Here is a 113,105-nt window from a genome sequence, read left to right as displayed (position 1 = left end):
CTTGTCCCCGTTGGAGTACTGCTCGAGGGCGTCGGAAAGCGCCTGCACGTACAGCGCTGCGCCCTCGGCCTGTGGGTGCACGCCGTCGTCGTAGAGCAGCGCCGGGTTCTCTTGGGCCATGCCGCACCAGTCGGCCACGTAGACGTTGTCGTGCTCTTTGGCGGCCTCGATAATCTCTGCGCGTGCCTGCCCCATCCAGTCGCGCTCGCCGTAAGGCACGACGAGGATAACCGTGCGATCGGAACCGAGGATGGTGAGGAGTTCGTCCATCTCGCCGTCTGCAGCCGATCCGTTCGTGCCCAGCCCCACAAAGACGGTGGAGCGTAACTGACCGGATTCCTTCAGCTGCCGGACTTCTGCAATTGCCTCGGCATATTGGCGGGACACTTCTGCGTCGATGAGAATCCCTGGGAAACGCTCGTTGAGGGCTTCGGAGGCGGCGAGCATGACCGAATCACCCACCGCATTGATCTCCGTGCCCGCAGGTAGAGCGCGCTTTTCTGCGGGCTTCTCGGTCTCTGTCGGTGTTGCCGATGCCGCTGCCTGCTCGTTGGCTTGGGACATGCGCTCCAATTCTCGTTCCAGCTCGGTCTGGTCCTGTGACGTGACCAGCCCATAGGTCACGCCCAGCGCCGAGAGGATCACCATGGCGGGCACGGCAGGCCACATGGCCTTGCCGAAACCGTCCTTCATCTCGGCCACAGTGGGGCGCGAGGCCCAGTAGGTGCGCCACGTGGCGACATAGCCGGCGCGGCGGAAGGGGTTCTCAACGAACTGGTACGTCACCTCAGCCAACAGGAAGGACACGGGAAGCGCGAGCAGTCCCAGCAGCCATCTCGGGGAATCAGACAGCTCGCGGAGGATCATCACTACCGGCCAATGCCACAGGTACAGCGAGAAGGAGCGCTGGCCCAGCCACCGCATCATCCGGGTGCGGAAGAGCCATGTGAGCGGTCCGGTCTCACGCACCACGCCCCAGATCATTGCCGCGCCGAGGAGGCTGGTGAGGACCAGGCCGCCGCGGTAGGTGAATTCAAGGTCCGCGCCCATCCACACCAGCTGCGCCAGGTAACCAACCAGGGCGAGGGCTCCGACGGTGCCGGCGATAACGCCTGTGCTTGTCGACGCCCATGAGTCCGCCTTCGCCTCCTTCGACGTCGAGGTGAGAAGAAGGGACAGCAGCGCACCGATGAGGAGGCCGAAGGCATGGGTATCGGTGCCGTAATAAACACGGGTAGGGTCTTCGCCCGGAGTGAACAGCAGCGCCATCGCGGCAGCGGAGGCGGCTGCGAGGACGAGAGAGAGCGCGATGGGCAGGCGCTTGGGTTGGCGTCGCGACAGCGCGAAAGCGCCAAACATGAGCAGAGGCCACAGGAGGTAGAACTGCTCCTCAACCGCCAGGGACCAATAGTGGGCGAAGACTTGCACCTCATTGGGCGCAAAATAGGTCTGGCTGGTGGCGATCTGGGTCCAGTTGTTGACGAAGAAGAAGGTACCCAAGAACTGTTCGCGGATCCCCACAGCGAGGTCCCCGCCGATCATTGCGACGAGGGCCGTGCACAGGCATAAGACAACGAGCGCAGCCGGAAGGATGCGCCGGAAGCGCCGGATCCAGAAATCGGTGAGACTGATGCGCCCGGTCACGGCGAACTCGCGCACGAGCAGCGAGGTGATAAGGAAGCCGGAGAGGACAAAGAACATATCCACGCCGAGGTATCCGCCGGGGAGCAGATCCCCGAAGAAGTGGTAGATCACCACAGCCAAGACCGCGAGACCGCGCAGCCCATCCAAACCAGGTACCGGGCGCAGGCGCGCGCGACGCTGACGCGTGACGGTGGCGGATTCCTTCGGCACCGCAATGTCTCCAGTGTTTTTCGCGCTGTCGTGCTGTGCGGCCTGGCGCTGCTCGCGGGAAGGGCGCGGTGTTTTGAGCTGCTTGCTTGTCGGTGTGCCGACGGGCTGCGAGCGCCGCGCCAAGGCGCGCGAGATCTCATTCTCGGGCCGTGATTCGGGAGAACTCTCGGCGGGTTTGGATTGAGCTGGGGGTTGCGCGGGCCGGGGATGCCCAGCGCGCTGTCGTGCTGTGCAGCCTGGCGCTGCTCGCGGGCGGCGGCGCGGCGAGGGGGTTTCCTCGGCGGCCTCGCGGGCTTTGTGCAGCTTGGCCTTGCGCACAGCGGATGCCTTGGGGAGGGACTCCGGATCCAGTTCAAGGGAGGTGTCCGTGGCCCGACGAGGGACACGGGGCCCAGGGGATCGCAGGAACTTCTTCACTGAACACTCCACACGTAAGGGATTGGGGGTCTAGGGAACCGGGGTAATCCTACTCGGGTGGTGGTAGAGAATCGGGAAGGTTTCCTGGGAGCGTGTTAGGTGCGCAGAAGCTGGCGCAGCATGGTGCTCACACCATTGTCGGTATTGGCAGGCGCGATAATATCCGCTATTTCCTTCAACTTCGGATGCGCGTTGTCCATGGCGACAGCCGTCCCAGCAGCGCGCAGCATTTCGAGGTCATTGAGGTAGTCGCCGAAGGCCACGGTGGCGGTGATTGGAACGTTGGCAAGTTCAGCGAGTGTGGTTAAGGCTGCTCCCTTATCGACGCCGCGGGCCATGACATCGAGCCAGACCTTGCCCGATACCGCCACGTTGTCCTCCGGTACGGCACGGCGGATGGGCTCGTAGATATGTGTCTCGGAACCGGATTCGCAGAAGATGGCGATCTTGATGATGTTGGTATTGGGGACGGTGTCCAGGTTATCGACCCACGTGACCGCCTTGTAATACTTGGAAATCTCCGCGCGTGCTGCCTGCGTGACATCCCGGGCTACGTAGGCGGTCTCCGGGGAACACAGAACGACGGTGTGCGCTTCGCTGATGGCGGATGCGGCGTCGCGCGCCGCGCGCACGGTTTCTTCCTGCAGCGGGAAGGTGGCGATGATCTCTCCGTCGCGCACAATCACCGAGCCGTTCTCCGCAATGAATGTGCCGCCTTCCGGGAACATGTCTTGCAGGGTGGCCAGCTGGCGCCCTGAGGCCGGAACCAGCTCGCAGCCGCGGGCGGTGGCGAGCTCCTCAAGCTCTGAAAAGTCTGCGGGCAGCTGACCGTGGGCATCGAGGAGGGTGCCGTCCATGTCAAGAGCAACAAGCTGTGGGAGCAAGAAATTCACACCAATCTGAAGGTTGGGTTTAGAGGCAGGGGTCGATGTTAAAACCAGCCTCAAAAAAGGTGGCTGAAACATGTGTGATATGGAACACTGGTGCGCATGACTACGACTGATCCAGTACTCGTTTCCGTCCGCAACCATACCGGAGTCCTCGAACTCAATCGGCCGAAGGCCCTGAACTCGTTGAACCCGGACATGATCGATATCATCCGCCGCTCCCTCGAAGCCTGGGCACAGGACGATGAGATTGAACAGGTTCTGATTTACTCCAACAGCCCTAAAGCATTCTGTGCGGGCGGCGATGTGCGCCACGCGCGGGAGGGAATCGCGGAAGGCAAGCTGGAGGAGGTCGATGCCTTCTTCGCCAGCGAGTACCTCACCAACGGTGATATCGCCGAGTTTCCAAAGCCCTATATCGCCGTCATCGACGGTGTCGTTATGGGTGGTGGATTGGGCATTTCCCTGCACGGCTCGCATCGCGTGGTGACAGAAAAGGCCTTCGCCTCGATGCCGGAGATGAACATCGGATACGTTACCGACGTCGGTGTGGCCTATGCGGCCCAGCGCATGGTAGGCACCCGCGGTATCGCCTCACCGGGCTTGGCCAAGTTCTGGGGTCTTAGTGGATACCGCATGTATGCCGCAGACATGTTGTGGACTGGCGTGGCAACCCACGTTGTTAAGGATGCACACGAGCTGATTGAGGCCGCCATCGAGCGCGGTATTGATGCTGCGCTGGAGGACCTCGCCCTGCCCGCGCCCGAAGAGCCCGCCCCGCTGGAGCAGGTGGCCAAGGACCTGGAGGAGACGTTTGCCCTGCCAACGTGGGAGGAAATTTCAGCGGAGTTGGACAAGCGCCCGCTCATTGCCGGTGAGGTCCGCCGCCTTATGGCAGGGGCGTGCCCAGCCGCCATTATCGCGGCTAATGAGCTTTATGAGGCAGAGGCCGGTGTCGACGACATCCGCGAGGCCCTTCTTTTGGAACTCAAGCTGGGCATGCACATGTACCGCCGTCCCGACTTTTCCGAAGGTGTGCGCGCGGTACTAGTGGACAAGACTCAGGACGCAGCGTTTAACCCGGCCACCACGGATGAGGTCGACGTCGAAGAATTCCGCGCTGTGCTGAACTCCTAGAGCTTTCACCCCGGCGCTTTGCGCGCACTTAGAGGGGACGCGCCCGGTGGTAGGCAGCGCGCGCCCGCTGCTCGTCCACGCCTGCCGGCACCGCGACGTTGAGGGTGGCTTGCGTGGCCGCCGGAGTCGGTGCGGGCAGGTGGAACGCGGGGGCGTCAGACAGCGCGAGGCCTTGGCGGCCGTCGGGAAGCTGCACCGGCAGCAAGGTCCACAGGCCCAGAACTGGCATGGCCAGCTGCGGCAAGCGTGTAGAGCGTGCCTCAGTGATGGACACGCGGGCCCGAATCAATTCGGGGATGGCCTGGTCATATCCGAAGCGGCGCAGGTTCCCCGCCGCCTGGGCGGACATGGAGCCGGATAGCTCGTCTGCCCAGGCCCACGTGAAGGTGTCTGCGGCAGCGTCGATCGTGGCAATGAGGTGCGCGGGCACCGTGAGCGAGCCGTAATCAGAGTTCACCACGGTCCGCGACGTATCGGGATCAAGGTCCGCCCACAGGTTGGGGAAACGGGCCTCCAAGAAGAAGTTGTGCTCGGTGGCGAGGAAGTGGGCATCGGCCAACACCTCGCGCGCGCTGAGCCCGGCGCGGCCCGGGGCCTGGGGGAGAGCCACGATCCGGGAGCCGTGGAAGAGCGCGAGATTCTCCGCGTTGCTCTGCGGAATGCCCAGGTAGGAAGCGAGCTCGGCGGTGGCTAGGCGCTCGTCGACGCCACCGGTGACGTCCCCTGAGTGCTCAATTCCGGCCAGGATGCTCACCCGAGGATCCGGGTTAATCTCCGCGAAATCGACGGCGACCAATGCTTCGCCATCGCCCTGTGGGACGCGGACAACGGGCCGGTCGCCCACCAGCCGTCGTGCCAAGCCGCGCAGCAGGGCAGAGTCAGGTTGCGGCCCGTGGAATTCCGGCTGCGGTGCGTGCTCTGCCATGCCGGTGGTCCAGCGCAGCTCCCCGTTGTGGATGGTGGCAAGACGCAGTCCATCGAAATCATAGACCCCGGAATCAGTGCTAAAACGCACGACGGCGCGCTGATCCAGGTCTGGCTGCCCTTCCTCCGAGGTTGCTGATGCGGAATCGGTGGGAATGAAATTCACCTCGACGTCGCGAACGACGCCCAGGCGTGAGGCAAACGTGGCGTCGATGCCGGCTTGGATAAAGGCGCCAGCGGAGTACAGGTTCTGGGCTGAATCCATGGGTCTCCTTGACTAGTTTGTATTCCTGCGGAAGGGGTGCTCGATGGCCTCCTCGTAGGCCTGAAGGAGGGCTTGGGTGGATTCTACCCAGGAATGTTTTTCAGCTTCGCGGCGGGCGGCCTGTCCCATCTGCGCCCGGCGGGAGGAATCACGGAGGAGGCTGAGAGCGGCGCGGGCCCACGCGGTGTCGTCAGCGTCGGGCTCGATGAGATGTCCTGTGACGCCTTCTTCGATAACGAAGGGGATGCCGCCGGCATTCGTGCCGATGACCGGAACCCCAGAGGCGAAGGACTCGAGAGCCACGAGTCCCAGGGTCTCCGTGGCGGAGGGGAAGAGGAAAACATCCCCCACGGCGAAGGCGGCGGCGAGCTCCTCGCCGGAGAGGTAGCCAGTGAATACGGTGTGCGCAGGATTGAAGCTGGACTTGAGCTCCTCCAAGGCGGGGCCATCGCCAACGATGGCCAGGCGGGCGTCGCTAAGCTGTGCCCTCACCAGTTCCATCACGTGATCGAGGCGTTCCAAGTCCTTCTCCTTGGAGACGCGGCCGATATAGGTCACCAACGGGGAATCCGGGTTACCGTCGGTCAGGCGCTCGCGCATCTGTTCCGTGGCGCGACTGGGGTGATAGGTCTGCGTATCAACAGCCTTGGGCCACAGCTGCACGTTGCGGATCCCCATCATCCGAGCCTTATCCACCATGGGGCCGGAGGTGCACAGGTTCACCGCAGCCTGGTTGTGCAGATACTTCAGCGCGGCTTCGGTCAGCGGCCTAGTCCACCCAATCCCCAGCGCTTCAACGTACTCGGGGACATTGGTGTGGAAGCTGGCTACCAGCGGTACGGCATCGCGCTGCGCGGCAAAGACGCCGAGGGCCGCGGTCCAAATGGGATTGACCGCGTGGATGACATCGGGATCGAAATCCCGGATTTCCTTGAAGAATTTCCACGAGGGCAAACCGAATTTAATCTCCGGGTAGACCCACAGCGACAAACTGGGGATGCGGGTGACCTCGAAGCCGGCATAGGTGTCAGGGGCCTTGCCTGTGGCAAAAATCCGCACCTCATGGCCCATCGCGGACAGCTGGTCCAGAGTGCGCGTCAGGCGCGTGACCACGCCGTCGATCTTGGGCAGGAAGACCTCGGTAACGATAGCGATGCGCACGAAGGTTTAAGCCTCCGCAGCGTCAGCACCGTTGGCCAAGGCTTCGGGAACACCAGCGTGCTGCTGGCGCGTCCATAGCGACTGGGCTGGAATCTTGGAGCGGTCAACACGGTCGGCGTACTTGCGTGCGACTTCCTCCACCTCATGGAGCAACCCTTCCGACAAGGTGGTCGGCTCCAGTCCTAGTTCGAGGAAAGTGTCGTTGGTGACGTGGAGTTCATTCTCTGCGGATTCCTTGCGCGGGTTCGGCACATAAGCCACTTCCGCACCAGAGATCTTCGCCAGTAGTTCTGCCAGGTCACGCACACGGTGGGTTTCGGTCATCTGGTTGATGATCTTGACGCGCTCGCCGCGTGCCGGCGGATTCTGCAGGGCCAGCTCGATGCAGCGCACCATGTCACGAATGTGAATAAAGGCGCGGGTCTGTCCGCCGGTGCCGTGCACGGTCAGCGGATAACCAATGCCGGCCTGAATGAGGAAGCGGTTGAGCACCGTTCCGTAGTCGCCGTCATAGTCAAAGCGGTTGATGAGGCGCTCGTCCTTCTGGGTCTGCTCAGTGTGCGTGCCCCAGATGATGCCCTGGTGTAGGTCGGTGATGCGCAGCTCATCATTCTTGGCGTAGTAGGCAAACAGGTGCTGGTCCAGCACCTTCGTCATGTGGTAGACCGAGCCCGGGTTGGAGGGATAGAGGATTTGCTGCTTGACGACGCCATTCTCACCCGCATCCACCTGCACATCTAGGTAGCCCTCCGGGATTTTCATGCCGGCTGTGCCGTAACCGTAGACACCCATGGTGCCCAGATGTGCGACGTGGATATCCTGCTCAGATTCGACGATGGCGGCGAGCAGGTTGTGGGTGGCGTTGATGTTGTTATCCACCGTGTAGCGCTTGGTGCGCGAGTTCTTCATCGAGTAGGGCGCGGCGCGCTGCTCAGCGAAGTGCACCACCGCATCCGGGCGTTCGGTATTCAGGAACTCCAGCAGGCCATCGTAGTCCTGGGCCACGTCGAGGTTGCAAAAACCGATGGTCTTGCCGGAGACCTCGGTCCACGCGGCCAGGCGCTCCTCAATGGAGGCGATGGGTGTTAAGGATTCCGCGCCCAACTCCTCATCGATGGCGCGCCGGGAGAGGTTATCCACGATGATGACCTCGTGGCCTTGGTCGGAGAGATAGAGGGAAGCGGGCCAACCGCAGAAGCCGTCTCCGCCGAGAATCGCTACCTTCATTTTTGTCTCTCCACTTCTTGGGTCGGGGTCAAAACGTGCTGTACCAGCAGGGGTCTAGTCTATGTTGACACGCGTAAGTTTGGGGTGCGTTACGTGGCACACTTTTTTCGAACATACCGTTTGCTCGCCTGCGTCGGGGGCGCGCGGGGTAAACAGTAGATGAATGTTCTCTAAGAGCCTGTAGACTAGCCCGCATGCTTGAAGCCGTGCTGAATGCCTTCGCCGATTCCGTCAACGCGCTTCTCATCGGAATCCTGGTGGCCATCGGCATCATGCTTCCGCGGGGGAGCTACCGCAAGATTGCGGCCCTCGTCATCGTCGGTGACTGGTTCGGTGTACTCACCGCCGCTGCTGTGGTGATGTTCGTCTTCGTCGGCATCCAGGACAAGGTGGCCGCCGCGCTGGAATCACCGCTGCTCGGTTGGGGTCTAGTGGTCATCGGCCTGGGGCTGGGCCTTCTGGCCTGGCGCTCCAAGGGCGAACCCAATGACATGGTGCAGAAACTCCTCGGCCCACTGCGCACGCCCTCGGCCAAGACTGTCGCGGTGGGCTATGCCATGGGCGTTATCCAGTCCTTGACCTCCGTACCCTTTTTCTATGGGCTGATGCACCTTGCTGCCGGGGATTTCAGCAACACCGTTAAATACGGTGGCCTCTTTTTCTACGCCACGTTTGCGCTCTCGCTGCCGACGGTGTGCGGGCTTTTCATCGCGCTTGTGCGGGCGAAGCCAGACTCCTGGGCCGGACGCGCCTTTGCCTGGGCACGGGAGAACTCCGCAGCGGTTGCGCTTTGGAGCGGCTACGGAGTGGCCGCCTTCCTGGTGGTGATGGGTCTCGTTGCTCTTCTATAACGAGCCGGCTGGTGGGCAAGAGTTCAAAAGTGAACTGCCCTAGTTGCCAAAGTTCTGGTCAGTTTTTGCGGCGAGTTCGGGAGTTTTGTCAACAACGGCAGTTGCGGGGCTAGTCGTAGAGGACGTCGTCGAGGGGGAGGGCGTCGCCAAGCGGCGCCTGATTCTGAGCAATGTCGACGTAGCGCGCGGCGTGCGGGATGAAGGCAGCGGATTCCTCAGGGCTCAACTCACGGCGCACCTTGGCGGGCACCCCGGCGGCCAAGGCGCCGGCGGGAATGTTTTGGCCTTCGAGCACCACCGCGCCGGCGGCGATGAGAGAGCCTGGGCCCACGGTGGAGCCGGAGAGCAAAGAGGCCTTCATTCCAACCAGCGTGCCCGCGCCCACGTGCGTGCCGTGCAGCATGGCCATGTGGCCCACGGTGACGTCATCCTCCAGCACGCAAGGCTCGGTGGCTTCAACGTGGATGACGCAGTTGTCCTGGATATTGACGCGGGCGCCAAGGCGGATGGCACCAACATCCCCGCGCAGCACGCTGCCATAGAACACGGAAGAATCTGGCCCGATGGTGACGTCACCGATGATGGTGGCATTCGGTGCTATCCAGGCGCTGCGGTGGATGCGAGGCGTGTGCCCTTGGAAGGGGAGGATGAGCATGGCGGACTAGCTTTCTTCAGGGGTGGGTTCGACGGACACAGCGAGTGACTCGGAAATTTCATAATCGCCGGGCTCGGCGTTGAGTTGGGACAGTGTTTCTCTTTCTGCGGGCGACAACGGGATGGCCCATCCCTTCTTGGGGTCGTGGACGGGACGCTGCTCCTTAGTCGTGGGGGAGAGATGCACCGTGGTCTGAGGGCCACGCAACTGCGCGGGCTCACCGGAACGCGCCACCTCACTGAGTATTTGTGCGCCGGCTGGGGAGGTGACCAGGATGATGAGGCCGCCGGCCGTGTGGACGGAGAGGTGGTCTACAGAGACCTCGACGGCGTGGGGATCCGGGGAGGCCAAACGGACAGTGCTGGAGCCGCCAAGCTTGTCGACGACATTCTTAACCGCAGAAAACAATCCCATGGCGTGATCCTAGCGCGGGAGTACCATCGGGCACTGTGATTGACGCGAAAGATACAGCACTCGTCATTGAAGGCGGCGGCATGCGCAATTCCTATACCGCCGCGTGCATCGTCAAACTTCTGCAGGAGGAGGTGGAATTTGGCTGGGTTGGAGGTGTTTCCGCGGGCTCCTCGCACACCGTGAACTTCCTCTCCCGCGACGTGAGCCGCTCGGAAGAATCCTTCGTGGATTTTGCCAAGAACCCCAGCTTCGGTGGCTTGGGCTCGCTGTTGCGCGGTAGCGGCTACTTCAATGCGGAGTTCATCTATGAGAAGGCCGCCGATCAGGACATGCCCTTTGACTGGGAAGCATTTCAGGCCAACCCGGCGCAGATGTGTATTTCCGCCGCGCGCGCCGATACCGGGGAGAGCGTGTACTGGGGGCGCAATGACATAAAGACACAAGAGGACCTGATGGTGCGCGTTCGCGCGTCTTCGACGTTGCCGCTGATCATGCCGATGCGTGTTATCGATGGCGCACCGTACGTCGACGGTGCGATGGGGGAATCCGGTGGCATCCTCATCGAGCAGGCGGAGAAGGCCGGGTTTGAGAAGTTCCTGTTCCTGGGGTCGAAACCGCGTGGCTACGTGCGGCCTGAGGTGGGGCGGCCCGCGGCGCTGCGACGAATCTTCCGAAAGTACCCTGCCGTGGCGGAGGCGATGATTGCCCGGCCGCCTCGGTACAACGCCTCCAAGGACCGGCTTCTGGAGCTGGAAAAGGAAGGGCGAGCCCAGCTTTTCTTCCCGGAGGATATGCAGGTGGCATCGACTGAGCGTTCTGTGACAAAGCTGCGCTCCAACTATGAGGCTGGGCGCGCGCAGACCTATGCGGAATGGCCGGCGTGGAAGGAATTCCTCAGCAGTTAAGGGAAACGCTATGCCTAATCCGCCACGAGTGTTTCGATGGTCAGCTCCGGGTGCTCCTTCTCAATGAAGGCCAGCTTCCACTTATCACCAAAGAGCGCGATGAGCTCGCCGTCGGTGCGGGTGAAGATCTCCACGCCGCGCTGGCGGCCCAACTCGGGCGCGGATTCAGCGTCGGTGCGGCGCGCCACCGAGTAGGGGATGGGCTCGGTGATGGTCTCCACGTTGTATTCGACCTCCATGCGGGCCTGCATGACCTCGAACTGCATGGGGCCGACCGCGGCCATGACGGGGGCGGCATCGCCACGCGTATCGTTGCGCAGAATCTGGACCACGCCTTCCGCCGCCAGTTGGTCCAGGCCCTTGCGGAAGGCCTTGTAATCACCCAAAGATTTCGCGCGCAGGATGCGGAAGGACTCCGGTGCGAACTGCGGCATGGGCTTGAACTGCACCTTCTTGCCGGTGTAAATCGTGTCACCAGGTGCCAAGGAACCGGCGTTGACCAAGCCCACGATGTCACCCGGGTAAGCCGTGTCCACGGTGTCACGTGTGCGGCCAAAGACCGTCAGCGCATACTTAGTGGAGAAGCTGCGGCCGGATTGGGCGTGGTTGACCTGCATGCCGCGCTCAAATTCACCGGAGACCACGCGCATGAAAGCGAGGTTATCGCGGTGCTTGCGGTCCATGCCTGCCTGCACCTTGAAGATGACACCTGAGAACTCATCGGTGACCTCACGGACCTCATCGATAGCGGAGGTGGCGGCCTCGATGGCCTGCGGATCCGAATCGCGGGAGCGCGGAGCCGGGGCGATGGCGCACAGCGTATCCAGGATCTGGTGCACGCCGAAGTTCAGCATCGCGGAGGCGAAGATGAGCGGGGAGGTCACACACTGCTCGAAGAGCTCCTGGTCGTGCAGGGCGCCGTCAGCTGCCAGCAGCTCTGCTTCCTCCACGGCCGTCTCCCAGGCGTCCTCTTCCTTCGCAGCGGCCTCGTCGGGGGAGTAGTGCTCCTCCGGGGCGATGGTGGAACCACCGGCGGTGCGCAGGAAGTGCACGTACTCATCGGCCTCGCCGTCATCGTTGATGTGGGCCAAGCCGCGGAAGTCGCCGGCGATACCCACCGGCCAGTACAGTGGGGTGGGCTGCAGCTGGATTTCGTTGACGATTTCGTCGACAAGCTCCAGCGGCTCACGGCCCACGCGGTCCCACTTGTTGATCACCGTGATGATCGGCAGGCCGCGGGCCTTACACACGCGGAAGAGCTTGAGGGTCTGGGGCTCGAGGCCCTTGGCGGCGTCGATAAGCATGACAGCAGCATCCACCGCCGTGAGCACGCGGTAGGTATCCTCCGAGAAGTCCGCGTGGCCCGGGGTGTCCACCAGGTTGATCATGTAGGGCTCGCCCTCATGGCCTTCAGGCGCGTACTCGAACTGCAGGGCGGAGGAGGCCACGGAAATACCGCGCTCCTTCTCCATCTCCATCCAGTCGGAGACCGTGGACTTGCGGTTGCCCTTGCCGTGCACCGCGCCGGCCTCGTTGATGACGTGCGCGTGGAGCGCCAGCGCCTCCGTCAGCGTGGACTTACCAGCATCCGGGTGGGCGATGACGGCGAATGTGCGGCGGCGGGAAGCTTCGGAGGCAATACTCATGCGGGCTAGTTTAGCCGCTGCCTGCTACCACTCCACATTGAGCTGGCGGCCCAGATCATCAAAGATGCGCCGGGCCACGGAGAGCTTCTTCGCAATCGGCCGCTGCAGGCCTGGCTTGCGCTTCTGGTTGTAATACTCGCCGGAGTCGAAATGGATGCCCGGTGTGCCGCTGAGGAAGTAGGCCAAGTTCTCCCCACCCTTGTCCGCCTTGCCCAAGACGTATTGAGCCGCAGTGGTCGAATAGAGCTTGCTCGTCCTGCTCGTGGAGTTATGCCCGAAACCAGTATTCAATATCCCCGGGTGGAAGGCCACGGAGGTCAGCCCGTGGGAGTCGAGGTAGCGGGTCAGCAGGATATCGCCCAACTTGGCGTTGCCATAGGCGCGTTCCGCCGTGAATTTTTCAAAAGTATTCGGGTCACCGGGGTCGAAAGAGGAATACAGCATGTTGGCCAACGAGGCGGTCTGCACCACGGTGGCGTTGCTGGCCCGCAGCGTATCGCGCAGCAAGGAGGTCAACAGAAAGGGAGCCACGACGTTGATCTGCCACGTGCGCTCGAAACCATCGGCGGTGGCGAAAGGGCCGTCGAACATGCCGCCGGCATTATTGCCCAAGGCATCGATCTGCGAGTACTGGCTTAGCTCTTCCGCGAGGCGGCGCACTTGGCCCAAAGACTCATAATCGGCCACATGAAAGTCGGCTCCGATCTCCTCGGCCACAGCCTGCGTCTTCTCCGGGTTGCGGCCCACGAGCACGAGCGAATCCTGCGGGCGGCGCTGGTGAAGGATACGGGCAGCGGCCGCGCCCACGCCGTCAGAGGCTCCGGTGATGACGATAGTTCTCGGGTCGTTATTCAATGGCAGGCTCTGGCTCGTGCGGCTCATACTTGGATAGTGTAGGACGTTGAGCGTGGTCGCGCCGGGGTTTATTTCGACCGGGAATGGATTTCCTGCTGGGCCTTGTTGAGGCCCTCAGCCATGATGAGGCGTGCGGCCTCGGCGGCGGTGGCGATGGTGGAATCGAGCTCAGCGCTGGCGTCGACAGGCGCGAGCACCCAGTCTGGAATGGAACCACCCTTGGGTGGGCGCCCGATACCGATGCGCACGCGCAGGTAATCGCGCGTGCCCAAGCGCTCGCTCAGTGACTTAAGGCCGTTGTGGCCGTTTTCGTTGCCGCCCTTCTTAATACGCACCTTGCCGGCGGGCAGGTCGAGCTCATCGTGGATGACGATGATGTTCTCTGCCGCAACGCCCAGCAGCGTGGCCAACGGGGCGATGGGATCGCCAGAGAGGTTCATGTAGGTGTGTGAGCGCAGCGCTACGACCTTCGTGCCTCCGAGCTCGAGCTGCGCCGCGCTGAGTTGGTGTCCGGTGACAGGCTCGAGCATGTCACCAGATTCGGCGAGGAGATCATCCACGGCCATGTACCCCACATTGTGGCGGGTCGCGGCGTATTTCGCGCCGGGATTACCCAAACCCACGATGAGCCACTCGGCGCTTAAATCCGCCGGGTTTAGTCCGGGGGTGGCGGCCTTCTTTGTTTTCTTATTCGGTGCTTCGCCGGCGCGGCCAAAGAGGCGGGTGAAAAAGTCACGGATGGCAGACACAACTACTCCCTTGATGGTTTTCTTTAGGCTGGGTAACCATGAGTCAACTTCTTGAGACTATCACTTGCCCTGTCCTACCTGCCCCGATGGCGGGCGGGCCCACCACGCCTGAGTTGGTGGCCGCCGCCGACGCCGCCGGTTCCTTCAGCGCGCTGGGGCTGGGGACGTGCTCCGTCGACGCCGCGCGGGAGGCCATCGCTGCGTGTGCCGGTACGCGCTTCGGGGTCAATATCTTTCACCCGCAGCGCGCGCTAACCGAAACGGAACTCGCGGCTGCACGGTCCCTCGCCGCCGAAGAGGGCGCCGTGCTTGGCGACGTCTCCCTAAACTTCGGCTGGCAGGACAAGCTCGACGCCGCGCTGGAGGGTGGGGCAGCAGTGCTCTGGTCGATGTTCGGCGTCTTTAGCGAGGACGAGGTCGCGCGCATCCATGACGCTGGGGCAGAGGCGTGGACTACGGTCACCAACCCCGAGGAGGCGCAGGCCGCGGCCGCCCGCGGCATCGATGTGTTGTGCGTGCAGGGCCCTGATGCTGGCGGGCACCGTGGTGTGTGGGACCCGAGTGCGGAACCCGATCAGCGCCCTCTCGAGGAACTCGTCGCGGCGGTCCACCAGGTGACGGACCTTCCGCTCATTGCCGCGGGTGGTCTGCGCACGGCGGAAGATGTTGCCACGGCCCTGGCCTGGCCGGGGGTAAAAGCAGTCAGCTGTGGTTCCGCCTTCCTGCTGTCCGAGGAGGCGGGAACGAGTGAACACAACCGTGGCCTTCTGCGTCGCGGTGGCCAGACGGTGTCCACCCGCGCGTTCTCCGGGCGCTACGCCCGCGGGCTGGAGACCGCCTACACGCGGGCACACCCGGACCTGCCTTTGGTCTACCCCTACCTCAACGCGCTACTGAAACCTCGTCGCGCCCAGCTTGACGCGGACGTGGACTATTGCCTCGTAGGTGTCGATGTAATGAAACTTGGCGGGGGTAGTGTGGCGGAGATCCTCGCTCAACTACACCCAAACGGGTATGAATAACGGTTAATATTTACGGATGGACAGAGTTTTACACCCTTTTTGACGAGTAAAGGATACAAAGCACGTGACTTCGAACGCGCACATTGGGCACGAGGATTGGAACGAGCGCCTGGAGCTGGCCCAAGAGATGATCCCGCTCATCCACCAGCTGCACCGCAACAATAACGTTGTCACCTCTATCTACGGCCGCCTGCTCATCGGCGTGACCGACATCGACATCATCAAGGCGCACCGCTACGCCCGCCGCATTGCTGAGCGCGAGCTTTCCACCGCAGAGACCCTGCCGATTGTGAAGGAACTGTGCTCGATGAACCTGGGCACCGCCTCCATTGATCTGGGCCGTCTGGCCACCGGCTTCGAGGAGTCCGGCTCCGATAACCTGCGCAACTACCTCGAAGAGACCCTCGTGGATCTCGTCGGCGCTGGTGTGGACAAGGAATCCACCGACGTCGTCCTCTACGGCTTCGGTCGCATCGGCCGCCTGCTGGCCCGCATCCTCATTGCCCGCGAGGCTGCCTACGGCGGCGTGCGCCTGCGCGCCATCGTCGTACGCAAGAAGGGCGACATGGATATCTTCAAGCGTGCCTCCCTCCTGCGCCGTGACTCCGTCCACGGTGCCTTCAACGGCACCATCGCTGTTGATGAGGAGAACGAGGTCATCTGGGCCAACGGCACGAAGATCCAGATGATCTACGCCAATGACCCGGCGGACATTGACTACACCAAGTACGGCATCGACAACGCCATCGTCGTCGACAACACCGGTGTGTGGCGCGACCGCGAGGGCCTGTCCCAGCACCTGCAGTCCAAGGGCGTGGCTCGCGTGCTGCTCACCGCTCCGGGCAAGGGCGATCTGAAGAACATCGTCTACGGCATCAACCACGGCGACATCGAGGATTCCGACCAGATCCTCTCCGCCGCATCCTGCACCACCAACGGCATCACCCCGGTGCTCAAGGTCATCAACGACCGCTACGGCGTGGTTCACGGCCACGTGGAGACCGCGCACTCCTTCACCAATGACCAAAACCTCATCGACAACTTCCACAAGGGTGACCGCCGCGGCCGTGCAGCTGGCCTGAACATGGTGCTCACGGAGACCGGTGCAGCCAAGGCTGTGTCCAAGGCTCTGCCGGAGTTTGAGGGCAAGCTCACCGGTAACGCCATCCGCGTTCCCACCCCGGACGTTTCCATGGCCGTGCTCAACCTCGAGCTGGAGAAGGAAGCTGACCGCGACGAGGTCAATGACTTCCTGCGCAACGTGTCCCTGCACTCCGACCTGCGCCAGCAGATCTCCTACATCGCTTCCCCGGAGGTTGTGTCCTCTGACTTCGTGGGCTCTACCCACGCTGGTGTGGTCGATGGTCTCGCCACCATCTCCTCCGGCAAGCACCTCGTGCTTTACGTGTGGTACGACAACGAGTTCGGTTACTCCAACCAGGTCATCCGCATCGTCGAGGACATCGCCGGCGCCCGCCCGGTGGTGTACCCGAAGCGCGTTGACGTCTCTGAGCTCTAAGCGCTAGAACACGAACACCGCCCTCGCCGTATGGCGTGGGCGGTGTTGTTGTTTTCGGGTTCCGCTCGGCGGGCAACCTAGCTTTGCCAGGATGCTTCAAACGCACAACTGCCCCATCTGACAAAAGTAGGGGCTGGGATTGAAAAATCCGGGCAACTTTCGTCAGCTAGGGCAGTGTGCACCGAGCGGGGCGGCTGTGCCTACCGAAAATGTAGGAGAAGTCTGCGGAAGAACTACTTCTTCTTCTTGTTCTTCTTGCCGTGCTTCTTCTTAGTCTTCTTGCCGCCGTCACCGTTGACCTTGGCACGCTCCAAGTCAGCCGCGACATCCGGGACGTAGGCAAAATCGTTGCGCGGTGGGCGGACGTATTCAGCCTCGAGCTCGGGGCGGTTTGGAATCTCGGGTACGTCCTGCTCCACGTGCTGGTAGGGAACGGTCTTGAGGATGTGGTTTATCACGTTGATGCGTGAACGCTTCTTATCCTCAGACTCCACCGTGTACCACGGGGCGGACGGGGTATCCGTGTGGACGAACATCTCGTCTTTGGCACGCGAGTAGTCCTCCCAGCGGGTGATGGACTGCAGGTCCATGGGGGAGAGCTTCCAGCGGCGCAATGGATCATTGCGGCGGGACTTAAAGCGTGCGAGCTGTTCCTCATCAGACACAGAGAACCAGTACTTGAGAAGGATAATGCCGTCTTCGATGAGCATGTGTTCCAGCATCGGCGCCTGGTGAAGGAAGCGCACGTACTCCTGCTGGGAGCAAAAGCCCATGACGCGTTCCACGCCGGCGCGGTTGTACCAGGAGCGGTCGAAGATGACGATCTCACCGGCGGTGGGCAGCTTCTCAATGTAGCGCTGGAAGTACCACTGGCCCGCCTCGCGGTCAGTCGGCTTGGGCAGCGCTTCGATGCGGCAAGTACGCGGGTTAAGGTACTGCGTAATGCGCTTGATGGCGGAACCCTTGCCGGCGGCGTCGCGGCCTTCCATGATGATGACAACGCGGGCGCCGGTCTCAACGACCCACTGCTGCATCTCGACGAGCTCTGCTTGGAGGCGCTTGAGCTCGTCCTCATAGGCTTGCTTGTCTAGCTTCGGCGGCTTGGTGGCAGACTTCTTAGACTGTGAACTCATACCTTTAAATTTACCTCTTAGCTGGGGAAATGCCTAACTGCAGGGGTTAGAGATGTGCGTGGGATGGAGCTGGGGATCAGACTGGCGGTCAGTCAACCTCGTGTTGCGTCACCGCGCCGCTGGCGGCGTCGACATCGAGCTCGTGTTCCTGGCCGTTGGCCTTGAACTCGATCTCCCAGTGCGGGCCCTTGCCGTCATCACCATCGTCGTAGTCGACTTCCTTTTCGGTGACGGCTCGGGCATCAACGCCGGCGTGGGCTAAGGCTTTCTCAAATGCTTCATCGCCGCTGAGCATGCCGGAGCCCTCTGCGTCGCCAGCATCCGTGCCCGTCGCTGTGGCCGTTTCCGTCACGGTTTCCACCGGCGCGGGAGTCGGCGTCGGGGCGGGCTCGGCCTCCTTATCCGACGAGCACCCCACCAGCGCGGTGCTGGCGCAGAGCGCGATGCCGACGGCGGTGAAGCGGGAACGAAGAGTCATCGAGGCTCATCCTTCTCAGTTAATCGGGGGAAATGTGGTGTCCCACCGTATCGAAATCAGAGCGTGCTCGCTGAAGATCCTGTATGCGGCCTGAATGTTAACGGCCGCGACAGGTGCAGCCTTCGCCGCAGCCACCGGCAGCAGGGGGCTCACCGAAGCGCGTGGTGTTCTCAATTGCCCCGAGCCCTTCGATGCTGATGCGGGTGCGGGAGCCGTCGCCCAGCAGCGCCTCCTCACCACGCGCGAAGCCCACACCTTCCGGAGTGCCGGTGGCAATGACATCGCCCGGATTGAGAGGGTAGAGGGAGGAGCAGAAGGCGATGAGCTCGGCCACGGAGAAGATGAGGTCATCGGTGTTGTCGTCTTGGCGCACGTCGCCGTCGACGGTCGTGGTGAGCCGCGCGGCCTTGCCCGGGGCCCATTCATCAGCCGTGGTCAACCACGGCCCGAAGCCGGCGGTGCGGTAGAAGGATTTGCCGGCGTGGAACTGCGTGGTGGCGCGCTGATAATCCCGCAGGGTGTAGTCGTTCATGATGGCATAGCCGGCCACGTAATCCAGCGCATCTTTCGTGCTCACCCGGTGCGCGCGGCGTCCCATGACCACGGCGAGCTCTCCTTCGTAGTCCAGCTTCTTCGTGGCATAGTCCGGGACATAAACGTCGTCGAAGGGCCCGGTCAGGGCCTCCGGAAACTTGATGAAGAGCGTGGGCTGCGTGGGAAGCTCGCGCCCCATCTCCCGGGCATGCTTGGCGTAGTTGACGCCAACGCAGATAATCTTTCCCGGGTGCGGGATGACGGGAGCCAGGTCGGAATCTTCAAAAACGACGGGCTCGCCGGACAGCTGCGCGGCCTTGCTCCAATCGGGGCTGGCGAGCAATTCTCCGACGTCCTCATAATCCAGCTCGGTGCCCACGTTGGGGCCGTCGATGCGGATAGCGCAAGTACCAAAACTGGTGCGGAGAGTAGCGAGCTTCATGGCGGCTAGTCTAACGCGCGAAGAATCTCATCGACGGCATCGGCACAGATGATGGGAATCTCGTAGGCCTCCTGCTTAGTCCACGGTTTGAGCACGAATGCGGCCGGATCCATACGGCCGGGCGGGCGGCCGATGCCCACTGAAAGCCGCTGATAGTCCTTGGTGCCCAGGGACTTCGTGGTGGAGCGCAGGCCGTTATGGCCGTGGTCCCCGCCGCCGAGGCGTCGCTTGATGGTGGCGAAGTCGAGCTCCAATTCATCGTGGATCACGATGATGCGCTCAGCAGGAACATAGAAATATTGGGCGAGTGCCTTGATGGGACCGCCGGACAAGTTCATGAAGCAGCGCGGCTTGGCGACGATCACTTTGGTATCGCCACGTCGCGCTTCGGCGACATCCGTGTTTGTCTTTTTGTGAACGGAAAAGGAAGCGAATAGCTCGTGGGCTAGTTCATCAGCCACGTCAAAACCGATGTTGTGGCGAGTGCCGGCGTACTTCGGCCCGGGGTTTCCTAGGCCAACGACGAGAAAAGGAGAAGAAGTCACGCAGCCATTCTAAGCCGCTGGGGTGAAGACACAAGAGCGCACCGCCACCTGCACGCTCACCCCCTCGGTATGTAGGGGAGGGAGTGAGAAAGAATGCAGGCAGCGGTGCGCTAGAGAATGAGGAGTGATAAGGAGAGGGGAGTTTTACTCCTCGTCGGCCTTCTCCTCGGCGGCGCCCTCGTCTGCGGACTCGGCGCCAGCCTCAGCGCCGCCGTCCTCGGCAGCCTCAGCGGCAGCCTCGAGCTCCTCATCAACCTGAGGCTCGGAGATGGAGACGATGACGGTGTCTTCCTCGGCCACGAGGGTGGTGCCCTCCGGCAGGGTGATGTCGCCAGCGGTGACCACGGTGCCATCCTCGAGACCCTCGATGGACACGGCGATCTCCTCCGGAATGTTGAGCACGTCTGCCTCGACCAGGAGAACGTCGGCATCCTGGATGGACATGAGGCCCGGAGCCGGCTCGCCCTCGAGGACAACCGGAACCTCGACCTCAACCTTCTCGCCACGCTTAATGGAGAGCAAGTCGATGTGGTCGATGTTGAAGGTCAGGACGTTCTGGTCGACGTGCTTGACCATGACCAGGTGCTGCTCGCCCTCGAGCTCCAGCTCGAACACGGCGTTGACGCCGTGGTTACGGACCAGTGCGGTCATTTCCAGGCGGTCAACGGCGAAGTGCAGAACGTCGACGGCGTGGCCGTAGACAACGCCCGGGATCTTGCCTGCAGCGCGCAGACGGCGAGCGAAGCCCTTGCCAAATTCAGAACGGACTTCAGCCTTCAATACGGGGCGCTCAGAAGCCATAAGTAAATCTCCTTAAAGTATCGTTGTGCGGCAAGGGCTCATGAAGAACCGTGTAGATACGACAAAAGCCTGCCGATGGACGTCTTGGACGAGTCATCGCAGGCTTAATACAAGATTCACTGCTTAACTTGTGCTATCGCGTCGATAACGGATTTCTCCCTCGCCGAGACGCACAAGATTTTAGCAGCAGCGTTGTCGCAGAACCAAATCTAGTGAGTCTCAAACAGCGTGGTCACAGAACCGTTCTCGAAAATCTCGTGGATGGTGCGAGCCAGCAGCGGGGCGATGGACAGCACAGTGAGGTTGTCCCAGCCCTCGGTGGACTGCGGCAGGGTATCGGTGGTGATGACCTCGACAGCGCCGCACTCGGACAGGCGCTCGCGAGCCGGGTCGGAGAAGACACCGTGGGTACAAGCGATAACCACGGACTTGGCGCCGGCTTCCTCCAGTACGCGGACCGCGCCCGCGATGGTGCCGCCGGTATCAATCATGTCATCGAGCAGGATGCAGTCCTTGCCCTCGACGTCACCCACGACGCGATTGGACACCGTCTTGTTGGCTTCGGTGTTAGAGCGGGTCTTGTGGACGAAGGAGAGTGGGGCATCGCCCAACTCGTGTGCCCACTTCTCTGCCACCTTCACGCGGCCGGCATCGGGGGAGACCACGGCCAGGTTGTCCATCGGGTACTTGGACTTGATGTAGTCGGTCAGGATCGGCATGGCGTGCATGTGGTCGACCGGGCCATCGAAGAAGCCCTGAATCTGGTCGGTGTGCAGATCCACGGACACGATGCGGTCGGCACCGGCAGCAGCGAGCAGGTCCGCCACTAGGCGGGCGGAGATAGGCTCGCGGCCGAGGTGCTTCTTGTCCTGGCGCGCGTACGGGTAGAAGGGCAGGATGGCGGTGATGCGCTTAGCAGAGCCGCGCTTGAGCGCATCAATCATGATGAGCTGCTCTACCAGCCACTTGTTGAGCGGCTGGGTGTGGGACTGCATCACGAAGCAGTCAGCACCACGGACGGACTCCTCGAAGCGAATGAAGATCTCACCGTTGGCGAAATCGCGGGCGGTGGTCGGAACCAGATCGGTCTTGAGCTCCTTGGCCACAGCCTCAGCCAACGCCGGGTGAGCGCGCCCGGTGAAGAGCATCATGTTCTTGCTGCTGCCGGTAACCTTGCCAGTCATCAGTAGATATCCCTTTACTTGTCGTTAGTTAGTGGTCTGATCGTCAGCCTGGGCGTCCTGTGCCTTGTCGGCTGCTTCCGCTGCCGGCGTGCCCGGACGCTTCTTTTGCACCCAACCTTCGATGTTGCGCTGCTTGCCGCCGGAGACCGCGAGCGCTCCCGGGGGAACGTCGTCCTTAATTACTGTACCCGCACCGGAGTAGGCGCCATCACCGACGGTGACGGGGGCGATGAACATGGTGTCCGATCCGGTGCGCACGTGGCTGCCGATGGTGGTGTGGTGCTTGTTGACGCCGTCATAGTTGACGAAGACGGAAGAGGCACCAATGTTGGAGTAGTCACCCACGGTGGCATCGCCGATGTAGGTCAGGTGCGGCACCTTGGTGCCGCGGCCAATCTGCGCCTTCTTCGCCTCGACGAAGCCGCCCAGCTTGCCCTCTTCACCCACGATGACGCCCGGGCGGATGTAGGTAAACGGGCCCACCTGAGCGTTGGTGCCGATGACGGAGTCGAAGCCGTGTGTGCGCACCACGCTGGCGCCAGCGCCCACCTGCATATTGGTCAGGGTGGTGTCGGGGCCCACCTCAGCACCATCGGCGATGGTTGTCGCACCCCACAGCTGGGTATTGGGGTGAATGACAACGTCCTGGCCAATGGTCACGTTGACGCCGATCCAAGTGGTATCGGGATCGACGATGGTGGCGCCGCCGCGCATGGCTTCCTCGACCACACGGCGGTTGAGAATGCGGCCGGCCGCGGCCAACTGCACGCGGTCATTCACACCGGAGAGCTCCTCCGGATCGACAGCAACGTGCGCGCCGACGCGGTGGCCTCCCTCGCGGGCGATCTCCAGCACATCGGTGATGTAAAGCTCGCCCTGGGCGTTGTCGGAGTTGAGCTTCGTCAAGGCGTCGCGAAGCACGGCTCCATCGAAAGCAAAAACGCCGGAGTTGACCTCGCGCACCGCGCGCTGCTCCTCGGAGGCATCCTTTTGCTCCACGATGGCGGTGACCGATCCATCCTCGGCGCGCAGCACGCGGCCGTAACCGGTGGGATCCTTCAGGGTCACGGACAGCACGGTCACGGCGTTGCCTTGGCCAGTGTGGGTCTCGTGCAGCTGGCGCAGTGTCTCCGGGCGCAGAAGCGGAACGTCACCGTTGGTCACGATGACGGTGCCGTCGAAGTCAGGCAACGCACTCAGGCCGCACTGGACGGCGTGACCGGTACCGTTCTGCTCTTCCTGGACGGCCTGGGAGACCTCGCAGTCCAGCTCCTCGGAGATGGCATCGACGGCAGGGGAGACCTGGTCGCGCTGGTGGCCCACGACGACCACGAGGTGCTCCGGGTTCAAGCCAGCGGCTGCGTGGAGAGCGTGGCCGAGAAGTGACCTCCCGCCAATCTCATGCAACGTCTTTTGGGTTGAGGATTTCATGCGGGTACCTGCGCCTGCGGCAAGGACGATGGCGGCGCAGTTCGTTACTTCAGCCACGAGTGTGTGCTTCTCCTGTGATTGGGGATGTCAGGACTTACTTTTTTCATCATAACGCCTGCGTTCTATTTTTCGCGTGAGACCTCCGGAAGTGCCCGGGCACGCCAGGCGCCGAGCAGACCGATGCAGGCCAAGAACAGAATGGCTGCCGAGGGACCAGCCAGCGCGATCACGGCGGAGATGCCGCCAATCACGAGGAGAATGACACCCATCATGGTGTTCGCGGCCCCGACGTAGCGGGTGCGCTTATCCTCACCGGCCATGTCCACCACATAGGTCTTGCGCGCCACGCGAATGGCAGTGTGCGCCAAGTTGACCAGGAAGAATCCGAGGGGAAGCGCCCACATGCTTACCGTTGCCGGCGCCCACGCGGCACACGCGACGATGCCCAGCAAAATGAGAGCTGCGAAAGCTGCGCCCCAGGACATGACCAAGCGGGAGGACTTATCCGAGAGCACACCGGATACACGGCCACCCACGAGGCTGGCCAAGCCCGAGGCCAAGACGAAGCCGCCGAGCCCGCTCAAAGCCTGCGAACCGATGCTCTGCGAAAGCACCACGATAAAGGAGGTGGACAGGGCAGACACCAAAAGCAGGGCACGAACGTTGACGAAGCTGCGGAATTGCGCGTCCTGGGTGTATAGCTTCCAGGTGTCCGTCCACCAGCTGCGGTTCAGGCCCTTCTGACCGGCGTCATCCGGCACCGGCTCCTCGATGGTGCGGAAGACTGCTGCCGCCAAGAACCACGTGGCCGCACCGATGGCCAGCAACGCCGCCAAACCCCAGCGCGGGAGCTCGCCCAGCACGGCGAGGATGCCACCGGTAATCAAGGTAACCGCGCCGCCGAGCTGCGTGGCCCGGCCGGTCACTACTCCGCGGTGGCCCTTGGAGATGGTGCGGCCCTGCACGTCCTTGCCGGTCAGCGAACACAGCGCGCGCAGCACCGCGAGAGCTGCCAGGGCGAGGCAGACGATGAGGCCGAGGAAGGGGCCGCGAACAAGCACAGCAGCCGCCGCGATAATCGCCGCGCACAGGCCCTGGCCCACCGAGCCCAGCACCCACAGGCGCTTGCGAGCTGGATGGGACACCACCCAGGGGGTCAGCGCCGCCTGCGGGAGCATGGAGCCGGACTCGCGCAAGGGCACTAGCAGGCCGGTGAAGAAGCCGGGGACTCCGGCCACGCTAAACAGCCAGGGCAGGACCGTCTTTCCGGAGAGCAATTGATCGCCCACGCCCTGCAGGCCATTCGACCAGACGAAGCGGCGGGCATTGGCGGACTCTTCGGACGGTGAGGAGCCGTGGGGAGATGCTGAACGCGAAGCCATGACTGTGATCTTAAGCCCGGCTCGCTCCAATCCGGGGTCTAAGGTTCACCTGATCTCTATCCTGGGAGGCATGTCTATCTCCGTTCGCCCTACAGTATCCCGCCGTATTTTTGTCCAGGGTTCCGTACTGACTGTTGCCGGTGCCGCCGTGATGGGGTTGAGCGCCTGCTCCACTTCGGGGTCGAAGAATCAGCCGGAGCCGCTGGGCTACGACGGCGAGCCGCGCGCCCTGCCCATCCCGCCCGTGGAGGAGGGGGAGGTCATCGACGGCACGCGCGTGTTCAAGCTCACCGCCCAGGACGGCTACTCGGAGATCCTCCCCGGCAACGACCGCACGCGGACGTGGGGCTTCAACGGCGCCTTCTTGGGCCCCACTTTGCGGGCTCGGCGGGGCGAGAAAGTCCGCGCGGAAATCACCAACGACCTCATTGAGATGACCACGGTGCACTGGCACGGCATGAAGCTGCCGGCCTATTCGGATGGCGGCCCGCACTCGCCGATTGAGGTGGGCAAGACATGGAAACCTGAATGGGAGATCATCCAGCCCGCGGCCACGCTGTGGTATCACCCGCACCCGCACATGGCCACGGCCACGCATGCCTACCGCGGGTTGGCGGGCATGTTCCTCATCGATGACGATGTGGCCGATGACCTGGACCTGCCGCAGGACTACGGTGTGGACGACATCCCGGTAGTCATCATGGATGCCAAGTTCACCGACGATGGCCAGATTGATGAAAAGAGCGATAACACTCTGGGCCTTCTGGGCACCACACCTCTGGTCAACGGCATCACCAATGCGCGCTTCGACGCCACCACGCGCCGGGTCCGCTTGCGCCTGCTCAACGGTGCTTCGATGCGCTTCTACACGCTGGAGCTCAGCAACGGTCCCTTCCACGTCATCGCCACGGACACGGGGCTTCTCGACGCCCCCGTGGAAACCGATACCCTCTTCCTCGGCCCCGGCGAGCGCGCCGAAATCATCGTGGACTTGGAGCCCGGCAAGGAGGTCCAGCTGCGCTCGGTGCCGCGCAAGGATAATTTTGGGGTGCCCAAGGACAAGGACGCGGCCGACTTCGGCTTCCAAGATTCCTTCGACCTGCTCACCATTTCCGGGCCGGAAGAGTCCGCGCCGGAAGTCCCCGCCTTGCCGGCAACGCTCGACCCCGCCGCGGCGGAGACCCCGTCCACGGAGGGCCTTGAAGAGCGTGAGTTCGTGCTCAACACCTTCATGATCAACGGTGAGCAGATGGACATGGCCCGGGTGGATACCGTCATCGACCACGACGCCCCGGAGATCTGGACCGTGACCAATGAGAACTCTGACTGGCCGCACAACTTCCACATCCACAACGCCCGCTTCCAGGTTCTTGACTGGGACGGCGATGAGAAGATGAATGTGTTCAATTCTGGGTGGAAGGACATTGTCAACCTTCCGCCGAAGGTCACCGCGCGCCTACTGGTGGAGTTCGGTCACTTCCCGGACAAGACCATCCCGTACATGTATCACTGCCACATGCTGCTGCATGAGGACGAGGGAATGATGGGGCAGTACGTCATGGTCAACAAAGGCGAGAAGCCCGACGTGCGCGTCAAACCCGCCGCCTTAGTCTTCGACCAAACCGCCACCGCGCACTCCGCCCACGCGGGCCAAGTGGTGGACTCCTCCCGCAGCCCCTATGCGACGCCGGAGGCGAAGTCCTAACCGTTCACGATTTTCTCGTAGGCCCGGCCTACTAGCGCCGAGCTGTGCCAGCGGCGGAAGAGGTTGGACGGGCGGTTGCGCATCAAGGTGACCGCGAATTTGCGAGCGTCAGAGATCACTTCTGGTCCAAGGGCGTTGAAGGTTTCCTCTAGTTGGCCGATGGGATAGTAATAAGCCTCAGTTGGCGTGACGTTGTAATCATGGGAAGCGACGAAGTGGTAAGGGGATTTGCTAAACCAAACGGTATCGGATTCTGCTTTCCAATCGCCGCCCTCGCGTGGAAGAAGGTTAAAGAATCCAGTGCCGAGGGTGTAGCCGTCAAGAAAACCCGGGTCTAAGTCAGTTGGATCAGTGATGACACTGCTACGCGGGAAAACAAGAAACTCAAGTATTCCGGTATTGAGGGTTGCATATCGGCCACCAGCGGTTGAAGGATAGTCCGACAACGTCCAGTACGTTTTCTCTGTTTCTGGCGCTACAGGGATGATGTGCTCGAGGGCGAATGCGATGTCTTTGATTACGGCTTGAGAAACTTTTGGGGGTGCTTTCTTCTCCAGCTTTGTTGGCCCCGATGCTTCAGCGCCACGGACAAAAGCTGCGCGATCAAACTGTGATGGTTCCCAATCCCCAAGGATCCAATGTTTTTGATCGGTGACGGTTACGACTAAATCCAGCGGGCTGGGGCCCTCAGAGGCTAATACACCGCTGCGATTTCGGAGTAAGACACCGGCATCGAGTTGGTGTTGGATCATTTGTTTTTCAAGGATGTCCAGCTCCAAAGGCGGTGCGGGCGCAAATGATAGTGCTACGACATCGCCCCAGGATTCATGATGGTTGGAGCCATGCGTGTGGTCCCAGAACCGCTTGACGACGTCGATGGATTGCCCCACGTACTTGGTGCCATCGTCGAACTCGATGACGTAGATTCCGCATCGCTCATTGGCAGGGAAGATGGGTCCGATAGGTGTGTTGGAGTTGAGCTCCAAGCGCTTGAAGTCAAGGGGAGAGGTCATGAGGACAACGTAGACGATGCGTAGACCCAGCGTCCGCAGATTGGGTGTTTCAGATAAAAGAAAGCCCCGCTGACGCGGGGAAGTGATGGTGTTAAGCATCAGAAAGGGCTCATCCCGGCAGCGCCGGGAAGTGAAACGGCCCATTATGAAGCCTACATCGCGTACGTCAAAGAACAATCTTCAAGAACTAATGAACTTTCTAATGCTAGTAATGCTATGCTCGTTGTAAACCACTTCTTATGAAGGATGATCATGGAAAAGACCGCTGCACAGGGGCCGATCTCCAGTCTAATTCCGGCCCGGACACGTGATTTTTGCCTTAAGGCTGATGGCTGGGCGCGCGAACGTAGTCCGCAAGCTCAAAGTTTGTGGGCGAAGTCCGGTGATGGCACAGATTTCTTGTCGCTGCCACAGCATATGGTGGACTCGGCATGTGCAGCCTCATTCCTGTTTAACTCCTGGTTGGCTGGTTCTGTGAAGCGCTATCTTTCAGAAGAGCTGGGGGTCGATGAGTCTGGGGTAGAGGCGCTGTATGTGTGGCTTGCGGGAGCCCACGATGTGGGGAAAGCAGTACGCACGTTCCAGCGCCTACTCCTGGAAAGTGATAAAGCACATCTCGTTCATGCCGTCTTAGATGCAGGTTTAGATATCGACCTCAGTGTCGATGAGGCCAACTTCGACAAGCTTCCGCATGGCGTTGCATCAGGTGAAATCCTCTCGCAATGGTTGTGTGCGCGAGGCGTTCGCCGCCCAAAAGCTTACGCATTGGCCGCAGTAGTTAACGCCCATCACGGCATTGCAAATCAACCTTCTACACGGGTGCGCGACCTCATTGAAGAATACCCCGAGCCGTGGAAGAACGTTCATAAAGAACTACTCGACGCGATGACGGAGCTCTGCGGTGCTGACTCAGTACTTGAGGAGGTATGTTGCGGCCAAAAGCTGCATCAGGGCGCTGCGGAAATTCTCACTGGGCTCGTGGTGATGGCGGACTGGATGGCTTCTAATGAAAACGCGTTCACGCTGTACGTGAGTGGAACGCAGCTGGAACGAGTTGAAGCAGCCGCCGCAGCTATCGACGTAACGATGCCTTGGGAACCTGAAAAAGGGGACTGGCAGGATATTGACGCTCACTTTAGGCGTTCGTTTGACTGGCCGGAGGAGTACTGCGCTCGGCCGGTGCAGCGTGCTGTTGTGGAAGCCGTGCAAAAGCTGGAGGAGCCAACGCTTGTTGTTATTGAAGCCGAAACTGGGGTTGGAAAGACTGAAGCGGCCCTGGCTACCGCGGAAATCCTGGGGGCCGGTGGTGGAGCACAAGGAATCTTCTTCGCGGCGCCGACCATGGCAACGGCCAACGGATTGTTGGAGCGCACGATCGAATGGGCTTCGAACAACAGTATTGACACGGTGAGGAGTATGTACCTTGCTCACTCCAAAAACGTTCTTTCGGAGCCGTACCGGCAGCTGAAATTCTCGCAGATTGGTAAAGACTCCGGGGAAGGTGGAGGAGTCATTGCATCGCAGTGGATGTCTGGACGGCGGCTGGGACTGTTGTCCAATTTCGTTGTAGGTACCGTGGACCAAGTTCTGATGATGTCGTTGCAGCAGCGCTTCCATATGCTTCGGCACGTGGGACTGGCGGGAAAAGTCATCATCTTCGACGAGGTGCACTCCTTCGACGTTTACACCAGCGACTACCTCCAAAGAACTATCGAGTGGCTCGGCTACTACGGCGCCAGCGTCATCCTCATGTCAGCGACGCTTCCGCCAGATAAGAGACGTTCACTGGTGCAGGCGTACTCCCGTGCTCCCTGGCCGGATGAGGACCCTACTGGATATCCACTGCTCACACTTGCAACAAGGGATTCCGTGGAGTTTCATTCGGTGCCGCCTACGCCAACGAACCTAGAAGCGCGCATCGAGTACCTAGACGATGACGTAGAAAAGCTCGTCACCTTTGCGGAGCACTACCTCGACGAAGGCGGGTGTGCACTCATTATTTGTAATACGATTGCTCGCGCGCAAGAGGCATATCGCGTGCTAGAAGGCGTTTATGGCGACGAGGTCCAGCTGCATCATGCCGGCTTCGTTGCATGGGAGCGCGTAGCGAAAGAAGATGCCTTGCGTGAGGAACTCGGACCTGATTCTCGCCGGGGAGGTGGGCGTCCGTGGCGCAAGATAGTGGTCGCAACCCAAGTCGCCGAGCAAAGTCTCGATATTGATGCTGATGTTCTTGTCTCAGATATCGCCCCGATGGATCTCATTATTCAGCGCATCGGACGGTTGCATCGCCATGCGCGTCCAGCCACTGATCGGCCGGAGAAGCTACAACAGCCACGGGTGATGATTCGAGGAATCCTCGAGCGCGAGCTAGTTCCCGAGTTTGATTCGGGAGCTGAGTTTATCTACGGCCAAACCCTGCTTCTATCGACCTACGCGATGCTTCCAGAAGTCTTTCGACGCCCCGACGACATTGAAGGACTTGTCCGAGCAGCCTATGACAAGAGCTTCACACCGCCTGTGGGGTGGGAAGAGGCGTGGGGGAAAGCAAAGGCGCAGAATCTGTTTGTTGAAGATAGCGCGCACTCGAAATCTTCGACGTTCCGATTGCCTAGCCCTTGGCGCCGGACCAGCTACGATGCGCTTTTCTCACAACTCATCAGTGATGACGCAGTATCAGGAGATGAACGCGGTGCGGCTCAAATCCGAGATGCTGAACCCTCGGTGGAAGTAATTCCTATTAGGAGCACCGAGTATGGGTATCAGCCGTGGGGGCTAGAGGAAGAAGCACTTGATGGAGCCGAGTTGTCCTACGATGTCGCGTTCCATTTGGCTTCAAGCACGGTTCGTCTCCCAACACGTATGACGAGGTGGGAATCTGATTTCGAGGCGGTTATCAGCACTTTGGAAGAAGCTACTCCGGCACAATGGCGTTCGCACTTCCTATTGAGGGGACAACTGGCATTACCGCTTGACGAATCTGACACCGCACAGCTTGGGCGGTTTACCGTGACCTACTCCTCCGAGCTGGGTATCGAAATTCTTAGCGATGGAGGAAAGTGAATGTCCGTCGCCATTTGTACTCTGAGGGCACCTCCTCTCAGAGGCCCCTCTACGACTACTAGTAATCCACAACAAGACAAAGAAAGGAGGTGAAAGAAGAATGACTGACACCCCAACGTTTAACCTTCTCGATGAGCCATGGATCAAGTGCATGGATGGTACCAACCAGCCTGTAACTTTGAGCATCCGAGATGTATTTTCGGGTCGAGGTGACGCCTATAAAGTCGTCGGCGACTCACCAACCCAAGACTACGCGGTGCTTCGTGTGTTGCTGGCCATTTTTTGGCGGGCGCACGCTCTAGACCTTATTGGCAACTATGCGGACAGCAGCTGGGAAGACTTCGATTGGCCGGAATGGTTCGATGAGTTGCGTGAGCAGCTTGTGAACGAGAAGTGCGACGACGTGGTCCTTGAATACCTAGATGGCTACGAAGATCGGTTTGATCTTCTTTCACCAAGTGCTCCCTTCATGCAAGTCGCTGACCTGCATACGAAGTCAGGTGCAACCCGACCAGTATCGTTCATTGTTCCGGAAGCTGCTGACGATTTCTTCACCATGCGTACAGCGGAAGGGCGAGAATCGCTTGCCCCTGATGAGGCTGCCAGGTGGCTTATCCATGCGCAGGCATTTGATTACTCCGGAATTAAATCGGGGGCAGTAGGCGACCCTCGAGTTAAACAAGGCAAAGGTTTTCCAATTGGTACGGGTTGGACTGGCCAAACCGGTGGCACGATTGTCTTGGGGACAGGCGGGATTCTTGAGACGCTAATTCTCAATACTCCGCAGTCAGCGGTCTTGGATTCCCAAGAAGGGGGAGCCGTGAGCGTGGATACTCCCGTTTGGGAACGCGAACCCGACACCGCAGCGCAGCGACCAGGATCAAATGATGACATAGGTGCTGTGCCGCACGGTGCGGTCGATCTCGCTACGTGGCAGGCGCGGCGTATCCGTCTCTTTTTCGAAGGCGATCGTGCGGTCCAGGTACTGGTATCCAACGGCGACCGTATTCCAGACGCGGGGAAGAACGTCATGGGTGATCCGATGACTCCCTACCGCTACAGCCCGAATAAGTCGAAGAATGACGTTGATGCGTATTATGCGCGCTCCTATGACCCAACTCGGACAATGTGGCGAGCACTCGATGCACTCATCGCTTTGGAGGATGATCCCGGATTCGATAATGGCAAGAACAAAGCCCCTAAGCGTCCGAGGAATCTTTCCAACTTGGCAGATCTTGAAGCAGATGGGTACTTGGACAAGAATCTCCTAGACATCGCTTTGGTTTCGATGGAATATGGTCCAAAAGAATCTTCCGTAGCCTCGACATTCACCGCTACGATTGGCTTGCCACTCGTAGTTCTGCGTGCTGATGATACGGGCCGGAAGGTGCGCAATGCAGTTCGCACCTCTGCCGAGAAAACCGGAAAAGCAGCTATCAGCCTCGGCTGGTTTGCCGGTCAACTGCTTGTCGCCGCTGGCGGTGACTATGAATTCGGGAGCAGTACTGCAGACCGATTCTATGCTCGCCTTGAGCCGCTCTTCCTAGCGTGGATGGCAGGCTTGAACTCTGACAACGCTGAAACGGGGCAGATTGAATGGCAAAAACAGCTCCGCGAGCAGGTGCTTCGTGACGCTCGCGAACTTCTTCGTGGTGCTGGAACAAAGGCCATCGTTGGCAGGGAAGTCGACGCCGGAGACAGCGGCAAGGGCCGAATAGTTTCAGCCGGCTCGCTTTACCGTCAACTGCATCGAAGGCTGGACAAGGACCTTCCATTGACGGTTTCTCGCACTACCCCGGGCACAGATGCCTCTGGAAACTCACACGAGGATGACTCCGATGACTAACATTCCAACTACCACTGACAATCCGAGCACGTTGACAGGGGTAACCTTGCGCCCAGCAGTGGCTCGGACTGCAAACGACCTACAGTTCGCCATCTTGCGCTCACCAAACCACGCGCAAAGTGCGCAAGCTCGTGCAACGCTTGCGAACCTTCGCAAGTATGCTTCCGCTCCCCTTAACGACCAGCCTCTAGCTCTGGAGGAAGTTCTACTAAGCCTTCACCCGCCGCTCAGCGAGAAAGAACTCGGCAGAGGAAACGCTCCTTCAGCATCGGAGTCTGCAGCATTTCATGCTCTCGTCATGTTTGGTATACACATGCAAAGCGCGACGACTGACGCCCACGTTGAAGGCCAAAGCTTTGCCCGTGCATGCGGCCGTTTCTTTGCACAGAGCGAATCGCAGTCCACAAAACCCCGCTTCGATGCCATGCTCGTTGCACGCGATGAAGCCTCCCGATTGATCCATATCCGCTCGCTTATCGCACTGCTCCGCGGCGCAAAAATTGGCTTTGACTATGGACAATTTGCACAAGACCTCAGAACTCTCAACGCTCGTACTTCTACTCAAGCTGATCAGAATCGTCGACAGGGAGTTCTCTTGAGATGGGGACGTGACTTTGCCACTGGCGCTTTCACTAAGAGCACGAAATCAACTGAATCCTAAACAACCCTCTTCAACAGAAAGGAAAGTTCACCATGTCATTGGTTATTGACATCCACGCACTGCAAACCCTGCCACCATCCCTTATCAATCGCGACGATACGGGTGCACCCAAGTCCGCTGTTTTTGGTGGAGTCCCGCGCCAGCGCGTGTCCTCCCAGTCCTGGAAGCGCGCAATCCGTAGCTACTTTGAAAAGAATGTTGATCCTGAGTCTGTGGGAGACCGCTCGAAGCGCTTGCCGGAGAAGATCGCCAAGCTGGTTGAGAAACACGAAGGCTGGGATGCCGAGCGCGCAATCAAGCAGGTAAGTGACCTCTTCAAGGTCGCAGGAATTTCGACCGAAGTTGATAACAAGCGGATCAAGGAACTAGAAAAGTCCGAGGTCGAGGATAAAGAGGAGCTTATTAAGGAAGCCCGGTATCCACGTACCAAATACCTCATTTTCTTAAGCCCGCAGCAGATTGACCGCGCAGTCCGAGCAATCGTCGCTGCAGACGGAGAGAAGATCAAAAAGACTGAGGCGAAGGAAATTCTCGATACCAAGCACTCGGTTGATATGGCGATGTTTGGTCGCATGATTGCGGATGACGCTGCTTTTAACGTCGATGCCGCAGTGCAGGTCGCCCATGCGCTGGGCATTCACGATAGTGCTCCGGAGTTCGATTACTTCACTGCTGTCGACGATCTGGCAGAAGACGGTGAAGAGACAGGCGCTGGGATGATCGGCACGGTCCAAATGATGTCCTCCACCCTGTACCGGTTTGCCACCGTGAATGTAGCAGGCCTTAAGGAGAATCTTGACTCCGAAGAGAACGCGAAGCAGGCAGCGGTTCAGTTTGTCGACGCCTTCATCAAGTCCATGCCGACCGGCAAGATTAACACTTTTGCCAACCACACGCTGCCCGAGCTGGTCTATGTCACGGTGCGGGATACACGTCCGGTCAGCCTTGTGACGGCGTTCGAGGAGCCGGTCCAAGCCACCGATGACAAGAATTTGCGCATCGCTGGTGCCGAAGCTCTAGCAAAGGAAGAAAAGGAGTTTGAGGAGAACTACGGGCTAAAGCCATTCGCTGCATTCGTGGTTGGCGTAAGCGAAGCGCGAGCACCGTTCGCTGACATTGCTGAGACCGTTACTCTGCCCGAGCTTTCGGAACGTCTCACCGCAGCGTTGGATTCCTCCCAGTCCTAGTGAAGGGAGTCATCTCATGACATCGAGCTTATTACTACTACTCAAAGCCCCCTTGCAGTCTTGGGGCAACGAATCGCGCTATACAACGCGAACAACATCTCAAATTCCATCGAAGTCGGGAGTGCTCGGCATGCTTGCCGCTGCAGAAGGTCGCCGGCGGACCGACGACATTGAGGATCTCGCACGTCTGACGTTCGCTGTGCGAGTTGACCAGTCCGGCAGTTTGCTTCGCGACTACCAGACCGCGCAGAATTGGCAGCGCAATCCTCAAGCATCTGCAAAGTTGATTACACGTTGTTTCCTATCCGATGCTGCTTTTGTTGCTGCGATCGAAGCTGAAGACCGTGAATTGCTCGAAGGCTTGGTAGAAGCACTACACAAACCTGCGTTCCCTATTTTCTTGGGACGGCGGTCATGTCCGGCTCCGCCGAATGTAGTGCAGGGAATCGTAGATAAGCCTGCGGTTGAGGCGCTCCAAGCACACCCTACGTGGCATGCCACAAAGGAGTACATGAAGACCTGCGGGGAGAAGGTCGCCCTGCCGATCTATCGCGACGCGAAGCCAGGTGAAGTAGGTGAGTCGTTGCAGGACGTTCCCGTGTCTTTCGACCCGAGGCACCGTAAGTACTCGTGGCGCACAGTAGTTCAACGCGAAAGCGCCACGGTGGATAACCCCTTGGATGCCTCGCAGCTGCGACCAGACCCATTCATGGAAGCGGTGATGAACGCATGACCACGCTAACTAAAATCCTGATCAACCCACAGCTGCGTCAAGGACGAAAGCTGCTGACGAACCCACATGCTATGCATGCGGCAGTTAGCGCAGCTTTTCCGCCGGACATCGATACCGATGAAGCTCGGTTGTTGTGGCGGATTGATCGCAATAGACACGAGAATGTCCTATACATTGTTGGCCCTGAGAAACCGACAGCTTCGGGAATCGTAGAGCAGGCTGGCTACGACACACGGCCCGCCCAGTCCCTTGATTACACCCGCCTGTTGAGTTCACTGCAGAAGGGGCAACGATGGAGGTTTGAACTGCTAGCAAACCCAACCTTTTCTCAGTCTAACGACGGAAAGCGCGGCAAAGTTAAGGCCCACGTTTCAGTGGAGCACCAGCTTGAGTGGCTTTACTCTCGGGCAGCAAAGGCGGGTTTTGCGCTGGCTCCTCGCACCAACGATTCGGTGTCTGCGGAAGAACGTGCTCGTTGGTCGGTAGAGGACGAAACAGCCATCGTGGAAAGACGCTCCCTCGATTTCCGTAAAGGGGAGAACCGACGTCCTATCCGTATCGTAACGGCCCGCTATCGTGGCACCTTGGAGGTCACCGAGCCTCATCTACTCCGCTCCACACTTACTCACGGCATTGGCCGTGCTCGTGGCTATGGTTGTGGCCTGATGACGCTGGCGGCAGTTTCTTAATGGCTACGCCACGTGAGGTCCCTCTCGCACGCCAGGCATTGGCACGCGTCGGGGACCGCATCAGTTTTCTTTACGCTGAGCGTTGTGTGGTGAACCGTGATGGGAATTCGCTCACGATCCTGGATCAACGGGGGATCGCGCACCTTCCAGCTACCCAAATTGCCGCACTTCTTTTAGGGCCTGGGACAAAAATTACTTACGCGGCTATGGCTTTGCTTGGCGATGCCGGCGTGAGCACCATATGGGTAGGGGAGCGCGGTGTGCGGTACTACGCGCACGGCCGTCCGCCAGCTAAATCAAGCCGCATGGCAGAAATCCAAGCGGAGGTAGTCACCCATCAGCGCAAGCGTTTGAATTGTGCGCGACGCATGTACTCGATGCGGTTTCCTGGCGAAGATGTGTCAAGTCTGACCATGGCACAACTACGCGGCCGGGAAGGCGCGAGGATGAAGAAAGTTTACGAAGCGGAATCGAAACGGACCGGAGTTTATTGGAATCGTCGATCCTACGATCCGAATGACTTCGATTCTTCGGATCCAATCAACCAGGCGCTTACCGCTGCGAGCGCAGCGCTCTATGGTGTAGCACATGCTGTTATCGCTGCGCTAGGTTTCGTTCCAGCGTTAGGAGTTATTCACACGGGAACCGATCGATCCTTTGTTTATGACATCGCAGATTTATACAAGGCAGAGATTTCGATCCCGGCTGCATTCGACACTGTCGCTGCGGCCAAAGGAAAACCATCGACGGAAGTCCGTCGGCGCGTTCGCGATTATGTTGTTTCGCACAGGCTCATGCCGCGCATGGTGAAAGACTTGAAGGCGTTGTTCGACGTGCCTGATGAAGAGCTCGTCAGCGATGTTGAACTCATGTTGTGGAGTGAACTTGAGGTCATTGCTTCGGGAATGAATTGGGCTGAAGAGGAGACACTTTCGTGATCGTTCTCGTAGTAACAGCATGCCCCGCTGGATTACGGGGTGATCTGTCGAAATGGCTTATTGAACTCACACCGGGTGTATTTGTTGGCCGTCCTTCCGCAAGAATCCGTGATTTGTTGTGGGAGCGAACAGTCGAACTATGTAAAGACGGAAGAGCGTTATTGGTCTATTCGGCAGCCAATGAACAAGGCCTTGAGTTTAGAACGCATCGGCACCATTGGCAGCCAACAGATTTCGATGGAGTCACTCTTATGGTCCGCCCTTCTCCTGAACGCAAGACTGTGCAGAGCAGAACTGGTTGGTCGCGAGCGCGACAGATCCGTTCTGCCTATCGGAAGCAGAAAGGGAAATAGAAAGGACTGGGACACAACCTATTCCTTGTCTTTGCGAAGTTGTATGTAAACTGAGCCCAGGGCTCCTTAACTCGCTGTTCAACAAGGGTGCTCCCCGCGTGAGCGGGGATGAGCCCCGGGCCTTCATCGCATCAAACCTAGTCGTGGTGTGCTCCCCGCGTGAGCGGGGATGAGCCGGCGCCAAGTTGTATATCCAGACCGTTTCGTCAGTGCTCCCCGCGTGAGCGGGGATGAGCCGTAGTCATGTGTCTAATAATGCCCTTGACCTGCGTGCTCCCCGCGTGAGCGGGGATGAGCCCAAGTGCCGGCCGGTGGCTCGGTCCGCACGATGGTGCTCCCCGCGTGAGCGGGGATGAGCCGGCGACTGAGGCTGTGGCTAAGGCTGAAGCTGAGTGCTCCCCGCGTGAGCGGGGATGAGCCTGCGGCTAAAGGCGCCAAGTTGTATATCCAGACGTGCTCCCCGCGTGAGCGGGGATGAGCCCACGGTCTCGACCTGCTCGGCGACCGCGCCGGAGTGCTCCCCGCGTGAGCGGGGATGAGCCGGGAAAAGAACCGTGCCCAAAATAATTGATGCTGTGCTCCCCGCGTGAGCGGGGATGAGCCGGTCACCGGCACGGGGATATGGCGGGCGGCACGGTGCTCCCCGCGTGAGCGGGGATGAGCCGTGCCGGCCATGCTGTTAATACCAGCAAGACCGGTGCTCCCCGCGTGAGCGGGGATGAGCCCACCATCATTGGAGTTCTCCGCGGTCTCGCCGGGTGCTCCCCGCGTGAGCGGGGATGAGCCCCTACCCGGGGTCTGCGGAGCTGATTTATGATTGTGCTCCCCGCGTGAGCGGGGATGAGCCGCTGGAGAATCAGCGCGACGCGCTGAAGTACCAGTGCTCCCCGCGTGAGCGGGGATGAGCCCGCCAGCATTGCCTGCAGTTTGAATTGGTCCCAGTGCTCCCCGCGTGAGCGGGGATGAGCCCGCGATGGCTAAGGCGGGCAAGCTCGACAAAGAGTGCTCCCCGCGTGAGCGGGGATGAGCCCCCACCCCGAGCTGAAACCCCAGTTTGCTACCGGTGCTCCCCGCGTGAGCGGGGATGAGCCTCAGACGAAGCCCCCGTCGGGGTAGTCATTGAGGTGCTCCCCGCGTGAGCGGGGATGAGCCGACCACACATCCATGCTGGCGTCGCGGGGGCGAGTGCTCCCCGCGTGAGCGGGGATGAGCCCCATGCCGGGCAAACACCGTCTCAACCTGCTCGGTGCTCCCCGCGTGAGCGGGGATGAGCCCCCGCAGGATTTAGGTAACCCGTATTGGGCGAGGTGCTCCCCGCGTGAGCGGGGATGAGCCCGGTACAGGCACCCAACGATTTTCGGGGATACTGTGCTCCCCGCGTGAGCGGGGATGAGCCCAAATGGCTTTGAAGCTTGTTAGGTCTGGCCCGGTGCTCCCCGCGTGAGCGGGGATGAGCCGCCGCCCCACTAGCGGAGGAAGCAGCCGCTGATGTGCTCCCCGCGTGAGCGGGGATGAGCCCGATCCACCTTGAACTCAACATTCGACAGACCAGTGCTCCCCGCGTGAGCGGGGATGAGCCGGCACCTACGTTATTGCTGCCCAGTCGGGAAACGTGCTCCCCGCGTGAGCGGGGATGAGCCGGAATACTCACAGCCTGTCTCCCTATCTATTCTGTGCTCCCCGCGTGAGCGGGGATGAGCCCCCACGGCCACGCCCACAGGGCGGGCGGGGCGAGTGCTCCCCGCGTGAGCGGGGATGAGCCGTGTCAACCCGGTATTACATAATTATTCTTCCTGTGCTCCCCGCGTGAGCGGGGATGAGCCGCGCCGGTTTAAACCGGTGGACACCACTATCGAGTGCTCCCCGCGTGAGCGGGGATGAGCCCTTCACCGGTCGTGCCGCGACTGCGCGCAGACCGTGCTCCCCGCGTGAGCGGGGATGAGCCCAATCGCACGCCCCATAAGTCGGATCGTCATGGGTGCTCCCCGCGTGAGCGGGGATGAGCCCCATCATCGTCTCGACCATGGGCACCGCCGCGAGTGCTCCCCGCGTGAGCGGGGATGAGCCGTGGAGTGGTTCCAGTCGCCGGGCGGGTCGAAGGTGCTCCCCGCGTGAGCGGGGATGAGCCCTCGTTTGTGCAGGTGCGGAAGCTTCTGCCTGGGTGCTCCCCGCGTGAGCGGGGATGAGCCCCGCATCCAGGTTCATCTCCGCAACCTCAACGTGTGCTCCCCGCGTGAGCGGGGATGAGCCGGACCACGGCACCGGCCATCAAGATTGGACCACGTGCTCCCCGCGTGAGCGGGGATGAGCCCTTCCATGACGCCCACCTCAAGGTGCGGTTGCAGTGCTCCCCGCGTGAGCGGGGATGAGCCCGCAAAACCCAACAATTCGCGAGGGTTATACGTGTGCTCCCCGCGTGAGCGGGGATGAGCCCCGGCGCGCTATCGCGATGGAAGCCCTGGGGCAGTGCTCCCCGCGTGAGCGGGGATGAGCCGGTACGCCCGAACGGTAGCGGTTTGATTACGACGTGCTCCCCGCGTGAGCGGGGATGAGCCCCTCAACGACCGTGACTTAGCAAAGATTCTTGGGTGCTCCCCGCGTGAGCGGGGATGAGCCGGGTGGCGTGTCCGCGGTGCGCGAGCGGCTGAAGTGCTCCCCGCGTGAGCGGGGATGAGCCGAAGAAACTCGATTGTGGTGTCAACCGGCTTAAGTGCTCCCCGCGTGAGCGGGGATGAGCCGAGATGACTTTTGAGATTGGCGACACCGAGGACGTGCTCCCCGCGTGAGCGGGGATGAGCCCCAACATTGGTGAACAGGCCGAAGATTTTGCCGGTGCTCCCCGCGTGAGCGGGGATGAGCCCCCACCCACGCAAAGCGCGGCCAGCTCGTCATCGTGCTCCCCGCGTGAGCGGGGATGAGCCGCAACCGGCCAAGAACACTGGAGGGAGTAGCGTGTGCTCCCCACGTGAGCGGGGATGAGCCCACGGTCAGGCCAGCAACAACCGCCGTAATCGCGTGCTCCCCGCGTGAGCGGGGATGAGCCCTGCCAGCCTGCCTGCAGCAGCCCCTGGAACCAGTGCTCCCCGCGTGAGCGGGGATGAGCCCGTATATCGACTGATAAAGAGTACCTAACTGATGTGCTCCCCGCGTGAGCGGGGATGAGCCTCCCCCACTTTCTCGACTCGTACGCTCGCTGTTGTGCTCCCCGCGTGAGCGGGGATGAGCCCTCGCACACGGTGATGACTGATGCTGAGGCTGAGTGCTCCCCGCGTGAGCGGGGATGAGCCGGAAAAGAACGATGGATCGCACGATGGCGCGACGTGCTCCCCGCGTGAGCGGGGATGAGCCCTTTCGGGTAGACCCAGGGAAAATCGGGGTAGCGTGCTCCCCGCGTGAGCGGGGATGAGCCGAGAGAGGAGCACTCGTGGAGTGGTTGTTGCAGGTGCTCCCCGCGTGAGCGGGGATGAGCCTCCGACTGTGAAGGCGCAGGCGGATCTTAAGGCGTGCTCCCCGCGTGAGCGGGGATGAGCCGTCAGAAGCGCCTTCCTCATCATCCACCGCGTGGTGCTCCCCGCGTGAGCGGGGATGAGCCCTCGGCGGCTGAGAAGGCTGAGGCGGCTAGGCAGTGCTCCCCGCGTGAGCGGGGATGAGCCCAACTCCTGGAAGAGGCCGCACAAACCGGAAAGGTGCTCCCCGCGTGAGCGGGGATGAGCCCACTTCCCACAGTTGCGCGACAAGTGCTTTGAGGTGCTCCCCGCGTGAGCGGGGATGAGCCCGAAATAGAAATGGTCTGCTTCTGGCGTGCACGGTGCTCCCCGCGTGAGCGGGGATGAGCCGGCGCGTGCTGAGGCTTTCCAGAAGGAGCTCAGGTGCTCCCCGCGTGAGCGGGGATGAGCCCTGGGGTGACTGCTCTGGTACCACGTCGGCGTTGTGCTCCCCGCGTGAGCGGGGATGAGCCCGCATCCGGTGCTCCTGAGCGTGTCCTTGACCCGTGCTCCCCGCGTGAGCGGGGATGAGCCCCAGGCCCTCGTCCGCGAAGGCAAGACCGTCGAGTGCTCCCCGCGTGAGCGGGGATGAGCCCACCAACACCGACACAAGCACCGCATATGAATCGTGCTCCCCGCGTGAGCGGGGATGAGCCCGGCCCGACGCGCTTGTCTTTCGGCAAGGTGAAGTGCTCCCCGCGTGAGCGGGGATGAGCCGTACTCCCGCGCCAAAGTAAGACTGACCGCTAAGTGCTCCCCGCGTGAGCGGGGATGAGCCCAACGAATCTTTACACCCCGCGTGTGGCGCTTAGTGCTCCCCGCGTGAGCGGGGATGAGCCGTCCATCGTCGGCGCGATTGTGGATCTGATCCAGTGCTCCCCGCGTGAGCGGGGATGAGCCCCCCCACGTACCCAATGAATGCAGCCAACAAGAGGTGCTCCCCGCGTGAGCGGGGATGAGCCCGGCTGGAACACGTACTGGTCCACGAACTCCCAGTGCTCCCCGCGTGAGCGGGGATGAGCCCAAAAAGAGTATCCCGCTGGCGAACGAGGATGGGTGCTCCCCGCGTGAGCGGGGATGAGCCGGTTCGCGCCTGATGGGTCGACCCATACCAGGTGTGCTCCCCGCGTGAGCGGGGATGAGCCCGAGCCCGAGCCCGGCGGCTGGCATACCGTCACGTGCTCCCCGCGTGAGCGGGGATGAGCCGGCCCACCATGAACAACTACGATTCCCACGATTGTGCTCCCCGCGTGAGCGGGGATGAGCCCCCGGCCGTGTCCGCCCCGCAGTGGCTCGGCCAGTGCTCCCCGCGTGAGCGGGGATGAGCCGGACAACTGGGTCGGGGGTGAGGCCAAACTCAGGTGCTCCCCGCGCGAGCGGGAAATACGTGGTTCAGGAAACTATTCCTTTCGAAAAAGCAATTCCTTGCTCCTCATGCTTTTCAATGTTGGGGGTTCAATTTTCATGCTGCCTCTGTAGGCTTGCTTTCGGAACCGCAATACAGTCATCGAGTACCTCCTGTTGCGCTAGGGTCAGTATCTGTGATTCAGGACGTCGACCCGCTCATCCATTCCCTGTACCAGGTCTTTGACCTCATCGGTGTGGTACTCAACGGCATCATCGGTGGCACGATTGCGCGCCGCAGGAAATTCGACATCATTGGTTTCGTCTTTCTGGCGCTCTTTTCGGCGCTGGCGGGCGGCATGATTCGTGACATGCTGATCTCTCATGGCCCAGCAGCCGCTATCTCTGATCCGTGGTATCTCACTCTGGCATGCGTGGGTGCGCTCATTGCTTTCTTGATGGACCTCAAGGGCAAGGTCTGGGAGATCTTCCTTGAGCACGCGGATGCTGTCATCTTGGGTGTGTGGTGCACGACTGGCTGTGTGAAGGCGCTGGCCTACGATATGCCTTTTATTGCCTGCGTCTTCTTAGGCGTTCTGACCGCAGTGGGCGGCGGAATGGTGCGCGATGTTGCTTCCGGGCAGATTCCCTCGGTCTTTGGCGGCAGCCCGCTGTATGCCGTGCCGGCGGTACTTACCGGAATCGTGATGGCTTCCTTCGCACACTTCGATAAGTTTGCCCTCGGTATGATCGTCTCGCCCTTCGTGGGCTTCGGCCTGGCAGTTACGGCGTATTGGCGCGGGTGGGTGCTTCCGCGAGCAGGTGTAGCGCCCCTGAACTACACTGCGGCGCAGGTGGCATCGATTGCGCGGAGGGCCGAAATCAGGGGCTTTAGACGGGGGCGGAGAAAACGTAAACATTAGGCGTTTTACGCGCGGATAATGGTGTTGGCTTCTTTACTTAACTGCAGGTATTTGAGCATGATTTAAGAGGTTGAGGGATTGTTCACCAAGCGCTATGGGGTATGATGATTATGAATCCGGCGATAAGTCCTCCAGGGGAGGACTTCCTACCCCAATAGGTGGGATAGCCGGATTCAGTGGCTCAGGGCGTCCCCAAGGGGTAAAGACGCTGCGCAAAGTGGGTTTAATGCAAGGCTCATACCAAGTGCATGTTTTGCCCTCCAGAATTCTCTGTGTGGCCCATAAACCGTAGTCCGCAACTTGTAGGCCCCAGGAGGATTGAGCGGTCCAAACGCAGAGAGTGATGTTGCGATCGATTTGTTGACACACTTCCTCAACGGCTTCGTAGGCTGCACGACGTATACCTTTGGTCCCGAATTCCGCAACGACAACGAAAAGCTCATCGCCAGGAGCGGCAACCCGTGCCGCAATTTCCTTGAGGTGAAGGTACCAAGCCATCTTGTAAAGACGCATAGGGCCCGCGTCTTTTATTGTCTGGTATGCGTTTGCTTTGTAGAGGAACGTCGTGTCAAATCGCGGTCCCTGTCGCTTTATTTCTGCAAACATTTCGCTTCTGGTTCGGTGAGAGTCATCGCAAGCATGAAACCCCCTCGTCAGTTTTATGCCTGCTTTGGAGCCTTTGGCTCTGAGGTGCAGCCCACCCAACAAGTCGTCTCCGTGATTATCGGAGCAAAAGGTAGCGGTTCCAAAACCGAAGAATGTGGAAGCCCCTCCTCCACGGGGATTAGGGCTGCCATGGTAATCAAGATTTCCCGTCTCGTCGGCGTATAGGTAGACGCGCTTGGTCAAATCGGCTCGCATTCTTATCTGGCGTAGTACTTGCCTGTTGATGGAGGAACTTACCTCCCTCAGGAGGCGAGTTTTATAGAAAGTGTGGGTATATCCGCCGTCAACATTGAACCATAGTCATCGGACACGTCATGCGAAGTTTTCGATTCCCGTATTACTGGCAAGAAACGGCACTAGAGATGGGACACACCCCCTTAAGCCCTTCAGCCTTAACCCTCCGCCATTTGCAACAGAAATATAGCCCGCCACCTGCGTAGAAGCAGGTAGACGGGCTATGCTAATCAGCTTCCCCACCAGGACTCGAACCTAGAATAGAATCCGACTTTCACCAGGCTAAACCGCCTTTCCACCACCCTCCTGACGGAGAACTGACGGAGCTTGAGAAATATCCACCACCTCCGCAATCATCCCATCCATCGTCTCTGCCACCTCATCCAGCATATCCGGGAACAAATCCGCGTACGTATTCAGCGTCTCCGCCGCATCCGCATGACCCAACTGAGTCTGCACCACTTTCACGTTCGCCCCCGCATTAACCAGCAATCCCGCCGCCACATGCCTTAGCCCATGCGGCGTGATGCGCTCAAACGCGCGCGGCTCCGGCAGGCCCGCAGCCTTAGCCTCATCAATAGCCTGCTTCGCACTCGCCTGCATCCGCTTCACCGCACCATCAAACCATGTCCGGTGCCCAGGGGAATGCATCGGCGTGCCATCCCGCGTCTGCCAAATCAACTCATCCCGCCTACGACCAGAGGCGACCGCGAGCACCTGGTCCATAACAGCCTTCGGCACCGCCACACTCCGCCGTTTATGGTTCTTCAGCGTCGTGTTGAAATGCCACCTCTTCTCGTTATCCAAATACACCGCATTCCGGCGCACATGGATACGGTTATTCAGCGGATCCAGGTCCCTCGGCCGCAGTGCCGCGAGCTCACCCCAACGCAGGCCTGTCGTACCTAGCAGCATCACAATCTCACCGTGGCGCACACACTCATCCGCGAGGTCTTTCAGCTCCTGCATCGTCAGATACACGTGCACCGTCTTCACCTTCCGTGGTAGTCGTACACCGCGTGCGACGTTCTTCTTCACCCGCTGGTCTTTCACCGCGACATCCAAAATCTGGCACAGAACACTATGGCAGTTGCGTACCCATGAAGGGGAGTAGCCCATACCGGATACCCACCGCTGTACCTCGCGGTGCGTGATGTCCTTGACCTTCCGGTCACCCCAGTAGGGCTTTACGGTGCCGCGCCAGATGGTCAAGTTCATATCCGTGCTTGAGGGCTTGAGTAGCTCGTTGAGTACGAGCCAGTCCTCGGCGACCTCATGGAGCTTTGCCGCGCCCTTAGTGGGGTCGACCCAGTCACCATCGGCAATGGACACCGCGTTACGGCTGGCCCATTCTTCGGCTTGGGGTTTGCGTTTGAAGCCGCGTTTTGTGGTGTTTTTGCCGTCTGGTTTTACGTAGTCGACGCGGTAGCGTATGCCGCGCTCTGTCTCGTACGGCTTGATGGATGCCATATGATAGACACGTCCTTCCTAGTTCATGGTTGGATATTCCGGTCCTGGTGCTCGCGACTTCCACATGTTGAGCGCCAGGGCCGATCTTGCTTTATGCTGTTGCTGGGCCCACATCCCCCCGGTTGGGCCTAGGGTGCCTTCGCGTATTGAGCTCAGCTCCGCGAAGGCATTCCTACTCTCCGCACCCGTAGTACGAGTAGCTGCCGTCCTCATTCATGGTCGCGCCCTCACAGCCGAGGTCCTCGGCAATGCCGTCGGCAATGTCATCGGAGCTCACCGCTTCCGGCGCGGGTGGGTCAAGTGTTTCAGTGTCGATGTCGAACTCCTCGGCCAGGGCGTCCGCCATAGCGCCATAAAGCCCGTCTTGTAGCTCTTCCAAGGTGTTGAATGGGCCCATGCATCCGTTCGGCGTGTTGTACTCGGGAACCTCCGGGTTGCCTTGCGGGGTGGCTTTGTCGCATAGCCAGTAGCGGCCTTGGCTGTCTTGGAAGCGGTTGACGCGGTCGGCGTTGGCGCCTTGCTGCTGCATGTCTGCTTGTGCTGGGTAGTCGCCCGCCGGGACTGGGTTGTTTTGCTCAGTGGTGGTCTCTGACGAAGTGGCGATGGTGCTGCTGGTCGTCGTTGAGGTCGACGAGGTGGTGCTAGTCGTCGGCGCGCTAGTGGCCGTCTCGTCACTGTCGCCAGGCGCACCGCACGCGGACAGGGGCACCGCAAGGGCCGCGATGAGAGAGATGGCGAGCTTTTTCATGCTGATTGCCTTTCGTAGAGGGATTGCCACGTGGTGGCGAGGTGGACGGTGACCCCGAGCTCGTGCGCTATCGCGGACAGGCTAGGTCCATGGAGTTGCTCGGCCAGTGCGTACTCGATAGGGCTGATGAGCAACCGCGCGGCGAACTCGTCGGCCTGGCGCTCCTGCCTCGTACGGATCCAGCCCGCAGCTGTCGGGTCATGCCCGGAGATGAGATGCCCAAGCTCATGGGCGAGCGCGCACCGGCGATTCACTGGGCCAAGCCCACGGCGAAGGCTGATGTGCCTGCCGCCGTAGTAGCGGCCTTTCTCGCCCCCGGTGTGCTCGGTGAGTGTGACGCCGAGGGCTTCGGCGAGGGCATCAGGGTCCATCATGGTAGTTATCATCTCCCGGCTCTGGCTCAGTATCACTGCTGTCGGCAGCATACGGACGCGCATGGACATCGCTGTCAGTGCTGTTCGAACGCGCATCGTCGAGGGAGGCGACGGGGGCGATGCTGGGGTCCAGACCGATGACGTCATCGTCGGTGTCGTTGCCGAAGAGGTAGCGGGCCTCAGGGTCGGAGCGGCGCATGATTTCGTTGAGTAATTGCTGGTTGGTTGCGCCTTCTAGTGCTGCTTCGACGCCATACTCGTCGATAGCCGAGGAAGTGATGAACCCGAGGGCTAGAAGGGATTCAATCTCGTTGACCCCGTAGGCGCGGGAAATGATGATGACGAACTCGGCAGTCGTCTTGCCGGCTTTCGCGTGGCGCAGCAGCGTCGCTTTCGAGATGTCGGAGTGGTCGGCTGCCTGGCTGACTGTGGGGGAGCCAGGAAGTGCGTTTAGCCATTCTTGAAGTTCCATAGGTTCATTATGAACCATGTGTAAAAACGTGTCAAGCGCTGGGAAATTATCAAAATGAATCTGAAGGGGTTGACATTGAACCCATCTAGGTTCATAATGAATCTTGTCAGGTTCACAAGGGCCTCGACCAAAAACTTGAAAACCACATGGAGGTAACTACATGGCTGTCACACCGCCGCGGTTCACCTTCCGCCCCGGAGCACTCGACGCAATCATGCGCTCACGCAACGTGCAAACGGAGGAGCAGCTGGCCTTACTCATCGGAGTCCGCCCCGAAGACATGCCAAAGCTACGCGCCGGGGCAAAAGTGACCGCAGAACTCGCACTGCGAGTATCCGCCCTACAAGGCGACAAAAGCTACATCGGCGCCTGGTTCGACCAGGCCGAGCCCGCCGCCGCATAAGAAAAGGCCCAGCGCTGCAACGCCGAGCCAAGAAGAAAATCAATCTCTCACCACAGGAGTCTACACCCATGCACCGACCCAGCGAACACCGCGAACACTTCCTCAACCTCTACCTACGCCTCACTAAGACGCCGCCCTTGGACCGGGGTTGGTGGTACCGCGGCGTCCATCACGCATAAGGAGGCCTGCAGTGAGCACCCCATATTTAGAAGCATTCATGCTCGGCTACCTAAAAGCAGCCTTCAAAGAGCACCTCAGCTCGGACCTCGTCGATGAGCTATTCGCCGAAGCCGCACGTGCTGCTCTCAGCGCAAAAGCGGTACGAGATTCAAGTCAACCGCAAAACTAACAGCCCGACTTAGCAGGCAGGGGAGTGCAAGCCTCCCCACGGGCACCAGGCCGCCGAAGTCTTCCTGTCCCAGGGGATAGGGCAGGAACTCGGCCGGCCGCGATGAATGAGAACTCAATAGTGAAGAGCGCCGGAAGATACCGGCCCCGTGAGCATGGTTCATAGATTGCGACGACCGGGGCGAACCGCGAGGTAGGCACCCCAACGTGGTTGGGAGGGAACGAGCGGCGCTGACATAAATACCAAGCCCAGAACGGAACACGAAATCATCACTTATTGCCTACAAGCGGGTGGCTGATTCCTTGCAAGCACCGGGGTTCGACTCCCCGGCTGGGCACCAGGGGTTGTAAAGCGCTAGCTCCCGTCGGAGGAGAGATGGAGCGTCAAGGCTGTAACCGGGGTGGGGTGGCTTTCCGTCGCACCCTTTCCGGCCCCACCCTTTGGCACTGCACGCCTGCAACCCCACCACAAACCCCCACTACAACTACATGAACTAAGGAGCCCCAATTGAACCGCCTTCTTAAACACTTTTTTCAAAGTCGCCACCGCAAGTCACGCCCCCGCACCTTCTGGGTGGTATGGCGATGAACACCAAACAACTCATGGAAATGGTTGAGGCTGTCCTCGGCAAGCGAGTCGCCAACCTCACCGTCGCCCAATTCGCCGCCATTACCGGCCTATCGCACCGCACCATCCGCCAGGACTGCGCCGCCGGACGCCTACCCGCATACCAAAGCGCGGTTGGCACCCCGTACCTCATCCACTACACACACCTGACCCGATACATGGAGGTCAACAATGCCGCCTAACCACAAGTTCGAAATCCCGTTCGACCAGGCAGCCCGCGAGTTTTACGAGATTGAGGGCCGCTACCGCGCCCTCCTACTCGTCACCCGACTGCCGGAGGGCATGCGCAAACGCATCCTCGACGCCGCCAACTACGCCCGCCACCTCGCCATCCTCACAGAGAAAGAAGCAAAGAAAAAATGACCACCACCAACCGCCCACCACGCACCACACCGGATACGCGTCGTGTTGCCTACTGGCAAGACATCGCCGCGAAACGCACAAGATTGGCCTGGGCTACCGGCATCCTCGGAATGCTCATCGGCTTCATCCTGCATGCGTTTCTTTCAATGCCGCCGGTGTGGATGTAACCATGCCTCTCATCGGATACACCAGTACGCACCCATCCCGTGAGGCCAGAAAAATCGCACTCGCACGACTCGAGGGAGAAATCCTCGATTGGATGCACGACCACGGAGATATTTTCCCGCAGCTGCGGGACAAGTGCTTTGAGATGGAGCAGCTTATCGATACGGAGCGCGCTTCGCTGTGAGAGAAGACCGCCTCATAAAACCCACTCTCGACAACGGCCGCTGGTGGGCCAACATCCCTAAACGAACACCGTTTAAGACGCGCGCAGCAGCACTCGATGCCCTCCTCGCATACCGCCGAGAAACGAAGTGCCTTTACCACGGCTGTTGGAAGGAAGGCACCGACGACCCCGACCTTGGTCGGGGCTTCGTTTCTGCCCAGGGCATGCGCGCCTTGCGCACGCAATTCTCAACCTAAGGACCGCATGAATTCTCCATCACAAATGCCCATGCACATCAACCCGATCGCGCCTATCTACCCGCCCCGTAGTCGCCTCGACGACCTCATCGACCAGGCCACCACCACCATGCAGGCCTACCTCGCCGCAGGACTCACCGAGGACACCGCCCTCGCACTCACCGACATCACCCTCGACCGCTTCGACCAAGGAGCCCAACCATGACCACCAACAACGACCGCAACACACTGCGCCGCTGGGCAGCAGCCAAACACATCACCAAAGCCCAACTCGAAGACCTCATCGAGAAGGGATACATCACCACGCTGGAGGACGGGTCACGCCGCCTGACCGTCCACGGCACCAACCTCATCACCGGAAAGGACACCAACAATGACCTGGATGAATAAGGATTTAACCCTCGACCTGCTCGCCATCGGTATTGATACTCTACAGCGCACGTACGACCGGATTAAGCAGGAGCCGGATAGCGCGTCACCGTGGCCGCAGGTGGAGAGCCTGCAGGCCGCGCCGGGCCCGGTAGAGCAGCAGTCGCCACAGCCGCAACCGCAGCCGGAGACTTCGGAGACCTCGGAGACTTCGACAGAACCCGAAGCCCAGGACAATGCTCTGCTCCACGAAGCACAGACCATCCTGCGCCACATCAGCCTCACGGAAGGCCCAGCATGGATCACCGGCGAACTCTTCCCGCACTTCGGGGTCAAGACACTGACCGACGTGCCAAAGGACAAACTACAGGAGCTCATCGACATGGCCACCAAGCACAAGGAGACCATGGATGAGTAACTACCAAGCCCTCCTTGCCATACCTGATTCCGTTGGTGATGAGGAGCTTGCGCACATTGAGGACGTCATCAATCAAGTCGGCATCACCCACCTAGAAGACAGTGATGGGGCCATCCGGCGCATTGCCGGCCACCTCAACAAGAAGAGCATCCCGCTGGCGAACGAGGACGGCACCGGACCGAAACGCCTGTCCTTCGGCAAGGTGAAAACACTGGGCACCATCGAAGAGGACAAGCCCGAGACCGCGGGGCATGCCGGGCGTGCGCATGCTGTCCTGTCCGCCTCCAGCGCGCACCGCTGGCTCAACTGCACACCAGCCCCCCGGCTGGAAGAACAATACCCGGACAGCAGCTCTGACGCCGCGGCCGAGGGTACCGCAGCCCACGAACTCGCGGAACATAAGCTCCGCAACCTCCAGGGCCTGCCCAGCACGCTCACCAGCACCGACTGGATATCTGAGGAGATGGACGACTACACCGACGACTACGTCGACAATGTGGTTGCTGAGCTCGACCGGGCGCAGAAGTCAAGCCCTGCCGCGTTCCTCGCTATTGAGCAACGCCTCGACTTCTCCCACATCGTGCCGGATGGTTTCGGCACTGGTGATGCCCTCATCGTCGGTGATGGCACCATGACCGTCATTGACCTCAAGTACGGCAAGGGCGTGGAGGTGTCCGCTGTGGGTAATCCGCAGATGCGGCTGTACGCCCTGGGCGCGCTCACCCAATTCGGAATGATCTACAACATCGACACCGTGCGCATGGTGATATTCCAACCCCGTCTAAACAACATCAGCGTCGACGAGGTCAGCGTGGCGGAGCTTGTGCAGTGGGCAGACATCGTGGTCAAGCCCCGCGCCCAGGCCGCCATCAATGGGGAGGGGGAGCTCACCGCGGGGGAGTGGTGCCGATTCTGCCGCCACGCTCCGCAGTGCACCGCATTGGCGGCTAAGTACTTCGCCCCCATCCCCAAGGAAGCGGACGAGGTGACCCCGGCAGCGCCCGCGCCGGAAACACTCACCGACGACCAAATAGCACAGATTGTCACCTGGTCTGGGGAGCTGAAAAAGTGGCTATCCACCGTGGAAAAGTTCGCCTTGGATAAGGCCAACAGTGGGCATGCTTACCCGGGCTTGAAGCTCGTGGAAGGCCGCTCCGTGCGTAAGTACACGGACGAGGCGGCGGTAGCCGCCGCGGTCGAACAGTCCGGCCACGACCCCTACGAGAAGAAGCTGCTGGGTGTTACTGCGATGACGAGGCTGCTGGGTAAGAAGCAGTTTCAGGACACGCTCGGCGACCTCGTCCACAAACCCGCGGGTAAGCCCACGCTGGTGCCCGAATCAGATAAGCGCCCCGCGCTGGCAGTAGCCACACCAGAGACCGTATTCCAACCACTAGAAGGAGCAACTAATGACTGACCAAGAAGCCGCGTACCGCAAGATTCAATCCGTCTTCAACCCGACAGGGGAGAAGTTCGGAGACGGCCCGGAGCCGGAGCCGGACTACCCGGACGCCGCCTAACCCCATTTTTGCCGCTGGTCGATAGACGATTAACCGGCACCACCCACCACCCACCCAATGTTCCAAGGAGGAACCACCACCATGGCCATCACCAACCGCGACGCCACCTTCCCCGCACGCCTCAGCTTCAACGACCTCTTCACCCCACGCGCACAAGCCGAAGGCGCAGACCCCAAGTACCAAGCGGTCCTCCTCATCCCCAAAACCGATGAGAAGACCATCGCCACCATCAACGCCGCCATTGATGCCGCCGTCCAAGACGCCGTCACCCGCGGCACCATCAAGCAGGCAATTGACCCCGCCATGACCCAGTACCCGCCACTGCGCGACGGCGACCGCCCCAAGAACAACGGCGAACCCCGCGGCGACGCCTACCAAGGCCACTGGTTCATCTCCGCGAAGGCACCCGAGTCTCGCAAGCCGTTCATCGTTGACGGCAATGTGCGCCCAATCATTGACCAGTCGGAGATCTACTCCGGCATGTACGTCAACGCCGCCGTCCAGTTCTACGTGTACTCCAACTCCGGCAACGTCGGTGTGGCCGCATCCCTGAGCGGTATTCAGAAGGTTAAGGATGGTGAGCGCCTGGGCGCTGAGCCCACCACCGCGGAGGATGTGTTCTCCGCGCTCGGCGGCGGCGCTGCTGCTGCGTCTCCGAACCTCGGCTTCTAAACCACTATCGCCCCTCGGCACCTGCCAGGGGCCTCAAACTTCCACACGACAACTCAATAAAGGACCCATTGTGAGAAAAAGGCTCGCCCCATACCTGTACGCCACGATATGGGTCTACACCGCCGCGCTCTGCGGCTGGCGACTCAACGGCAACGACGACCTATTCAGCATTCTGTGCAACCTCGTCATCCTCGTCGGGGTCACGCTCGTGGCGTACGGCACCATCCAAGAAAGAGAAAACCAATGACCGCTGATGATTATTGGGAGCGGGTGCGTGACATCCGCAAGGACGACCAGATTCTGTACGACGAGCGTTTCACCCCACCATCGGAGAACCCCAACAACTGGCGAAACAGGCAGCGTGACCCCATCATGCTCGGCCCTCGTGACGAGTTCCTAGTCATTGGTGCTGTGCGCTACGCCCGGGGGCGTGCCACCTACGTCGTCAAGGAAACCGTGGACTGGGTAATCCGCCACTGGCACCAACTCTCGGACAACACCAGGTATGTCATCGCCCGCGACGTGGCGGAGGAATGCGATTACCGCGACAACACTCCCCGCAGCGTCCTCAGTGAAATCGACGACCCCGACTGGCAACGCCTCTACAACCACATCAAGGACAACCAATGACCAACCCATTCTCCTGCATCGCCAACGACACCGCCCGCTATTTCACCCACCAGGGCATCAGCTGTATGACGCAGCTGGGGCCGTTCAGCATCAACGGCTACATCGAACTGCCAGAAAACCACCCGTGGCTTGATTTCCCTGACACGATTGAGGTGCACCCTGACATCGAAGTACATGGCGGCATCACCTACCACGAAGGTCGCGTCATCGGCTTCGACACCAACCATCTTGGGGATGGACACCACCCCGGCGCTGAGCACGCCTGCCTAACAGGCGACTCTCTGAACATCCTCGGGGGCATCCCCCATGTCTGGACATGGGAGGAAGTCGAAACGGAAACCCGCCGCCTAGCAGACCAAGTAAAGGACACCAATGCCTAACCCAACCCGCCAAGAAATCATTGAGGCGTACGACGCGCTAGAGAAGCTGTGTCAGCGCTTGCCTGCAACCCGCGCAGCCAAAGAACCGATCCTCCGCGCCCTCCCACCCAAGCCACACCCCACCATGGCCGAGGTCGAATGGGACGGCGATAAGCACTTCCTCGCAGAGGCGAACCATCCGACGTGGGGAAGGAGCACCATGCTCGGGCTGGATAAGGACGGGTGGATAGAGGTTATTTCCTGGGACGAGGACGGGCCAGCCATACACTCGGCCATCCCGTGTTACCTAGTCCCGACCGGAAAGCGCTACATGCTCACAGAGGTGCAGGAATGAGCATTCTCGCGATAATTCTTGCGGCCGTAGCAGCAGTGGGGTGGCTCGCCACACTCGGAACACTGTTATACGGGCTTGTTACCCGGCACCCACTTGCCGAGGGGATGTTTATAGCCCTAATCATTGTCACAATCGCAGCGGTAGGCGCTTGCACAGGAGCTGCCGCACTACTCGGATACGAATGGGGATAAACCAATGACTGACCTGAGTACCGCCAACCTGAAACGCCTCCTGGCTGAGACCACACCCGGCCCGTGGGAGGCGCGGGGATACTACATGGACGGCGAACCTCGCCCCGACGACTCACACCAAATACGCAGTGCAGATGGCGAGTACCTAGGCATCATGTATGCCTCAGACGCCATCCTCACCGCCGCCGCCCCACAACTCGCACAAGAAGTACTGCGGCTACGAGAAGAACTTATCGACTGGGCTAACGATGAAGCCCTAGCGCACAACGCCCTAGTGAAGCGAGCGCAAGAGGCAGGCGGCGCAGGAATCGTATCCACACGCGAGACCACCTATAACCGAATCTTAGAAATCCTAGGAGACCATGATGGATAACCACACCCGGGCCGCGAACATCATCGCCCACGGTATGAAAAACGGTGATAGCCCCGCACACATCACACGACACCTGGCCGACTACGGACTACTCGCAACAGACCTACCAGAGCCGTGCATCTACCCGGACACCGGGGAACATGAGTGGCACATGGAAGACGGCTACGTGAGCGTGGAGGACGGCATCATCCACGTCATCCATGACGAAACCGACGAAGACTGGGAACCAGCCGAGCTAGAACCTGACCCCGGTGAGCTTCGCTTCTCCAACACCACCAAGGGGCGGGAAACTGCCTACGCAATCCTCGCCGCCTGCGACTACAAGGACGCACAAGATGAGCAACTATGACCAAGCCCTCCGCGTGCTAGAGCAAGCCCGACGGCCCGGAGACCTCCGCATCCACCCCAATGATGCGGTAGAAGCACTCGCACAGGCGGGGCTGCTCATGCCAGAGCCGCCGGAGCCTGACGCATTAGACCGAAAAGGCTGGCCGCACTGGAAACTCCACGGCTACGGACCCCACAAAGACACTATCCACGTGGAATACCTCGCCGGGGGTGTATATATCAACTCCCCAGCCTGCTACATGAGCGCCCACCCCAAAGACGCCGCCGCCCTCGCCCGCGTAATCCACGCCGCCGCCTACTACCCGAAAGGATGGACACAAGCATGACACCGGAAGACGCCCGCTACTGGCTGGGGCACAGCACGCGCCCGCCCCTCATCCCGCCCTACATCGCACAGGAGGCATTGGAGACTATCGCCGCAATGGACTACCAAGAGGCGGACTACTGCCCACCCCGCTTCTACACCGTGGACGAACCCATAGAAAAAGGCCCCGACCTAGGAGACCACGTGACCCGCGCACGCAGACTAGTAGGCGAATGGGAGAAAGCATGAGTGCACTAGCCTTACAAGCAGCAAACAACCGCAGCAATAGCAGGAAATAGAACCATGCCTAACTACGTGACAAACCGTATCCGCGTCCGCCAATCCGACTGGGGCACTCTACTCGACGCCCTAGTCAACGAGGATTGGGAAGTGGACTTCACCAAGGTGACCCCGATGCCAGACTCCGTATACCAAGGCACTCTTTCCGGCGACGACTACACCGCCCCGGAAGGCTACACGGACACCTGGTACGCATGGCGTAAAAGGAAGTGGGGTACCAAGTGGAACGCCAAATACACCGATATTGACCATGCTAACCACGAGGTCAGATTTGAAACCGCCTGGTACCACCCATTCCCGGTCATCTACACGCTGGGGGAGCAAACAGGTATCCCACTCTATGTCCTGTACGCAGACGAAGACGACGGGAACAACCTGGGAGGATACATCCTCAACAAACACAGGTACTGGGCAGAGTTTCCCAAGGAAGGTAGCCCCGAAGCCGTCAACCTCACATCGCTTATTGATTCTGGCGAAAGCGTTAAAGACTCGTACGGGGCAGACGAATACACAGAGATATTCGAGCAGCACCCAGCGCTTGAGGAAACCTATGACCCGTGGGAGCGGTACGGCCTCAACCCACCAGACAAAGAACAGGAACAAGCATGAGCCGCTGGAAAGTCCACAAAATCGGGGACATGTGGGAAGCCCAAGACCGCAAGCTCAACATGTCCATAACCTTCAACCACTGGAAAAACGCCCTACACTACGCCAACACCAAAGCCAGAACCACCAGAATCCACATACCATCCGAAGTCTCATTCACCCCAGCACAGCTCAAACAAATCGAGACCCTACTCCCCCCCGCCATAGAAGGAGGGTGACCATCCACCACTAACCGCCAAGGCCCCGCACAACCACGTGCAGGGGCCCTTTTTCATACCCACAGCACCCCCATGGAGGAGAAACCAAATGAAAAACCGCGAACTCAAAATCGCCACCGCCACCACCCGCACCTCCTCCCACTGGACCAACCAACTCACCACCCTCCAAGACCTCACCGCACGCGCGTACGAGCCCATCATCGTCAACTGCACCAAAGACGAATACCGCAGCCTCGCCAAAGCGGAGAAGGACAAGCACAAAGATGTCGGCGGCTTCGTCGGCGGACACCTACGCGGAGGCAGGCGCCGCAAAGGCCACATCCTCACCCGCAGCCTCATCACCCTCGACCTCGACAACATCCCCAAAGACGTCAACCTCGCCCAAGCCCTGGCCGACACCCTGCCCTACGCCTGGCTCGCACACACCACCCTCAGCCACCTCACCACCGAACAACGCTGGCGCATCTGGGTATGGCTACACCGCGACATCACCGCCGACGAATACGGCGCCGTCGCCCGCAGAGTCGCCCAAGACATCAACCCAGGCCTAGCCTGGTTCGACCCCACAACCTTCGAACCCGAACGATTCTTCTACTGGCCCGCCACCCTCGAAGACGGCGACTACCACGTCGAAATCAGCACCCAGAAAGACATCCTCAACCCCGACGACTACCTCAACAGATACGACACCTGGCAGGACGTCACCACCTGGCCCGGCATCACACCCGACGACGCCAAAGCCATGCTCGGCACCACCAAGCTCGACGACCCGCGTACCAAGCCCGGCATGCTCGGCGCCTTCAACCGCGCCCACACCATCCCCAACGCCATCCAAACCTTCCTCGCGGACGTCTACAAGCCCGGCACCACCAAAGACCGCTACACCTACACCGGCGGCACCTCCAGTAATGGTCTCATCGTCTACAACGGAGGCCACTACGCCTACTCCCAGCACGCCACCGACCCCGCCGCCGACGGACACTCACACAGCGCATTCGACCTCGTCCGCATCCACCGCTTCGGCGACCTCGACACAGACACCGCGGCCGGCACACCAGCCAACAAAAAGCCCAGCTACACCGCGATGATGGACCTCGTCAACCAGGACGCCGCCACGCGCGCGGAGAACGCTAAAGCCACCGCCGCCAAAATCAACGACGTCTTCCAGCCCATCACCGAGGACCAGGCCGCGCGCGGCGAAGAAGACGATGCAACACCACCCGAAGAAGGGGAGGGAACCGCCGAGGCAGGGGAGGAGACCACCGACACCGCCGCCTGGCTAACCCAACTCGAAACCAAAAAAGACGGCGGCTTCAAAGACACCATCGGCAACTTCGAACTCATCCTCACCCACGACCCACGCCTCAACCACATCGCCTGGAACGCCCACGCCAACCGCCTCGAAATCCAAGACCCCCAAGCCCTCCCCTGGGACCAACTCACCCCAGGATGGACCGACAACGACGAAGCCATGCTCAAAACAGAGATCGCCCGCACCTACCAAGGCCTCTACGCACCCACCAAAATGCACGACGCCCTCATCTCCACCGCCACCAAACGCGCATTCCACCCCGTACGCGACTACTTCAACCACCTCCCACCATGGGACAAAACACCCCGCCTCGACACACTCCTCATCGACACCCTCGGCGCCGAAGACACCGACTACACCCGCGCAGTCACCCGAAAAACCTTCGTCGCCGCCCACCGACGCACCTTCCAACCAGGATGCAAATTCGACCAAGTCCTCACACTCGTAGGCCCACAAGGCGCCGGAAAATCCACCATCTTCGCCCGCATGGCCAACCCCTGGTTCTCCGACAGCCTCACCATCACCGACATGAAAGACAAAACCGCCGCCGAAAAACTCCAAGGCAACCTCATCGTCGAACTCTCAGAGCTCGCCGGCATGCGCAAAGCAGAAGCCGAACCCGTCAAAGGCTTCATCTCAAGAACCGAAGACAAATACCGGCCAGCCTACGGGCGCACCGTCGTCACCTACCCACGCCAAGGCATCATCGTCGGCAGCACCAACGCCGACGAGGGCTTCCTGCGCGACACTACCGGCAACCGCCGCTGGTGGCCCGTCCACGTCACCGGCCAAGGCTGGCTCGGCAAACCACACGACCTAGACCAAACCACCATTGACCAACTCTGGGCCGAAGCCCGTCACCGCGACAAGCAAGGCGAAAAACTCTACCTCGAAGGTGACCTCCTCCAGGCCGCAGAACACATCCAAGCCGAAAGCGTGGAGGCCGACGACCGCATCGGCATCGTCCAGGAATACCTCAACAAAGCACTCCCCGGGAACTGGGACGCTTTGCCGCTCAACGTGCGCCGCGTCTGGCTCGACGGCGGAGGACTACCAGACCACCTACGCCACGGCGGCCTCGCCGACGACTACTACACACGCACCAGCGTGTCGAAAATCGAAATCTGGGCCGAATGCTTCGGACGTAATCCGGAGGACATGCGCAAGATTGACTCTCATGAAATCACCGCAATCCTGCGGCAGATAGACGGGTGGGAAGACAGTGGGTTACAGCGCAGGCTGCCAATCTACGGCAAGCAAAGAATCTTCCACCGCACAGAAGTGGGAACAAACGTTCTAGCTTAAGAAGTGTGGAACAAAGGGTGGAACATTGCTTTGTTCCAGCTTTGTTCCGGGTGGAACAAAGAAAAAGATTGTTCCACTTTGTTCCACACTTTGTTCCGGGGTAAAAACCGCCACTAGCCAGCAAAAATAGTAGGAGTGGAACAAACGGAACAAAAAATCTACCTAGAAACATTTCATGGGGAATAGGGGGTGTTATGTATAGAACTACGTACATACCCCCTAAATACAAGACCTATATAGAAACGTCGTTCCGTTTGTTCCACCCACCACCGCCAGGCAGGAAAACAATGCTCGAAAAAGAAGTCGAAAAAGCGCTAGTACACGCGGTCCGCAAACACGGCGGAATCGCCCCCAAACTCACCAGCCCAGCAAACGCCGGCATGCCCGACCGACTCATAATCCTCCCACCCGGCAAGGTCTGCTTCGTCGAACTCAAAGCCCCCGGCAAGAAACCCCGCCCCCTCCAAGTAAGGCAGATGGCACGACTCACCCAACTTGGCTGCATGGTCCGCGTCATCGACCACCCCAACCAAATCCAAGAACTCCTCCATGAAATTCAGCAGCAGCCTACTTTCAAACAACATTTGAAAGAGCCAGGACAGCGCCCATGAAATACATCCCCCACGACTACCAACGCCACACCACCCAATTCATCATCGACCACCCAGAGTCAGCGATATTTCTAGGAATGGGAATGGGCAAAACAATCTCCACCCTCACCGCCATCAACGACCTCATCCGCAACCGCTTCGAAACCCAGCGCGTACTCGTCATCGCACCCATCCGCGTCGCCCGCGACACCTGGCCCACAGAACTAAACAAGTGGGACCACCTCGCCGGCCTCACCGTCAGCCCCATCATCGGAACCGCAAAACAGCGCGAAACCGCCACCAACAGGCAAGCCGACATCTACACCATCGGGCGAGAGAACATCCCCTGGCTCGTCAAGCACCACGGCAACCGCTGGCCCTACGACATGGTCATCATCGACGAACTCTCATCCTTCAAGAACCCACAAGCCAAACGCTTCAAAGCCTTGAAGAAAGTCCGCCCAAAGATACACCGCATCGTCGGTCTCACGGGCACGCCCGCGCCGAACAGCCTGCTGGATATCTGGGCGCCGTTCCGACTCATCGACAACGGCCAACGCCTCGGCAAGTACATCACCCACTACCGCGACCAATACTTCACCCCTGGCCGGCGCAACGGCACCATCGTCTACAACTGGAACCTGAGGCCCGGCGCGGACCAAGCAATCTACGACAACATCGGCGACATCACCGTCAGCATGCGCACCACCGACTACCTCCAACTCCCAGAGGCCACCCACCAACACATCACCGTCCAACTCCCCACCAAGGCGCGGAAGCACATCGACACCCTCAAGCGTGACCTCGTCCTGGACCTCGACGACGACACCATCGACGCAGCCAACGCCGCCACCCTCAGCTTGAAGCTGCAGCAACTCGCCGGCGGCGCCATCTATAACGAGGCCGGTGATGACTACATCACCATCCACGACGAGAAGATCCAGGCGCTCACCGAACTCGTCGACCAAGCAGCCGGCAACACCCTGCTGGTCTGCTACTGGTTCAAACACGAACGCGACCGCATCCTCAACACCATCCCCGAAGCGCGCGTACTCGACACGCAGCAGGACTTCGAAGACTGGAACGCCGGCAAGATTCCGGTCGCCCTCATCCACCCCGCCAGCGCAGGCCACGGCCTCAACCTCCAAGCCGGTGGCCACATCATGGTGTGGTACACCACCCCCTGGTCACTGGAGCTCTACGAGCAAGCCAACGCCCGCCTACACCGGCAAGGCCAAACAGAGCCCGTCAGCATCATCCACATCGACACCGCCGATTCGATTGACCAAACCGTCCACCAGGCGCTTACCCGCAAAGACACCACACAGCAAGCACTCATCACCGCAGTCAAAGCCCAACTCGAGGAGGCAGCATGAAACAAACAGATGAATTCCAACTTCGAGACACCGCCCGCGAACTCGCAGAGCTCTATGTGGAGATGCACCGACTCAAAGACACCACACCATCCCCACCAGAGGTTAAGACCAGGAACAGTATCAAAGGCGCGGGGCCGAAGCCACCAGGCAACTGGCTGTGGATGCACCGCTACGTGACGATGGAGCAGAACCTCCGCGAGCTATGCCTCAATGCTTTCGGCAACGACGGCATCGGCATCCGCATCACCGAATTCGACTTCACCGCCCCACGCCTGTGCGGGCTCATCGCCTGGCATGCCCAACCATTGTCCGAGCTGGACTGGGCGGCCGACCTGCTGCAGGAGCTCGACGACCAGGCGCGGATGATTAACCGGTGGGTCAACCCGGCTGACCAGGCTGCCGCGCTGTTGCGAAGCGCGAGGGTGAAGCGGCATCTTGTAGAGAAATACGGTGCAAACCTTGACATGGGTCGGGATTAGAATGATAGGCTTGCGCTGACGTAAGAACCCCGGCAAGCGCTGGGGTTTTCGTCGTTTTACGCCCCTGGCACTTCCTGTGTTTCCTAATGGTGATTTGTGAGTCAACCCGCCAGGGGCTTCTAGTCTTACCGCCTGCCTCACTTCCGTCCGCACAAGGGTGCCGCTATCCACCCTGAGGCGAGGCCACTGGTTCGCGACCAGAGTAAGACACCAATCGGAGGAGGTGGCTGTGGCGCTCATCGTTGTCACTGGACCCCCGGCAGCTGGCAAGACCACCTATGTGGCCGAGCACGCACAGCCAGGTGACATCCGCATCGACCTCGACCACATCGCCAACACCCTCGCAGGCAAGAGCGTCGACAACCATGAGCACGCGCCGCACATCTTCGCTGTCGCCAAGGCAGCACGGCAAGCCGCCATTGATGCCGCCATCAAGCAAGACTGCGATGTGTGGCTCATCCACACGAAGCCCACGCCTAAGCAGCTCGACGACTACCGCGACCTGGGGGCGACCATCCGTGTTGTCGACCCAGGCAAAGATGTGGTGATGAAACGCTGTAAGGAACAGCGGCCGCGCGGCTCACTTTTCGCCGCCGCCAAATGGTACGACCAGCACCAGGCCCCCGGCCTCACCGTACACTCCTATGCCATCGGCAAGACCAGACCAAGCGCAGGACTACACCTCGATGCACGAAGCCTGCCGAACCCGCACGCTGAACCTGGTTTGCGGATACTCAACGGGACCAATACCCGCGTAAAAGACTGGCTGAGTTCACAGCCTGAGGTGCAAGCCTTCATCGCCGATGCCATCCACCGCATCGACGCCACCAACCCGACGCATGTATGGGTGGGCTGCAGCGCAGGAAAGCACCGAAGCGTTTACATCGCCGAGCAGATTGCCGACCACTACAACGCCACAGTCGAGCACCATGAGCTCACCGCAGGCAGTGGCGGAAAACCAAAATCCACCCATGAGCGCGGCTACGGGGCACGCCACCAACGCCAGCGCGCCTACCTCATGCGCAAGCACAAGGACGGCACACCATGTAGCTGGTGCGGCCAGCCTATGTTCAAGAACCCGAAGCTCAACTTCGATGGTGCGCCGCTGGAAGCTGAGCACTCCGAGCCGCAGAAGTACGCGCAGGACAAGCAGGCCAATCTGGCCGATAGGCTGCTGCACCGTCGGTGTAACCGTTCGAAAGGGGCGCGCACGACGAAGCCAGAGCCGCCCAGCGAGCCCGTAGACGTGTCGGGAGGCTTCGAGTGGGGCAACGTGTCGGTTGAGAGCTGAGAGGCTGTCAGCGGCGCTGCTGGAGGCTGCTGCAGCGCTGGAATCTTGAGCGGGTTGCCCCGCTGACTCCCCCTCCTGGCCGCGAGTCAGCCGTCTCTCTCCCTTGCGGAAGTTTGTTCTAAAAGCTGGAAAAGAGTTGCCCGTTTCTACCCCAAAAACCTGCGTTGAGCTGGTATAATGTGGTTTATAAGGCGCCCGCGATAGCGGGAACTATCCGGGCGCATGACCAACCACTGAACCGGAGTGATTGATATGACCAACCTTAATGCATTCCAGCGCGAACTGGAGAAACTCGCCGCCACGCACGGCGTGGAGCTGACGAAAGCGCAGGCGAAGCACCTAGCAGCGGAGGCTGCGGGCTTCTCGGAGCTGAAACCGGCTGATGCGCGTCCTGCGCGCCGCGCGCAAGCCCGGTTCTCTCGGGCTGGTGCCGCGCGGCAAACCATCGCCGGCTTCGACCACGACATGGACATCCTCGCCCTGACCTACGGCCAGTTCTCCCTGATTGATTTGGTGCAGGCCACCCTGGAAATCACGGGCCCGGCCGATGTGACGATTGCGACGTGGTCGGCCGGGTTCTACGACCTGGAGGCCGCGGAGAACTTCCGCGACTGCGGAATGATCCGCTCCATTCGCTTCGTGATGGATTCCGGCCGCGCGAAGCGCGGGCAGGCAGGTGTGCATGAAGTAGGCGAGATTTTCGGCCCCGACTCCTACATCCAGATTCGCACGCACGCGAAATTCGTTCTCATTCGGAATGAGGAGTGGGATGTGTGCATCACCAGCTCGATGAACCTGAATAAGAACATTCGGTGCGAGCAGTTCGAGATGACGGACGATGCAGAGCGCTGCGAAATGTTCGAGGATTTCGTGCGGGCCGCGTTTGATGAGGCTCCGCCGTCCCGAAGCTTCGGCCGTGTGATGCCTGGTTTGCGGACTGTGGATCCGTCGCGGTCGGTGGTGGCGCTGCCGGGTGTGGAGCGCAACACCGCACCGATTTCGATGGGGTCCATCATGATGGACGCCGGCTAGCCTTGGGCCTGGGCCTCACCCTCTACGCAGGGGGTGGGGCATTTCTTATGCCCGAATCAAGACCAGAGGGGGAGGTGAGTTTAGGGTGTCTCGACTGTCTGCCGAGTATGACCGCCTGTGCAGCGGGCGCGAGTTGTCAGAGTTTGACCAGTCGGTGGTGGAAACCGTGGCCGGGCTAACGCTGCGGCTGAAGGATGCGCGCGAGGCGATTGAACGTGAGGGCACCATCATCGACGACGGTAAAGGATTCCCCGTGGAGCACCCGGCGCTGCTGATTGAGAAGCGCGCGTCGGCGGAACTTCGCGGGTGGGTGAAAGACCGGCCCGACCTGTTCGGTGGGGAAGCGAACGAGGATAGCGTGGCGGATGACGCGCCGGGCTTTACTGGGTTTCATGCTGTTTAGGGAGGTGTGCTGTGGCTCTGATTGGGTCGCAAGAACCAGTCCTGTACGCGGCTAACCCCGTGGCCCGCGCCGTCGAAGGAAGCATTGATTATTCCCTTGGGGAGCAGCGCGTGCAGTTCCTCAAAGCCGCCGGAATGACACTGTTCCCCTGGCAAAGCGGTTTCGTCCGCGAGTTCTCAGCCACCGCCACCATCGTCGACCCCGATGATGCGAGTATTCAGTGGGTGGGCCCGGCCTACACCAACGCGGTGGAGGTGGTGTCCCGCCAGAACGGTAAGGGCGAGGAGCTTATCGGCTTTGAGCTGTCGGTGGTGTATTCGTCGCTGAGTGAGAAGTCGATTCTGCACACAGCGCACTATGGACAGACGGTGCTGAAAGCACAGGACCGCACCTGGGAGGTCATTGAGAACTCGAAGCTTTTGATGGAGTGGCCGGCGTGGGTGAAAAAGTATGGGCGGCGCGGCGCGCGGCCAACAAAGGTCACCTCGAACGGTAAGGAAGCAATCCGATTCCCCAACGGCTCCATCGTGAAGTTCTCGACCAGGTCCGGCACCTCCGGGGCTGGTACATCGAATGATGTTCTGGTGCTTGATGAGTGCTTTGACCTGCCGGAGGGCACTGCGGATGCGTTGACCTATACGACGCGTGCGCGGCAGGGTGCGCAGACTATTTGGATTTCGTCGCCTTTCAATAAGCTGAATCCGCAGCATTTGCATGGGGAGATGTTCTCTGGGCAGCGGTGGGCCGCGATTGATGGGGCGCCCGGCATCCTGTTTCGTGAATGGTCGTTGCCGGAGGATGTCAGTCCATTTGAGCGGCGGGCGTGGGAGATGACTAACCCGTCGCTGAAGACCGGGCCCGGCCCGGGCAAGGAGTTCAGTGAGGTTGAGGCGGCAGCAGAGGCTGCACAATCCTCGGAAAGTAAACTCCGTTCCTTCCTGGTGGAGGATATGGGGCGCGGGAACTGGCATCCGCGCGAGACCGACGAAACTGAACTGGCGCCGGTCATTGCCGATGAAGACATGGACGAGGTGATGACCGGGGAGCATGTGGCGCTGTCGCATTCGACGGTGTCGGTGGATGTGACCCCTGACCGTGCGATGTGCTCCATCGCGCTAGCAGGCCAGGCCGGGGACAAGATCCACGGCATGGTCGGCTTCCACTCAGAGTTCAGTGTGCCGACTGTGGTGGATGCGCTGATGGATGTGCTGCGGAAGGCTAATCCGACAGCAATTGTGATTGACCCGCAATCACCGGCCGTCGTGCTCATCGAGCACTTGGAAAGCCTCGGGTTTGACGTGCAGCGCATCGGCTTCAAGGAGGCGAAAGAGTCCTGTGTGGAGTTCCTGCAGGGTATTGATGACCGCCTGTACTCCATTTCGGAGAGTGACGTGGTTCGTGAGGGTATCCAGAGTGCTGAGTTGAAGGAAACCTCCGATGGTGGGGTGAAGTGGGCGCGCCGCTCTGGTGTTATTTGCCAAGTGGTGGCGCTGTCGAACGCTATGTGGGCGGTTCGGCGCTTCGCGCCGGTGGAGGGCAAGAAGAAGGATCCGTCTGGTGTGGTGATGCGCCGGGTGAAGTCGAAGCGGAAGGAGCTGGCATTTTGATAGGAGGTGAAGGTGATGGCTAAGGGCGAGATTGGGCATGCGCACGCGCGTAGGCTGTCCGCATTGTCGGAAGACAACTGGGCTTTGCAGTGGCCGCAGTCGGTGCGTGCGTACTCGAAGATGCTGCGTGAGGATTCCCAGGCGAAGTCTGTGGAGCGTGCGGTGACCCTGCCGATTCTGCGCACCCCCTGGTATGTGGAGCCCAATGGGGCCGCGCCGGAAGTAGTGCAGATGGTGGCGGAAGACCTGAACCTTCCGGTGAAGGGTGACTCGACGGCGTCGCCTTCCCCGCAGGCGATTGGGCGTGTGTCCTGGCAGGAAACACTGCCGTGGATTCTGAAGTATCTGCGCTATGGGCATGCCTATTTTGAGAAGGTCTACTCGGATGGGTCGGATGGTCCGCAGCGTTTGGTGAAGCTGGCGCCGCGGTTGCCGGACACGATTGAGAAAATCAACATCGCGCTCGACGGTGGTGTGGATTCGATTGTGCAGCGCGCGGCCACCGACCGGGATGGGCGCACCCTCGACCGCGTCGAGCTTGAGGTAGAGCGCCTGTTGTTCTTTATCTTTGATGAGGAGCGTAAGGACGGTATCGGCACCTCGATTTTCCGGCCGGCGTACAAGCATTGGATTCTCAAAGATGAGTTCCTGCGCCTGGAGCGGCTGGTGCTGGAGCGCAACGGCATGGGTATACCCGTCTACACCTCCTATGATGCGTATGACCAGGCCGATATTGACCAAGGCCAAGAGCTGGTGGAGGCGCTGCGCAGCGGCGCGGAGGCCGGCGCTTCACTAAAGAACGGCTCCGAGCTGAAAGTCGTTGGCGTGTCCGGCCAGCTGGTATCACCGCGGGAGGCTATTACCTACCACGATTCGCAGATTGCGCGAACCGCGCTGGCCCACGTCCTCAACCTGGAGGGCAAGGGCGGTTCATACGCGCTGGCCGAGGTGCAGCTGGACGTATTCATCCAGTCTTTGCAGAGCATTGCGGACTATATCGCCACGGTGGCCAATAAGTATCTGGTGCCGGACATGGTGGAGAAGTTCACCGGTGAGCGCGTGGGCCCGTTCCCGCGTGTGACGTTCGAAACCATCGGGTCCCGTACTGGCTTCACGCCGGAGCAGATTGTGGCTTTGAAGAACGCAGGCCTGCTCATCGCAGACGACGCACTGCTGGAGCATGTGCGGCGCCGCGGCGAGTTGCCGCCGTTGACCCCGGTGCGGGAAGCACTGGAGAAGAAACTCGAGCGCAAGCACCTTGAGGAAGAACTAGGCGTGACCCTATCCGCGGGAACCGCCCCACCACCCCCACAAGAGCAGGGAGTAAACAGTGAATAAGCTTGAAATCAACAACCTCGGCGATGACCGCGCCGAGGTTTTATTGTATGGCGACATCGGAGGCTGGGGGCACACAGCTAGCAGTGTTAAAGACCAGCTGGATGGTGTGACCGCCTCGGAAATCACGCTGCGCATCCACTCCTACGGTGGCGACGCCCTGGAAGGTATCGCCATTAAGAACGTGCTGCGCTCCCATTCCGCGCGTGTCATCGGCATCGTCGACGGTGTCGCCGCATCGGCCGCGTCGCTGATTGCCGTGGCGGGCTCCGATGAGCTCATCATGGGCAAGAACAGCGAAATGATGATTCACGATGGGTGGATTTTTGCCGATGGGGATGCGGCAGACCTGCGAAAAATGGCGGATCGCCTCGACCAGGTCAGTGAAAACTACGCCAGCGCCTACGCCGAGAAAGCTGGCGGAGACCCGGCCGACTGGCGCGACCTAATGACGGCGGAAACCTGGTTCTCAGCTGAGGAAGCCGTGCAGATTGGGTTGGCTGACCGGGTTGCTAGTGCCGACTCGGCGGAAGTGGCGGCGTTGGCCGGGTCGCGGGTTTTCGCGTCGTTTAAGTATTCGGGGCGTCGGGCTTCGCCGGCGCCGAAGATGGCCCCGCTGGGGCAGAAGGAAGGAACAAGTATGGATTTCATGGCCTCTATCGCCCAGCGATTGGGCATTGAGAAAACTGATGATGAGGCAACTGTGCTGGCCGCGTTGGATGAGACGCTGGCCGAGCAGGCCGAAGTCGAGCCGACAGAGACCGCTGAGGGCACTACCAGTGAGGAAGACGAGCCGCAGGAGGGTGAGGCTGCGGCCGGCACCACCGATGGTGAGGATGGTGTGGATACTGGCGGCGATGAGCCGGCCGAGTCCACGGCCGAAACCGTCGTCGTTGATAAGGACGTGTTCGAGCAGCTGCAGCGCGAAGCAGAAATTGGGCGCCGCGCGGAAGGAGACCAGCTCCACCGCCAGGCCGAAGAACTCGTCGCTGCAGCCATCAAGGACGGCAAGGTACTTGCCGCGAAGCGTGACGCCCTTGTGTCCGCAACCGTCGCTGATTTCGACGGCATGAAGGCCCACTTTGCGCAGCTGGCGCCGGGCCTGATTCCCGTGTCCGAGAAGGGGCGCGGCGGTTCGGATGAAGCGCGCGGGGTCTTCGCGAAGGATGACCACGCGGAGAAGAACAATCTTGCCAACAGCTCCATGTTGTTTGGCGCACCCACCATCTAAAGAACGGAGAACACTGTAATGTCTACCCCTACTTTTGAGACTGGCCACCTGACCCGCGAGGCTGGTGAGCTCGTCGAGAAGTTCCACCTGGTCGACTCTGACGCGGGCAAGGTCAAGCACGCGGCCGGCACCTCTGTGCCGTTCGGCGCGGTCACCGAGTCCGCCGCCCCCGAAGAGGTCGAGAAGGCGAACGTCCTGGCCCACGGCCTACCGAAGTACGTCCGCGTCCACACCGGCCGTGTTGTGGTGCCGCTGGCCACCGATGACACCGGGTTCACCCCGGACACCAAGGTTTTCGCTGCGGCCGAGGGCAAGGTTGCGAAGACCGGCACCGTCGGCGTGGGCCTGGCTGTCGCCGCCGAGAAGGACGGTCTTGTCAAGGTATCCCTCTTCCACCCTGCTGGAATGGGCGCCGCCTAAACACACGCTTCTAGTAGAAAGCCACCTCGCCCCCTCTTCGTTGGGGGTTGGGTGGCTTTCGCCTTTTCACTTAAGAAATCTTTCCTTTGAAAGGGGAAAACCCAATGGCTGATCGTCTTACGTCCGCATACAGCGGCGACACTATTACCGTCGACTCCATCGTGAGCGACCCCACCTGGCTGCAGGGCCGCGCCTACGACAACCTCGACGGCACCGACCTGGTCAAGGCAATCTTCCGCAACGGCGGCACCAACGATGGTGTCGTCGCCTACCATGAGGCCGCAGCGCCGTTCCTCAACGATGATTCCGAGAACATCGCCGAGTTTGCGGAGATTCCGGTTGCTGACGTCAACCTTGGCAAGGTCAAGAAGCTGGTCTCTGAGAAGACCGGTATTGGTGTGCGTATCTCGCGTGAGATGCGCCGCAAGAACAAGATTGACCAGGTCAACCTGCGCATGACCGCGATGCAGAACACCATGGTCAAGAACGGTGTGGAGGGCGCGGTACGTGCTTTCCACGCGGCCGATGTGACCACCATGGCAGTCTCCGAGGACTGGGGTAAGGATGGGGCTAACCCGATGCGGGATATCCGTGCCGGTAAGCGCGAGGTCAACCTGGCCAAGGCTCCGAACCGCAAGGACGCGCTGATGGGGTACCGTGCCGACACGCTTTTGGCCAACCCGGCAACGATTGACCTGCTTCTCTTCCATGAGGCTGTGCAGAAGTTCTACAACGGTGCCGCTGCTGTAGAAAACCCGGTGTACAAGGGGATTACCCCGCAGACCATCGGCGGGCTGCGCGTCGTCGAGTCCGCTTGGCTGGCAGAGGACGAGCTCTACATCCTCCAGTCAGGGGTTGTGGGCTTCGAGTCCACCACTGACCCGCTGACGATTACCCCGCTGTACTCCGAGCATGGTGAGAACGGCTACGGTGGCTCGAACCAGTCTTGGCGCATGGATGCATTCCGTGAGCGCATCCTTGGCGTGGACAACCCGAAGGCTGTTGTTAAGCTCACCGGTTTCCAGGCGTCCTAGTCATGGCAGAAGTAAAGATTCTGGTCGACGTGTGGCACCAGCTTGTGGACGGTCGCCGCGTGCGCCGCAGCAAGGGTGACATCGTCGATATCAGTGACGAGGACCAGTGCCAATGGCTAGTGTCCGCGGGTATTGCCACACCAGACACCGGTGGTGCGGCTTCGGTGAGTGATGTGTCGGCTAAGACGCCGGCCGCGGCGACCGCCCCGACTAAGACGAAGCCCAATCATGTTGAGAAGCCGTTGAATACGCAGGCTCGGGCCGCGTGGGATAAGTACGCGCGCACGGTCGGGGTTGACCCGACGAAGTTCAAGACGAAGGCCGAGCTGCAGGCAGCACTCAACTAACCCTGTATAGAGAGGCGGTGAGAACCCATGCTGGTGCGTGTGGATGATCTGCTTTTCCCGCGAGAGCTGACCAAGTTTGAAGAAAAGCTTGCTGAGAAGCTTCTCGAGCATGCGGAGAACATGCTGCGCGCTGAATATGGGCGCTGCGGCATGGACTTCGATGCCCACGTGCAGGTTGATTGGAAGCTTTTCAATATCAAGCGTGTCATCGGTGAGATGGTCAGTGCGGCGCTTCTTGTGGGGGCGTCGCGTGGGATGCGCTCCGGTAGCTCCACCTCGGGCCCGCAATCCGATTCGGTGACCTGGGCTGACGTTGAATCCGTCAAGCTTGGTGGCATGGCCATCACCGATGAGCAGCGCGACTTACTCGGGCTGTGTCGGGGTAGTGGGCCGCGATTTAGTTTTCCCGCGCCGGGGGAGTGGCCGGAGGAGCTGCTGCACCCGCGGGAGGGGAAATACGCTGAATACAGTGAGCGGGGGCGGTGCTAATGGCATGGCGCCCAGACGAGTTCGGTGAGCCCATCACAATAAGGGTGGGTTGGTTGGCCGTGACCACCGTGGCCGGCCACAGTACGGGGACGACACCATTGTCGAGCGCTGTATTGTGAGCCCGGCCGGTGACCAGGTCGTCCGCGGTGATGGTTTCGTGCACGGTGATATCAGTCGCCTGCAGGTGCTCGCCCCTGCTGGTACTCGCGTCCAGGACGGCGACGTGGTCGTGATTCGTGGCGTGGAGTACAGGGTGGACCAGCTGCAGTCCTTCGATTACAGCGTTGGCCGGCGCCCGGTGGTGCCCTGGCACCAACCTAAGGTGATTTTCATCGTGGAGCGGGGGGAGGTGAGCGACGTTGTCTCTTAATTACAACGAGTTGTTTAAGCAGATGGCGGCTACCCCGCAGGTGCAGGCGGCGACGAAAAAGAAGGCGGAAAAGCTACGGCGCATGCTGGAAATCCGCTGGCCGGAGGTTCATGAGCTGTCCAAGAGTGGCCAACGATTCCTTGATGATGGCGGAGACGAAATCATCAGGGTTACTGAGGCGACTGAGGGCACGAACCGACCGGTGCAGATTGTGACCGTTAGGCATCCGCGCGCGGTTGAGCACCAGGCCAACACCGGCTTCGTGACGAAGGCGGTGAAGGATGTCTCCTGAGTTCGGTGTAACCCCCGACCCCGTTGCCATCGTGCATAAGCACGTCCTGAAGTTGTTTCCTGAGGCTGACCAGGACATGGTGCACCTGCATTTTTGCCGGATGGCTATAACTGCCATAACGACGGTGTAGGGGTCGTGGTCTCTAGTGATGTGGCGCAGGTGGATGAGTCGGCGCACTCGCGAGACCTCGTCAAAATCAGTGTGTATGGGCCTGACCATGACCAGGTACGCCGCCTCGGCAGGAACCTGTACACCGCCCTAACCCAAGGAATGACGGGGGTTGGGCTGGGTGTTTCCCGGTCTGCCTCCACGTTTTTTGGGTCGGGGCCTTCATTTAAGCCCACGGGGTTTGTGTCGACGATGAGTTTGTCGGTCGGTATCGCCAAACTCTTCTACCAGCCGTCGACGTAAACCCACCAACTAACCAACTTTTCCTTTTTAGCCACCCCGCGGGGTGGCTTTTTCTATGTCCTTTTGAAAGGGGATAAACAATGTCCAAGCTTCGTAGCGTTGGCCTTGACCTGCGCGTCCTTGAGGACCGTGAGGTACTGGTCAACTTCTCTGACAATCCGATCATTGATAAGAAGACCGGCGCTTTCGTCGGCGAGTGGGAATCCCTCGGCCTGGAGCCGACCGATTCCCAGCATGCCCACACCCGCGAGGTCTCGTCCAACACCACTAACTTGACCGGTGGCCAGTCGTCCACTTCTTACACTGCTGGTGCTATCACCGGCGCGGTGGACGGTATTGCTGGCTCCCCGGTGATGCGCTACATCGAAAACCCGGGTGCTGTGGTGCAAGAGGGCACTACCTACGGCAAGCACTCCGACGAGGTCGCAAAGGGATACGTCGCCTTCGTGCATAAGTTCACCTCCGGTCTGGTGCGTATCTGGGTGTCTCGCGAGAAGGCTGACCTGGTCATTAATGAGCGTGTGACCGCGAAGGACCCGCAGGCCCGCCCGGTACAGATCACTTTCAACAACGGTGACGATGAGCGCTACTACGAGGAGCGTTTCTACATCGTCGGAAAGGACGGCTCCGTGACCCGCGTCGAGGAGAAGATCTTCAAGGACATCTCGGATGTGGAGGCCCAGATTAAGGCCGGTACCGCGTTCCACCCGCAGGCCTCCGCTAATGGCCTGACCGCGATGGTCGTCAAGCCCGATGAGTCCGGTGATGTGACCCTGCATGAGTACGAGGACCCGAAGTCCGGCGAGACCGCGGAGAACTCCAATGATGGTGTTCGTACCTCCGGCGGTGTTCCTGGTGCTTCCGACCAGTAGTCGCTAATCACGGGCTGTGTGTTTTTCTTGGCGGTTCCGCACACAGCCCACCCAGGCTTAACCAAAGTCTAGGAACCGCCACACCTTTCACTTTCCAATTCCATAAGGAGGAACCGCCATGGCAACCGCCAACAACAAAACCACCACCCGCAAGACCACCACGAAGGCCGAGGACGTAGAAGTCCTCGACGCCGACAACACCCCGGAGAAGCCCACCATCGTGGACGGCATCTACACCGAAGAAGCCACCCTCACCAACGGCGTATCCCTCAAGATTGAGGTCATCGTCGACAAAGACCAGCTGCCCGCCTCCATGTCCTCGCTGATGTTCGAGGGCAACCTGGAGGGCATGATTCTCGCGCAGGTCACCCCGCTGACCCGCAAGCTACTCGACCTGACCGGCGCGACACGCAAGGACCTGCATGAGGTGATTGCTCCGGTTGTGCAGCGTGGTACTGAGCTGGCTGGTGAGTAATGTCTGCCCGGCTGATTCTCGAGGATGAGCCGGGCACCTGGGTCGAATTCATCCACGCCGGAGCACGCTACCGTGCACGCCGCGACCCCATGGACCTCGGGCACGAATTCGTGAGCCAACTACCGGAAAACCCGCGTCTCATCTGGCGGCTGTTTGATGAGTCTTCGCAGATTCGGGCCATGACCGCCGCCTACGCGCAGGGTGGCCTGTATGAGCAGATGGATGCTTACTTTGAGGCGACTGGCCTGTCAGTGTATAAGGTGGCTTTGGCTGCGCTCGCGGTAGAGAATATCGACCTGCTTGAGGTTGATTTGCTGCGCATCGGTCTTGATGTGCGGGACTGGCTCGACCCCGAAGGGGGCCTGTCGACGCGGCGTGTGGTGGCGCTCTATCAGGATTTGTTGGAGCGGCCGGAGACACTGGTGGGGGCCAAGCGCTGGGATATCAAACCAGCGGATAAAGCTGCCCTGGCGGTGGCTATGTTTCATGCGAGCTTTAGTGAGTCGGGGGATGAGCATAGCTTCCTCAAGTCGCCGAAGAAGCTGGCCCAGGAGCTGGAGGATGCGCGTATCGCCGCGGAGAAGCGCGAGCGCATGAGCCACGACCGTAAGACGGTACTCACGGATGGTTCTGGTGGGTCGTTTGAGTCGTCGACGGATGAGTCGTTGCGCATGTTGGAAGAGATTGCCGCCGCCCAATAAACGGGTGGTGGCTTTTAGTTTTGAGGAGGCTTAAATGTCTGCCGGTTTCGTCGCCGTCCCCGTGGTCCCAACGTTCAAAGGGATGAGCAAGGAGTTTTCGCAGCGCCTAGAGAAGCCAGCTCAGGAGTCGGGTAAGCGCGCCGGCGAAGCCATCAGCAAGGGCCTCGGCAGCGCAGTCGACAACCTTGAGCGCCAGGTCAAAGCCTCCTCCACGAAGCTCAACGAGCTCGACCGCGCCTACGAGACCTCCGTGGGTAAGCGGGCCGCGCAGCAGGAGAAGCTGGAGGCCGTCACCCTGCGCCTGCAGGATGCCGAAGAGAAGTACCAGAAGGCCCTGGAAAAGGGCGGCAAGGGCACTGCTGAGCTGGCGAAGGTCAAGGAAGCTAAAGCCCGCGTCATCGGTGAGACCGAGAAACTCGAGCAGGCCGAAATTGATGTCCGCGTCGCGGAGGAGAAGCACAAGAACCAGCTCGAAGACCTGCAGAGTACCCTGTCGCGCTACGACCAGGCGCAGGACCAGCTGGCAGACCAGCTAGGGGTAACCCGCAGCGAGCTGTCCAAGATGGGAGGCGAGTTCTCCAAGCTGGACACTGCTATGGATGATTCATCCAATAAGGCTGAAGGGTGGGGGTCACGATTTGCCGGCATCCTGAAGCCCCTGGGCAAGCTCGGCGGCCTGGCGGTCGGTCTTGCTGGTATTAACAGCATGGCCGGCACTTTGCAGGCGGGTTTTGACAAGGTGACCTCGATTGAGGACACCACCGCGTCGCTGGGTATTTTGATGGGCTCAGCTGAGGAAGCCACCAAGGTCATGGGGCAGCTGCAGGAATCCAACCAGGGCACCCCGTACTCCTTTGATGCGTGGGCTGACGCAGGTAAAAACCTCATCGCTTTCGGTGTGGATGCCGGCAAGGTGTCCGACATTGTTACTGGTCTTGGTGAAGCAGCGTCCGCATCCGGTAAGGGCGAGGACGCGCTGAACTCCATGGCGTCGGCGTTTGGTAAGGCTGCAGCCTCGGGCAAGATTTCGATGGACACCATCAACTCCCTGGCTGAGGGTGGTGTGCAGGGCCTGGCCATCATGGCCAACGAATACGGTGTGACGACTGAGGAGATGCAGAAAATGATCTCCAAGGGCGCCGTTGAGGCGTCTGAGGGTATCGACATCCTCACGAAGGGCATCCTGGAGGGCTCATCCGGTATCGCCGGTGAGGTGGCCTCCATGTCCGGCGTGATGGGGGAGATGGCGGAAACCACCTCGGGCCGACTGACCAACATGAAGGCGGCTTTCAACAACGCCGCTAAGGCTGTGTTCGCGGAGATTAACCCGCTCATTGGTGACGCGGCCAAGCAGATGACCGACTGGACGTATGCCGGCATTGACCTTTTCAAGACCTACATGGTGCCCGCCATCCATGATGGTGTTGATGCCGCCAAGAACGTCATGGAGCAAATCAAGCCCGCGCTTGAGGCCACTCGGGATGTGCTGAAAACCGTTGTGGAGTGGCTTAAGTCCTCTGCGGAGTGGCTGTTGAAGAACAAGGACTGGGTCAGCTCCCTCGCGGTGTCTGTCGGTGTCCTGGTCGGCTCCTACAAGCTGTGGGTGCAGTACCAGAAGATTATGGCCGCTGGCGGTTTCGTCAAGTGGCTTGTGGCCGGTGTGAAGGCAACGAAGTTGTGGACAGCGGTCACTAAGGGTGCTGCTGCGGCGCAAACTGTGCTTAACGCGGTGATGAGCGCAAACCCGATCGGCTTAGTGGTTGTGGCCATTGCTGCGCTTGTCGCCGGACTGACGTGGTTCTTCACGAAGACCGAGACCGGCCGGGAGCTGTGGCAAAAGTTCACCGAAGCGCTCGGCGCTGGCTGGGACTGGTTCGTGGGGAAATTCCAGGCAGGCGTGGACTGGGTCAAGGAGAAGTGGGCGGTCTTCACCGACGCCTTGGCGACGGGCTGGGAGAACTACATCAAGCCTGTCTTTGATGCCATTTTGCAGGTGGCGAAGGTCACTATTGGTGTGATTGGCACGCTGATTCTTGCACCGCTGCTGGTGGGCTGGAATGTACTGTCTGCCGGTATTAAGGCTGGGTGGGAGACCATTATTAAGCCTGTGTGGGAGGCCTTGGTGGGCTTCGCACAAAACACCTTGTGGCCCATTGTTCAGGGTGTTTTCGGGTTCATTAAGAGTGCTTGGCAGGTTATGGCTGACGCCATGGGCGCGGTGTGGGGATGGCTGCGCGATAACATCTTCGCCCCATTCATGGACAGCCTGTCCAACCTCGCCGCGTGGTTTAAGGCCCGCGTGGACGACATGGTCGCCGTGTGGAATTGGTTCCAGGGGCTGCTGCAGGCCGGCTGGCAGTTCATCGACAGCTGGGTGTTCGCCCCGCTGCGTGCCGGGCTGCAGTTCGTCGCTGATTGGTTCCGCGCCCGTGTGGACGACATGCTGGCTATCTGGCAGGGCTTTCAAAACGTGTTGAAGGCCGGTTGGGAGTTCGTCAACCAGTATGTGTTCCAGCCGTTTAAGGGCGTGCTGGAGACCATGCAGGGTTGGTTCCGCACCACGGTCGATAACATCGGCAAAATTTGGGACGGAATCAAGGAAAAGACTAAAGCCCCGGTGCAATTCGTTGTCGATGTGGTCTACAACAACGGCATTCGCAAGGCGTGGAACGCGGTCGCGGGCCTCGTCGGCCTGGACAAGCTGAAGGAGATCAAGTTCGCCACCGGTGGTATCCTGCCTGGCTACACCCCGGGGCGTGACCCGTACACCTTCATCGAGCCGCGCACTGGTATGCGTATTGGCCTGTCCGGTGGTGAGGGTATCTTGCGTCCGGAGGCGACCCGCGCCCTCGGTAAGGACTGGCTAGATAACGTGAACGCCGCCGCTCGTCAGGGAGGCGTGGAGGGCGTGCGAAACCGCCTAAAGCGCTCCCACTTTGCCAACGGCGGTGTCATCGACTTGGGCAACTTCGCTAAGGGCGGTTTCACCAACCTGGCTGGTGCTCTGTCTGCGATTCAACAGTCGCACGCGAAATTCGTGTCCCGCTTCTTCCCGGGCATGTTTACGCTGACCTCGGCGTCGCGTAGCGAGCCCGGCTCGATGCACGACTTCTCGCGCCAGGCCGCTACTGACTGGCAGGCCGCTGACGGTCAGTACGCGACTCAGATGCCGACCCCGGCGTCGAAGGCGCTGGCTCGGGCTATTCACAAGAATTTCCCGAACACGACGCAGCTGATTCACCACCCGCTGGACGGTTGGCAGAACCTGCTGAACGGCGCGCCTTTTGATTACGGGCCGGGTACTAACTCTCAGCACGGTAACCACGTGCACTGGGGTACTAACTCGCCGCTGCGCTTCGATGGTGATGACATCGTCCTGGACGAGGTGCCTAGCGGCACCTCGTATAACCCTGTTTCGATGGTCAAAGCCCTGTGGGATGCGGCTATCGGAAAGATTGGTGATTTCCCCGGCGCCGATAAATTCGGTGAGTGGGGCAAGCTTCCTGCCGCTTATCTGAAGACGATGGCGGAGTCTGCCTGGAACTTCATTAAGGAAAAGGCGGGGTCTCTGGCGTCCGCCTTCACTGGTGGGGGTGGTGCCCGCAACGTTCAGGAGTGGGCTCCTGCCGCTACGGAAGCGCTCCGTCGTGCTGGCTACGATGATTCGGTGCTTCCGGCCATGCTGGAGCAGATTGCTATTGAGTCCAATGGTGACCCGAGTGCGGTCAACAACTGGGACGATAACGCCATGAAGGGCACCCCGTCGGGTGGTCTGCTGCAGGTCATCGAACCGACCTATCGGGGTATGCGCAACATGTACCCGGAGGCATTCGAGGGCCTGCCGGATAACCATTTGGACCCGGTCACTAACATGACCGCGGCTCTTTTGTGGACGAAGACCCGGTATGGTGGCCCGTCTAATGTGTGGCCAACCCGTGGTGGCTACGCCATGGGTGGCATCGTCGACCTGATGAAGCTGTACGACCAGGGCGGCTGGTTGGAGCACGGTAAGGCTGCCATGAACCTGTCTGGCAAGCCTGAGCCGGTGCTCAACCACGACCAGTGGAAACTGATTGCCCAGATGATCCGCTCTGGTGCGTCTATGGGTGATGTTGCTCGCGAGCTCGGGCGCCTCGTGCCCGCCCTGAAGCAGCAGACTGAGACTTTCGCCAAGTTTGCTGACAATGCGCAGGCGTGGCTGGCGAAGGCCGGGGACTACAACTCCTTTGAGGGTATTAATGCTCGTCAGGGTGTGCGTCGTGTCCTCGACCTGGGCCTCGACCTTCCCGGCTCGGAGCAGATTCGTGTCATCCTCGACGGTGAGAAGGAGCTGTGGGATTCCCGCGCTCGTGCCGTCGGGCATACGGAGGCGCTGGCCGAAAAGGAACAGGCCCTGGCTGATGCGAAGAAGAAGCTGCGCGAGCTCGAAACCGGTGAGGTCGAGCTCTCCGTCAAGGACAAGCGCAAGCTTGCTGACGCGGAAAAGGCCCTGGCTGAAGCGCAGGCCGAGGCCGGTAAGTCCACCAGCAGCTCCGCCTCGGCGGCACGCCGGGTAGCTGATGCGGAGAAGGCTTTGGCGAAGGCCCGCGAGAGCGGGGATGCCGACAAGATTGCCAAGGCTGAGGAGAAGCTAGCCCGCGCCCGCGAGGATTCCACCACCTCGGCTGGCAAGGCGAACGACAAGGTCGCCAAGGCCGAAGAGAAACTGTCCCGCGTCCGCGAGGATTTGGGAATCAAGCAGGAGGAGGATGAGGCCAAGCGCGTTGAGGACATTGAGAAGGCGAACGAGGCCGTAATCAAGGCCGAGGGCGAGTTGGCGACGGCTCGCCGTAAGCAGGCCGAAGACCTCGACAACGTTGTCCTCATCTCGCAGCAGCAGATAGAGGGTCTCATTCCGCAGGCTGAGGCCCTGGCCTCCAAGCTCGTCGGGATGGGCGCACCAGCAAGCGCGGTTAATACTGGTCTTGGGATGGTGGTTGGCAAGCTGGCCAGCATCGCCGGCCTGGCAGGCCCGACGGGTATCACCCTGGGCATGGCCATGGACATGCTGAAGGTCGGCATCAACATCATCAAGTCCATCGTCGGCGCGATTGTGGATCTGATCCATCGGATTCAGGATGCGCGTATCACCGCGCTGAAAACCCTGGCCGAGGGGCTGCAGGTCGTCGCTGACTATGCTGCACTCAACCTTGAGCTGCAGGCCAACGTTGCTGCCCTGCAGCAGCAGCTGGTGCGCGGCCTGAACGAACAGCGCGTCGCCGCTTTCAACCTGAAGGTCGCTAACCGTGACCGGATGGTGGCTGAGGCTGAGGGCATGCTGGCGATTGCTCAGGCCCGCATGAAGCTCGACGGTGAGATTGAGAAGGGCGCGAAAATCGCCCAACTCAAAATGATGGGCCTCCATGAGGACTGGGACTCTTACAATGCGTTCCAGGCGCAGGTGGGGCGTGGTGTGCTGGCCCAGTGGTCGGATGCCGCACTGTCCGCCCTGTTCACTTATGAGAAGGCGCGTGCTGAGGCTTTCCAGAAGGAACTCAGCGCGAAGCTGACCCAGCTGGAGGCCGAGTACGAGCTCGCGGAACGCGTACGCCAGAATGCCCGCACTCAGGCTGATTTGATTACCGCGCAGGAGCGTGTGATTAAGATGGCCGCCCGCATCTCCGGCATGGATTTGGAGGGTGCTACTGGTCAGGCGCAGGTCGCGAAAATCATGGCCGAGATGGCCGAAAACAAAAAGAACCTCGACAACAATGTTTTCGGCCGTTGGGGCTACAAGCTGGGCGCACAGGGCTCGCACGCTAATGAGTACCGTGGCCAGCTGGCCCGCCAGGAATCACTGCAGGCCGCACTGGATGCGGTGATGCGTGAAACCGGTGTCAGTGTGGGCAAGGGTCAGATTGACCGCACGCTGGATTTGATGTCCAAGGCCGCGTTCCGCGGCGGGGACGCAATGTCGGTGCTGCGTTCGCAGATGCCGGATTTGGTGGCTGCGGAAACCGCTCTTCGTACGCAGGAGGCCATGAAGCCGATTTGGGATATTCGCGACAAGAAGCGCGATATTGACCGCACGGCTGAAGACTTCCGCGCCGAAGTGGATCATTTTGAGAAGACGCAGCCGTTGAAGGAGCAGATTAAGGGCCTGGATTATGCAATCCGTGGCCTGGAGGCTTCGTCGGCGGCGTTTGCTGAGGGTAATGAGAAGGTGCGTGGCGAGTATTTGGCTTTGGCGCGTGCTAATCAGGCCTCTGCTGAGTCTTTGGGTGTGCGGTGGAAGATGGACCCGAGGTATGCGTCTGCGCATGACCAGGTGCGTCGTGAGACGACTGTGGTGATGCGCGGCGATGAGGTGTACACCGCTGACCAGGTTGACCGGATGCTGTCGGAGGTGCGGTCGTCGACGGGTGCCGGTGTGAAGACCCGTATTTCGTCGACACTGTTGGCTAGTGCTCGTAGGAAGGAGCTTCGCTAATGGAGGTCACTTTGGTGACGGGTACTGGTGAGGAGTATCTGCTGACCGGTTCGGAGCGTACATCTAAGGTGTTGGCCCCGGAGGGTGCGCTGGTAACGCTGACTGGTGAGGCTGAGAGGTCTGACCTTACGGTGCCTGCGCGCTCTGGGGTCGTGCCCGGCAAGCGCCGGTTCAAGCCGGTGGACACCACAATCGAGTTTCTTCTTGTGGCTGAGTCGCACGAGGAGATGGAGCGGCTGTATTGGTCGTTTCGTCGAGCATGGTTGAAGACTGTGGCGGCGAAGGACGCGGCCCCGTGTGTGTTTCGGATTGATGGTGCGCGGGGCACATTCTTTGTGGATGCGGTGCTGGGTGGTGTGCTGCCGGGCGTTGATGTGGAACCTGGGCGTCGTTTGTCGATGCGGCTGGAGGTTCCGGTTTTTAATGCTCGGGGGCTGGCGCGGTCGGCGGCGTTTGTGCAATCCGGTACTGTCACAGTGACGAATACTGGGGATGGGGTTATATACCCCAAAATCCGAAGAAATGGCACTTACGGCTACATCGTCAGCCCCTCCGGGGCACGCTTCCATGCGGGCACCAAAATGCCCGATGTAATCGACACCGATCCGATGGTGCTGCGTGAGGATGGGATTCCCCCGGAGGGTGTGGAGCCGGGGGACACCGCCACCTGGGAACTGCCGGGGTCTCGGATAGAGCTTGAGTGGTGCCAGCTCGTAGCCGACCCCTGGGGATAGGAGGACAAAATGGCCGACATTGATTGGGAATCCTGGCGCAAGCACGTCGACTACGTCGTCGACAAACGCGACGTGTGGTACGGCATCGGAGACGGTGACGGTAACCCGCTCTTCACCCTGCCGGAGCCGATTAATAAGGACACCCCCGACCAGTGGATGGAGTCCACCGACCTCGAGGTCACATTCTCAGCCCGAGGCACGGACGGTGAGATTAACCGCCTGACAGACCTTTTGGTGATGTCAGCACTGCGGGATTTCGACCCGTCCGGCAAACTCCCCACCGCACAAGGCGACTACATGCTACTGGTCGCTTTCCCTGGTGAGGATGGGGTGGTGCGGCGCGGTGGGATGATTACGCATGTTGAGGCGCATGATTCTGATAACGATGGTGTTCCTGCGGAAATCACTGTGCATGCTCTGAACATTATGGATGTGTGGAATACGATTCCTGCGGCGTCGTGGCCTGCCGCGTGGTGGGCAGCAGCACCGTATCCGAATGAGGGTGACGAGTCGGGTCTCATGTACAAGACACCGCGTCTCATGGCGAGGATTGAGCTCGCGACCCGCACCACATTCACCTGGAAACACGGCCCCGCGGGCTTCGTCATCCGCCGCCTGGCGCAAGAATCACTCGATGCGACGATGATGACCCAGGCCGACCCTGGTGGTAGGCGCTGGATTGACGACCCCTACCACATCGTCGAAGTCCCCCGCACCGACCTATCCCCAACGATTGACCTTGAGGCCAAGGACGGTTTTCTGTGGGAGACGGTGGCTGGCCAGGCTGAAAACGCCGGCTTGATTTTGGGTGCGTATTTGTGGTGGCCGGGGGATAAACCGGTGCGCTCATGGAGCCTCGCGAACTCGCGCATGTCCCCGGCGCAGGTGGATATTAGCCCCTCGCAGGGCACATCCCAGCGGCGCGAGATTCTACAAACATTCTCCCACGCGATGATTGTGATGACCGTCAAGGAGGTCCAGTAACATGCCCACCCCGTACTTCGTGGCTGACAGCGCCCAGGTCACTGTCATGCGGTCTTTGGCCTCCACCGCGTTCGGCACCTATGACCTGACCCTGCCAGACGGTATCACCCTGGAGGACTTGTACACGCTTGCAGCACCTGGCAATAAGCTGGGCTATGTTGCTTCTTTGGGTGGGCCGCGTGTGGGTGGTATGGCCAGGCGGTTTATCCGCTCGGATGTGGCCATCACCACTGCTGGTGGTGAGCAGGCGCCGGCCACCAACGTGGAAGAAGTCTTGGACGCTGCGGCGAAGCGTACCAGCGGTGACTTCTTCCTCGAAACCGACATCTCCAAAGCCGGCCTGGGGCCGTGGGTACCGTTCAAGGACTTCCAGGTGGGGGATAAGGCCCGCGTGGAAATCTGGGGTACTGTGGTCACCCTGCCGATTACCCGCATTGATGATGATGTGGTGCATGTGGGTGGGCAGTTGGTGTCGGATGCGGATGCGAGGTTGGCGGAGAATGAGGCGGTGCGCCGCGCCCTCGTCGATGACCGCAGGGACCTCTTCGGCCTGGACGAAAAAATCGAAACGTCGGTGTCGTCGGCTAGGTCGGATTTTTCCCGTGATTTGAGAAGCACGACACAGACGTGGAACTCGAATTTGAATGCGGCCACGGGCCAGTGGAATGCGAGTCTGAATGCGGCGACGGGCCGGTGGGATAGGGAGCTGGTGGCTGCCAGGGATGCAATTGTTGCGCAGCTTGAGCAGCAGAAGCAAGACTACCAACGCGAATACAATTCGCTTTCCGAAAACATCCAGAAATCCATTGACGATGCGGAAGCATCGAACAAGAAACTGCAGGCTCTGACCCGTGCCCTGCAGGGTGAAAACCAGGATTTGGACACCGCAGCCCGCCTAGTCTGGCAGCGCATCAACGGGGTCAGCGATACCGCCAATAAGGCCGGGGACTGGGTCACGAAGAACCAAGACGATGTCAACAAAGCCATCGCCCTGGCCCTGTCCGCGCAGGGAAAATATAACGAGTTCAACAACATTAAGTGGCTGAAGGACTCGGAGTGGAAGACTGAGCAGGCCAAGATTAACGACTCGAATGATCTTTTTAAGCGGATGCAGTCCCAGGTCAACAGCCTGAACAACGTCCAATTTATCAAGATTAATGAGTGGCAGAAGGCTCAGGCTGACATCAATCTGGCGAATGATCGTTTCAAGAAAACGCAGGAGGGGATTAACGAGGCCAATCAGCGGTTCCGTGAGGCGCAGGAGTACTACAACTACGTCAACAACCAGATTAACAACGCACAGAACCGGTACATGGAACGATTGGCCGCTCTCCAGCAGGAAATGGTCAATGCGCAGTCTTTGGCTGTGGACGAACTCATGGCAACAAAAGCCGGGGCAAACCGAGACGATGCGCGGGTAACAAACAACTCTGACGGCACCTGGACCGTGCACCTGCCTTATGTTTCTGGTCGAACGATGGTTCATACCACGTGGTACACGAAGGGCAGCTCGAATTTTCTGACGCGAGAAGGGGAGAAGTTAAGCGACGATATCGGCCGTTTTACTTTTAACCCGAGCACTGACTATGCGCATATCAGGTGGACACGTGCGAAAGGCTCTGTGGAGGTCATTGACCGTAGTCTCTCTAATGTTTCTGTCCCTCGCGGTAGCTGGTCAACTATCTATTCGTTCTCCACGCATAAGTCCGGTGGAAACCTTGTCATTGATGCGACCGTGACGTGGGCGGCAGCAGACCGTGGGTCTGGCTATGGTGTCCGTCTATGGGCGGGTGACAGGATGCTCGGGTCTGAGTACTCCACGGAGCTGGGGCCGATGACCGTCTTTGGTGATGGTGTTCGGAGTCAGTCGGTTAGCGGCACTAGGGCGAATATGCCGAGCAATATTGTTATTGAGGTGCAGGTCTTCTCGAATGCTCTATTGGCTGATAGTCGCAAGGTCAAGTCGGCGACAGTAAAGGGCACTTTTACTGCGCACTAGAAAAGTGAAGGAGAAGGTTTTATGCCTACTGTGACTGGTGTTTTGCAGCACGTCACGCAACGACCAGACACCATTGATGAAGTCTGGGTGCGCGCCCCGGAGGTGCGCGGCCACTCCGGTGGTCTTATCACCCGCAACCCCGACCGGTACAAAGTGGTGGGCGGGAATGTGCAGTTTCAGGTAGCACCGGGGCCTGCCATTCTGGTCATGGTGTCCGCCGGAAACCCCGTGGACAGCGTAAAAATGTTTATCGGCACTGCCGCTTCGCAGACGTTGGAGGCGGTGGTTAAGGGTGCTGACCTGCTGGATGAGAATAGTGTCCGTGAGCTCGACCGTGTCCTGCGGGAGATTCAGCGGAATGTGAATAGTGCTGCTGAGTCGGCGGCGAAGGCTAAGACGTCGGAGACGAACTCCGCAAATTCGGCTAGTCGGGCTTCGTCGTCAGCATCGTCGGCGTCGTCATCGGCATCATCGGCAAAGGCGTCAGAGAATCGGGCTAGGTCGTCGGCGGGCGAGGCGATAATCTATGCGCAGCAGGCCGGTGAGATGGAACGAGCTGTTTTTGATTTAGAAAAAGAGGCGCGGGGTTCCGCACAGGCCGCTAAAGCCTCGCAGGACGCGGCGAAAACCTCCGAAACCAAAGCAGCTACCTCAGCCACTTCCGCTGGCAGGTCAGCAACAACCGCCGCGAGTGAAACCACGAAGGCTTTGCAGAAGTGGCGGGATGAATTCACCGAAAATGACATTGTCTGGGTGGGTGACCGGCTGGGCGTGTCCGGCAAGCTTTCTCCGCCGCTGACCGGGCCGAAGGGTGCTCCTGGTGATGTGTCTAAATCTCAGATGGATGCGGCTATTACCGCCGCCATCGTCGCCCTGGCCCCCACCGGTCTAAAGCTCGTGCTCGCAGCACCAGACGACAAGACTGCCGAGCAGGCTGATACCGCAATCAGAGCCAAGGGGTACCAGGCTGTTGTGGTGGTACCAACCACCGGCAACTGGTGGGAATAAGGAAGGAGCTGAGTGATGCTGAAGAAGATTCGCCAGGGCCCGGTGGTGTTTTTCTACAACGGGGAATCTTGGGAAATCATGGGCGGCACCCCGGATGGGTGGCGTATCTGGCAGTTGGGCCGTATTTACCCGCCGCCTGGCACGTATTGGGTGGAGTTGACGGAGAACGCCACCGTAGAGCACCGCCCAGCTAATACGGGTGTGGCCATTAAGAATCAAAAGGTCGTGACCTTTAAGGAAGACGAAATGCTATTGGCGATGTACGCAAAGAAAGGTGATGCGCTCATGCTCACGTTTTTAGCTCCCCCCCCCCTCGGTCTAGGCAACTTTGCCGCCGCCTTCGTGAGGTGGTGGCAGCATGGCGCTAAAGCTGGTGGATACGGGCCGGGATTCGGCGCTCATCGAATCCTCCGGCGTGGCATCGTATCGCAACTGGGGGACATGGAAAAGGGATGTTCCTCCGTGGGCGTCCGTGCTAGAGAAGGGCGAGGAACTGCGGGTGGAGGGGCGGTTCCGTCTGGAAGTGTTATCCTCCGAAATCCTCGTTTACGTCAACGGCCCGCGCCTGGGATCACTGGGCCAGGGCGTGTACATTCTGGACGGCACGGCGAGGATGTTTATCCAGAGCCCAACCGCGCAAGTGCAGGCGGTACTAACCCGTCTTGCTTGACCCCTGTGGGGGTGGCTCATGCTTAAGCTTGTGAAGCAGGGCCCGGTGTTGCGCCGTGGTGTGGTGTCGCCTGGTAGCGGCTGGATAAATGTAACGGGTGCCGACCCGAACAACAGTAGTAATCCGTACTGGTTTGGGTATTCCGGTCATTGTCTTATGACTGTGACGGCGTGGAATGTGGCGGGCCTGCGGGTGATTGAGTGGGGGAAGGATCGGTTTCTGGAATCTGGCTTGCCGGGTACTGCTCATTCGGTTTCGGGCGTGCTCGATTTAAGCCAGCGTCCCGCTGTGGTGCGTGTGCTGAACCCCACCGATAAAGCGGAAATCGTTATCAACTGGATTCCTCTCTCTCTCTCTCTCTTCGTAGAATTTGCCGCCGCGTGGTTAAGGCGGTGGCGAAATGGCGCTGAGGAAAATTGCTCCAGTCACGGAAACCGCCTCGGGTACGGGTTGGTCGGTGAAAAAGACCGGGAATGTGGTGGAACTACGAATCGATGGATTGGATGCGCAGCAGACCTTTCCCGCCCAGTACGCCCCTACAAGCATGACCTACGCGCCAGTGTCCGCTCAATCGACCACCACCTCCTACACACCCCGCGTAGGGATCAATCCAGGCGGAGTCCTTACCCCGCAGGGCTACACCGGAAAAGGGTACGGAATTATCACCTACACCGTCTAACCCCCGTAGGGGGTGGGCGCTAATGGCACTGAAGCTCGTCAAACCAGGCCCCATTGTCAGGGAGTACGACAAGGCCGTTGGTGGTGTGACCTCGGCCGGTTGGCAGACCGTGACGTTTGCGGGGAATGTGTATCAGACTCTCCCTCCCGGGGTGTACACGGTGACCCTGACCGGTGTGGATTGTGATGGGATACGCCTGTACTACCGCAGGGGGACGAATACCTCAGTCAACGCTTTCTATCTGGAGTCCGCGCCCGTGACCTCTTTGCAGGCCCCGACGCTGACCGCCACCCTCCGCATCAACACTGGCGATAGGTTCTTCATGCAGGTCAATGGGGAGAAACCAGAAACCACAATCCACTACTCCGCTACATACCTCAAACCACTCTAAAGGAGAAATACTATGACCATTCAAGACCTCAAGCAAACCATCATCAGCCTCAACGAGCAGGACTTTTTCGACCTTTTCGGCTGGGTGTGCGGTGACGAATACGACCGCAGGAAGGCCGCACCGGCTGTGGAGAAAGCACAAGCCGACCTCGTGACCGAGCTACAGGACGCAGGCAAGCTGGAGAAGCCGAAGGCCGTGACCGTTGAGGAGGCTATCGCAGCGCCGGGCAAGGTACCAGCGTGGGAGAACCCGCTCACCGACCACTCCAAAATGTACGGGCTGACCAATGTCATCACCCACAACGGTCGTTTCTGGGAGTCCACCCACCCCGGGCTTAATTCGTGGGAGCCTGGCGCACACGGCGTGGACGGGTACATTTGGCGCGACATCACCCATCAGGTGCACCCAACCGCCCCGGAGGAAAACACCGCTAGCCCGGGTGCTATCCCATTCGCCCCCGAACTCCCGGTGGAGGAGGGCAACCTCATTGAGTATGAGGGCGTGGTGTACAAGGTTCTCAGTGCCCACGTCACCAAGTCGTACTGGCCGCCAAACGAGGCGACCAGCCTCTTCGAGCGCGTATAACCCAACCCCTACTGACCGCCGCCTTCGGGCGGCTTTTCTTATACCCAAAGGAGGACATCATGGCACGCGACTATTACAAGCTAGAGCCCGATAGAATCTACCGGATCGGCAAGCACTACACCCCGGGGCGTGCAGGCCAAAAAATCGAGTTCATTACCCGCCACCACCTCATGTATATAGGCGAAGGCGAAGCCGTCGTTGACCAAATCTGGAGCCATCGGCCAGCCTCCGCCCACCACGTCATCGGACCCGACGGCAGGTGGGTGCAAACCGTCTACGACCGCGATACCGCGTGGGCGAATGCCTCCCAGTGGGCCAATCAGCGCACTATCGCTATCGAGCACTCCAACATCACTGGCCGCGCCCACGGCAGCGATTTCCACCCTGATTCGTGGAACATCAGCGAGGAAACAATTATCTCCGGGGCGCGTGTAGCCGCCGCATACTGCCTGTATTTCAACCTGGGCAGGCCCGTGTACGGAAAGAACATCCGTGACCACTTTGAGTTCACCGCGACAGGCTGCCCAGTCCACTTGTCCGGTCCGAAGGTCAGTAATGGGTTTGGTGGACGCGCTGGCAAGTACCACCAGCAGTGGATGGACGAAGCGCAACGTTTCTATGACGAGCTGAAGAACGGCAAGACCACGGGCAAGACACCGACCAAGACTAGTGGAGGGAGTAGCGTCACCATGAACGCAGTAGAGCAAGTCAACGCCCACACACGGGCATTCATCACTGGGTATTTAGGCCCGCAGATTGATGCGATTCAGGAAATCTGGACGCAGTTGCGTGGCCCGAAGGGCAAGGGCTGGGAGCAATTAGGAACCAATGACAAGGGCCAGAATTTGACCCTCGTCGATGCTATCGCGGCGCTGCGCCAGGACGTAGCACGCCTTGAGAAGAAGCTGGAGGGCAAGCGATGACTCGACCGTCCCCGATGCTCACTGAGGTGGGGGAGTATGTGGCTGGTGCGGTGGCTGCGGAGCTTGTGGCGCAGCCGTGGTGGCTGAGACGCAAGGCCACCATCATGCTGGTGCTGCAAGCCCTGGCGTGGCTGGCAGGCATCCTCCCCGTCGTACTGACTGATACCCCGGAATGGTTCATCTTCGTCGCCGGTGGTATCGGCTTCATCCTCACCACCCTGCTGAATGCCCTCACCTTTGATGGTGTCACCCCGTCCATGGCGGGGCGGTTGGCCGAGCAAGCCCAGGCCGCAGAAGCCGAAACCGCACCGCCCACACTGCCGGTGTACACCGGGCCAACCACAGCAGGGGAGTGACGCGCCGTGCCGATTGATAAACTGCCCGCCCAATCCCAGCCAGCAGCCCGCAGGGTGCGTGCTTGGTGCATGGGGGACGCCCCGGCGCTTGTCATCCTCGGCATCTCCATCATGGCCCGTGGTATCTCCTACCTTCCGCCGCTCATGTCACCGCGTGCGCAGGCCGCGCACCCCGCTGAGGGCTTCCTCTCTATGCCACGTGGGCGGTGATTTGGATTGTGATTGGTGCCGCATGCATCCTGTCGGCCTGGTGGGATAAAGCCACGCCCATAGCGGTAGGGGCCGGGGTAGGGCTCAACATTTTGTGGGGCTTGAGCTTCCTGACAAATAGCATCATCAATGACAGTCCACGCGCCTGGGTATCCTCCATCGGCTACCTCTCCCTAGCTCTACTGGTCATCTGGGCGGTGTGGCGCGGACACCGCGAGCCCACGCTACAGGGGGAGGAGATTCGTGATGCACTTCAGCGAGATTGATGGGGGACAGCTGACCACCATCATCGTCGCCGTCATTTCCGCCCTTGGTGCCTACGCTGGGGTTAAAGCCAAAGCGTCTGCTGATAGGAAGGCGGCGGAGCCCGCCACCTTGCAATCCCTCATCACCGAGATGAAAGCCTATTTCAAAGAGCGTTTGGAGACGCAGCAGGAGCAGCTGGAGTCGCAGGGGGCGCGCATCACCACGCTGGAAGACCGCCTAGCCGCCCACACTGATTACGTGGAATGGCTCGAAGGCCTAGGACTCCCAAAACCCCCTTTTTTGCCGTTCGATGAATGGCGCCAACGTCGATAACCTAAGACCCTCACCTTGATAGGTGGGGGTCTTTTTCTGCGTTTTAAGGGGCTACCTCGTAGTCGAAGTCCGCGAGGGTGTACGCCATGCAGATGTGCCCCATGAGGGCGGTGTGCTCATGCCTGCTTAGGTTCTCGCCCGTGAGCTCGTTGGTGAGTGTTACTTTCTTCCCCTCTTCCTCGGCCTTCTCGGCGACCTGCATGGCCTGGTCGATGCAGTCCGCGAAGCGTACCCACTTGTCCTGGAGCCACACGCCGACATCGAGCGGGGGCTGGTGGGTGGATTCCCAGCGTTGTGCGGTGCGGATGTTGACGTTGCAGGCCTCGGCTACATCCTGGGAGGTGAGGCCCATGCTGGTGCGGAGGATACGGAACTCGTTTGGGGTCATGCTGCTTGTGTCCTTACTTCGGTGATGGTGCCTAGGTGGAAGTATTGGCGTCCAACTTTGCGATCGATGGTGCCCCACTGGCCCGGGGTGTTGGTGCGCCGGAACGTCACATCATCAGGGAACTGCTCTTTGAGGATGGCGTACATGTGGGGGCCGGTGAAGGTGCCCAGGGTGGTGACGATGGTCTGCATGGCTTAGGCTCCTGCAATCGCGGCGTTGATGATGGCGTGCATCTCCTCGCCAGTGCGCATCTCGATGGTTGCGCCGTCGATGGTGCGAGCGCGGGGGAGGTCTAGGCGTACACCGCGCAGGGTCATGCAGTTCTTCACCCACTCACCGCGGGTGCGGTTGTAGCCGAAGCCTTGGGCTTTGAGCTGTCGGCGGATACGCGGGGCCTTAGCCTTGTTGGCGATGTGTGCGATGAGGAACATTTCGGACTCTCTTTCCGATTCTTGCGGCCTCTTCCAGGAGCTGTTCTCCTTGCCGTCTAACTACAGTCTACGCCGTAAAATACGACATTGCAAGTTGTGGGCAATAAAAAATCCCCGCTGACGCGGGGAATAAGAGCAATCTGCGTGATGGTTGAGCATCAGCAACGGCTCACCCCTGCTAACGCAGGGAAATAGAGCTACAGCGCAATGTATTGAACATCGACAACGGCTCACCCCCGCCGAGACGGGGAAGAATCGAGCTTTCCTGAATGCTTAAGCATCAGAAACGGCTCACCCCCGCAAACGCGGGGAACACCACTGAGACTACTTCATCCTTTTCCACTGCGCAACGGCAGACTGCTGACGCCCTGTTGCCTGCGCCACCTTGTACTGGGTAATCCCACTGGCCAGGGCGGCCCGGGTGGCCTCCGCACGCTCACGCTTCAACCCGGCCAACGCCTCCTCGGCGTCCTGCACCTGGCGGTCAATCCCCACCACCCGGGCGAGCAATTCATCCTGGCCCATGCTTATGCTCCCTTCTGGGCCATCGCGGCCATGGCGTTGGAGGAGGAGATGATGTAGCGGCGCATCAGGTCACGCTCGGCATCACCGGCCAGGATGCTCATGCTGACGCGGCGCACCACATCCGCAGCCACGCGGGTGCCGGTGCGGTTGCTGAGGCGCTCCTCGGCCTCCTTGAGGCGAGCCTCCATGCGGCCCATTGCTTGCTCGTTGATGATGGTGGTCTCGCAGTCGCCCTGTACACCGAAGGCCTGCTGAATCTGGATGGTGTCGTAGATAGCGACCGCATCCTCAACCATGTCGTCGAGGATGGGGCCGTGAGCAACGTCAGCACCGTCGGCAACCTGCTCGGCGTGCTGAATCTGTGCCTCAACATCTTCGACGCGCTCGGCAATGTAGGACTCTAGTTCCTTGGTGATGTACGGCATGAAATGAATGGCCACCTCGTTGAGGTTGGCGACGAGGGCTGGGTGGTATCCGTCCTTTAGGGACTCAATCAGGTCGCTGGCCTGCGCGGTGGTCAGCTCGTCGAGGTCGCACTCGAGCTCATGGTTGTGGTCTTCGATGAGGCTTTCCATCCAGTCGTTGAGGGCTTCCTGGTCGATCGTCTTGCCGAAGCGGACGAGGCGCTGGTTAATCAGGTCGATGTTGTCCTGGATGTGGTCGTCGTCGATGGTGAGGGCGTCGCGGTTGTTGCGGAGGGATTCGATGTAGCGGGCCTGTGCTGCGGTGGTCATTGGTCTGTGTCCTTTTCTTTTGTGGCTCTCTGCCTTACACCTCTAATACTACATGGGTTGTAGTACTACAGCAAGCGTAGTGGTGTGATAGTGGCGAAACTCACACCCTAGGGGCCAGAGAGTGAAAACTAGGCCAAATCCGTGACGGACAAATGACGGAGAATTGACGGAGACTGAACCGTTTCCGCAGGTCACCAAACGTCGCCAATACAACCGGGATCAAACACGAAAACAGCCCGCAACCAGCAAATACGCCGGTCAACGGGCCACCTTAATCAGCTTCCCCACCAGGACTCGAACCTAGAATGACGGTACCAAAAACCGTAGTGTTGCCGATTACACCATGGGGAAACTGCGCACACAACGTGGGCGCTGGGGGACATGTTACCTGACAGGTGCGGGTGAGACCTAAACACGTGGCCACCCCTCCCGTTGTCGCCGGTCGCTCTTGGCTGGTGAGGGCGATGTCCGGTGGGGGAGATACAGTAGAAGGCATGGTTCGACAAAGGATGACCGGGCGTGAGCGCCGAGAGCAGTTGATCTCCATAGGACGTGCGGCCTTCGCGGAACGCGGCTTCGATGGTGCCAGCGTGGAAGACATCGCCGCGCGCGCAGGCGTGTCCAAGCCGGTGGTCTACGAGCACTTCGGCGGCAAGGAAGGCCTCTACGCCGTCGTCATTGACCGTGAGCTCGTCGCTTTGGAAAAGGTCGTCACGGAATCACTGCAGACAGGCTCGTGGCGCCAGCGCATCGAGCAGGGGGTCGTCGCTTTGCTGACCTACGTGGAGGAAGAGACCGATGGTTTCTTAATCCTCGTGCGCGACTCCAAGCCAGGGGAGGAGCGTAGCTTCTCCACGCTGTTGAACACAGCGGTAAATCAGATTGCGCACATCCTCGGTGAGGCCTTCGAACACCGCGGTCTCGACCCCGAGCTGTCGGTGCTCTACGGCCAAGCGCTCGTCGGCATGGTGGCCACCACGGCCCAGTGGTGGCTGGATGAGCGCGAGCCTTCGCGGGAGACCGTCGCAGCGCACATCGTCAATTTGTGCTGGAATGGTCTTTCCGGCATGGAAGCAGCACCGAAGTTGAAGGGAGCCAAGTAGGTGGCAACGCCGATGCTGGGCGGACTGCTCAAGGTAGCCGCCTCAGATCCGAAACTCAAAGGTCTCGCTACCCAAGTGGGCACACCGTCGCTGCACATCACGGGCATCGACCAGGCCCGCCCCTGGGCCATTGGAACGCTGGCGCACCAAGCGCCGGTGCTGGTGGTGACTGCATCCGGGCGTGAGGCCGAGGACCTCACCGCGGAGCTGGCAGCCATGCTGGGGGATAAGGTCGTCTACTTCCCGGCGTGGGAGACGTTGCCGCATGAGCGGCTGTCGCCGGCCCCGGATATCGTCGGCAAGCGCGCGCGTGTGCTCGACCTAGTGGGGGCGGGCAAAGCCAAAGTGGTGGTGACCTCTGCCCGCGGGTATTGCCAGCCCATCCTGAGCAAGGTGGAGGGCCGGGAGCCCATCTTCCTCAAGGAAGAGGATGAGCACGAGCTCTCACATATCCTTTCGGAGCTGGAGTTTCGCGCCTACAAGCACGTGGATATGGTGGCCAAGCGCGGCGAGTACGCCACGCGCGGCGGCATCCTCGATGTTTTCCCCACCACCTCGGACTACCCGGTGCGTGTGGAGTTCTGGGGCGATGAGATTACCGATATCCGCCAGTTCTCCGTGGCGGATCAGCGCGCCATCCCGGAGATTGAGGTCGGCGAGGTCGCCATCTATCCCGCCCGCGAGCTGCCGATTACTAATGAGGTTGCCGCACGCGCCCGTGAGCTGGCTCAGAAGTTTGGCGGGAATGCGGCGCTGGCAGAACTGCTGACCAAGGTAGGCGAGCACATCCCGGCCGACGGTATGGAGGCGTTGCTTGCCGTGCTAGCCGACGACCCCTTTGTCACCCTTCCCGAACTCCTCACGGCGGGCACGCACGTGGTGCTCGTGGCACCGGAAAAGATCCGCACGCGCATTGCGGACCTGGAATCCACCGATGCGGAGTTCTTGGCTGCTGGCTGGGAGGCCGCCGCGATGGGTGCGGATGGTCCGCTGGCTGCCGAGGGCTTGGATACCTCGGCGTCGAGTTACCGCTCCTATGAGTCGCTTGAGGCCACGTGCCGGAATATCGAGGCCCCGCTGTGGACTTTTGCCCCTCCGGGGATGTTCGCCGCCGCCGAATCGGAGACCCTGCCGCTGGACTTTGAGCCCGGTCCTACTCCGCGCGGTGATATCTCAGAGATTGATGCCATGATGGCGCAGCTTCTAGCGCACACCACCGCTGGTGGGCGGGCTGCGTTTATTGCTCCTGCCCAGGGTGCGATTAAGCGCATGGTGGAGCGTTTCGCGGAGAAGGGCATCCCTACCAATGTGGCGACGCCTGGGTGGGAGCCGAGCCCCGGTGAGGTCACCCTCTACCAGGCCTTGTCCCATGCAGGTCTGGTGTTCCCCAAGGTGCGCAAGCTGAAGGATGCTGAGGCGCTGCCGCTCGTGGTTATTACGGAAACCGATCTGACAGGCAACCGCGTGGGCGATATTGCGGGAGCTAAGCGTCGCCCAGCAAAGCGCCGCAACCGCGTGGATCCCCTCGCACTTAAGCAGGGCGACTACGTGGTGCATGAGACCCATGGCATCGGCAAGTTCCTCAAGATGGCCGAGCGCACCGTCCAATCCGGTGATGAAACCTCCCGCCGCGAGTACATCGTGTTGGAGTATGCGGCGTCCAAGCGCGGTCAGCCGGCCGACCAGCTGTGGGTGCCCATGGATTCGTTGGATCTGTTGAGCAAATACACCGGCGGTGAGGCGCCGACGCTGTCCAAGATGGGCGGCTCGGACTGGAAGAACACCAAGAAGAAGGCGCGCGCCGCGGTGCGTGAGATCGCCGGTGAGCTGGTGGAGCTTTATGCCAAGCGCCAGGCAGCCCCTGGCCACCAGTTTGGGCCCGATACGCCGTGGCAGGCGGAGATGGAGGATAATTTCCCCTTCGTCGAGACTGAAGACCAAATGCTGGCCATCGATGCCGTCAAGCAGGATATGGAATCCACGGTGCCGATGGACCGCGTGGTCGTCGGCGATGTGGGCTATGGCAAGACCGAGGTTGCGGTGCGCGCGGCCTTCAAGGCCGTGCAGGACGGTAAGCAGGTCGCGGTCCTCGTGCCCACCACTTTGCTGGCCCAGCAGCACACCGATACTTTCCGCGAGCGCATGCAGGGCTTCCCGGTGGATATCGAGGTGCTCTCGCGCTTTACCTCGACCAAGGAATCCAAGGAGATTCTCGCCGGTTTGGCGGATGGTTCCGTAGACATCGTCATCGGCACGCACCGCCTGCTGCAGACCGGTGTGCAGTGGAAGAACTTGGGCCTCATCGTGGTAGATGAGGAGCAGCGCTTCGGCGTGGAACACAAGGAGCACATCAAGGCGCTCAAGGCCAGCGTGGACGTGCTCACCATGTCCGCGACGCCGATTCCGCGCACCTTGGAGATGTCCATGGCGGGCATCCGTGAAATGTCTACGATTTTGACGCCTCCGGAGGACCGTCACCCGGTCCTGACTTATGTGGGCGCGTATGAGGATAAGCAGGTGGCCGCGGCCATCCGCCGCGAGCTGCTGCGCGACGGCCAAGTTTTCTTCATCCACAACAAAGTCGCCGACATCGAAAAGAAGGCCCGCGAACTGCGGGACCTGGTGCCGGAGGCGCGCATCGTCGTCGCGCACGGCCAGATGAACGAGGACGTGCTTGAACGCACCGTCCAAGGTTTCTGGGACCGCGAATTCGACGTGTTGGTGTGTACCACCATCGTGGAGACCGGTCTGGATATTGCTAATGCAAATACCCTCATCGTGGAAAACGCCCACCACATGGGTCTATCCCAGCTGCACCAATTGCGCGGGCGCGTGGGCCGCTCCCGGGAGCGCGGCTACGCCTACTTCCTTTACCCGAAGGGCGCCACACTGACGGAGACCTCCTATGACCGTCTGGCCACCATCGCCCAAAACAACGATCTGGGTGCGGGCATGGCCGTGGCCATGAAGGACCTTGAGATGCGCGGCGCGGGCAACGTCCTGGGTGCCGAGCAGTCCGGCCACATCGCCGGCGTGGGCTTTGATCTCTACGTGCGCCTCGTCGGCGAGGCCGTGGAGACCTTTAAGGCGCTCGCCCGCGGTGAGACCCCCGTGGTCACGGACGAAGGACCGAAGGAAATCCGCATCGACCTGCCGGTGGACGCCCACATCCCGGAGTCCTACATCAACTCCGAGCGCTTGCGCTTGGAGGTCTACCGCAAGTTGGCGGCTTCCAAGGAGAACGCGGACCTGGCGCACGTGGTGGAGGAGATGCAGGACCGCTACGGGCCCATTCCGGAGCCGGTCGAGCGCTTGCTCGCGGTAGCACGCCTGCGCCACCAGGCCCGCCGGGCTGGGGTCAGCGACATCACGGTGCAGGGCACTCGCATCAAGGTCCACCCGGTGGAGCTGGCGGATTCCAAGCAGGTGCGCCTCAAGCGCCTTTACCCGGGCTCGAATTATCGTGCGGCGGCCAAGGCCATCCAGCTCAGCTTCCCCAAGGCAGGACGGAATGTCACAGACCCCAAGCTGCGTGACATTGAGCTGCTGCAATGGGTGGCGGATTTCCTAGCGTCGATGTTTGAACTCGAGCACGTTGACGTCAGTGGTGCTAAGACTAAGAAAAACGTCATTAGCGTAGGAGAGAAGTAATGGACGCCGCGAACAACCGCATTGGCTATCCTCGGGCGAATCAACGGATCGTCATGGTGGCGGTGTGGATGTTCGCGGCGTTAATCAGCATCCCCGTCTCGCTGGTCATAAAGTTCAGCGGCGAGAACGGTGGTTGGCTCACCTTCATGTTGATGATGTTTGGGGTAATCCTGGTTGGTGTCTGGGTGTTGCTTGGGTTGCTCCCGTTATTCATCCGCAGTGATTACGAGAGCAAGCTGGAGTGGGCGTGGGTGTCCATGGCCCTGGTGTTCATCGGCTTCATCCTGGGCAACGCCAACCTGCCGGATTTTGGAGACATCGGACCGTCCACCGTACCGACGTGGTGGTTTGGCAACGAGGAAGCGGCCACAATCACCGGCGGCATCCTCCTCGTTATCAGCGGCATCGGCCACGTCATGTGGCTCGCAAGCTGCATCACGTACGCGGTGCTCTCGCACCGCTCAGCACCTGAGGTGTTCTAGAGAACGAGGCGCCCGGTGCCCAAGCCCCACACCGCGGCGACAGCGCCGACAATCACCAGCGCCACAACGCACCATTCGAAGGTGTTAAACACGCGCTCCTTCTTGTGTAAGCGTGTGGCCACGTAAGGGATCATGCTCGGGACCACAGCCAGCGCGCCAAGCAGCACGTAGACCGGGTCGGCGGCGTAAATGAGCCAGACGGAATAAATGAAGGCGACGAGGCCAATGTAGAGGTGGCGGCGGTTGTCGCGGCGGCTCACCTCCGGGCCAGACAAGTCGAAGCGCACCCCGGCATGCGGGTGGGTTAGCCCCTTGCCGCGCACCGCCAAGAGCACCAGGTACAGCGAGGAGAAGATGTAGGGCAGCAGGTACATGATGGTGGCCAGCTGCACCATCGCGTTATAGGACGTCTCGTTGAGGAAGAAGACGATGACGAAGAGCTGAATCGTCAGCGTAGAAATCAGCTGCGCAACCCAGGGCGCGCCGGCGATGTTCACAGTGCCGATCTTGCGGGGGAGAAGACCATCGACAGCCATCATGACGATAGGCTCCGCGCACAGCATCTGCCAAGACACATAGGCGCCAAGCACGGAAAGGCACAGGCCGAGGGAGATGAGCGCGCCGCCCCATTCACCGACCGCTGCGGTGAGCACGGAGGCCATCGAGTTATCCGGAAGCGCTGCGAGCTCCTCCTGGGTAAGGACGCCGAAGCTCAGCGTGGACACGGAGACCAGCAGTGCCAAGACGCTGATGAAGCCGATGACGGTGGCGCGGCCGACGTCGGCACGCGTGCGGGCCTGCTTGGAGTAGACCGAAGCGCCCTCCACGCCGATGAAGACCCACACGGTGAAGAGCATGATTCCCTGCACCTGCTCAAAGAGGGACTTATCAGAAGCCTTGCCCCAGATATCCAGGGTGAACTTGTCCCAGCTAAATCCCACGAAAGCGAGGATGACGATGAAGGCCAGGATGGGCACGATCTTGGCCACGGAGGTGACCATGTTCATGATGGCCGCCTGCTTAATACCGCGGGCCAGCACCGCAAAAATACCCCACGACAGCAAAGACACCGCAATGGCGGAAACCCAGCGGTGGTCGGCGTCAAAGAGGGGGACGTAGTGGCCGATGGTGTTGAAGAACAATGTGGCGTAGCCGACCTGGGCCATCACGGAGCCCAGCCAGTAGCCCCAACCGGAGGTGAAGCCGATGAAATCACCTAAGCCGGCGCGTACATAGGAGTACACACCGGAGTCGAGGTGCGGCTTGCGGTGCGCCAGGATTTGGAAGACGAAGGCGACGGAGAGCATGCCCACGCCGGCGATGAGCCAGCCGATGAGCATGGCGCCCGGGCCGGCGACGGAGGCGATGTTTTGCGGGAGAGAGAAGATACCCGCGCCCACCGTGGAACCGATGATGAGCGCGACAAGCGTCCACAGCGTCACGGAGTGCGTGCGCGGCGATTCGGTGAGATTGGAAGTGGTCATTGGTTAAAAATACCCCTTAAGGCGGGCTTTTGTGCAACTGCAGCGAAAGCTCATGGAACCCGGGACCTATACTCGTTGCTTATGACTGTCCTGTTGTTAGATCCGCGCTGGCCCACCCTAATCCCTCTGGAGGCCGTTGGAAAACTGCAGGGACCTGTTGTTTTTACCGATGAAGTACCGGTGAAGGTGCGGTGGAATTTCGACCAGCTCCTGTGCGGTGAGGATCCGGCAGGCCACGGTGTTGTGGTGAGCACAGATCCGTCCCACCCGCAGGTGCGCGCGCTTATCGACGCCCACGCGGAGCTCATCCTTGCCCCCTCCCTAGAGGAGCCGATGTGGCAGGCGCGCGAGGTGATGACGCGGGCCCGGCGCATCGGGGAGTGGGAACGCGATCAAACCCATGAGAGCTTGCTGCCGTATCTGGAGGAAGAGTCCGCGGAGTTCGCCGAGGCGGTGCGGGAGCGCGCCTCTGACGCCGAGCTGCTCAAGGAACTCGGTGATGTTTTCTTACAAGTCCTTTTCCATGCCGAGATAGCGGCGCGCCGCGGAGCTTTTAGCCTCGATGACGTCGCCATGTCCTTCGTCAACAAAATGCGCTCCCGCGCGCCCTACCTTTTTGACGGCACGGAGGACGTCGTGGAGGTAGAGGAGCAGGAGCGCCTGTGGGCCGAAGGCAAGGCCCGCGAAAAGGACTAGCCCTTCTGGATAATGGAGGACAGCAGGGGAGCGTAGTCGGTGAGCGTGGAGGACAGGCCAGTGCCGCCGGTGACGATGGTGTCTTCCTTAACGATCTTGCACTCGAGGGCGCGGTCAGCGGTCTGGCCGGAGTACTTCACAGCGGCGAGGGCCAGCGCGCCGAGGTCCTCGGAGTTGCCCAGAGCCATGAGGTTCTTCGACAGCTGGTTGCGGGTGGTGTCCGGGCCGAGCAGCTCGCCCTCGGTCGTCTGATCGATCAGCATCAGGGTGCTGCGGAGGGTGTTGCAGTCAGCATTCTGGATGCCCTGGGAAAGGAAGCCGCCCAACTCTTCGAAGGACGCGGCGGACGCGGTGGCGGGCACGACAGCACCCAGGGTGACAACAGTGGCAGCGGTGGCAGCGATACGACGGATGAACATGGAACTCCTTGAGATTGAAGAAAGGGCGTTGAAAGAACGTGCAGGACCGGCGTAGGCGCGGCGGACCGTTCATCGGTGCAGTGTAGCGCACAATGTTACGCGTGGGAACACTTTGACATAATTATCCGAAATATTTTTGCTTAGCTAGGTTTCTTCCGTCGCTAAGCAATGCCCTCTGTGTCGGTCTAACCCACACGTGAAACCGTCTGTAGTATTCACCTTTATGACACAGGGGCTACGGAGGATTGGGGGCTGTGGCCTCGGCATTGTCTTGGCCATCATTCTGATCATTTCCCTGGTGGCGTGGAGTCTTTCCTTCCTTGATAAGCCTTCCCCGTTCCGGCAGCTGTCCCCCGTTCCGGAGGATCTTCCACCCGTCGGTGGGGCAGAGGTGCCCAATATTGATGTCGAAGCGCCAGGGCGCACCGCGGACAAATTGACGTGGTGGTCTGATCAGCTTGCCGACGCCACCAGCATCCCCGCCCAAGCTTTGCGGGCCTATGGCAATGCCGAATTGATCGCGCGGCAGTCGTGGCCGAACTGCAATCTGCGCTGGAATACCCTCGCCGGGATTGGCTGGGTGGAAACCCGTCACGGGACCTATAACGGCAATATCTTCCACCGTTCTTCACTCGATGAGAATGGTTTCCCCGAGCCGCCCATCGTGGGCATCCCTCTTGACGGTACGAACAACACCACCCACGTTCCGGACAGCGATGGCGGCGTGTTTGATGGCGATACTGAGTTTGATCGGGCGGTAGGCCCCATGCAATTCATCCCGTCTTCGTGGGAGCATTTTGGTCGCGACGCCAACGGTGATGGCGTAGCCGATCCCAATCAAATCGATGATGCCGCGCTGGGTGCTGCTGCCTTGTTGTGTTTCGGGGATAGAGACCTTTCGACGCCGGAAGGCTGGCGCTCAGCCATCCTTAATTACAACCAATCCGAGGATTACCTGCGTAAAGTGGCTGCTGCGGCGAATTCCTATGCCATCGAACAGCCTGCGACGTCCTAGCGCCTTTCTAGATCTTTATCACGTTGTCCGTTTCCGCCCGACACGTTCCGAAGTTTTCTGGAACAATTGGCTGCAGGTGGTTTGGGAGCCCCTCCCAGAACACGAACCCAAGATCAATTTGGCTCTATAGGAGTGAAAGCAGCATGGCTGACATCATCCACGTAATGGCACGCGAAATTCTTGATTCCCGCGGTAACCCCACCGTTGAGGCTGAAGTATTCCTCGACGATGGAGCACGCGGTGTTGCCGGCGTTCCGTCTGGCGCTTCCACCGGTGTTCACGAGGCTCACGAGTTGCGTGACGGTGGTGACCGCTACTTGGGCAAGGGTGTTCTCAAGGCAGTTGAGAACGTCAACGAAGAAATCGCTGATGAGCTTGCCGGCTTTGAGGCCGATGACCAGCGCCTGATCGACCAGGCCCTCATCAAGTTGGACGGCACTGATAACAAGTCCCGCCTCGGCGCCAACGCCATCCTGGGCGTCTCCATTGCCGCTGCCAAGGCTGCTGCCGAGTCTGCTGGCCTGCCGCTCTACCGCTACGTCGGTGGCCCGAACGCTCACGTCCTGCCCGTTCCGATGATGAACATTCTCAACGGTGGCTCCCACGCTGACTCCGGCGTGGATGTCCAGGAGTTCATGATTGCTCCGATCGGCGCAGAGTCCTTCTCCGAGGCGCTGCGTCAGGGTACCGAGGTCTACCACGCCCTCAAGAACGTCATCAAGGACAAGGGACTGTCCACCGGTCTGGGCGACGAGGGCGGCTTCGCTCCGTCCGTCGAGTCCACCAAGGCTGCACTCGACCTCATCGTTGACGCAATCAAGAAGGCCGGTCTGAAGCCGGGCGAGGACATCGCCCTGGCACTCGACGTTGCTTCTTCCGAGTTCTTTAAGGATGGCAAGTACCACTTCGAGGGCGGCGAGCACACCGCTGAGGAGATGGCCAAGGTCTACGAGGATCTCGTTGCCAACTACCCGATCGTCTCCATCGAGGACCCGCTGCAGGAAGATGACTGGGAGGGCTACACCAAGCTCACCGCAGCCATCGGTGACAAGGTCCAGATCGTGGGCGATGACTTCTTCGTCACCAACCCGGCCCGCCTCCAGGAGGGCATCGAGAAGAAGGCAGCCAACGCACTGCTGGTGAAGGTTAACCAGATCGGCACCCTGACCGAGACCTTCGACGCCGTCGAGCTGGCTCACCGCAACGGCTACCGCACCATGATGTCCCACCGTTCCGGCGAGACCGAGGACACCACCATTGCTGACCTCGCGGTTGCCCTCAACTGCGGCCAGATCAAGACCGGTGCCCCGGCACGTTCTGAGCGCGTGGCCAAGTACAACCAGCTGCTGCGCATCGAGCAGGAGCTCAGCGACGCAGCCGTCTACGCCGGCCGCTCCGCATTCCCGCGCTTCCAGGGCTAGTTTCTAGGAGGGACCGAATGCCGGTCGCTCGCTGAGATAGCGTCTAAGCGAAAGGTGCCACAGGAAACTGTGGCACCTTTTTTCGTCGGGGTGGCCTCCATAGCGCTGTGACGCATGTTATTTCTGAGACACGACGCGCGCCGCGCACCACCTGGGCTGTAGCGGGATACAATGACTTCCCGATGGCACGCACTACTTCTTCCCGCACGAAGCGCCGGAACACCGTTCCGGTCCACACGCGTGCCCGCGACGCGCAGCGCACCAAGCCGAAGAAGAGCCCGGCCCAGCCTAAGGGGCTCGACATTCTGGGTGTGGGCGTCATTATCGCCGTCGTGCTCGTAGTCCTCTTATCCATTGCCGTTCCGCTGCGCAATTACTACCACGGCCAGTCGGAGATAGCGCGCCTGGAAAGCTCCATCGCCGCCAAACAGGAGCAGAAAGAAAACCTCCTCACCGAGATTGATAAATACCGTTCGGAGGAATACGTCAAACAAGAAGCACGCCGCCGCTTCGGTGTGATGGATGAAGGAGAAACCGCGTTCCGCATCATGGATCCGCGGATGGACTCAGGCGAAACGGTGACCTCGGAACGCCGCGAGGACGTCGACGAGCGCGCGTGGTACACGGTGCTGTGGGATTCGGTGTCACAGGATGCTGAGACCCCACCGGACACTGAAACCCCACCGGAAGCGGAGAACCCGCCGGAAGACTCAGTCGAAGCTCCTGCTGAATAGGACGCACCCGCGCCTCCGTGTCACAATGGTTCCTATGACCGTGACCGATGCTGATCTTGAAGTCGTCCGCGAACAATTGGGCCGCACCCCGCGCGGCGTCGTGGACATTGCTTACCGCACCCCCGACGGAGCCCCTGCCGTGATTAAGACCGCGCCTAAGCTTCCCGACGGCACTCCGTTTCCTACCCTCTATTACCTCACTGATCCGCGCCTGACCGCTGAGGCGTCGCGCCTTGAAGTTGCCCACGTCATGAAATGGATGGAGCAGCGTCTCGCGGCGGATGAGGACTTGCAGAAGGACTACCAGGCAGCGCATGAACACTACCTGGAAACCCGCAATGCCATGGAGGATTTGGGCACTGATTTTTCCGGTGGCGGCATGCCTGAGCGCGTTAAGTGCCTCCACGTGCTTATTGCTTATGCCTTGGCAGAAGGCCCGGGCGGTCCGCTTTGGCACCGAGGCCGTCGCGATGGCTGCAGAACACGGTAAACTCCGGGGAAGCGCCATCCCGGAGGATTGGCCCACCGTGGGGGACCTGGGCATTGATATGACCCAGTTTGATTTTTCTAACGCCGGTTAAGAGAAAGGCTAGCCTTATGACTCGCGTCGCTGCTGTCGACTGCGGAACCAACTCCATCCGCCTGCTCATCAGTGAGATCCAAGAGGATGGCAAGATTCGGGATATCTCCCGCACGATGGAGATCGTCCGCCTCGGACAAGGCGTCGACGCCACCGGTGAATTCGAGCCAGAGGCACTCGCGCGGACTCGTGCAGCCCTCGAAGAATACGTCAAGCAGATGAAATTTGAGAAGGTTGAGCGCGTGCGGATGGTGGCAACCTCGGCAACGCGTGATGCCAAAAACCACCGCGAGTTCTTCGATATGACCGAGGAGCTTCTTGGTCAGGTCCAGCCGGGTGCCCGCGCGGAGATCATTTCCGGGGAGGAGGAAGCACTGCTGTCCTTCACCGGTGCGGTGGGGGACCTGCGCTCTGAGAAGGGACCCTACTGCGTCATCGACTTGGGAGGCGGTTCGACGGAATTCGTCGTCGGGACAATCGACGGCGAGATTCTCGGCTCCCACTCTGCTCAGATGGGCTGCGTGCGGCTCACTGAGCGCATGATGCGCAACGATCCGCCTACCGAAGCAGAAATAGAGATCGCTACTGATTACGTCGCTGAACGCATGGCGGAAGTGGAAAAGATCGTGCCCATAGACAAGGCCCAAACCTTTGTCGGCTGCGCTGGTACTTTCACGACGCTCTCGGCGTTGGCACAGGGCATGGAACGCTACGATGCTGACTCCATCCACGGATCCGAGCTGCGCTTCGACGCCCTGCGGGTGCTCACCCGACAGATGATTGGTTTGTCCTCGGACGTGAGGACCCTCAACCCCGTCATCCACCCGGGCCGCGCCGATGTCATCGGCGGCGGCTGCGTGGCCGTGGAGGGCATCATGACGATGATTGAGCGCAACAGTGATGCCCGTTCCTTCTTCATCAGTGAGAAGGACATCCTCGATGGCATCATTAGCGGCCTCGTCGCGAACTAAGCTAACTAAGCCGGCACCGTCCCACGGACCGGCACAGTTTTGCGGATGCCGACCCTATTTTCGGCATGTGTCTACCCGTGCCCTAAGATAAGTGGGCACGGTTTGGCCCCCATAGCCCAATCGGCAGAGGCAGTCGACTTAAAATCGATTCAGTGTGGGTTCGAGTCCCACTGGGGGCACCATGACCAGCGGAAATGCTGGAAAAATTGGAGCAAAAAGCGAAAACCCTCTAAAAACCCTCTAAAAAATCGCTAGACAACACAGTTTTGCTGGAACTGTGTCTCTGACTCACAAGCCCCTAGCGGTACCGCCCCTGCATTCGGGCCGTGCTTTCAGCGTCGGGATCGGTTGTTGTGATGCGGGTTTTGTCTACTGATAGATGGAGCCGTCTGGGTCGGCAGCTCGGACTATATCTTCTACTGCGGAGCACAGGTCTGGGTCATCAATGTATCCGTCTTGGCAGCCGTGGTAAGTCTGGATTTCGCCCGAGGTTGGGTTACGGGCGCCATTATCTGCAGTGCCGTATCCACATGTTGCCGCCGGGCCGACGCATTCCTCAGTTTCTTCTAGTCCGGCCTGGCGCTCATTTTCGAGGTACTGCTCGCCGCCTCGGGTGTCGAAACACCATTGGGAGTAGGAGACTGTGCCATCTGACCAGCGGGCAGTGCCGGGGATCCCTTCGAGGCATTCCACGACAGTGGGTTCCGCGGGTACTTGTTCTACTGCCACAGGAGCGTCGGATGCGGGAAGTTCTGGGTCAGGTTGTGCCTCTTCCACGTGGGACTCTGGTTCCGTGGATTTGGAAGCGTCTGCGGGGGAGGTACTGGACGGGCTTGTGCTTGGTGGCGCCTCGTCGGCCCCAGTTTCGTTGCTGCTAGTACTCGTTGGACTTGGTTCAGGTGCAGGGGCGGTGCTGCAACTGCCGAGGGCAAAAGAAATAGCAGCAACCGCAAGGCTAAATTTCTTCATGCTGCTTGCCGCCTTCCATTGAAGTGATAGTGAATGAAAAGAACCCTAGCCTCTGCGCAGCGTACTTGGACGAGGAGCGGGGAGAAGACCTCACAATCCTTAGCCAAGGACACAGTGTGCTACCTCAGCGCAGCGGTGCTTCCCGACGTTTCGTTGACACGTGTGGACAATTTTGCGAATTTTGGGATTTTTGGGAACTTCCTAGCAATGGGGCACGTTGATCCCAGTGAAATGACAAACACGGCACCCCCTCCGGGGCTGCTTTTAGAGAAAGACTGTGAAAGGAATCGGGATTCGCGTGCGTTCTAGTAACCCCGTGATGAGTTCCCTCTCGTCCAGCCAAAGCCAGACCCAGGTTAACCCCTACGGTCAGAGCGACAATCCGTTTAACCAGGGAAACCGTAGCGCCGAGCGTCCGCTGACGGTTGATGATGTCGTGACCAAGACTGGCATCACCTTGGGCGTCATTATCGTTATGGCCGTGCTCAACTTCGCTATTGGTGAGTTGATCAACCCGGGCATCTCAATGATTCTTACCTTGGTTGGTGCGCTGGGCGGTTTCGTTACTGTTCTGGTCTCAACGTTTGGTAAGAAGTTCGGATCTGCTGCGGTGACGTTAATCTACGCAGTGTTTGAAGGCCTTTTCGTGGGCGGATTCTCGCTCATGTTTGCCGGCGTATCCTTCGGTAACTCCGATGGTATGGCGCTTATCGGCCAGGCCATCATGGGCACCGTTGGCGTATTTATCGGCATGCTGATGGTCTACAAGACCGGTGCAGTCAAGGTCACCCCGAAGTTCAACAAGATCATGTTCGGCCTCATCGCCGGCGTGGCTGTGATGGCGCTGGGCAACTTACTGGGAGCTATCTTCTTCGGCTTTAACCCGCTGCGTGATGGCGGCATGCTTGCCATCATCTTCTCCTTGGTCTGTATCGTTCTGGCCTCCCTGTCCTTCATGACGGACTTCGATCAGGCTGACCGTCTCATCCGCCAGGGCGCTCCGGCTCAGTATGCTTGGGGCATCGCTCTCGGCTTGGCCGTGACCCTGGTCTGGCTCTACACCGAGATTCTCCGTCTGCTGAGCTACTTCAGGGACTAGCCTCGGTACCGCCTTTAAGAACCGGCGGCCGGCACCACAATCACTTGTGGGTGCCGGCCGCCGGTTTTCTATGTCCGGTTCGCTTGCAACTACAACCCCCGTGGGGAAGCAAGGAGCTCAGTGCTGCGCGATAGGTGCCGATGTCCTAGGCATGAGAAGAGTGCCTTCCCCATTGTTAGTACATGTGTGCCAGGGGTCTTGCGATTATTTGTGTGCCTCAATTGGCAATTTCTCACCACATACGGCGGGGCGTGAAGAGGAAAGAAACGAGCCTTGCAAAAAGTGCAAATCGGCGAGAAGATACCGTTGTCTTGGGAGAAATGTTCGATCGCCCAAGTCAAAAAACGGATGAAGAATCCCGTCCACGGTGTTCCGGAGTGACCTTTGACAGCGGTATGGAGTGTGACCTGGAATCACTTTCTGCGATTGCTTGTCACCCTACTCTGCGGAATTTATGCAAGGTCATAGGTGGTTTTGTGAACTGCTGTGAGGATGAATCTGGTCCATACTTCCGAAACACGCGATGGGGTCGTGCCTGCAGGGTGAAAAACGACGAACGAATGTTAACAGTGTTGTAATTAGGGGGCACCTGCATGGTCATAATCGGCAGCGCAGGCACAAGAGTCTCACGGCGCGCACCCACAATTCTTACAGGCGACGACCAGCACCTATTTATGAACCTTTTATTACTCGCATCTAATACATCATTATTTGCAACCCATTGAAAATGGGCTATGTGGGGTTGGCGCGACATATTGCGCATTCTCGTGCATTCTGGTCGCAGAAGCCGTTCGCTGAGCTTGGCTCTGGCGAGAGGCTTCTGATAGTCAGAAAAGTTGGTTGAAGGGAAACCATGAAGCGAATCGGGGGCCTTGCGTTGGTGGCGGTTTGTATAGGGGTGCTTTCAAACTGCGCAGCTCCGCTGGGCCTTAGTGCTCGCGACAATGGTAATAACTCGGGGGGCTTTAGCAACTTTTCTGGCGACATGTCCGGCGGTGGCTCAGTGGACTCGGGGGTCGCTGAAGCCACCGCCACGAAGGTGCGAGAGTCTCAAGCTTCAAGCAGTGAGTCTCGTGCGGGCGGTGGGGTACTACCGCCACTTGGTGAATTTGATCGTACGGAGCCTGGCTTCCAGGTGTTTGATCCATGTACCGCGGAGGCTCAATCTGCTTTTAGAAATTTGGGACTACTTTTCACGGGTGAAATCAATCGGGAGACTGGTTTTCGATCTTGTCGTTTTGAGGCCCTGGAACGTGATGGAAGCAAAGCCAGTGTGAGCATAGAATCTAGGGATTACTCGGTTACTGAGATTCGATCCGCTTTTCCTAATGGAACCGAGGCTGAGCTAGGAGGCGGAGAAGTAATCTACTTGGTTGAAGAATCGCTTATCGCGAATGCAACGTGTACGGGGTATGTGGAGACAGTCGAAGGTTCAATCTCATTATCTTGGACTAATTTGTCTAGCGCTAATTCGATAAAGGGCAACTGTAAAAACGTTGAAAGGGTAATACGCGCCGTCATCTAATTAGATGGGGGCTCGGGGGTGAATGATGATTATTAATCAAGGAAATTTAAATCAACAAGTTGAAGCAATCCATAACTTTGATCGAAATCTGTCTCTTGCTAAGGAGCGGGCACATAGCCCCCTTGACGGAGGATTCTCTCCAGTTACTGGCTTAAGCGAAGTCGGCGCAATCCACCAACGCGTGCTGGCAACCGACCCGGGGTCGGCGCGTAATTCCTTGGAGGGGTTTAGGGGACAGGTTTCTTGGCTCGGGGAGGCGCTCCAGACCGAGCTTGCCGGCTTCGAATCACAGGATGAGCTCAACAGCAGAGGGCTGGATGTCGCAGACGCCGGTGGCGGGGGCGCGGCGGAGGCGATGCCGATCGTGTCGCAACCAGATCCGGGATACAGCCCATTTGGGTTTACGGTTCCCATCGTTGACACCGGTGCGTCAATCATGGGACTGGCATCCAACTTGTTCAGCACCCGTTTCTGGGATGTCTCGGAAGCGAATGCGCGGTGGAGAGCCTTGAGCGGAGAAGTCGCCGATATCGTTGCGGGGCTGGAAAACTCGGCCGCGTCGTTGGAGGAGGAGAATGATAGCGAAGCCACCACGCGAGCGGCCCAGAAGATTCGTGAAGTTGCGCAGGCAGGAACACACTTCATTGCCAATGCCGAGGTCATGCAACAAAAGCTGTTCGGCTTCCAAGCACAGCTGATGAATGTGCAGCCAGAGGCAATCGCCTTGGCCTTCGAGGTAGCAGCAATTCCAGATCCCGTCGCACGCGAGGCCGCAGAACAGGCGGCGTTGGGATATATGCAGGGCGTGCTTCAACAGCAGGTTATTGCCGCCATGCCCTATCAGCACGCGCTCATGGATGCGGCACCACCCAGCGGTGGTGGGGATGTCAGTACCCAATTCGGCGCGGTCGCAGGTGATGGATCCCGCTACACCACGGAAGGCGTTGCCTGGCCGCAGCAGATTGCTGAGGCGATGGAAAGCGGCGCCGTCGGGCCAGGTTCCTTCGGCGTTGCAGACGGTGAAATCCAGGGGCTTGAAAGCGTTGGGATGGATGCTGGTGACATCGCGAAGTTTCATAGCGCATTGCATGATCGTGGACGCACGATCCTCAGCGAGTTGGGTTTCGGAGATTCGTTGGCACCCGTTAGTGCGGCGGACGTGAACACGTCGGCCGCGAGCGCAGGCGTAGGAACACTGAACCCGTCTCATGCTGGTGTTCCGGGGACGTCGGCAACTCAGATTGGTGCGCCGAACATTGGCGCTGGTCTGAGTGGACTAGGAGGCCTAGGCAGCGGTGCCGGTGGGCAGGGACTTGGCGCCGTTGGCCTTGCGAATGCGCGCGGCAACGCGCTACCTGGGGGTGTTGCCGGACTCAGCGGCCGGGGGCTGGGCCGGTTACCGGAGATGTCGGCGAATCCGACGACTGCAGCGGCGGGGCTAGGCGGCTTCGGTACTGCGCCCAGCGGACCGCAGACGGGTACGCACCCGGTTATCGGTGGCCTTCCCGGGGCCGTAGCGGGGAGTGGACTGCAGAGGGACGGAAGGGCGTCGCTAAGCGCAGGCAGTATGGCCGGAGGAGGAGTGATCGGTGGCGCTGGTGGAGTTGGCGGCGTCGGCGCCGGCAGCGCCGGTGGTATTGGTAACGCTGGCGGTACAAATAGTGTCGTAGGTGCCGCTGGGGGAGCAGGCGCCGCAAAGGCTGGCGGCGGACAAACCCGCGGCGCGGGTATGCGGATGATGCCCATGATGGGCGGAGCAGCCCGCGGCGGTGAAAGCGAAAAGAGGATCAAATCCGTCACCACGCAGGTTGAACGCGATCCGAACCGCCGAGATCTCCTCGGTGAAGCGCCCGCGGTGCTGCCCGGAGTCATCGGCGAGTGGGCCCGGGAAGAAAACTAGGGGCCGTGGGTGAGGGATATTCTCTCATAACCTCATAACGCGAAAAGCGGCGCCCGAATAACGGGACGCCGCTTTCGCTTTAAGCTGACGGTGAGCCTACTGCTGAACCGGAGCAGTGGTGTACTCGGCCGGAGCAACCTCAGTCTCAGCCGTGGCTTCAGTCTCAGCCGTTGCTGCGGTGGACTCGGATGCACCAGCACCCGGCGCCTCACCGGTGAAGGTGGCACCGGTGTCGACCTTCTCAGTGGAATCCTGCTCGCTCGGCGGGTGGCAAGCAGCCAGGGTGAGTCCAGCGGAGACAACCAGACCAGCGGCAGCGAAACGAGTGAACTTCTTCATGTGATAAAACTCTTTCTCAGAAAAACGATGACCTAAGAGCAGTATAAATTAGGACTTGCGCGGAGTTGCGGCCTTTGCGGAATCATAAGGCGCCGCGGAGACCACGGTCACCGACAAGGTCTTGCCGTTCGGCGCGGTGTACTCGCGGGTTTCGCCCTCAGCAGCACCCAGGAGTGCAGCACCCAGCGGGGACTGCTCGGAGTAGGTCTCCAGATCCTTGTTATCGGAGGCCGCAGCGCGGGTACCGATAAGGAAGGTCTCGCGGTCTTCCTTGTCACCGTTGTAGTAGACGTGGACGACAGAACCGATGTGGGCAACGCCTTCCTGGACGGCGGTGCGCTCGGTGGTGGAGTTAGCCAGAACCTCGGAGATCTGCTTGATGCGGGCCTCTTCCTGGTCCTGCATTTCGCGGGCGGCGTCGTAACCCGCGTTCTCCTTCAAGTCACCTTCCTCGCGGCGCTCATTAATCTCGGCGGCGACGACCGGGCGGTGGTCGATGAGGGCCTGCAGCTCGGCCTCGAGCTTGGCCTTGGTTTCCGGGGTGATGTACTGCTTCTGCTGCTCAGCCATAGTGCAACCTTCCGTTGACGGTTCCTGATGAACGGTTTTATTTCTTAAAGACTGGGCCTAAAAGCGCAGGTGGCGCGGCCCATTCAGAACGCTCAACATACTAGCATAGCTGGGCTTTTACTCGGCGTTTGCCTCACCCGCAGAATCCATGGTGCTGATATCGAGGTAGGAGGGGATATTTCCGGAGCAGCCGTAGACGCCACCGGCGACGGCAGGGTGATTGGTAGGGATGTCCACGGCGACGCGCTGGGCGGCTTCGCCGCCAGCCGGCACGGCAATTTCGCGGCGGCCCACCTCTGCCTTGGAATAGTCAAAAGCCTGCACGATGCAATAGGCAGGCTCCTCCACGCGGTTGCGGGTGATGTCTACCCACACGCGGGCGGTATCGTCGGAAAGAATCTCGTGGGTGACATAGGAGATGTCCGCGTTAATTTTCTGTTGGCTGCGCACGTACTGCACGCCAAAGACGACGGCCGCTACCAGCATGCCCAGGAAAATCAGGACTAGGGCCCGATTGGTCCAGGATTTCCCCGTGTGAGCAGAGGAGGACGAGGAACCGTAGCGAGACCGTGCGCGTGCGGAGCGAGAAGCAGGTTGGGCGTCAGACATGAGTCTGATTCTATCCAACGGTCGCTACGAAGTTACTATCCACTAGACTGGGCCTCTGTTTAAAGAAGCGATGTAGGGAGATGTATCACCCAGTGAGCACAAAGCGCCTTTTGGCTATTCACGCGCACCCTGACGATGAATCCTCGAAGGGTGCTGCGACGACCGCGAAGTATGCCGCGGAGGGAGCGGAAGTCCTCGTCGTGACCTGCACCGGCGGTGAGCGGGGCGACATCATCAACCCAGCCATGGACCGTCCCGGCGTCCTCGAGAACATGGGCAGTATTCGTCGTGAAGAAATGGCGAAGGCCGCCGCCGCCTTGGGAGTACAGCACCGGTGGCTCGGGCACGTGGACTCAGGCCTTCCGGGTGATCCGCTGGCCCCCAATATCAAGGACCTGCTGCCTGAGGGCTGCTTTGCTCTCAAAGAAGATGATGATGTGGCCCAAGAACTCGTGGAGATCATTCGGGAGTTCCGCCCCCAGGTCATCATTACTTATGACGAAAACGGCGGCTACCCGCACCCGGATCACCTCATGGTCTACCGTGCTTCTATGTTGGCGTGGGAGAAGGCGGGCGATGCCGCCTACCACCCAGAATTGGGAGAGCCGTGGGAGCCGCAGAAGCTCTACTACACGCACGGTTTCGTGTACCAGAGAATGAAGATCTTTCACGACCTCCTTGTAGAAGAGGGAAAGATTAGCCCCTATGAGCCGATGCTGGCGCGCTGGGACACCGCTTTTGGTGACATCATGGCGCGCGTGACCACGCAGGTAGAGTGCGCGGATTACTTCCAAAACCGGGAGGACGCCCTGCGCGCGCACGCCACCCAAATCGATCCGGCTGGTGCTTTCCTCGCTACGCCCGTCGCCGTGCAGCAGGAGCATTGGCCAACGGAGGAGTTCGAGTTGGCCAAGACCCGTGTCTCGTCCTCACTGCCAGAGGACGACCTATTTGCGGGAATCCCGGAAGTAGGGGAATCTTAAAGTATGAACGCTTTGTACTTCGCGGCGCATGACGTCGCCCTGCTCGCCCAAGGGAGCCAAAGCGGGCCGGTGGGACCGGAGTTCGGTAAGGCCTCGCCCATTGGTTTGCTGATCCTCGTTCTCATGGGAGTGGCCGTCCTTTTTGCAGGCTGGAACTTTCACCGCCGCTATTCGCGCTTCCGCCGCCGCACCATGTTCGCGCAGGATCATGGCATCGATCCTTTTGATGATGAGGCGGTCGATGCGGCAATGAAGGAAGCCGGCATCCTCGATAACAGCAAGAAGTCCATCTTTTAACGCAGAGGACGTTTCCCCACCGTGAAGTTCCTAAGCCAGCTCCTATACCCCCTGTATGAGGCGCGCCTAACGCGTGAGATTAAAAACAAACCGCAACCACGCCACGTGGCAATCATGGCGGATGGCAATCGCCGCTGGGCGCGCGAGGCGGGCTTTACGGATATCAGCCACGGCCACCGGCAAGGCGCGCGGAAGATCAGTGAGATGATTTCGTGGTGCCAGGGCACCGACATTGAAGTCGTCACTATCTACTTGCTGTCGACGGAAAACTTGAAGCGCAGCGAGCAGGAAGTGCAGTTGCTTTTCGACATCATCTCGGATGTCGTCACGCACCTCTCCCAGGGTGACTTGGATTGTCAGATCCGTCTCGTCGGGCACTTAGATCTGCTCCCCGAACAGGTCACAGCCAAGATGCAGAGTGCGGCTGAGGCTACCGAGGATCACCAAGGTGTCATCGTCAATATTGCGGTGGGCTACGGCGGGCGCCAAGAAATTGTGGATGCCGTACAGAACTTGATCCGTAGTGAAGCACGCAAGGGGCTGAGCGCTGAGGAGATCGCGGAGAACGTGACTGCAGAGGCCATCACGGGCAACCTCTACACCAAAGGGTTGCCGGATCCCGACCTCGTCATCCGTACCTCCGGTGAGCAGCGGCTGTCCGGGTTCCTTCTGTGGCAGGCAGCCTATTCCGAGATTTGGTTCACGGATACCTACTGGCCAGCATTTCGCCGGGTGGATTTCCTGCGTGCCTTGCGCGACTATTCTCAGCGCTCGCGCCGCTTTGGGCGCTAGCCGGGTTACGCCGCCTAGAGCTTGCGCATCCTGACCTGTTCCACCAAATGGTGTGAGCCTTTGCGCAGAACCAGGGAAGCGCGCACCCGGGTGGGCAAAATATTCTCAATGAGGTTGGGCAGGTTGATGGACTGCCAGATCTCACGTGCCTGCGCGTAGGCTTCCTCATCCGTCATGTCCGCGAAGGAAGCGAAGTGCGCGCCCGGCTCGCGGAAGGCAGTGTGCCGGAGCTTGAGGAAGCGGTCGATGTACCACTTCTCAATGTCGTCCACGCGGGCATCGACGTAGACAGAGAAGTCAAAGAGATCCGACACCATGAGGGTTGGCCCGGTCTGCAGGACGTTGAGGCCTTCCAGGATGAGGATGTCCGGTTGCCGGACCTCTTGGAATTCATCGGGGACGATGTCATAGGACACGTGCGAATACAGCGGTGCGGTAACCAGTGGTTTGCCGGATTTAACGTCGGTAACAAATCGCATGAGCGCGCGGCGGTCATAAGACTCCGGATAGCCCTTGCGCTGCATTAGCCCGTGCTCTTTGAGATAGGCGGTGGGGTAGAGGAAACCATCGGTGGTGACGAGGTCGACCTTCGGGTGGGAATCCCAGCGTTCCAAGAGCACTTGGAGCAAGCGCGCCGTCGTCGATTTGCCCACGGCGACGGAGCCGGCGACGCCGATGACGAAAGGCACGTGCGTCGGTGGGTTACCCAAAAAGGCCTCGGTGGCGGCGGTGAGTTTCTGGCGGGCCTCCACCTGCATGTGAATGAGACGGGATAGCGGCAGATAGACTTCCGCCACCTCGGTGAGATCGATGCGGTCACCAATACCACGGAGTTTTTCCACCTCGGTGGCCGTCAACACCTGTGGCATGGATTTACGCAGGGCACGCCACGTATCGCGGTCAAAATCGAGGTACGGGCTCGCATCGGTCATTCGCGCCATGCCGACTATTGTCGCACTGCATCCGGCGCCTCGTGCAATTGCCCCGAATGAAAAGATTCTTAGAGGCCCCGCGCGGGGGATAGGGGGCGTTAGGGATGTGAGAACTAGCTTCGGCGATTTCATTAAAGCCAGGGTGGGTTGGTTTGTTGCTGCGAGCGGGCGCCGCTGGCTATCTT

General features: G+C 60.1%; 117 protein-coding genes, 1 tRNA gene, 1 pseudogene and 1 CRISPR repeat array (1 of these 120 running past the window's edge). Of the genes and pseudogenes, 84 read left to right on the top strand and 35 right to left on the bottom strand.

Annotated features, from left to right (window positions below):
• Positions 1 to 1,854, bottom strand: partial view of an acyltransferase family protein gene (locus tag FME68_RS04680; protein ID WP_328287725.1) — the 5' portion only. Its footprint begins 27 nt before the window's first position; the window shows 1,854 of its 1,881 coding nt (coding positions 1–1,854); the start codon lies at positions 1,852 to 1,854; its stop codon lies beyond the left edge, outside the window.
• A 512-nt stretch (positions 1,855 to 2,366) separates the two neighbouring features.
• Complete coding sequence (locus tag FME68_RS04675; protein WP_254868261.1) at positions 2,367 to 3,164, bottom strand: HAD family hydrolase; 798 nt, start codon at positions 3,162 to 3,164, stop codon at positions 2,367 to 2,369.
• A gap of 96 nt (positions 3,165 to 3,260) precedes the next feature.
• On the opposite strand from FME68_RS04675, the gene FME68_RS04670 reads away from it, so the two are divergent.
• A complete protein-coding gene (locus FME68_RS04670) occupies positions 3,261 to 4,295 on the top strand; it encodes an enoyl-CoA hydratase/isomerase family protein (RefSeq protein WP_158396366.1) in 1,035 nt (344 codons plus the stop codon).
• Positions 4,296 to 4,323: 28 nt separating this feature from the next.
• On the opposite strand, the gene FME68_RS04665 is transcribed toward FME68_RS04670, so the two are convergent.
• Genes FME68_RS04665 through FME68_RS04655 form a run of 3 tightly spaced genes read right to left on the bottom strand, consistent with a single transcriptional unit; the run spans position 4,324 to position 7,872 of the window.
• A complete protein-coding gene (locus FME68_RS04665) occupies positions 4,324 to 5,484 on the bottom strand; it encodes a DUF6882 domain-containing protein (RefSeq protein WP_158396364.1) in 1,161 nt (386 codons plus the stop codon).
• A gap of 12 nt (positions 5,485 to 5,496) precedes the next feature.
• Positions 5,497 to 6,645 carry a glycosyltransferase family 4 protein gene (locus FME68_RS04660; RefSeq protein ID WP_328287714.1) on the bottom strand — a complete coding sequence of 383 codons (1,149 nt, stop codon included), beginning with the start codon at positions 6,643 to 6,645 and terminating at the stop codon, positions 5,497 to 5,499.
• Between the two features lie 6 nt (positions 6,646 to 6,651).
• Positions 6,652 to 7,872 carry an NAD-dependent epimerase/dehydratase family protein gene (locus tag FME68_RS04655; RefSeq protein ID WP_158396362.1) on the bottom strand — a complete coding sequence of 407 codons (1,221 nt, stop codon included), beginning with the start codon at positions 7,870 to 7,872 and terminating at the stop codon, positions 6,652 to 6,654.
• A gap of 194 nt (positions 7,873 to 8,066) precedes the next feature.
• Between FME68_RS04655 and FME68_RS04650 the strand changes: the two genes are divergently transcribed.
• The gene (locus tag FME68_RS04650) at positions 8,067 to 8,723 is read left to right on the top strand and encodes a sulfite exporter TauE/SafE family protein (protein ID WP_046646929.1); all 657 of its coding nucleotides are present in this window, start codon (positions 8,067 to 8,069) and stop codon (positions 8,721 to 8,723) included.
• 109 nt (positions 8,724 to 8,832) lie between these two features.
• Here the strand turns inward: FME68_RS04650 and FME68_RS04645 are convergent, their stop codons facing one another.
• Both FME68_RS04645 and FME68_RS04640 read right to left on the bottom strand, forming a co-directional pair.
• Complete coding sequence (locus FME68_RS04645; protein WP_158396360.1) at positions 8,833 to 9,378, bottom strand: gamma carbonic anhydrase family protein; 546 nt, start codon at positions 9,376 to 9,378, stop codon at positions 8,833 to 8,835.
• A 6-nt stretch (positions 9,379 to 9,384) separates the two neighbouring features.
• Positions 9,385 to 9,792: a hypothetical protein gene (locus tag FME68_RS04640; protein ID WP_158396358.1), complete on the bottom strand. Its 408-nt coding sequence runs from the start codon at positions 9,790 to 9,792 to the stop codon at positions 9,385 to 9,387.
• A 35-nt stretch (positions 9,793 to 9,827) separates the two neighbouring features.
• On the opposite strand from FME68_RS04640, the gene FME68_RS04635 reads away from it, so the two are divergent.
• Positions 9,828 to 10,697, top strand: coding sequence for a patatin-like phospholipase family protein (locus FME68_RS04635; protein WP_328287713.1), 870 nt, complete (start codon positions 9,828 to 9,830; stop codon positions 10,695 to 10,697).
• A 14-nt stretch (positions 10,698 to 10,711) separates the two neighbouring features.
• Here the strand turns inward: FME68_RS04635 and FME68_RS04630 are convergent, their stop codons facing one another.
• The 3 genes from FME68_RS04630 to pth (FME68_RS04620) are packed head-to-tail and all read right to left on the bottom strand — an operon-like array spanning position 10,712 to position 13,947.
• Positions 10,712 to 12,343 (bottom strand): peptide chain release factor 3, encoded by a 1,632-nt coding sequence (locus FME68_RS04630; RefSeq protein WP_070754572.1) that lies wholly within the window; start codon positions 12,341 to 12,343, stop codon positions 10,712 to 10,714.
• A gap of 24 nt (positions 12,344 to 12,367) precedes the next feature.
• Positions 12,368 to 13,225 (bottom strand): SDR family NAD(P)-dependent oxidoreductase, encoded by an 858-nt coding sequence (locus tag FME68_RS04625; RefSeq protein ID WP_158396356.1) that lies wholly within the window; start codon positions 13,223 to 13,225, stop codon positions 12,368 to 12,370.
• A gap of 41 nt (positions 13,226 to 13,266) precedes the next feature.
• A complete protein-coding gene (gene pth, locus FME68_RS04620; protein ID WP_328287712.1) occupies positions 13,267 to 13,947 on the bottom strand; it encodes an aminoacyl-tRNA hydrolase in 681 nt (226 codons plus the stop codon).
• A 38-nt stretch (positions 13,948 to 13,985) separates the two neighbouring features.
• Between pth (FME68_RS04620) and FME68_RS04615 the strand changes: the two genes are divergently transcribed.
• Both FME68_RS04615 and FME68_RS04610 read left to right on the top strand, forming a co-directional pair.
• The gene (locus FME68_RS04615) at positions 13,986 to 14,969 is read left to right on the top strand and encodes a nitronate monooxygenase (RefSeq protein WP_158396354.1); all 984 of its coding nucleotides are present in this window, start codon (positions 13,986 to 13,988) and stop codon (positions 14,967 to 14,969) included.
• A 64-nt stretch (positions 14,970 to 15,033) separates the two neighbouring features.
• Positions 15,034 to 16,488, top strand: a complete 1,455-nt coding sequence (locus FME68_RS04610) for a glyceraldehyde-3-phosphate dehydrogenase (protein WP_070510340.1) — start codon at positions 15,034 to 15,036, stop codon at positions 16,486 to 16,488.
• A gap of 233 nt (positions 16,489 to 16,721) precedes the next feature.
• Here FME68_RS04610 and ppk2 read toward each other — a convergent pair whose 3' ends face one another.
• The 8 genes from ppk2 to FME68_RS04570 all read right to left on the bottom strand — a co-directional run bounded on the left by ppk2 (position 16,722) and on the right by FME68_RS04570 (position 24,418).
• Positions 16,722 to 17,621 (bottom strand): polyphosphate kinase 2, encoded by a 900-nt coding sequence (gene ppk2 / locus FME68_RS04605; protein ID WP_158396352.1) that lies wholly within the window; start codon positions 17,619 to 17,621, stop codon positions 16,722 to 16,724.
• A gap of 88 nt (positions 17,622 to 17,709) precedes the next feature.
• A complete protein-coding gene (locus tag FME68_RS04600) occupies positions 17,710 to 18,099 on the bottom strand; it encodes a PepSY domain-containing protein (protein WP_158396350.1) in 390 nt (129 codons plus the stop codon).
• 97 nt (positions 18,100 to 18,196) lie between these two features.
• Complete coding sequence (locus FME68_RS04595) at positions 18,197 to 19,075, bottom strand: fumarylacetoacetate hydrolase family protein (protein WP_158396348.1); 879 nt, start codon at positions 19,073 to 19,075, stop codon at positions 18,197 to 18,199.
• A 5-nt stretch (positions 19,076 to 19,080) separates the two neighbouring features.
• On the bottom strand, positions 19,081 to 19,620 hold the full coding sequence (pth, locus tag FME68_RS04590) for an aminoacyl-tRNA hydrolase (RefSeq protein ID WP_328287711.1): 540 nt from the start codon (positions 19,618 to 19,620) through the stop codon (positions 19,081 to 19,083).
• Between the two features lie 144 nt (positions 19,621 to 19,764).
• Entirely contained in the window at positions 19,765 to 20,421 is a 657-nt protein-coding gene (locus tag FME68_RS04585; protein WP_049154276.1) for a 50S ribosomal protein L25/general stress protein Ctc, read from the bottom strand.
• 209 nt (positions 20,422 to 20,630) lie between these two features.
• The gene (locus FME68_RS04580; protein ID WP_049154279.1) at positions 20,631 to 21,605 is read right to left on the bottom strand and encodes a ribose-phosphate diphosphokinase; all 975 of its coding nucleotides are present in this window, start codon (positions 21,603 to 21,605) and stop codon (positions 20,631 to 20,633) included.
• Between the two features lie 24 nt (positions 21,606 to 21,629).
• Positions 21,630 to 23,093: a bifunctional UDP-N-acetylglucosamine diphosphorylase/glucosamine-1-phosphate N-acetyltransferase GlmU gene (gene glmU, locus FME68_RS04575; protein ID WP_328287710.1), complete on the bottom strand. Its 1,464-nt coding sequence runs from the start codon at positions 23,091 to 23,093 to the stop codon at positions 21,630 to 21,632.
• A 65-nt stretch (positions 23,094 to 23,158) separates the two neighbouring features.
• Entirely contained in the window at positions 23,159 to 24,418 is a 1,260-nt protein-coding gene (locus FME68_RS04570) for an MFS transporter (protein WP_158396346.1), read from the bottom strand.
• Between the two features lie 70 nt (positions 24,419 to 24,488).
• Here FME68_RS04570 and FME68_RS04565 point away from each other — a divergent pair, with 70 nt between their 5' ends.
• Positions 24,489 to 26,123, top strand: a complete 1,635-nt coding sequence (locus tag FME68_RS04565; protein ID WP_158396344.1) for a multicopper oxidase family protein — start codon at positions 24,489 to 24,491, stop codon at positions 26,121 to 26,123.
• On the opposite strand, the gene FME68_RS13185 is transcribed toward FME68_RS04565, so the two are convergent.
• Entirely contained in the window at positions 26,120 to 27,235 is a 1,116-nt protein-coding gene (locus FME68_RS13185; protein WP_230308888.1) for a GIY-YIG nuclease family protein, read from the bottom strand. The two genes, FME68_RS04565 and FME68_RS13185, sit on opposite strands and share 4 nt — an antisense overlap.
• A 153-nt stretch (positions 27,236 to 27,388) precedes the next feature.
• Between FME68_RS13185 and cas3 the strand changes: the two genes are divergently transcribed.
• From cas3 to FME68_RS04510, 9 genes are all read left to right on the top strand, one after another.
• Positions 27,389 to 30,199, top strand: coding sequence for a CRISPR-associated helicase Cas3' (gene cas3, locus FME68_RS04550; RefSeq protein ID WP_158396342.1), 2,811 nt, complete (start codon positions 27,389 to 27,391; stop codon positions 30,197 to 30,199).
• Positions 30,200 to 30,299: 100 nt separating this feature from the next.
• Positions 30,300 to 32,045, top strand: coding sequence for a type I-E CRISPR-associated protein Cse1/CasA (gene casA, locus FME68_RS04545; protein WP_158396340.1), 1,746 nt, complete (start codon positions 30,300 to 30,302; stop codon positions 32,043 to 32,045).
• The gene (gene casB / locus FME68_RS04540) at positions 32,038 to 32,706 is read left to right on the top strand and encodes a type I-E CRISPR-associated protein Cse2/CasB (protein ID WP_158396338.1); all 669 of its coding nucleotides are present in this window, start codon (positions 32,038 to 32,040) and stop codon (positions 32,704 to 32,706) included. The genes casA and casB overlap by 8 nt, the downstream gene beginning before the upstream one ends.
• A gap of 32 nt (positions 32,707 to 32,738) precedes the next feature.
• Positions 32,739 to 33,893, top strand: coding sequence for a type I-E CRISPR-associated protein Cas7/Cse4/CasC (gene cas7e, locus FME68_RS04535; RefSeq protein WP_158396336.1), 1,155 nt, complete (start codon positions 32,739 to 32,741; stop codon positions 33,891 to 33,893).
• A gap of 16 nt (positions 33,894 to 33,909) precedes the next feature.
• Entirely contained in the window at positions 33,910 to 34,626 is a 717-nt protein-coding gene (gene cas5e / locus FME68_RS04530; RefSeq protein WP_158396334.1) for a type I-E CRISPR-associated protein Cas5/CasD, read from the top strand.
• Positions 34,623 to 35,315 (top strand): type I-E CRISPR-associated protein Cas6/Cse3/CasE, encoded by a 693-nt coding sequence (cas6e, locus tag FME68_RS04525; RefSeq protein WP_158396332.1) that lies wholly within the window; start codon positions 34,623 to 34,625, stop codon positions 35,313 to 35,315. Before cas5e ends, cas6e begins: the two co-directional genes overlap by 4 nt.
• Positions 35,315 to 36,253, top strand: a complete 939-nt coding sequence (gene cas1e / locus FME68_RS04520) for a type I-E CRISPR-associated endonuclease Cas1e (RefSeq protein WP_158396330.1) — start codon at positions 35,315 to 35,317, stop codon at positions 36,251 to 36,253. Before cas6e ends, cas1e begins: the two co-directional genes overlap by 1 nt.
• Positions 36,250 to 36,606, top strand: coding sequence for a type I-E CRISPR-associated endoribonuclease Cas2e (cas2e, locus tag FME68_RS04515; RefSeq protein WP_328287709.1), 357 nt, complete (start codon positions 36,250 to 36,252; stop codon positions 36,604 to 36,606). Before cas1e ends, cas2e begins: the two co-directional genes overlap by 4 nt.
• A gap of 87 nt (positions 36,607 to 36,693) precedes the next feature.
• A CRISPR array of direct repeats spans positions 36,694 to 41,419; the repeat unit is 28 nt; unit sequence GTGCTCCCCGCGTGAGCGGGGATGAGCC.
• A gap of 216 nt (positions 41,420 to 41,635) precedes the next feature.
• Positions 41,636 to 42,358: a trimeric intracellular cation channel family protein gene (locus FME68_RS04510; RefSeq protein WP_328287724.1), complete on the top strand. Its 723-nt coding sequence runs from the start codon at positions 41,636 to 41,638 to the stop codon at positions 42,356 to 42,358.
• 1,182 nt (positions 42,359 to 43,540) lie between these two features.
• Here FME68_RS04510 and FME68_RS04505 read toward each other — a convergent pair.
• The 4 genes from FME68_RS04505 to FME68_RS04490 form a co-directional block, all read right to left on the bottom strand.
• Complete coding sequence (locus FME68_RS04505) at positions 43,541 to 44,728, bottom strand: site-specific integrase (RefSeq protein WP_158396328.1); 1,188 nt, start codon at positions 44,726 to 44,728, stop codon at positions 43,541 to 43,543.
• Between the two features lie 172 nt (positions 44,729 to 44,900).
• Entirely contained in the window at positions 44,901 to 45,476 is a 576-nt protein-coding gene (locus FME68_RS04500; RefSeq protein ID WP_158396326.1) for a hypothetical protein, read from the bottom strand.
• The gene (locus FME68_RS04495) at positions 45,473 to 45,850 is read right to left on the bottom strand and encodes an ImmA/IrrE family metallo-endopeptidase (protein WP_158396324.1); all 378 of its coding nucleotides are present in this window, start codon (positions 45,848 to 45,850) and stop codon (positions 45,473 to 45,475) included. The genes FME68_RS04500 and FME68_RS04495 overlap by 4 nt, the downstream gene beginning before the upstream one ends.
• On the bottom strand, positions 45,837 to 46,322 hold the full coding sequence (locus tag FME68_RS04490; RefSeq protein ID WP_158396322.1) for a hypothetical protein: 486 nt from the start codon (positions 46,320 to 46,322) through the stop codon (positions 45,837 to 45,839). The genes FME68_RS04495 and FME68_RS04490 overlap by 14 nt, the downstream gene beginning before the upstream one ends.
• 160 nt (positions 46,323 to 46,482) lie before the next feature.
• On the opposite strand from FME68_RS04490, the gene FME68_RS04485 reads away from it, so the two are divergent.
• The 53 genes from FME68_RS04485 (at position 46,483) to FME68_RS04230 (ending at position 88,271) form a co-directional block, all read left to right on the top strand.
• Entirely contained in the window at positions 46,483 to 46,725 is a 243-nt protein-coding gene (locus FME68_RS04485) for a hypothetical protein (protein ID WP_070516771.1), read from the top strand.
• Between the two features lie 190 nt (positions 46,726 to 46,915).
• Positions 46,916 to 47,074, top strand: a complete 159-nt coding sequence (locus FME68_RS04480; protein ID WP_158396320.1) for a hypothetical protein — start codon at positions 46,916 to 46,918, stop codon at positions 47,072 to 47,074.
• 584 nt (positions 47,075 to 47,658) lie between these two features.
• The gene (locus FME68_RS04475; protein ID WP_070516769.1) at positions 47,659 to 47,883 is read left to right on the top strand and encodes a helix-turn-helix domain-containing protein; all 225 of its coding nucleotides are present in this window, start codon (positions 47,659 to 47,661) and stop codon (positions 47,881 to 47,883) included.
• Positions 47,873 to 48,064: a hypothetical protein gene (locus tag FME68_RS04470; RefSeq protein WP_158396318.1), complete on the top strand. Its 192-nt coding sequence runs from the start codon at positions 47,873 to 47,875 to the stop codon at positions 48,062 to 48,064. The genes FME68_RS04475 and FME68_RS04470 overlap by 11 nt, the downstream gene beginning before the upstream one ends.
• Positions 48,061 to 48,231, top strand: a complete 171-nt coding sequence (locus FME68_RS04465) for a hypothetical protein (RefSeq protein ID WP_158396316.1) — start codon at positions 48,061 to 48,063, stop codon at positions 48,229 to 48,231. The genes FME68_RS04470 and FME68_RS04465 overlap by 4 nt, the downstream gene beginning before the upstream one ends.
• A 2-nt stretch (positions 48,232 to 48,233) precedes the next feature.
• Complete coding sequence (locus FME68_RS04460) at positions 48,234 to 48,413, top strand: hypothetical protein (RefSeq protein WP_158396314.1); 180 nt, start codon at positions 48,234 to 48,236, stop codon at positions 48,411 to 48,413.
• Positions 48,414 to 48,656: 243 nt separating this feature from the next.
• The gene (locus tag FME68_RS04455; RefSeq protein WP_158396312.1) at positions 48,657 to 48,854 is read left to right on the top strand and encodes a hypothetical protein; all 198 of its coding nucleotides are present in this window, start codon (positions 48,657 to 48,659) and stop codon (positions 48,852 to 48,854) included.
• On the top strand, positions 48,851 to 49,039 hold the full coding sequence (locus tag FME68_RS04450) for a hypothetical protein (protein WP_070516762.1): 189 nt from the start codon (positions 48,851 to 48,853) through the stop codon (positions 49,037 to 49,039). The genes FME68_RS04455 and FME68_RS04450 overlap by 4 nt, the downstream gene beginning before the upstream one ends.
• On the top strand, positions 49,032 to 49,436 hold the full coding sequence (locus tag FME68_RS04445; protein WP_158396309.1) for a hypothetical protein: 405 nt from the start codon (positions 49,032 to 49,034) through the stop codon (positions 49,434 to 49,436). Before FME68_RS04450 ends, FME68_RS04445 begins: the two co-directional genes overlap by 8 nt.
• Complete coding sequence (locus FME68_RS04440; protein ID WP_158396307.1) at positions 49,429 to 50,853, top strand: DUF2800 domain-containing protein; 1,425 nt, start codon at positions 49,429 to 49,431, stop codon at positions 50,851 to 50,853. The genes FME68_RS04445 and FME68_RS04440 overlap by 8 nt, the downstream gene beginning before the upstream one ends.
• A gap of 184 nt (positions 50,854 to 51,037) precedes the next feature.
• Positions 51,038 to 51,628: a DUF2815 family protein gene (locus FME68_RS04435; protein WP_195914087.1), complete on the top strand. Its 591-nt coding sequence runs from the start codon at positions 51,038 to 51,040 to the stop codon at positions 51,626 to 51,628.
• Positions 51,629 to 51,698: 70 nt separating this feature from the next.
• Positions 51,699 to 51,875, top strand: coding sequence for a hypothetical protein (locus FME68_RS04430; protein WP_158396303.1), 177 nt, complete (start codon positions 51,699 to 51,701; stop codon positions 51,873 to 51,875).
• Positions 51,872 to 52,258, top strand: a complete 387-nt coding sequence (locus FME68_RS04425; protein WP_158396301.1) for a hypothetical protein — start codon at positions 51,872 to 51,874, stop codon at positions 52,256 to 52,258. Before FME68_RS04430 ends, FME68_RS04425 begins: the two co-directional genes overlap by 4 nt.
• Positions 52,255 to 52,638 carry a hypothetical protein gene (locus FME68_RS13180; RefSeq protein WP_230308886.1) on the top strand — a complete coding sequence of 128 codons (384 nt, stop codon included), beginning with the start codon at positions 52,255 to 52,257 and terminating at the stop codon, positions 52,636 to 52,638. Before FME68_RS04425 ends, FME68_RS13180 begins: the two co-directional genes overlap by 4 nt.
• Entirely contained in the window at positions 52,631 to 52,972 is a 342-nt protein-coding gene (locus FME68_RS13175) for a hypothetical protein (protein WP_230308885.1), read from the top strand. Before FME68_RS13180 ends, FME68_RS13175 begins: the two co-directional genes overlap by 8 nt.
• A 195-nt stretch (positions 52,973 to 53,167) precedes the next feature.
• Complete coding sequence (locus tag FME68_RS04415) at positions 53,168 to 53,536, top strand: hypothetical protein (RefSeq protein WP_158396299.1); 369 nt, start codon at positions 53,168 to 53,170, stop codon at positions 53,534 to 53,536.
• On the top strand, positions 53,526 to 53,885 hold the full coding sequence (locus FME68_RS04410) for a hypothetical protein (protein ID WP_230308884.1): 360 nt from the start codon (positions 53,526 to 53,528) through the stop codon (positions 53,883 to 53,885). Before FME68_RS04415 ends, FME68_RS04410 begins: the two co-directional genes overlap by 11 nt.
• Positions 53,872 to 54,210, top strand: coding sequence for a hypothetical protein (locus FME68_RS04405; RefSeq protein ID WP_158396297.1), 339 nt, complete (start codon positions 53,872 to 53,874; stop codon positions 54,208 to 54,210). Before FME68_RS04410 ends, FME68_RS04405 begins: the two co-directional genes overlap by 14 nt.
• Positions 54,207 to 54,437, top strand: coding sequence for a hypothetical protein (locus tag FME68_RS04400; protein WP_158396294.1), 231 nt, complete (start codon positions 54,207 to 54,209; stop codon positions 54,435 to 54,437). Before FME68_RS04405 ends, FME68_RS04400 begins: the two co-directional genes overlap by 4 nt.
• A 54-nt stretch (positions 54,438 to 54,491) precedes the next feature.
• Positions 54,492 to 55,097, top strand: coding sequence for a DUF1281 family ferredoxin-like fold protein (locus FME68_RS04395; protein ID WP_158396292.1), 606 nt, complete (start codon positions 54,492 to 54,494; stop codon positions 55,095 to 55,097).
• Positions 55,098 to 55,400: 303 nt separating this feature from the next.
• On the top strand, positions 55,401 to 57,929 hold the full coding sequence (locus tag FME68_RS04390) for a virulence-associated E family protein (RefSeq protein ID WP_158396290.1): 2,529 nt from the start codon (positions 55,401 to 55,403) through the stop codon (positions 57,927 to 57,929).
• 287 nt (positions 57,930 to 58,216) lie between these two features.
• Positions 58,217 to 58,540 carry a PDDEXK family nuclease gene (locus FME68_RS04385; protein ID WP_158396288.1) on the top strand — a complete coding sequence of 108 codons (324 nt, stop codon included), beginning with the start codon at positions 58,217 to 58,219 and terminating at the stop codon, positions 58,538 to 58,540.
• Complete coding sequence (locus tag FME68_RS04380; RefSeq protein WP_158396286.1) at positions 58,537 to 59,895, top strand: DEAD/DEAH box helicase; 1,359 nt, start codon at positions 58,537 to 58,539, stop codon at positions 59,893 to 59,895. The genes FME68_RS04385 and FME68_RS04380 overlap by 4 nt, the downstream gene beginning before the upstream one ends.
• Positions 59,892 to 60,374 carry a hypothetical protein gene (locus FME68_RS04375; RefSeq protein WP_158396284.1) on the top strand — a complete coding sequence of 161 codons (483 nt, stop codon included), beginning with the start codon at positions 59,892 to 59,894 and terminating at the stop codon, positions 60,372 to 60,374. The genes FME68_RS04380 and FME68_RS04375 overlap by 4 nt, the downstream gene beginning before the upstream one ends.
• 229 nt (positions 60,375 to 60,603) lie before the next feature.
• On the top strand, positions 60,604 to 61,665 hold the full coding sequence (locus FME68_RS04370; RefSeq protein WP_158396282.1) for a RapZ C-terminal domain-containing protein: 1,062 nt from the start codon (positions 60,604 to 60,606) through the stop codon (positions 61,663 to 61,665).
• 252 nt (positions 61,666 to 61,917) lie between these two features.
• The gene (locus FME68_RS04365; protein ID WP_158396280.1) at positions 61,918 to 62,697 is read left to right on the top strand and encodes a hypothetical protein; all 780 of its coding nucleotides are present in this window, start codon (positions 61,918 to 61,920) and stop codon (positions 62,695 to 62,697) included.
• A gap of 85 nt (positions 62,698 to 62,782) precedes the next feature.
• The gene (locus FME68_RS04360) at positions 62,783 to 63,100 is read left to right on the top strand and encodes a P27 family phage terminase small subunit (protein ID WP_328287708.1); all 318 of its coding nucleotides are present in this window, start codon (positions 62,783 to 62,785) and stop codon (positions 63,098 to 63,100) included.
• Positions 63,101 to 63,111: 11 nt separating this feature from the next.
• On the top strand, positions 63,112 to 64,707 hold the full coding sequence (locus tag FME68_RS04355) for a hypothetical protein (protein WP_158396277.1): 1,596 nt from the start codon (positions 63,112 to 63,114) through the stop codon (positions 64,705 to 64,707).
• Between the two features lie 15 nt (positions 64,708 to 64,722).
• On the top strand, positions 64,723 to 66,045 hold the full coding sequence (locus FME68_RS04350) for a phage portal protein family protein (RefSeq protein WP_195914086.1): 1,323 nt from the start codon (positions 64,723 to 64,725) through the stop codon (positions 66,043 to 66,045).
• A complete protein-coding gene (locus FME68_RS04345) occupies positions 66,038 to 67,273 on the top strand; it encodes a head maturation protease, ClpP-related (RefSeq protein ID WP_158396275.1) in 1,236 nt (411 codons plus the stop codon). The genes FME68_RS04350 and FME68_RS04345 overlap by 8 nt, the downstream gene beginning before the upstream one ends.
• 18 nt (positions 67,274 to 67,291) lie before the next feature.
• The gene (locus tag FME68_RS04340; RefSeq protein ID WP_158396273.1) at positions 67,292 to 67,693 is read left to right on the top strand and encodes a gp53 minor capsid family protein; all 402 of its coding nucleotides are present in this window, start codon (positions 67,292 to 67,294) and stop codon (positions 67,691 to 67,693) included.
• Positions 67,694 to 67,797: 104 nt separating this feature from the next.
• Complete coding sequence (locus tag FME68_RS04335; RefSeq protein WP_158396271.1) at positions 67,798 to 68,727, top strand: phage major capsid protein; 930 nt, start codon at positions 67,798 to 67,800, stop codon at positions 68,725 to 68,727.
• Between the two features lie 2 nt (positions 68,728 to 68,729).
• On the top strand, positions 68,730 to 69,074 hold the full coding sequence (locus tag FME68_RS04330; protein WP_158396269.1) for a hypothetical protein: 345 nt from the start codon (positions 68,730 to 68,732) through the stop codon (positions 69,072 to 69,074).
• 27 nt (positions 69,075 to 69,101) lie between these two features.
• Positions 69,102 to 69,563 (top strand): Gp19/Gp15/Gp42 family protein, encoded by a 462-nt coding sequence (locus FME68_RS04325; RefSeq protein WP_158396266.1) that lies wholly within the window; start codon positions 69,102 to 69,104, stop codon positions 69,561 to 69,563.
• Between the two features lie 49 nt (positions 69,564 to 69,612).
• The gene (locus tag FME68_RS04320) at positions 69,613 to 69,933 is read left to right on the top strand and encodes a hypothetical protein (RefSeq protein ID WP_158396264.1); all 321 of its coding nucleotides are present in this window, start codon (positions 69,613 to 69,615) and stop codon (positions 69,931 to 69,933) included.
• Entirely contained in the window at positions 69,923 to 70,225 is a 303-nt protein-coding gene (locus FME68_RS04315; protein WP_158396262.1) for a hypothetical protein, read from the top strand. Before FME68_RS04320 ends, FME68_RS04315 begins: the two co-directional genes overlap by 11 nt.
• A 491-nt stretch (positions 70,226 to 70,716) precedes the next feature.
• Complete coding sequence (locus tag FME68_RS04310) at positions 70,717 to 71,508, top strand: hypothetical protein (RefSeq protein WP_158396260.1); 792 nt, start codon at positions 70,717 to 70,719, stop codon at positions 71,506 to 71,508.
• Positions 71,509 to 71,626: 118 nt separating this feature from the next.
• Complete coding sequence (locus FME68_RS04305) at positions 71,627 to 71,983, top strand: hypothetical protein (RefSeq protein ID WP_158396258.1); 357 nt, start codon at positions 71,627 to 71,629, stop codon at positions 71,981 to 71,983.
• Positions 71,983 to 72,684: a hypothetical protein gene (locus FME68_RS04300; protein ID WP_158396256.1), complete on the top strand. Its 702-nt coding sequence runs from the start codon at positions 71,983 to 71,985 to the stop codon at positions 72,682 to 72,684. Before FME68_RS04305 ends, FME68_RS04300 begins: the two co-directional genes overlap by 1 nt.
• Before the next feature lie 34 nt (positions 72,685 to 72,718).
• Complete coding sequence (locus FME68_RS04295; RefSeq protein WP_158396254.1) at positions 72,719 to 79,153, top strand: tape measure protein; 6,435 nt, start codon at positions 72,719 to 72,721, stop codon at positions 79,151 to 79,153.
• The gene (locus tag FME68_RS04290; protein WP_158396253.1) at positions 79,153 to 79,887 is read left to right on the top strand and encodes a hypothetical protein; all 735 of its coding nucleotides are present in this window, start codon (positions 79,153 to 79,155) and stop codon (positions 79,885 to 79,887) included. The genes FME68_RS04295 and FME68_RS04290 overlap by 1 nt, the downstream gene beginning before the upstream one ends.
• Positions 79,888 to 79,896: 9 nt before the next feature.
• Positions 79,897 to 80,871, top strand: a complete 975-nt coding sequence (locus FME68_RS04285) for a hypothetical protein (RefSeq protein WP_158396251.1) — start codon at positions 79,897 to 79,899, stop codon at positions 80,869 to 80,871.
• A gap of 1 nt (position 80,872) precedes the next feature.
• Positions 80,873 to 82,870, top strand: a complete 1,998-nt coding sequence (locus tag FME68_RS04280; RefSeq protein WP_158396249.1) for a hypothetical protein — start codon at positions 80,873 to 80,875, stop codon at positions 82,868 to 82,870.
• Between the two features lie 21 nt (positions 82,871 to 82,891).
• Positions 82,892 to 83,878, top strand: coding sequence for a hypothetical protein (locus FME68_RS04275; protein WP_158396247.1), 987 nt, complete (start codon positions 82,892 to 82,894; stop codon positions 83,876 to 83,878).
• Positions 83,879 to 84,236: 358 nt separating this feature from the next.
• Complete coding sequence (locus tag FME68_RS04270; protein ID WP_158396244.1) at positions 84,237 to 84,548, top strand: hypothetical protein; 312 nt, start codon at positions 84,237 to 84,239, stop codon at positions 84,546 to 84,548.
• Positions 84,549 to 84,948: 400 nt separating this feature from the next.
• On the top strand, positions 84,949 to 85,227 hold the full coding sequence (locus FME68_RS04265; protein WP_158396242.1) for a hypothetical protein: 279 nt from the start codon (positions 84,949 to 84,951) through the stop codon (positions 85,225 to 85,227).
• 22 nt (positions 85,228 to 85,249) lie between these two features.
• Entirely contained in the window at positions 85,250 to 85,618 is a 369-nt protein-coding gene (locus FME68_RS04260) for a hypothetical protein (RefSeq protein ID WP_158396240.1), read from the top strand.
• Between the two features lie 12 nt (positions 85,619 to 85,630).
• Entirely contained in the window at positions 85,631 to 86,203 is a 573-nt protein-coding gene (locus FME68_RS04255) for a hypothetical protein (protein WP_158396238.1), read from the top strand.
• Between the two features lie 59 nt (positions 86,204 to 86,262).
• A complete protein-coding gene (locus FME68_RS04250) occupies positions 86,263 to 87,126 on the top strand; it encodes a peptidoglycan recognition protein family protein (RefSeq protein WP_158396236.1) in 864 nt (287 codons plus the stop codon).
• Complete coding sequence (locus FME68_RS04245) at positions 87,123 to 87,482, top strand: hypothetical protein (protein ID WP_158396234.1); 360 nt, start codon at positions 87,123 to 87,125, stop codon at positions 87,480 to 87,482. The genes FME68_RS04250 and FME68_RS04245 overlap by 4 nt, the downstream gene beginning before the upstream one ends.
• Before the next feature lie 6 nt (positions 87,483 to 87,488).
• Positions 87,489 to 87,692, top strand: a complete 204-nt coding sequence (locus FME68_RS04240) for a hypothetical protein (RefSeq protein ID WP_158396232.1) — start codon at positions 87,489 to 87,491, stop codon at positions 87,690 to 87,692.
• Between the two features lie 8 nt (positions 87,693 to 87,700).
• Positions 87,701 to 87,958, top strand: coding sequence for a hypothetical protein (locus FME68_RS04235; protein WP_158396230.1), 258 nt, complete (start codon positions 87,701 to 87,703; stop codon positions 87,956 to 87,958).
• A complete protein-coding gene (locus FME68_RS04230) occupies positions 87,936 to 88,271 on the top strand; it encodes a hypothetical protein (protein WP_158396228.1) in 336 nt (111 codons plus the stop codon). The genes FME68_RS04235 and FME68_RS04230 overlap by 23 nt, the downstream gene beginning before the upstream one ends.
• A 43-nt stretch (positions 88,272 to 88,314) precedes the next feature.
• Here FME68_RS04230 and FME68_RS04225 read toward each other — a convergent pair whose 3' ends face one another.
• From FME68_RS04225 to FME68_RS04205, 5 genes are all read right to left on the bottom strand, one after another.
• Positions 88,315 to 88,659 carry a helix-turn-helix domain-containing protein gene (locus FME68_RS04225; protein ID WP_158396226.1) on the bottom strand — a complete coding sequence of 115 codons (345 nt, stop codon included), beginning with the start codon at positions 88,657 to 88,659 and terminating at the stop codon, positions 88,315 to 88,317.
• Entirely contained in the window at positions 88,656 to 88,850 is a 195-nt protein-coding gene (locus FME68_RS04220) for a hypothetical protein (RefSeq protein WP_158396224.1), read from the bottom strand. The genes FME68_RS04225 and FME68_RS04220 overlap by 4 nt, the downstream gene beginning before the upstream one ends.
• A gap of 3 nt (positions 88,851 to 88,853) precedes the next feature.
• Positions 88,854 to 89,090, bottom strand: coding sequence for a hypothetical protein (locus FME68_RS04215; RefSeq protein WP_158396222.1), 237 nt, complete (start codon positions 89,088 to 89,090; stop codon positions 88,854 to 88,856).
• Positions 89,091 to 89,414: 324 nt separating this feature from the next.
• Complete coding sequence (locus FME68_RS04210) at positions 89,415 to 89,615, bottom strand: hypothetical protein (protein ID WP_158396220.1); 201 nt, start codon at positions 89,613 to 89,615, stop codon at positions 89,415 to 89,417.
• A 2-nt stretch (positions 89,616 to 89,617) separates the two neighbouring features.
• A complete protein-coding gene (locus FME68_RS04205; protein WP_158396218.1) occupies positions 89,618 to 90,349 on the bottom strand; it encodes a hypothetical protein in 732 nt (243 codons plus the stop codon).
• A 494-nt stretch (positions 90,350 to 90,843) separates the two neighbouring features.
• Here FME68_RS04205 and FME68_RS04200 point away from each other — a divergent pair, with 494 nt between their 5' ends.
• Genes FME68_RS04200 through FME68_RS04190 form a run of 3 tightly spaced genes read left to right on the top strand, consistent with a single transcriptional unit; the run spans position 90,844 to position 95,585 of the window.
• Complete coding sequence (locus tag FME68_RS04200) at positions 90,844 to 91,452, top strand: TetR/AcrR family transcriptional regulator (protein ID WP_046648318.1); 609 nt, start codon at positions 90,844 to 90,846, stop codon at positions 91,450 to 91,452.
• 12 nt (positions 91,453 to 91,464) lie between these two features.
• Entirely contained in the window at positions 91,465 to 95,103 is a 3,639-nt protein-coding gene (gene mfd, locus FME68_RS04195) for a transcription-repair coupling factor (RefSeq protein WP_158396457.1), read from the top strand.
• A complete protein-coding gene (locus tag FME68_RS04190; RefSeq protein ID WP_158396216.1) occupies positions 95,103 to 95,585 on the top strand; it encodes a hypothetical protein in 483 nt (160 codons plus the stop codon). The genes mfd and FME68_RS04190 overlap by 1 nt, the downstream gene beginning before the upstream one ends.
• On the opposite strand, the gene FME68_RS04185 is transcribed toward FME68_RS04190, so the two are convergent.
• Positions 95,582 to 97,069 (bottom strand): amino acid permease, encoded by a 1,488-nt coding sequence (locus tag FME68_RS04185; protein WP_070754591.1) that lies wholly within the window; start codon positions 97,067 to 97,069, stop codon positions 95,582 to 95,584. The two genes, FME68_RS04190 and FME68_RS04185, sit on opposite strands and share 4 nt — an antisense overlap.
• An 81-nt stretch (positions 97,070 to 97,150) precedes the next feature.
• Here FME68_RS04185 and FME68_RS04180 point away from each other — a divergent pair, with 81 nt between their 5' ends.
• Complete coding sequence (locus FME68_RS04180; RefSeq protein WP_070754590.1) at positions 97,151 to 97,765, top strand: MazG nucleotide pyrophosphohydrolase domain-containing protein; 615 nt, start codon at positions 97,151 to 97,153, stop codon at positions 97,763 to 97,765.
• Here the strand turns inward: FME68_RS04180 and FME68_RS04175 are convergent.
• Positions 97,762 to 98,184, bottom strand: a complete 423-nt coding sequence (locus FME68_RS04175) for a hypothetical protein (protein ID WP_158396214.1) — start codon at positions 98,182 to 98,184, stop codon at positions 97,762 to 97,764. The genes FME68_RS04180 and FME68_RS04175 overlap by 4 nt on opposite strands.
• A 223-nt stretch (positions 98,185 to 98,407) precedes the next feature.
• Between FME68_RS04175 and FME68_RS04170 the strand changes: the two genes are divergently transcribed.
• The 6 genes and pseudogenes from FME68_RS04170 (at position 98,408) to FME68_RS04145 (ending at position 103,087) form a co-directional block, all read left to right on the top strand.
• Positions 98,408 to 99,199: a lytic transglycosylase domain-containing protein gene (locus FME68_RS04170; RefSeq protein WP_158396212.1), complete on the top strand. Its 792-nt coding sequence runs from the start codon at positions 98,408 to 98,410 to the stop codon at positions 99,197 to 99,199.
• 143 nt (positions 99,200 to 99,342) lie between these two features.
• The gene (eno, locus tag FME68_RS04165; protein WP_049155525.1) at positions 99,343 to 100,620 is read left to right on the top strand and encodes a phosphopyruvate hydratase; all 1,278 of its coding nucleotides are present in this window, start codon (positions 99,343 to 99,345) and stop codon (positions 100,618 to 100,620) included.
• 182 nt (positions 100,621 to 100,802) lie between these two features.
• Positions 100,803 to 101,354 (top strand): septum formation initiator family protein, encoded by a 552-nt coding sequence (locus tag FME68_RS04160; RefSeq protein ID WP_158396210.1) that lies wholly within the window; start codon positions 100,803 to 100,805, stop codon positions 101,352 to 101,354.
• Between the two features lie 34 nt (positions 101,355 to 101,388).
• Positions 101,389 to 101,935 (top strand): annotated as a pseudogene (locus tag FME68_RS04155) (DUF501 domain-containing protein).
• A gap of 16 nt (positions 101,936 to 101,951) precedes the next feature.
• Positions 101,952 to 102,905, top strand: a complete 954-nt coding sequence (locus FME68_RS04150; RefSeq protein ID WP_158396208.1) for a Ppx/GppA phosphatase family protein — start codon at positions 101,952 to 101,954, stop codon at positions 102,903 to 102,905.
• A 105-nt stretch (positions 102,906 to 103,010) separates the two neighbouring features.
• Positions 103,011 to 103,087, top strand: a tRNA-Leu gene (locus FME68_RS04145).
• Positions 103,088 to 103,274: 187 nt separating this feature from the next.
• Here the strand turns inward: FME68_RS04145 and FME68_RS04140 are convergent.
• Positions 103,275 to 103,634, bottom strand: coding sequence for a hypothetical protein (locus tag FME68_RS04140; protein ID WP_158396206.1), 360 nt, complete (start codon positions 103,632 to 103,634; stop codon positions 103,275 to 103,277).
• Between the two features lie 538 nt (positions 103,635 to 104,172).
• Between FME68_RS04140 and FME68_RS04135 the strand changes: the two genes are divergently transcribed.
• From FME68_RS04135 to FME68_RS04125, 3 genes are all read left to right on the top strand, one after another.
• Positions 104,173 to 104,973 (top strand): Bax inhibitor-1/YccA family protein, encoded by an 801-nt coding sequence (locus tag FME68_RS04135; protein ID WP_070679983.1) that lies wholly within the window; start codon positions 104,173 to 104,175, stop codon positions 104,971 to 104,973.
• Positions 104,974 to 105,826: 853 nt separating this feature from the next.
• Complete coding sequence (locus FME68_RS13435) at positions 105,827 to 106,498, top strand: DUF3558 family protein (protein WP_083312704.1); 672 nt, start codon at positions 105,827 to 105,829, stop codon at positions 106,496 to 106,498.
• A gap of 181 nt (positions 106,499 to 106,679) precedes the next feature.
• Positions 106,680 to 108,398 carry a hypothetical protein gene (locus FME68_RS04125; protein WP_232760902.1) on the top strand — a complete coding sequence of 573 codons (1,719 nt, stop codon included), beginning with the start codon at positions 106,680 to 106,682 and terminating at the stop codon, positions 108,396 to 108,398.
• A gap of 96 nt (positions 108,399 to 108,494) precedes the next feature.
• Here the strand turns inward: FME68_RS04125 and FME68_RS04120 are convergent, their stop codons facing one another.
• From FME68_RS04120 to FME68_RS04110, 3 genes are all read right to left on the bottom strand, one after another.
• The gene (locus FME68_RS04120; protein WP_046648328.1) at positions 108,495 to 108,737 is read right to left on the bottom strand and encodes a hypothetical protein; all 243 of its coding nucleotides are present in this window, start codon (positions 108,735 to 108,737) and stop codon (positions 108,495 to 108,497) included.
• Positions 108,738 to 108,785: 48 nt separating this feature from the next.
• Entirely contained in the window at positions 108,786 to 109,307 is a 522-nt protein-coding gene (gene greA / locus FME68_RS04115) for a transcription elongation factor GreA (RefSeq protein ID WP_046648329.1), read from the bottom strand.
• A 117-nt stretch (positions 109,308 to 109,424) separates the two neighbouring features.
• Positions 109,425 to 109,916: a DUF4307 domain-containing protein gene (locus FME68_RS04110; protein ID WP_158396202.1), complete on the bottom strand. Its 492-nt coding sequence runs from the start codon at positions 109,914 to 109,916 to the stop codon at positions 109,425 to 109,427.
• Positions 109,917 to 110,008: 92 nt separating this feature from the next.
• Here FME68_RS04110 and mca point away from each other — a divergent pair, with 92 nt between their 5' ends.
• Genes mca through FME68_RS04095 form a run of 3 tightly spaced genes read left to right on the top strand, consistent with a single transcriptional unit; the run spans position 110,009 to position 111,988 of the window.
• Complete coding sequence (gene mca / locus FME68_RS04105; RefSeq protein ID WP_070821832.1) at positions 110,009 to 110,899, top strand: mycothiol conjugate amidase Mca; 891 nt, start codon at positions 110,009 to 110,011, stop codon at positions 110,897 to 110,899.
• Positions 110,900 to 110,902: 3 nt separating this feature from the next.
• Positions 110,903 to 111,196, top strand: coding sequence for a hypothetical protein (locus FME68_RS04100; protein ID WP_046648331.1), 294 nt, complete (start codon positions 110,903 to 110,905; stop codon positions 111,194 to 111,196).
• Between the two features lie 21 nt (positions 111,197 to 111,217).
• Positions 111,218 to 111,988, top strand: a complete 771-nt coding sequence (locus FME68_RS04095; RefSeq protein WP_046648332.1) for an isoprenyl transferase — start codon at positions 111,218 to 111,220, stop codon at positions 111,986 to 111,988.
• A gap of 14 nt (positions 111,989 to 112,002) precedes the next feature.
• Here FME68_RS04095 and coaA read toward each other — a convergent pair whose 3' ends face one another.
• Positions 112,003 to 112,929, bottom strand: coding sequence for a type I pantothenate kinase (gene coaA, locus FME68_RS04090; RefSeq protein WP_046648333.1), 927 nt, complete (start codon positions 112,927 to 112,929; stop codon positions 112,003 to 112,005).
• Positions 112,930 to 113,105 lie beyond the last annotated feature (176 nt).

Source organism: Corynebacterium hiratae (assembly GCF_009708045.1).
GTDB classification, from domain to species: domain Bacteria; phylum Actinomycetota; class Actinomycetes; order Mycobacteriales; family Mycobacteriaceae; genus Corynebacterium; species Corynebacterium hiratae.
Note: the sequence above shows the minus strand (reverse complement) of the source record. Positions and strands in the feature narration are given on the sequence as shown.

Excerpts from the sequence above, each read along its gene's own strand:
- FME68_RS04670 (WP_158396366.1), top strand. The coding sequence starts at position 3,261 with ATGACTACGACTGATCCAGTACTCGTTTCCGTCCGCAACCATACCGGA.
- FME68_RS04665 (WP_158396364.1), bottom strand. The coding sequence starts at position 5,484 with ATGGATTCAGCCCAGAACCTGTACTCCGCTGGCGCCTTTATCCAAGCC.
- FME68_RS04655 (WP_158396362.1), bottom strand. The coding sequence starts at position 7,872 with ATGAAGGTAGCGATTCTCGGCGGAGACGGCTTCTGCGGTTGGCCCGCT.
- FME68_RS04650 (WP_046646929.1), top strand. The coding sequence starts at position 8,067 with ATGCTTGAAGCCGTGCTGAATGCCTTCGCCGATTCCGTCAACGCGCTT.
- FME68_RS04645 (WP_158396360.1), bottom strand. The coding sequence starts at position 9,378 with ATGCTCATCCTCCCCTTCCAAGGGCACACGCCTCGCATCCACCGCAGC.
- FME68_RS04640 (WP_158396358.1), bottom strand. The coding sequence starts at position 9,792 with ATGGGATTGTTTTCTGCGGTTAAGAATGTCGTCGACAAGCTTGGCGGC.
- FME68_RS04630 (WP_070754572.1), bottom strand. The coding sequence starts at position 12,343 with ATGAGTATTGCCTCCGAAGCTTCCCGCCGCCGCACATTCGCCGTCATC.
- FME68_RS04625 (WP_158396356.1), bottom strand. The coding sequence starts at position 13,225 with ATGAGCCGCACGAGCCAGAGCCTGCCATTGAATAACGACCCGAGAACT.
- FME68_RS04615 (WP_158396354.1), top strand. The coding sequence starts at position 13,986 with ATGAGTCAACTTCTTGAGACTATCACTTGCCCTGTCCTACCTGCCCCG.
- ppk2 (WP_158396352.1), bottom strand. The coding sequence starts at position 17,621 with ATGAGTTCACAGTCTAAGAAGTCTGCCACCAAGCCGCCGAAGCTAGAC.
- FME68_RS04600 (WP_158396350.1), bottom strand. The coding sequence starts at position 18,099 with ATGACTCTTCGTTCCCGCTTCACCGCCGTCGGCATCGCGCTCTGCGCC.
- FME68_RS04595 (WP_158396348.1), bottom strand. The coding sequence starts at position 19,075 with ATGAAGCTCGCTACTCTCCGCACCAGTTTTGGTACTTGCGCTATCCGC.
- FME68_RS04585 (WP_049154276.1), bottom strand. The coding sequence starts at position 20,421 with ATGGCTTCTGAGCGCCCCGTATTGAAGGCTGAAGTCCGTTCTGAATTT.
- FME68_RS04580 (WP_049154279.1), bottom strand. The coding sequence starts at position 21,605 with ATGACTGGCAAGGTTACCGGCAGCAGCAAGAACATGATGCTCTTCACC.
- FME68_RS04570 (WP_158396346.1), bottom strand. The coding sequence starts at position 24,418 with ATGGCTTCGCGTTCAGCATCTCCCCACGGCTCCTCACCGTCCGAAGAG.
- FME68_RS04565 (WP_158396344.1), top strand. The coding sequence starts at position 24,489 with ATGTCTATCTCCGTTCGCCCTACAGTATCCCGCCGTATTTTTGTCCAG.
- FME68_RS13185 (WP_230308888.1), bottom strand. The coding sequence starts at position 27,235 with ATGCTTAACACCATCACTTCCCCGCGTCAGCGGGGCTTTCTTTTATCT.
- cas3 (WP_158396342.1), top strand. The coding sequence starts at position 27,389 with ATGGAAAAGACCGCTGCACAGGGGCCGATCTCCAGTCTAATTCCGGCC.
- casA (WP_158396340.1), top strand. The coding sequence starts at position 30,300 with ATGACTGACACCCCAACGTTTAACCTTCTCGATGAGCCATGGATCAAG.
- casB (WP_158396338.1), top strand. The coding sequence starts at position 32,038 with ATGACTAACATTCCAACTACCACTGACAATCCGAGCACGTTGACAGGG.
- cas7e (WP_158396336.1), top strand. The coding sequence starts at position 32,739 with ATGTCATTGGTTATTGACATCCACGCACTGCAAACCCTGCCACCATCC.
- cas5e (WP_158396334.1), top strand. The coding sequence starts at position 33,910 with ATGACATCGAGCTTATTACTACTACTCAAAGCCCCCTTGCAGTCTTGG.
- cas6e (WP_158396332.1), top strand. The coding sequence starts at position 34,623 with ATGACCACGCTAACTAAAATCCTGATCAACCCACAGCTGCGTCAAGGA.
- cas1e (WP_158396330.1), top strand. The coding sequence starts at position 35,315 with ATGGCTACGCCACGTGAGGTCCCTCTCGCACGCCAGGCATTGGCACGC.
- FME68_RS04505 (WP_158396328.1), bottom strand. The coding sequence starts at position 44,728 with ATGGCATCCATCAAGCCGTACGAGACAGAGCGCGGCATACGCTACCGC.
- FME68_RS04500 (WP_158396326.1), bottom strand. The coding sequence starts at position 45,476 with ATGAAAAAGCTCGCCATCTCTCTCATCGCGGCCCTTGCGGTGCCCCTG.
- FME68_RS04495 (WP_158396324.1), bottom strand. The coding sequence starts at position 45,850 with ATGATGGACCCTGATGCCCTCGCCGAAGCCCTCGGCGTCACACTCACC.
- FME68_RS04490 (WP_158396322.1), bottom strand. The coding sequence starts at position 46,322 with ATGGAACTTCAAGAATGGCTAAACGCACTTCCTGGCTCCCCCACAGTC.
- FME68_RS04485 (WP_070516771.1), top strand. The coding sequence starts at position 46,483 with ATGGCTGTCACACCGCCGCGGTTCACCTTCCGCCCCGGAGCACTCGAC.
- FME68_RS04475 (WP_070516769.1), top strand. The coding sequence starts at position 47,659 with ATGAACACCAAACAACTCATGGAAATGGTTGAGGCTGTCCTCGGCAAG.
- FME68_RS04470 (WP_158396318.1), top strand. The coding sequence starts at position 47,873 with ATGCCGCCTAACCACAAGTTCGAAATCCCGTTCGACCAGGCAGCCCGC.
- FME68_RS04465 (WP_158396316.1), top strand. The coding sequence starts at position 48,061 with ATGACCACCACCAACCGCCCACCACGCACCACACCGGATACGCGTCGT.
- FME68_RS04460 (WP_158396314.1), top strand. The coding sequence starts at position 48,234 with ATGCCTCTCATCGGATACACCAGTACGCACCCATCCCGTGAGGCCAGA.
- FME68_RS04455 (WP_158396312.1), top strand. The coding sequence starts at position 48,657 with ATGAATTCTCCATCACAAATGCCCATGCACATCAACCCGATCGCGCCT.
- FME68_RS04450 (WP_070516762.1), top strand. The coding sequence starts at position 48,851 with ATGACCACCAACAACGACCGCAACACACTGCGCCGCTGGGCAGCAGCC.
- FME68_RS04445 (WP_158396309.1), top strand. The coding sequence starts at position 49,032 with ATGAATAAGGATTTAACCCTCGACCTGCTCGCCATCGGTATTGATACT.
- FME68_RS04440 (WP_158396307.1), top strand. The coding sequence starts at position 49,429 with ATGAGTAACTACCAAGCCCTCCTTGCCATACCTGATTCCGTTGGTGAT.
- FME68_RS04435 (WP_195914087.1), top strand. The coding sequence starts at position 51,038 with ATGGCCATCACCAACCGCGACGCCACCTTCCCCGCACGCCTCAGCTTC.
- FME68_RS04425 (WP_158396301.1), top strand. The coding sequence starts at position 51,872 with ATGACCGCTGATGATTATTGGGAGCGGGTGCGTGACATCCGCAAGGAC.
- FME68_RS13180 (WP_230308886.1), top strand. The coding sequence starts at position 52,255 with ATGACCAACCCATTCTCCTGCATCGCCAACGACACCGCCCGCTATTTC.
- FME68_RS13175 (WP_230308885.1), top strand. The coding sequence starts at position 52,631 with ATGCCTAACCCAACCCGCCAAGAAATCATTGAGGCGTACGACGCGCTA.
- FME68_RS04415 (WP_158396299.1), top strand. The coding sequence starts at position 53,168 with ATGACTGACCTGAGTACCGCCAACCTGAAACGCCTCCTGGCTGAGACC.
- FME68_RS04410 (WP_230308884.1), top strand. The coding sequence starts at position 53,526 with ATGATGGATAACCACACCCGGGCCGCGAACATCATCGCCCACGGTATG.
- FME68_RS04405 (WP_158396297.1), top strand. The coding sequence starts at position 53,872 with ATGAGCAACTATGACCAAGCCCTCCGCGTGCTAGAGCAAGCCCGACGG.
- FME68_RS04400 (WP_158396294.1), top strand. The coding sequence starts at position 54,207 with ATGACACCGGAAGACGCCCGCTACTGGCTGGGGCACAGCACGCGCCCG.
- FME68_RS04395 (WP_158396292.1), top strand. The coding sequence starts at position 54,492 with ATGCCTAACTACGTGACAAACCGTATCCGCGTCCGCCAATCCGACTGG.
- FME68_RS04390 (WP_158396290.1), top strand. The coding sequence starts at position 55,401 with ATGAAAAACCGCGAACTCAAAATCGCCACCGCCACCACCCGCACCTCC.
- FME68_RS04385 (WP_158396288.1), top strand. The coding sequence starts at position 58,217 with ATGCTCGAAAAAGAAGTCGAAAAAGCGCTAGTACACGCGGTCCGCAAA.
- FME68_RS04380 (WP_158396286.1), top strand. The coding sequence starts at position 58,537 with ATGAAATACATCCCCCACGACTACCAACGCCACACCACCCAATTCATC.
- FME68_RS04375 (WP_158396284.1), top strand. The coding sequence starts at position 59,892 with ATGAAACAAACAGATGAATTCCAACTTCGAGACACCGCCCGCGAACTC.
- FME68_RS04365 (WP_158396280.1), top strand. The coding sequence starts at position 61,918 with ATGACCAACCTTAATGCATTCCAGCGCGAACTGGAGAAACTCGCCGCC.
- FME68_RS04350 (WP_195914086.1), top strand. The coding sequence starts at position 64,723 with ATGGCTAAGGGCGAGATTGGGCATGCGCACGCGCGTAGGCTGTCCGCA.
- FME68_RS04340 (WP_158396273.1), top strand. The coding sequence starts at position 67,292 with ATGTCTACCCCTACTTTTGAGACTGGCCACCTGACCCGCGAGGCTGGT.
- FME68_RS04335 (WP_158396271.1), top strand. The coding sequence starts at position 67,798 with ATGGCTGATCGTCTTACGTCCGCATACAGCGGCGACACTATTACCGTC.
- FME68_RS04330 (WP_158396269.1), top strand. The coding sequence starts at position 68,730 with ATGGCAGAAGTAAAGATTCTGGTCGACGTGTGGCACCAGCTTGTGGAC.
- FME68_RS04325 (WP_158396266.1), top strand. The coding sequence starts at position 69,102 with ATGCTGGTGCGTGTGGATGATCTGCTTTTCCCGCGAGAGCTGACCAAG.
- FME68_RS04310 (WP_158396260.1), top strand. The coding sequence starts at position 70,717 with ATGTCCAAGCTTCGTAGCGTTGGCCTTGACCTGCGCGTCCTTGAGGAC.
- FME68_RS04305 (WP_158396258.1), top strand. The coding sequence starts at position 71,627 with ATGGCAACCGCCAACAACAAAACCACCACCCGCAAGACCACCACGAAG.
- FME68_RS04300 (WP_158396256.1), top strand. The coding sequence starts at position 71,983 with ATGTCTGCCCGGCTGATTCTCGAGGATGAGCCGGGCACCTGGGTCGAA.
- FME68_RS04295 (WP_158396254.1), top strand. The coding sequence starts at position 72,719 with ATGTCTGCCGGTTTCGTCGCCGTCCCCGTGGTCCCAACGTTCAAAGGG.
- FME68_RS04290 (WP_158396253.1), top strand. The coding sequence starts at position 79,153 with ATGGAGGTCACTTTGGTGACGGGTACTGGTGAGGAGTATCTGCTGACC.
- FME68_RS04285 (WP_158396251.1), top strand. The coding sequence starts at position 79,897 with ATGGCCGACATTGATTGGGAATCCTGGCGCAAGCACGTCGACTACGTC.
- FME68_RS04280 (WP_158396249.1), top strand. The coding sequence starts at position 80,873 with ATGCCCACCCCGTACTTCGTGGCTGACAGCGCCCAGGTCACTGTCATG.
- FME68_RS04275 (WP_158396247.1), top strand. The coding sequence starts at position 82,892 with ATGCCTACTGTGACTGGTGTTTTGCAGCACGTCACGCAACGACCAGAC.
- FME68_RS04270 (WP_158396244.1), top strand. The coding sequence starts at position 84,237 with ATGGCGCTAAAGCTGGTGGATACGGGCCGGGATTCGGCGCTCATCGAA.
- FME68_RS04265 (WP_158396242.1), top strand. The coding sequence starts at position 84,949 with ATGGCGCTGAGGAAAATTGCTCCAGTCACGGAAACCGCCTCGGGTACG.
- FME68_RS04260 (WP_158396240.1), top strand. The coding sequence starts at position 85,250 with ATGGCACTGAAGCTCGTCAAACCAGGCCCCATTGTCAGGGAGTACGAC.
- FME68_RS04255 (WP_158396238.1), top strand. The coding sequence starts at position 85,631 with ATGACCATTCAAGACCTCAAGCAAACCATCATCAGCCTCAACGAGCAG.
- FME68_RS04250 (WP_158396236.1), top strand. The coding sequence starts at position 86,263 with ATGGCACGCGACTATTACAAGCTAGAGCCCGATAGAATCTACCGGATC.
- FME68_RS04245 (WP_158396234.1), top strand. The coding sequence starts at position 87,123 with ATGACTCGACCGTCCCCGATGCTCACTGAGGTGGGGGAGTATGTGGCT.
- FME68_RS04225 (WP_158396226.1), bottom strand. The coding sequence starts at position 88,659 with ATGACCCCAAACGAGTTCCGTATCCTCCGCACCAGCATGGGCCTCACC.
- FME68_RS04220 (WP_158396224.1), bottom strand. The coding sequence starts at position 88,850 with ATGCAGACCATCGTCACCACCCTGGGCACCTTCACCGGCCCCCACATG.
- FME68_RS04215 (WP_158396222.1), bottom strand. The coding sequence starts at position 89,090 with ATGTTCCTCATCGCACACATCGCCAACAAGGCTAAGGCCCCGCGTATC.
- FME68_RS04210 (WP_158396220.1), bottom strand. The coding sequence starts at position 89,615 with ATGGGCCAGGATGAATTGCTCGCCCGGGTGGTGGGGATTGACCGCCAG.
- FME68_RS04205 (WP_158396218.1), bottom strand. The coding sequence starts at position 90,349 with ATGACCACCGCAGCACAGGCCCGCTACATCGAATCCCTCCGCAACAAC.
- FME68_RS04200 (WP_046648318.1), top strand. The coding sequence starts at position 90,844 with ATGGTTCGACAAAGGATGACCGGGCGTGAGCGCCGAGAGCAGTTGATC.
- mfd (WP_158396457.1), top strand. The coding sequence starts at position 91,465 with ATGCTGGGCGGACTGCTCAAGGTAGCCGCCTCAGATCCGAAACTCAAA.
- FME68_RS04190 (WP_158396216.1), top strand. The coding sequence starts at position 95,103 with ATGGACGCCGCGAACAACCGCATTGGCTATCCTCGGGCGAATCAACGG.
- FME68_RS04185 (WP_070754591.1), bottom strand. The coding sequence starts at position 97,069 with ATGACCACTTCCAATCTCACCGAATCGCCGCGCACGCACTCCGTGACG.
- FME68_RS04180 (WP_070754590.1), top strand. The coding sequence starts at position 97,151 with ATGACTGTCCTGTTGTTAGATCCGCGCTGGCCCACCCTAATCCCTCTG.
- FME68_RS04175 (WP_158396214.1), bottom strand. The coding sequence starts at position 98,184 with ATGTTCATCCGTCGTATCGCTGCCACCGCTGCCACTGTTGTCACCCTG.
- FME68_RS04170 (WP_158396212.1), top strand. The coding sequence starts at position 98,408 with ATGACACAGGGGCTACGGAGGATTGGGGGCTGTGGCCTCGGCATTGTC.
- eno (WP_049155525.1), top strand. The coding sequence starts at position 99,343 with ATGGCTGACATCATCCACGTAATGGCACGCGAAATTCTTGATTCCCGC.
- FME68_RS04160 (WP_158396210.1), top strand. The coding sequence starts at position 100,803 with ATGGCACGCACTACTTCTTCCCGCACGAAGCGCCGGAACACCGTTCCG.
- FME68_RS04150 (WP_158396208.1), top strand. The coding sequence starts at position 101,952 with ATGACTCGCGTCGCTGCTGTCGACTGCGGAACCAACTCCATCCGCCTG.
- FME68_RS13435 (WP_083312704.1), top strand. The coding sequence starts at position 105,827 with ATGAAGCGAATCGGGGGCCTTGCGTTGGTGGCGGTTTGTATAGGGGTG.
- FME68_RS04120 (WP_046648328.1), bottom strand. The coding sequence starts at position 108,737 with ATGAAGAAGTTCACTCGTTTCGCTGCCGCTGGTCTGGTTGTCTCCGCT.
- greA (WP_046648329.1), bottom strand. The coding sequence starts at position 109,307 with ATGGCTGAGCAGCAGAAGCAGTACATCACCCCGGAAACCAAGGCCAAG.
- FME68_RS04110 (WP_158396202.1), bottom strand. The coding sequence starts at position 109,916 with ATGTCTGACGCCCAACCTGCTTCTCGCTCCGCACGCGCACGGTCTCGC.
- FME68_RS04100 (WP_046648331.1), top strand. The coding sequence starts at position 110,903 with ATGAACGCTTTGTACTTCGCGGCGCATGACGTCGCCCTGCTCGCCCAA.
- coaA (WP_046648333.1), bottom strand. The coding sequence starts at position 112,929 with ATGGCGCGAATGACCGATGCGAGCCCGTACCTCGATTTTGACCGCGAT.